Source organism: Paracoccus aestuarii (assembly GCF_028553885.1).
GTDB lineage: Bacteria > Pseudomonadota > Alphaproteobacteria > Rhodobacterales > Rhodobacteraceae > Paracoccus > Paracoccus aestuarii.
This window is the reverse complement of sequence record NZ_CP067169.1, coordinates 1,277,386-1,388,488: the sequence shown is the minus strand read 5'-3', so window position 1 is coordinate 1,388,488 and position 111,103 is coordinate 1,277,386. Positions and strand designations below refer to the sequence as shown.

Sequence of the window (111,103 nt, the reverse complement as noted above, 5' to 3'; positions counted from 1 at the left end):
GGGCTCCGAGGCCGTTCCCACCGCCGCCTTCCAGCGCGTGATCCAGCGCGCGGCGATCCATGTCCAAAGCTCGGGCCGGCAGGAGGTGACGGGCGCGAACGTGCTGGTCGCGATCTTTGCCGAACGCGAATCGAACGCGGCCTATTTCCTGCAGGAAATGGACATGACCCGCTATGACGCGGTGAACTTCATCGCCCATGGGGTGGCCAAGAACCCGTCCTTCAACGAACCCCGCAAGGTGGTCGGATCGGACGAGCCGGTCGAACAGACCAAGGCCGAGGCCGCGCCCGACCCCAAGGAGGAGACGGCGCTCGGCAAGTATTGCGTCGATCTGAACGCGAAATCCAAGAAGGGCGATGTCGACCCGCTGATCGGCCGCGAGCCGGAGGTGGAGCGCGCGATCCAGGTCCTGTGCCGGCGGCGCAAGAACAACCCGCTGCTGGTGGGCGATCCCGGCGTGGGCAAGACCGCCATCGCCGAGGGCCTGGCGCTGAAGATCACCCGGGGCGAAACGCCGGATGTCCTGGCCGGGGCCACGATCTTCTCGCTGGACATGGGGGCGCTGCTGGCCGGCACCCGCTATCGCGGCGATTTCGAGGAACGCCTGAAGGCCGTTGTCAAGGAACTGGAGGCGCATCCCGACGCGATCCTCTTCATCGACGAGATCCATACCGTGATCGGCGCGGGCGCGACCTCGGGCGGCGCGATGGATGCATCCAATCTGCTGAAGCCTGCCCTGGCGGGCGGCAAGCTGCGCTGCATGGGCTCGACCACCTACAAGGAATATCGCCAGCATTTCGAGAAGGATCGCGCGCTGAGCCGCCGGTTCCAGAAGATCGACGTGAACGAGCCTTCGGTCCCCGATACGGTCAAGATCCTGATGGGCCTGAAGCCGCATTTCGAGGCCCATCACGACCTGCGCTACACCAATGACGCGATCAAGTCGGCGGTGGAGCTGGCCGCGCGCTACATCAACGACCGCAAGCTGCCCGACAGCGCGATCGACGTGATCGACGAGGCCGGTGCCGCCCAGCACCTGGTCGCCGAAAGCAAGCGGCGCAAGACCATCAGCCCCAAGGAGATCGAGGCCGTCGTCGCCAAGATCGCCCGCATCCCGCCCAAGAACGTCAGCAAGAACGATGCCGAGGTCCTGCGCGATCTGGATGCCGGCCTCAAGCGCGTGGTCTTCGGTCAGGACGGCGCCATCGACACGCTCTCCAGCGCCATCAAGCTGGCCCGCGCGGGCCTGCGCGAGCCGGAAAAGCCCATCGGCAACTATCTGTTCGCGGGCCCGACCGGCGTCGGCAAGACCGAGGTGGCCAAGCAGCTGGCCGCCAGCCTGGGCGTCGAGCTGATCCGCTTCGACATGTCGGAGTACATGGAGAAGCATGCCGTCAGCCGGTTGATCGGCGCGCCTCCGGGCTATGTGGGCTTCGACCAGGGTGGTCTGCTGACCGACGGGGTGGACCAGCACCCGCATTGCGTGCTGCTGCTGGACGAGATCGAGAAGGCACACCCGGATGTCTTCAACATCCTGCTGCAGATCATGGATGCGGGGCGCCTGACGGACCATAACGGCCGCACGGTGGATTTCCGCAACGTGATCCTGATCATGACCTCGAACGCGGGCGCCGCGGACCAAGCCAAGGCCGCGATCGGCTTCGGGCGCGACCGGCGCGAGGGCGAGGACACCGCCGCGATCGAACGCACCTTCACGCCGGAGTTCCGCAACCGTCTGGACGCGATCATCTCCTTCGCGCCGCTGTCGCGCGAGGTCGTGGTCCATGTGGTCGAAAAGTTCGTCCTGCAGCTGGAGGCTCAGCTGATGGACCGCAACGTCCATATCGAACTGACCCCGGAGGCCGCGAACTGGCTGGCCGAAAAGGGCTATGACGACCGCATGGGAGCCCGCCCCCTGGGCCGCGTGATCCAGGAGAGCATCAAGAAGCCCCTGGCCGAGGAGCTGCTCTTCGGGCGTTTGACCAAGGGCGGCGTGGTCCGCGTCAAGATCGAGGATGACAAGCCGGTCTTCGACATCACCGGCCCCGACGCCCCGCGCATCGGCAAGTCCAAGACGCCGCTGCTGACGGCCGAGTGACACTTGGACAGGGGCGATCGCAATTGGTCGCCCCTGTTTTCCGTGGCCGGCCTCGCATCGCAGCCGGATTCTCTGTTCGGGCCGGGTCGATTGCCAGCCATGCGGCCCCATGCCGGGACCGCGTCGCCACCTTATTGCGGCCAATTCCATCCTTGAAGGTCGCCGTGATTTCATCATCATCCCGGATCGTGACCGGAACAGCCGTGGCGATGATCGCCTTTGCGGCGAACTCGGTCTTGAACCGTCTGGCGCTCTCTGGCGGGCATGCCGACGCGGCCAGTTACACCGGCCTGCGCCTCGCCTCGGGTGCCGTCATGCTGGCATTGCTTTTGGGCTGGCGGACCGGGTGGCACCGTCGACCTGTCGGAGGCGGTATATGGCCGGCGGTGGCGCTGTTCCTCTATGCGATCGGGTTTTCCATCGCCAACCTTCGGTTGGAGGCCGGGACAGGCGCGTTGATTCTGTTTGCAGCGGTTCAGATCGGCATGCTGGGCTGGGCCATTTCCCAGGGCGAGCGTCCCGGGATGCTGGAGACTGCGGGTTTCGCCCTCGCCATCCTGTCGCTGATCGCATTACTGCTACCCGGCGCGACAGCACCTGACCCGGGCGGCGCCGCGCTGATGGTCGTGGCGGGCTTGTCCTGGGCTGCCTATACGCTGATGGGACGTGGATCCGCGGCGCCCCTGACCGATACGGCAGGTAATTTCATCCGTTGCCTTCCCATCGGCATCCTGCTGGTTCTGCCCGGAGCGTTCTTCCAGACAATCAGCCTGCAGGGATGGGCCTATGCCATCGCATCCGGAGCGCTGGCATCGGGCCTTGGCTATGCGCTGTGGTACAGCGTCCTGCCGGCCCTGCAACGCAGCAACGCAGCCTATGTCCAGCTGAGCGTTCCTGCCATCGCCGCCTTGGGAGGGGTTCTGTTCATTGCCGAACCGATCGGTTGGCGGCTGGTCATCTGTTCGGTCGGCATTCTGGGGGGTGTGGCGCTGGCGCTTTGGGGGGCCGGACGACGCAGGCCGGCACCCGGCGGCAACAGCCCCGGGCGGTGACGCAAGTCGCATGCGCCATCTTGCATGTCACGCAAATGTTCACGTCCTATCAAATCTTTAGTTCCGACCGCCGAGGCGATGGTGCATAGAGGTGCGGAGTTTTTCCGATAAGCCCATCGTGCCACGCGCAGACCGACACCCGGATCAGGAACGGCGCATCAGGGCGCTGCGGTCCTTCGAGATTCTGGATACCGAGCGCGAGCCGGAATTCGACGACATCGTGAATTTCGCCGCGCGTCTCTGCGGGACGGCGATCTCGGTGGTGAATCTGCTGGATGCGGAACGGCAATGGTTCAAGGCCGAGACCGCCCTCGGCCTGCGCGAGACGCCGATCGAGACCTCGATCTGCGCCCATGCCATCCTGGAACAGGAATATCTGGAGATCCCCGACACCCGGCAGGATCCGCGCATGTCCGACAATCCGCTCTGCACCGACGATCCGGGGCTGCGCTTCTATGCGGGGGCGCTGCTGAAGACGCAGGACGGCCTGCCTCTGGGGACGCTCTGCGTGCTGGACCGCCAGCCGCGGCGGCTGACCGATCTGCAGCGCGAAGGGCTGCAGGTCCTCGCCCGGCAGGTCATGGCCCAGCTGGAGCTGCGCAAGGCGCTGCGACAGTCCAGGATCCTGCGGCAGGAGGTCGATCACCGCGTCAAGAATTCGCTGCAGATGCTGTCCTCCTTCGTGCGGATCTCGGGGCGGCGGGCGGTCAGCGCGGAATCGCGCGACCTGCTGGCGGTGGTGCAGTCGCGCATCGACGCGATGACCCATGTCCATGAACAGCTCTATCGCCGATCGGACGAGACCGAGGTCGAGCTGGCCTCCTATCTGGCCAAGATCGGCCATTCGCTGGCACGCAACGCCCCCGCCGGGGTGGTGGAGGTGACGGGCGACCCGATCGAGGTGCCGCCCGCCACCGCGGTGGCCTTGGCGACCCTGACCAGCGAGCTGGTCTCCAACGCCTTCAAGCACGGTTTCCGCGACGGCAGGCCGGGTCGGGTGCGCGTCACGCTGCAGGACGATCCCGCATCGGGGCAGGCGCGGCTGGTCTGCGCCGATGACGGCATGGGCATGGCCGGGACCGCGCTGCCGGATTCGACGGGGCTGGGGATGCAGGTAGCCGAGGTCCTGGCGACTGAACTTTCCGTCCGGATCGACGTTCAGCCCGATCTTGAGGGATTCAGGGTTTCCGTGCTGTTTCCGACGGTTCTGGCGGGCGTCTGATCCCCGCTGGAATCCCGTCGGAAAAGGACCGTTGCCATGGGCATCGACACCGATGCCGGCACCATCATCGACAAGGTGGAGACCTGGATCGAGGGGCTGATCCGGCTGGTGCCGAACCTGGTCAGCGCGGCGGTGATCCTGCTGGTCTTCTATCTGGTCGCGCGGGCGGTCAGCTATGGCGTCAGCCGCACCTTGGCGCGGCATGGCCGGCCCACTTTGGCCAATGTGGGTGCGGCGCTGCTGCGCTGGTCGATCATGATCATGGCCTTCCTGCTGGCGGCAACGATCGTGCTGCCCTCGCTGCGGCCGGGGGACCTGCTGTCGGGGCTGGGGATCGGGTCGGTGGCGATCGGATTTACCTTCAAGGACATCCTGCAGAACCTGCTGTCGGGGGTGCTGATCCTGCTGCGCCAGCCCTTCCGCGTCGGCGACCAGATCGTCGTGAACGGGTTCGAGGGCACAGTCGAGGATATCGAGACCCGCGCGACCTTCATCAAGACCTATGACGGGCGGCGGGTGATCATTCCCAATGCGCAGATCTATACCGGCACGCTGACCGTCAACACCGCCTTCGATCTGCGCCGGTCGGAATATGACATCGGCATCGGCTGCAACGATGACTGGGACAAGGCGATGGAGCTGATGGTCGAGGCCGCCCGCCAATGCGAGGGCGTGCTGTCCGATCCCGCCCCCGAGGCGATCCCGGTGGGCATCGACGCCTATCAGAACACCATCCGCCTGCGCTGGTGGACCAAGCCCGAACGCATCGACGTGATCCGGACCCAAGGCAGGGTCATCGTCGCCGTCTACAAGGCGCTGGACCGGGCGGGGATCGACATGCCCTATCCGACCCAGGTCCAGCTGTGGCACGACCAGACCAAGGTCACCGACGGCGACCGCCGTCTGCAGCGCGAGGGCTGGCCCGCGGGTCAGGGCGACGTGCCCCGCCCCCGCTGGCAGCCCGCCAAGGACGGCTAGGCCAGGATCAGGTTCGACAGGTTGGCGCGCAGGCGGCTGCGCGTGTCGTCGCTGTCGGCCGAGACCGCCAGCCCGACCAGCGCTTCGGGCCGGCTGCCGAAGGCCGCCGCATGATCGCGCGCCAGATCGACGCGCACGGCCTCGGACCCCGTGCCGGCCGGTCGCAGCGCGATAGTGACGCCACGCCCGCGCAGATAGGGGCTGGGCAGCACCGCGCCCTGCGGGTGATTGCCGCCCCAGACATAGATCAGGCTGCGCGCCGATCGGTTGGCCAGCAGCTTCTGGGGTGCGGTGTCGGGCGACAGGCGCGCCGCGGCCCGCGCCTCCATGAAGACGAAATAGACCGAGATGTTGCGGTCATCCCCGCCCCGGAGCGACAGGTCGATGGGCGGCACGCTGTCGCTGACCGCCCAGTCCCACCACGCGCCGCGCGCGCCCCGCAGCGCCTCGGGGACCGGGCGATAGATCAGGGACGAGCTGGCATCCGCCGCGATGGACAGGCTGGCGCCGCCCAGCCCGTAGCGCGTCGCCGCCAGCCGTGGAAAGGTCACGGGCCGCCACGCGCCGTCGAAGGGGATGGCCCCCGATGGCTGGGCGGCGGGCCCGCCGGGACGGGCCAGGACCAGGGCCGAGACGAGGCCCGCGGACAGAAAGGCGCGACGCTGCATGATGATACCTCCTGCGGTGATGCACGGTCCGGTCGCGCGGAAGGGTGCGGCGCGTTACGCCCCCTCACGCCAAGGTGATGCCCGCCCTTTGCGCCGGGCCCGCACTGCACTAGGATTGAGGCGCGGGCAGTTTCTGACTAACGTTCGTCAATGACTGCCCGGAACAGACCCTCGAGCCCGACGGATTTTGCATGACCAGACCCACCATCCACGATGTCGCCCGCGCCGCGGGGGTCAGCCTGTCCACCGTCGACCGGGTGCTGAACGACCGCGAGGGCGTCCGCCAAGCGACCCACATCCGCGTGACGCAGGCGATGCGCGATCTGGGCTATGAACGCAACATCGCCGCCGCCAACCTGGCCCGGCGGCGGCAATACCGGCTGTGCTTCATCCTGCCCGGCGGTCCCAACAGCTTCATGCGCGGGCTGGAGGAGGAGCTGCGCGCCCGCGCCGATGCCTGGGAATTCACCACGCTGGAACGGCGCATCGTGCCGCCCTTCGACGATGCCGCCCTGGTCCATGCCCTGCGCGGCGTGGATCCGGCGGCGACCGACGGGGTGGCGGTGGTGGCCACCGATTCCGCCATGGTCCGGGCCGCCATGGCCGAGCTGCGCGACCGCGGCGTGGCGGTGGTGACGCTGGTCTCGGACCTGCCATCATCGCGGCGCCAGCATTTCGTGGGGATCGACAACGTTCAGGCCGGTCGGACGGCGGCCAGCCTGCTGGGGCGGTTCTGCCGGGGCAGGCCCGGGCGGATCGTGCTGGTCGCGGGGTCGATGCTGGTGCGCGACCATGCCGAGCGGCGTCTCGGCTTCGAACAGGTGCTGCGCGCGGAATTCCCCGACCAATCCATCCTGCCCCCGTTGGAGGGGCTGGACGATCAGGACATCGTCGCCGCCCATCTGGGCCGCACGCTGGCCGATCATCCCGACATCGTGGGCATCTACAGCCTGGGCGCGGGCACGCGCGGCGTGGCTCGCGCCCTGTCGCGCCCGGCCGCGCCGCGCCCCGCCGTGGTCGTCCATGAGCTGACCCCGCATTCCCGCAAGGCCCTGCTAGATGGCAGCTTCGACGCCGTGATCCACCAGGACCCGGTGCGCGAGGTCCAGGCGACCGTGTTGGTCCTGCGCAGCCTGATCGACGGCGCCGCCATCGACCCCGAGGCGGCGCGCATCGGTATCGAGGTCTTTCTGCGCGACAACCTGCCCTGACGGCATGCGGCTGGAATCGGTTGCGTGACGGTTTTTTCTGACGTACGTATGTCAGACCTGATGATGAAACGTCAGGAATGGCCGTCATGCCGGCCGAGGGAGGAGACCATGAAACACCCCGCAGCGGCGCTTGCCGCAGTCACCGTCATGGCCGGCGGCCAGGCGGCGATGGCGCAGACCCAGATCGACGTGCTCCGCGTGACCGTCAATGACGAACAGGCGGTCTATTTCGACCGCCTGGCGCGTGAATTCGAGGCCCAGAACGAGGGCGTCACCGTCCGCTTCGACTATGTCGCCAACGAGGCCTACAAGGCCCGCCTGCCGACGCTGCTGCAATCGAACGCGGCGCCCGACATCTTCTACAGCTGGGGCGGCCAGACCGTCGTGGAACAGGTCGAGGCGGGCTTTCTGCAGCCCATCGACGACCTGCTGCCCGAGGGATTCCGCGACACCATCCCCGAGGCGGGCCTGCTGGCCTATTCGGTGGACGGGCAGCTCTATGGCCTGCCGCAATACGCGACCGAGGTGGTCCTGTGGACCAACACCGCCCTGACCGACCAGGCGGGCATCGACCTGGACGCCATCCGCACCTGGGACGATTTCCTGGAGGCGGTGCAGACGCTGAAGGATGCGGGCATCACCCCCATCGTCGCGGGCGGGCAGGACAAGTGGCCGCTGCATTTCTACTGGAGCTATCTGGCGCTGCGCCAAGGCGGCCCGAACGTCGTCACCGACGCGATGGAGGGCGCGAATGGCGGCTTTCAATCCGAGGCCTTCATCGAGGCCGGCCGCCAGTTCCAGCGCCTGACCGAGCTGGAGCCGTTCCAGCCCGGCTTCATCGCCACCACCTACGAGACCGCGTCGGGCATGTTCGCGGACGGGGCGGGCGCCTTCCATCTGATGGGGGACTGGGACTATCTGCCCATGCGCGAACGATCGACCAGCGGCGAGGGGCTGCCCGACGACCAGCTGGCGATCATCAGCTTTCCCGCCGTCGCGGATCCGGTGGCCGAGGGCGGCAATGACGCGACGCTCGGCGGGATCAACGGATGGGCCGTCTCGGCCGGCGCCTCACCCGAGGCGGTGGCCTTCCTGGCCTTCATGATGAATGCCGAGAACCAGCGCGAGGCCGGCCGGCAGGAGCTGTTCATCCCCATCGCCGTGGGCACCGCCGACCAGATGGACAACCCCTTCTATGTCCAGGTGGCCGAGAATATCGAGGCCAGCAGCTTCCACCAGATCTTCCTGGACCAGTTCCTGGGCGCGTCGGTGGGCGCGGCGATCAACGACGTCTCGGCCGACCTGGCCCAAGGCGCCATCACCCCCGAGGATGCCGCGGCGCAGGTCCAGGAGGCCTGGGACTTCCGCTGAAGCCTTGGACCGCGGGGGCGCGCATGCCCCCGCACCCATCCCCCGAAGGAGCCGGTATGTCCCTCGACGCCGAAAGGCGGCTGCCCGCCTCTGCGCGCTGGCGCCGCGCCCTGCTGAACGGCCGCGTCAGCGCCGTCCTGATCCTGCTGCCGCCCGCGCTGATCCTGTTCACGCTGTTCGTGACGCTGCCCTTGGGCGAATCCGCGTGGTATTCGCTGTTCAACTGGAACGGCTACGGCACGCCCTCGAACTTCGTGGGCATCGCCAATTACGAACGCATCCTGAACCATTCCGTCTTTCACATCGCGGTCGGCAACACGCTGAAGATCGTGGCCGTGTCGCTGGTGATCCAGATGCCCTTGGCGCTGTTCCTGGCGCTGCTGATCCATCGCAAGACGCCCACGAATGCCGTCTTCCGGCTGGTCTTCTTTCTGCCCTATATCCTGGCCGAGGTCGCCGCGGGCCTGATCTGGTCCTTCGTCTTCGACGGCAATTACGGCGTCACCGCCTCCATCGCCCAGAGCCTGGGGATGGGCAATGTCTTCATCCTGTCGGACCCGGACTGGGCCTTCGCCGCGATCATGACGGTGATCGTGTGGAAATATTTCGGCTTTCACATGATGATCTACATCGCCGCCCTGCAAAGCGTGCCGCAGGACCAGATCGAGGCCGCCCGGATCGAGGGCGCGACCCGCGCCCAGGTCGTCCGCTATGTCCAGATCCCGCATATCCGCCCCGCCATCGCGGTCAGCGCCTTCTTCGCCATCATCGGCGCGCTGCAGGTCTTCGACGTCATCATCCCGCTGACCAATGGCGGGCCGTCGAACCAGACCCATACGATCGTGACCTATCTTTATACCTTCGGGCTGACGCGGCTGAATATCGGCTTCGGTTCGGCGGTGGGCGTGATCCTGTTCGTGGGCGCGGTGACGGTCGCGGTCTTCTATCAGCGCATCTTCATGAAGAGGGCCGAGGCATGACCCGCAACATCCTGCGCGTGACGCTGCTGCTGATCGTGGCCAGCTTCGTGCTGGCGCCGATGATCGCCACCATCCTCGGCGGCTTCAAGACCAATGCCGAGATCCGCACCAACGCGCTCGGCCTGCCCGCGATGTGGAACACCGAATTCTACGGCCAGATCATCACCGACCCGGCCTTCTGGCGTTATCTGCGCAACTCGCTGGTCATCTCGATCGGATCGGTCGTGCTGACGCTGATCGTGGGGGCGGCGGCGGCCTATGTCTTTGCCCAGATCCGGTTCTTCGGCTCGCGGATGCTGTTCTCCTATATTCTGCTTGGCCTGATGTTCCCCTTCGCCACCGCGATCCTGCCGCTCTTCATCAAGGTCCGCGACATCGGCCTGCTGGATACCTGGTGGGCGGTGATCCTGCCGCAGACCGCCTTCAGCCTGTCGTTGGCGATCCTGCTGTTCCGCACCTTCTTCGCCCAGCTGCCCAAGGAGCTGTTCGAGGCCGCCTATATCGACGGCTGCGGCTATGTGCGCTTCTTCTGGCGCTTCACGCTGCCCTTGTCCGCGCCGATCCTGGCGACCGTGGGCGTCTTCGTCTTCGTGCAGAGCTGGAACAACTTCCTGCTGCCGCTGGTCGTCCTCAACTCGCGCGAGGTCTTCACCTGGCCGCTCGGGATGATGCAGTTCCGCGGCGAATACGTCACCCAGTGGAACCTGACCCTGGCCTTCGTCACGCTGACCATCGTGCCGGCCATCGTCTTCTTCCTTGCTGCCCAGAAATACATCGTCGCCGGCCTGACGGGCGGCGCCGTCAAAGGATGAAAGCCATGATCCAGAACCCGATCCTGCCGGGCTTCAACCCCGACCCGTCCATCGTGCGGGTGGGCGACGACTACTACATCGCCACATCGACCTTCGAATGGTATCCGGGCGTCCAGATCCACCATTCGCGCGATCTGGCCAATTGGCGGCTGGTGACGCGGCCCCTGTCCCGCGCGGCGCAGCTGGACATGCGCGGCGATCCCGACAGCGGCGGCATCTGGGCGCCCTGCCTGACCCATGCGGATGGGATGTTCTGGCTGATCTACACCGACGTGAAGCGCCGGGACGGGGCGTGGAAGGACAGCCACAACTATCTGGTCACCGCGCCCGCCATCGAGGGGCCGTGGTCGGACCCGGTCTATCTGAACTCCTCGGGCTTTGATCCCTCGCTGTTTCATGACGAGGACGGGCGCAAATGGCTGCTGAACATGATCTGGGATCACAACCGGACGGGCGGCGACCGCTTCGGCGGGATCGTGATGCAGGAATATTCGGTCGAGGATCGCCGCCTGACCGGCCCCGTCCGCACCATCTATCGCGGCACCGACCTGAAGCTGACCGAGGGGCCCCATCTCTATCGCCGCGACGGCTGGTATTACCTGCTGACGGCCGAGGGGGGCACGGGCTATGACCATGCCGTGACCATGGCGCGCGCCAAGGACCTGTTCGGCCCCTATGAGACCGACCCCGCCAAGCATATCCTGACGGCGCGCGGCACGGACGGGCTGCTGCAGCGCTGCGGCCATGCCGACATCGTGGAAACGCAGGACGGCCAGGTCTATATGGTCCATCTGTGCTCGCGCCCCCTGGACGAGACCCGCGCCCTGCCGGTGGGCGATGGCGGCATCCATGCCGACGACGTCCGCCGATCGCCCTTGGGGCGCGAGACGGCGATCCAGCGGCTGGACTGGCCCACGGGTGAATTCCCCCGCCTGGCCCATGGCGGCAACGCCCCCGCCGACACCGTGCCCTGCGATCTGCCCCCGCATCCCTTCCCCGAGGATGCGCCCCGCGTCACCTTCGACGGCGCGCTGCCCCCGGCCTTCCAATGGCTGCGCACGCCCCAACCCGACCGCCTGTTCAGCCTGACCGACCGCCCCGGCGCGCTGCGCATCTTCGGGCGCGAATCCCCGGGATCGGCCTTCGAGCATGCGCTGCTGGCCCGCCGCCAGACCGCGCTGAGTTTCCGCGCCGAAACCACGATCGAGGTCGATCCCGGCGATTACCAGCATTTCGCGGGCCTGATCGCCTGGTATGGCCGCTTCAAGTTCCATTACCTGGCCGTGACGGCGGATGAGGACGGACGCCGCGTGCTGACCGTCTTCAGCTGCGCCGCCGATTGGCCGGATGCGCGCGTGACCTATCCGATCACCCCCGTCCCGCTGCCCGACGGTCCCCTCCAGCTGGGCTGCGACGTGGACGGCATGACCCTGCGATTCCGCTACCGGACGGATGGCGACTGGACCGACCTCGGGATCGCGCTGGACCAGTCCGCGATCTCGGACGAGGCCGGCAACGGGCCGGGCAGCAACTTCACCGGCGCCTTCATCGGCATCTGCGCGCATGACACCTCGGGGCGCGGGCGGCATGCGGATTTCACCGACTTCACCTATCAGCCGCTGAACGGCGGGCCGCAGGTCAGCCATGGCTGAGGTGCGGCTGGAACAGATCACCAAATCCTTCGGCGCGCTGACGGTCCTGCCGGACCTGAACCTGACCGTGCCCGACGGGTCCTTCACCGTGCTGGTCGGCCCCTCGGGCTGCGGAAAATCGACATTGCTGCGCATCATCTCGGGCCTCGAGGAACCCAGCTCGGGCGCGGTGATGATCGGCGGGCAGGACGTGACGCTGGACGAGCCCTCGAAGCGCGGCATCTCGATGGTGTTCCAGTCCTATGCGCTCTATCCGCATATGACCGTCGCGCAGAACATCGATTTCGGTCTGCGCCTGGCCCGGATGCCCGCCGCCGAACGCCAGGCCCGCGTGACCGAGGCCGCGCGCATCCTGGCGCTGGAACCCTATCTGGACCGCAAGCCCGCCCAGCTGTCGGGCGGCCAGCGCCAGCGCGTGGCCATCGGCCGGTCCATCGTGCGCCAGCCCAAGGTGTTTTTGTTCGACGAACCGCTGTCGAACCTGGACGCGGCGCTGCGCACCCAGATGCGGGTCAAGCTGGCGCAGCTGCACCAGTCGCTGGACGCCACGATGATCTATGTCACCCATGACCAGGTCGAGGCGATGACCCTGGCCGACCAGATCGTGGTGATGAATGCGGGCCGAATCGAACAGGTCGGCGCGCCGATGGATCTCTATGACCGGCCGCAGACGGCCTTCGTCGCGGGCTTCATCGGATCGCCCCGGATGAACCTGGTCCCCGGCGCCGCCATCGGCCAGCCCCATGCGGAAACCGCCGGCATCCGCCCCGAACATCTGCTGATCCATGAGGGCGGCCGCCCGGCCCGCGCCCTGGTCGTCGAGACGCTCGGCGCCGACACGATCGTGCATGCCGATGTCGAGGGCATCGGCCCCATGACCATCCGCCTGACCGGCGACAACCGCCTGCTCGCGGGCGAGGTGATCCCCATCGCTCCCCAGCCCGGCCAGCTGCACCTGTTCGACGCCGAGGGCCAGCGCCTGCCCGACCCCGTCGCCACGACCTTCCAGAGGACCTGACCCATGAGCTATTTCCAGGACATCGCCCCGATCCGCCATGAGGGGCCCGACAGCAGCAACGAATTCGCCTATCGCCATTACGACCCCGACGAGATCGTCCTGGGCAAGCGCATGGAGGATCACCTGCGCCTGGCCGTCGCCTATTGGCATGCGCTGGCCTATGAGGGGGGCGACCCTTTCGGCGGGCGCACCTTCGACCGGCCTTGGTATGGCGACGACATGGCCGCCGCCCGCGCCAAGGCCGATGCGGCCTTCGACCTGTTCCGCATCCTGAACGTGCCGTTCTTCTGTTTCCACGACGCGGATGTGCGCCCCGAAGGCGCGAGCTTCGCCGAAAGCCGCCGCAACCTGGACGAGATCTGCGACCTCTTCGCCGAACGGATGCAGCAGACCGGCACCAAGCTCCTCTGGGGGACGGCCAACATGTTCAGCCACCGCCGTTGGATGGCGGGTGCGGCGACCAATCCCGACCCGGAGATCTTCGCCTATGCCGCGGCATCGGTGAAGGCCTGCATGGATGTCACACACCGGCTGGACGGGCAGAACTATGTCCTCTGGGGCGGGCGCGAGGGCTACGAGACGCTCTTGAACACCGATCTGGGGCGCGAGGCGGAACAGGCGGGCGCCTTTCTGTCCAAGGTCGTCGATTACAAGCACAAGATCGGCTTCAAGGGCGCGATCCTGATCGAGCCCAAACCCCAGGAGCCCGCCAAGCACCAATATGATTTCGACGTCGGCACGATCTACGGATTCCTCAAGCGCTTTGGCCTTGAAAACGAGGTCAAGCTGAACATCGAACAGGGCCATGCGATCCTGGCGGGCCACAGCTTCGAACATGAACTGGCGCTGGCGGGATCGCTCGGGCTGTTGGGGTCGATCGACATGAACCGCAACGACTATCAGTCGGGCTGGGACACGGACCAGTTCCCCAACAACGTCCCCGAGGTCGCGCTGGCCTATTACGAGGTGCTGCGCGCGGGCGGGTTCACCACAGGCGGCACCAATTTCGACGCCCGGCTGCGCCGCCAGTCGCTGGACCCCCAGGACCTGGTGCTGTCCCATGTAGGCGCCATCGACATCTGCGCGCGCGGCCTGAAGGCCGCCGCCGCGATGCTGGAGGATGGCGGGCTGGAACGGATGCGCGCCGAACGCTATCAAGGCTGGGACGGGGACGCGGCCCGCGCCATGCTGACCCGCGAGCCGCTGGAGACCATCGCCGAACGCGTCGAACGCGTTGGCCTCGATCCCCAGCCCCGCTCCGGCCGGCAGGAGCGGCTGGAGAACTGGGTCAGCCGCTTCGTCTGACCCGGTGTCGTCACCGCACACGCCCGGCGGGTCGCTTCACACACAACCGCAGAACCGGAGCCCCATCGCCTGAATATCAGGTGCATTCGTGACGTAGGTCCTGCTGAACCTGTCATCAAAGTTCTCATTACTCGTGCATTTATGGGCGTTTAAATCATAACCAACGAGGGCTCAGTCGTTCGTCCAAAATGGCTTCACCGCCATCCTGCTGCATATTTCTTCCAGTGCCGGACCGGCGCAAGGGAGTCGCCTATACTTTGAGTTGCCGACAGTGGGAATTCACAGGGTGGTCTGGTTGTGCTTCAAGCTGGTATCTGCAATGTCGCCAGCTTTGCACGAGACCTGATGAAGGACGAAGAGCGGGCGTTTCACGGACGCTTCATTCCAGTCGTGTGCGCCTTTAACGGGCACAACCTTGGGACTTACCGCCTTGTTCTGGACGAGGTTCTGAGCTGCTGCCGGTTTCGTTGACAGCGGGTTAGGCTAGCATAGCGCGGTCCTCGAACTCCATGGGGCTGACGTAGCCGCGCTTCGAGTGCCGCCTGCGCGGGCTGTAGAAGCGTTCAATGTAGTCGAAGACGTCGGTGCGGGCCTCGTCGCGGGTGCGATAGACCTTGCGGTTGGTCCTTTCGATTTTCAGCGAAGAAAAGAAGCTCTCCATGGCCGAATTGTCTCAGACGTTCCCGGCCCGGCTCATGGAGCAGGTGATGCCGTTGTCGGCCAGTAGGCGCTGGAACTGCTCGCTTGTGTATTGGGACCCCTGGTCCGAGTGATGCAGCAGCGCGTCCGCCTTGCCGCGGCGCCAGACGGCCGTCATTAGGGCATCCATGACCAGCGTGGCATCCCTCTCGGCCTTCGTCGACCAGCCGACCACGCGGCGTGAGAACAGGTCCAGGACAACAGCGACATACAGCCAGCCCGGGGCGGTCCGGATGTAGGTGAAATCGGCCAGCCACTTCTGGTTCGGACGATCCGCTTCGAAATCCCGATCAAGGCCTCGCCGGTTCACTTGAACCGTCGCCCATCGGGCTTGAACCGATGGCGCCGCGATGGGCAACCGTTCACCGGCTCGATGTCGGCGATGACCGAGCGCGCGCCGTCGTCCTGAGGCTTGTCACGCCGTTTTGGCCGCGCTTTGAAGGCATTCTGGCGCATCAGACGCTCGATCCGGTGCAGGCCGCAGATCAGGCCCTCTTCAAGGACGTCGCACCAGACCCGGCGAGCGCCATAGGTCCGGTCGCTGGCCTTGAAACTCGTGTCGATGGCCGTGACGAGCTTCGCATCAAGGGTCGCTCGATCGCCGAGAGGGCGGTTCAGCCATGCATGAAAGCCCGAAAGCGAGGCCTCCAGAACCTCGCATAGCCAGCTGAACGGCCAGATGTGCCGGTGCTTCGCGATGAAGGCGAACCTCATGTGTTCGGGCATGCCTTCGGACCAATGGCAGTCATGCCCTCACTCCCTCGCGAAGTAGGCTGCGGCTTTTTTAGGATGTCACGCTCCGCCTTAAGCTTAGCGACCTCCTTCTTCAGGGCTGCGATCTCGGCCAGATCGGCACGCTGCTGGCCATTGTCGGGAAACGCCGTGACAGGGGCCGCTGCGGCCTCCCGCATCCAACGCCGCAGCACGCTCTCAGCCAGATCCAGATCCCGGGCCGCCTGCGCCATCGCAACGCCCCGCTCCGTCACCAGCTTCACAGCCTCAAGCTTGAACTCCTTCGTGAACCTCCGTCTCACCATGTCCGACCTCCGTCTCCTTGGTCACGATCCTATCTTCGTGTCCACGAAACCGGCAGCAGGTCACTTGGCGCATCTCGAACACGCTGGAAGCTGACGTCTGCGTCGAGGCGTTGAATGAGGCCATCCACCGCTTCGGCGCTCCGGGGATCATGAATACCGACCAGGGTTCACAGTTCACGTCCTTTGCCTGGACAGACAGGCTGAAGCGCGCTGGCACCCGGATCTCTATGGACGGAAAAGGTCGCTGCATCGACAACGTCTTCATTGAGCGCCTCTGGCGGTCCCTGAAGTATGAATGCGTCTACCTTCACGCATGGGAAACGGGGTCGCAGGCCAAGGCTGCCATCGGCCAATGGATTGCCTTCTATAATCATCGGAGACCACACACCGCCCATGGCGGGCAGCCGCCTGCCGTGGTCTACTTCAACACCATCGAGACAGATCAGCAGGCGCAGGCAATAGCTTAAATCAGCCGGAAAACTGTCCAAGGATCGGGGAGTAGCTCATAGTGCTTCTGAAGTTCCGCTAGGACCCGTCGCACGAAATAAAAGACCCCATATTTTGTGAATGTGTGGGGTGCTGATTTGTATGCCGCCATGTTCTACGCCTCGGCCAAGATTGCATTTAGCTGAGGCTTTTCAGTTTTTTGCAGGATTGGTGGTGCCGGCTGAGGGATTTGAACCCCCGACCCCCTGATTACAAATCAGACGCTCTACCACTGAGCTAAGCCGGCGACCCGGATTCGTTACCGCGACCCGCGCGCGGGTGCAAGCGGCCTTGCGCGCCGCCCAGGTTCGTGCGCGCCAGCAGCGCCACCGCCGCAAGGCCCACCAGCATCACCAAAAGCGCGGCCGGGGCGGCATTGCCCAGATCCTCGAGGCTGGCGCGTTCATGGGTGCGGGTGGCCAGGGTCTCGAAGTTGAAGGGGCGCAGCAGCAGGGTGGCGGGCAGCTCCTTGACGCTGTCGACGAAGATCAGCAGCAGCGCCGCCCCCACCGATCCGCGCATCATCGGCAGATAGACCACGCGCAGCACCCCCGCATTGTCGCGCCCCAAGGACCGCGCCGCCATCGGCAGCGAGGGCGGCACCCGCGTGAAGGCCGCGTCGATCGCCCCCTGCCCGATCGCGAAGAACCGCACCACATAGGCCAGGATGATCGCCGCCCCCGACCCCGTCAGCAGCAGCCCCGGATCCGACCCGGTCAGCGCCAGCAGCGCGTCCGCCACCCGGTGGTCCAGCGCCGCCAGCGGGATCAGCAGGCCCACCGCCAGAACCGCCCCCGGCGCGGCATAGCCGATCGTGGTGACCGGCATCAGCAGGCGCGGCAGCCTGCGCCCCGACAGGCGCGTGCCATGGACCATCACCATCGCCAACAGCACCGTCACCACCGCCGCCGTCCCGCCCAGCCAGACCGTGTTCCACGCCGCCCGCCCCAGCCCCGGCGTCAGCCAGCCCTGCGGATAGGCCAGCGCATAGGACAGGATCACCCCCACCGGCAGCACGAAGCCCATCGCGAAGGGCATCAGACAGGCCAGCGTCGCCCCCCAGGCCCGCCAGCCCGACAGGCGGCTGCGCTGGATCGGGCGGGGCTGGCGCGCGCTCTGGTGATAGCGGGCGTTGCGGCGGGAGATGCGTTCCCACAGCGCCAGCACGACGATGATGCCCAGCATCGCCACCGCGATCTGGGCCGCGCCGCCGGCATTGCGACGCTCCAGCCAGGTGGTGAAGATGCCGGTGTTCAGCGTCTGGACCCCGAAATAGCTGACCACGCCGTAATCGGCCACGGCCTCCATCATGGCGATGGCCGATCCCGCGACGATGGCCGGGCGGGCCAGCGGCAGGCCGACGCGGCGGAACAGGCCCCAAGGCCCGGTGCCCAAGGCGCGCGCGACCTCGTAGGCGCTGCCCGACTGTTCGTTCAGCGCCGCCCGGGTCAGCAGATAGACATAGGGATAGAGCGCGGCGGCCAGCACGACGATCGCCGCCTCCAGCGACCGGATGCGGGGAAACCAGTAGTCGCGGGCCGATTCCCACCCGAACCAGGCCCGCAGCGCCGTCTGGACCGGCCCCGAATAATCCAGGAAATCCGCCAGCGCATAGGCCCCGATATAGGCCGGCACCGCCAAGGGCAGCAGCAGCAGCCATTGCAGCGCGCCGCGGCCGGGGAAATCATGCATGCTGACCAGCCAGGCCGCCCCCGTCCCCATCGCCGCCGCCAGCAGGCCCGTGCCCAGGGCCAGCATCACCGTATTGCCGAAATAGCGCGGCATGACGGTGGACATCAGATGCGGCCAGATGTTGTTCGTGGGGTTCATCGCCAGCCACAGCACCGACAGGACCGGCATCAGCACCAGACCCGCGACCAGCAGCGCCGCGACCGACCAGCCCCGGCCGCCGCCTTGGCGCAGGGCATCCTCGTGACGGGCGGGCGCAAGGCGGCTCGCGGAGGGGCCAGCGGCGGGGCTAGAAGCAGAGGGGGGGTCTGGCGGGGGCATCCGTCTGTGTCATGGCCCTAGGCGATAGGCCAAACCGGTTTGACTGTCCACGCCGGACGGGTAATCTGCGCTGCGGCCCGAACGGGGGCCGGAAGAACGGCCGGCAGAAGAAGGCGGGGACAGCGGTGCAGATGGTTTTCCACTTGGGGGTGCATTGCACCGATGGCGACCGGCTGCTGAAGACCCTGCTGAACAACCGCGCCGCCCTGCAGAAGGCCGGGACCGAGATCGTCACCCCGAACCGCCATCGCGGCCTGTTCGACGAGGCGCTGAAATCGCTGAACGGCGGCAGCGCCACCCCGGAAATGGAACAGATCATGCTGGACGCCATGCTGGAGAGCGACGATCCGTCGCGCGTGGTCATGTCCACCCCCACCTTCATGGGCGCGCCGGGCCGGGCGGTGGGGCGCGACGGGCTCTATCCCCAGATCGGGATGCGGGCTGCGGCGCTGGCGCGGCTGTTCCCCTCGGCCCGGACGGAGTTCTTCGTGGCGATCCGCAACCCGGCGACGCTGATCTCGGAGGTGCTGCCGATGTTCGGCGGCAAGGGCTATCCGGACCTGATGCAGGGCTGTCACCCGACCCAGCTGCGCTGGCGCGACGCGGCGCAGCGGCTGATGCGCGCGGCCCAGGGGCGGCGCGTGGTGATGTGGTGCCACGAGGACGTGCCGCTGATCTGGCCCGAGGTGGTGCGCCTGGCCGGCGCCCTGCCGCCCGAGGCGCCCTTGTCGGGGGGCCTGCTCTACATGCACGACCTGCTGGGGGATGCGGGGATCGCGCGGCTGCGCGACGCGATGGCGGGGCGCGACCGCATGGACATCGCGCAGCGCCGCCAGCTCTATGCCCAGGTGCTGGAGGCCCATGCCCTGCCCGGCATGCTGGACCAGGAGATCGCCCTGCCCGGCTGGAGCCAGGACCTGGTCGACGAGGTCACCGCCCATTACCGCAGCGACGTGGCCGAGATCGCGGTCATGCCGGGGGTCGAATTCCTGCTGCCCTGACGGGCGCCCGACCCCCGCGTAACCTGCCCGGGGGTCAGGCCATGCCCAGGGCGGCCTTGTACATGTCCAGGATGGCCTCCTCCTCGGCGATGTCGTCGCGGTGGCGCTTTCGCAGGGCCACGATCTTCTTCATCACCTTGGTGTCGTAGCCGCGGGCCTTGGCCTCGGCCATGACCTCCTTCTGGCGTTCGCTGATGTCCTTCTTCTCGGCCTCCAGCTGTTCGAACTGTTCGATGAACTGGCGCAGCTCGTCGGCGGCGACGCCATAGGCCTGATCGTCCTGCATTCGGATTCGTCCTTCTGTCCCGTGTCGCCCGGGTTGTTAGGCGGTCTTGTTCGGCGGCGCAATCGCCGCTAGGGGACGGGCGCGGAAAGCCGCGGCCATCAACGGGGGAAAATGCGCATGACGCTGTTCGACTGGATCATCTGGACGGGTGCCGCGCTGACGCTGGCGGGGCTGGGGGCGCTGGTCTGGTGCATCTGGACCGTGACCCGCGCGCGCCGCGCCGGGCTGGACGACGCGGCACTGCGCGTCAAGATGCGCGGCGTGCTGGCGGTGAACATGGGCGCGCTGGCGGCATCGACCATCGGGCTGATGATGGTCGTGATCGGGATCATCCTGAAACCCTGACCGCCGCCCTTGACACATTCCACAATTTGAATACATCCTGTCCGCATAACAGGACATGAGGGCATGCGATGAATCCCGACTGGATCGCCGGGCTGATCGGCGGATTGATGATCGGCGGCGCGGCGGCGCTGTATCTTCTTGGAAACGGGCGCGTCATGGGGGCCAGCGGGCTTCTGGGCGGGCTGATCGACGGATCGGGCCGGTCCGATCGCGGCCAGAGGCTGGCCTTTCTGGCCGCCCTGATCGCGGTGCCGGCGCTGCTGGTGGGCGGCGGCGTGGCCGAACGGTCCGAGCCTGTGGCAGGCCTTGGCGTACTGGTGCTGGCGGGGCTGCTGGTCGGGTTCGGCACGCGGCTCGGCAATGGCTGCACCTCCGGGCACGGGGTCTGCGGGATCTCGCGGTTCTCGCTGCGGGGGATCGTGGCGACGATGGTCTATCTGGCGACCGGGGTGGCGGCCGTGCTGATCGCGCGCGCGCTCGGGTGGTCGGCATGACGCGGTTCCTGCTGGCGGCGATGGCCGGGGGACTGTTCGGGGCGGGGCTGGTGATTTCCGGCATGACCGATCCGGCCAAGGTCCGGGGCTGGCTGGACATCTTCGGCGATTGGGACCCGACGCTGGCCTTCGTGCTGGGCGGCGCGGTGATGCCGATGATCCTGGTCTGGCGGGTCGCGGCCCGGCGCAAGGTCTCGGTCACGGGGGTGCCACTGCCGCAGATGCCGCCGCAGCGTCTGGACGGGCGGCTGCTGACGGGGGCGGCGCTGTTCGGGTTGGGATGGGGTCTGTCGGGCCTCTGCCCGGGGCCGGCGATGGCGTCGCTGTCCTTCGGGGGCGCGCCGATATGGACCTTCTTCGCGGCCATGGCCACGGGGATGGCGCTGTTCGGGCTGTGGAACCGCCGCGCATGAGGGTGCTGGTCCAGCGCGTCACCGAAGCCCGCGTCGATGTCGCGGGCCATACGGTCGGCGCGACCGGGCCGGGGCTGATGCTGCTGGTCTGCGCGATGCAGGGCGACGATGCGGCGGTGGCGGCGCGCATGGCCGGGCGGGTGGCCCGGCTGCGCATCTTTCGCGACGATCAGGGGCGGATGAACCGGTCCCTGCTGGATACGGGCGGATCGGCGCTGGTGGTCAGCCAGTTCACCTTGGCCGCCGACACCCGCAGCGGCAACCGCCCCGGCTTTTCCGCAGCCGCCGCCCCGGACGAGGGCCGCGCGCTTTATCACGCCTTCGCGCAGGCGCTGGCCGATCTGGGCGTCGCGGTCCAGACCGGGCGCTTCGGCGCGGACATGCAGGTCACCCTGACCAATGACGGGCCGGTGACGATCTGGATGGACAGCGCCGAGCGGGGTTGACTTTTCGCGCGATCCGGCCCATCTGTCCCCCATCGATATCCGCTGCCGCGTGAGCAGCTTTCGGCCGCGGCCCGTTCGGGCCCACCCGCCGACCGATGTCGGACATTTCCCAGGTTTCCCATTCACGCGGGGAGGCAGCAGGCATCCTCGTATCGCGCCTGCACCCCTTGCAACGCCGCGCCCGATGCGCGGCCCCTGTCCTGCATCCGATACGGGGGATGCGGGGCCGAAAGAATGAATGATGGAACAGAAAAACACCCGCCGCCGCCCCAACCGCGCCGGCAAGACCACCCCCCGCACCGCACCGCAGGGCATCTCCGCCAACGAGGGCCGTCGCGCCCCGGCGCGTGACCCGCTGCCCACCGGCCCCTTCGCCGATATGGGCATCGATCACCGCATCAACGCCAATATCGCGGCGCTTGGCCTGACGCAGCCCACGCCCATCCAGGCGCAGGGCATCCCCGCCGTGGTCGAAGGCCGCGACGTGCTGGGCCTGGCCCAGACCGGCACCGGCAAGACGGCGGCCTTCGGCCTGCCCATGCTGACCCGGTTGATCAAATACGGCAAGAAGCCCGACCCCAAGACCTGTCGCGCGCTGATCCTGGCGCCGACCCGCGAGCTGGCCACCCAGATCGCGACCAATATCGACGCCTTCGCCGAAGGCACGCCGATCCGGTCCTTCCGCGTCGTGGGCGGCGCCTCGATCAACGTACAGACCGAGCGGCTGTCGCGCGGCGTGGACGTGCTGATCGCGACGCCGGGCCGCCTGATGGACCTGATCGAGCGTCGCGCCATCAGCCTGGAGGCCACCACCTATCTGGTGCTGGACGAGGCCGACCAGATGCTGGACATCGGCTTCATCCACACCCTGCGCAAGATCGCGCGGATGCTGCCCCGTGAACGCCAGACGCTGATGTTCTCGGCCACCATGCCCAAGCTGATGTCGGAACTGTCGGACACCTATCTGACGAACCCCGTCAAGGTCGCCGTCAACCCGCCGGGCCAGGCCGCCAAGAAGATCGAACAGGGCGTGCATTTCACGACCCAAGGCGACAAGGCGACCCTGCTGGCCGAATACATGTCCAAGCATACGGACGAACTGGCGATGGTCTTCGGCCGCACCAAGCATGGCTGCGAAAAGCTGGCCAAGCTGTTGGAGAAATGGGGCTTTGCGGTCGCCGCGATCCACGGCAACAAGTCCCAAGGCCAGCGCGAGCGCGCGCTGGAGGCCTTCCGCAAGGGCGAGACCAAGGTGCTGGTCGCCACCGACGTGGCCGCCCGCGGCCTCGACATCCCGGAGGTGGCGCATGTCTACAACTACGACCTGCCCAACGTGCCGGAAAACTATGTCCACCGCATCGGCCGCACCGCGCGCGCCGGGCGCGAGGGCCGCGCCGTCGCCTTCTGCGCGCCCGCCGAGCTGGGCGAGCTGCGCGCCATCGAAAAGGCCATGAAGACCACCATCCCGGTCATCGGCGGCACCGCGCCCTCGGCCGCGATGGTCGCGGCGGCGGGGCCCGCGGGCGGTCCGCAGCGCGGCCGCGGCAAGCCGATGGAGGGCGGCAACAAGCGCCCGGCGCGCCGCCCCTCGCGCGCGCCGAAAAGCCGCCAGGCCTGATCAACCATGAACGGGCGGCGAAGGGGGACCTTCGCCGCCCTTTCTTTGTCTTGTCCCCCCCGCCGCCTGCGGGTAAGGCGCGGGCAGGATGGCCAAGCTCTATTTCAACTACTCGACGATGAATGCCGGCAAGAGCACGCTTTTGCTGCAGGCATCCTACAACTATCGCGAACGCGGGATGACGACGCTGATGCTGACGGCGGCGCTGGACGACCGCGCGGGCCGCGGCCGCATCGCCAGCCGCATCGGCATCGCGGACGAGGCCCGGTCCTTCGACAGCGGCACGGACCTGTTTGCGCTGATCCGCGACGCCCTGCCCCGCCCCGCCTGCATCTTCATCGACGAGGCCCAGTTCCTGACCCGCGACCAGGTCTGGCAGCTGGCCCGCGCCGCCGACGATCTGGGGGTGCCGGTCATGTGCTATGGCCTGCGCGTGGATTTCCGGGGCGAGCTGTTTCCCGGATCCGCGGCCCTGCTGGCCTTGGCCGACGACATGCGCGAGGTGCGCACCATCTGCCATTGCGGCAAGAAGGCCACGATGGTGATCCGCCAGGATGACAGCGGCCGCGCGATCACCGAGGGCGACCAGGTCCAGGTCGGCGGGAACGAGACCTATGTCTCGCTCTGCCGCAGGCATTGGCGCGAGGCGGTGGGCCGCTGATCAACTTTCACGATCGCCCCGGGATCGCGCGTTGCGGGGTCCGGGGCCATCATGTAACCATCCGCCCAGAGAGACAAAGGGACATATCATGCGCGCCTACCTGATCTGGTTCGCCGCCGCGCTGGCCTTGGCGGGCCCTGCGCGTGCCTTCGACACCACGGCCACATCGGCCTGGGTCTATGACGTGCCCACGGGCACGGTCCTGATGGAAAAGAACGCGGACACCCCCCTGCCGCCCGCGTCGATGTCCAAGCTGATGACGCTCTACATGCTGTTCGAGGCGCTGGACGAGGGCCGCGTCCAGATGGACACGCGCCTGCCCGTCTCGACCCGCGCCCGCCAGATGGGCGGATCGACCATGTTTCTCAACGAGCTGGACCGCCCCACCGTCGAGGAGCTGATCAAGGGCATCATCGTGCTGTCGGGCAATGATGCCTGCGTCGTCGTGGCCGAGGGCCTGGCCGGCACCGAGGAGGCCTTTGCCCGGCAGATGACCGAACGCGGCCGCCAGATCGGGCTGGAACATTCGGTCTTCGTGAACTCCACCGGCTGGCCCGCCCAAGGCCATGTCATGTCGGCCGAGGATCTGGGCATCGTCGCCCTGCGCCTGATCGAGGATTTCCCCCAGTATTACGGCGATTTCGCGATGACGGAATATGCCTTCGACAACCGTGCGCCGTCGAACCGCTACAACCGCAACCCGATCCTGCGGCTCGGGATCGGGGCCGACGGGCTCAAGACAGGCCACACGCAGGAGGCGGGCTATGGCCTGGTCGGATCCGCGGTGCAGGACGGGCGCCGGGTGATCTTTGCCATCAGCGGGCTGCAGTCGGACCGCGCGCGGGCCGAGGAATCCGAACGCATCGTCAACTGGGCCTTCCGCCAATTTACCATGCAGAGCCTCGTCCCCGCGGGCGAGACGGTCGTCGAGGCCCCGGTCTGGCTGGGCACCGCCTCCCGCGTCGGGCTGACCACGGAAAACGGCGTCAACGTGCTGGTCCCCGCGGGCGTGCAGGACCAGGTCCGGGTCGAGGTCGTCTATGACAGCCCCATCCCCGCCCCCATCGCCCGCGGCGACCGGGTGGGCCAGCTGGTCGTGACCATTCCCGGCACCCGCGACGCGGTCACGCCGCTTCTGGCCACCCGCGACGTCCCCGAGGCCGGGCTGCTGGGCCGCATGCGCGGCGCGGTCATGCACCTGGCGCAGCGCGCGATCACGGCCGTCACCGGCTGATGCTGATCAGTCTGGAGGGCATCGACGGCTGCGGCAAATCCACCCAGGCCCGGCTGCTGGCCGACCATCTGCGCGCGCAGGGCCGCGACGTGGTGCTGACCCGCGAACCCGGCGGCAGCCCCGGCGCCGAGGAGATCCGCCGCCTGCTGGTCGAAGGCGCCGGCGAACGCTGGTCCCCCGAGACGGAATGCCTGCTGTTCACCGCCGCGCGGCGCGACCATCTGGAACGCACCATCCGCCCGGCGCTTAAGGCGGGGCGCGTGGTCGTCACCGACCGCTTCGCCGACAGCACCCGCATCTATCAGGGCGCCGCGCGCGGCGATCTGCGCGCCATGGTGGACCGGCTGCACGACCTGATGATCGGGGTGGAACCCGACCGCACCTTCGTCATCGACATCGAGCCGCGCACCGGCCTGGCGCGCGGCACCGCCCGCGGCGGGTCCGAGGATCGGTTCGAAAGCCTGGGCCTGGCCTTTCAGGAACGGCTGGCCTTGGGCTTTCGCGCGCTGGCCGCCGAATATCCGGGCCGGGTGCGCCTGATCGACGGATCGGGCGACCCCGACCAGGTGGCCCACCGCATCCGGGCCGCACTGTGAAGACCGAACCCGAGGACATCCCCGAACCCGACCGCGTGCCCGGCGCGCCCCATCCCCGCCACACGGCGCGGGTGATCGGCCAGGATGCCGCGATCGACGCCTTTCTCGACGCCGCCCGGGGCGAGCGGCTGCACCATGCCTGGCTGCTGACCGGGCCGCGCGGGGTCGGCAAGGCGACGCTGGCCTGGGCCATCGCGCGGCGGATGCTGGCGGGGGGCAACGGGCCGGGCCTCGACACCGATCCCGACCGCCCCGAGGCACGCCGCATCGCCGCCCTGTCCGAACCCCGCCTGGCCCTGATCCGCCGCCCTTGGGACGACAAGACCGGCCGCCTGCGGGCCGAGATCACCGTGGACGAGATCCGGCGCCTGCTGTCCTTCTTTCACCTCTCGGCGGCCGAGGGGGGGCGGCGCGTGGCCATCATCGACGCCGCCGAAGACATGAACACCGCCGCCGCCAATGCCCTGCTGAAGGTGCTGGAGGAGCCGCCTTCGGACGCGCTGATCCTGATGATCGCGCATCAGCCCGCGCGCCTGCTGCCCACGATCCGGTCGCGCTGCCGCACGCTGCGCCTGCACCCGCTGGCGCCGCGCCAGATGTCGGGCCTCTTGTCGGACCTGGGCCTGAACGAGGATGCCGAGGCGCTGTCGGCCCTGTCCGACGGATCGGTGGGCGAGGCGCTGCGGCTGGCCGGTCAGGGGGGCCTCGACCGCTATCAGGACCTGGTAGACCTGTTTTCGACCCTGCCCCGGATGGACCGGTTGCTGGCCGCGAAATTCGCCGATGGCGCGGCGGGGCGCGCAGGCGCCGATGGCGACCCCTTCGATCTGACGATCACCGTGCTGGACCGCTTCGTCACGCGGCTGGCGCGGGCGGGGCTGATGGGCGCCCCCCTGCCCCAGGCCGCGCGTGGCGAGGGCGCGCTGATGGCGCGGCTGTCGCCCGACGACCATGCCGCCCGCATCTGGGCCGAGGCGCAGGCCCGCCTCTCCGCCCGGGCCCGCGCGGGCCGGGCGGTCAACCTTGACCCTGCCGCCTTGGTGATGGATATGGTCCTGGAACTGGCGCAATTGCCGCCCGCGCAAGCGTCCCTGACCAAGGCCTGACAGATGACCGACGCGGCGCCGCGCCTGACCGACAGCCATTGCCACCTGGATTTCCCCGATTTCGACGGCGAACATGCCGCCCTGATCGACCGCGCCCGCGCCGCGGGCGTGCATCGCATGGTCACCATCTGCACCCGCCTGCGCCAGGAACCCGCCGTGCGCGCCCTGGCCGAGGCGCATGAGGGCGTCTTCTACGCCGCCGGCACCCATCCGATGAGCGTGGCGGACGAACCCATGGTCACGGTCGAGGACCTGACCGCCCTGGCCGCCCATCCGAAATTCGTGGGCATCGGCGAGACGGGGCTGGATTACCACTACACCGCCGACAGCGCCCGCGCCCAGCAGGACAGCCTGCGCATCCATATCGAGGCCGCGCGCCGCACCGGCCTGCCGCTGATCATCCATGCCCGCGACGCCGATGACGACATGGCCCGCATCCTAACGCGCGAACATGCGGCGGGGGCCTTCGGCTGCGTGATGCATTGCTTCAGCTCGTCCGCGGCGCTGGCCCGGGCGGCGCTGGATCTGGATTTCTACCTGTCCATGTCGGGCATCGCGGCCTTTCCCCGGTCCGACGACCTGCGCCGGATCTTCGCCGCCGCCCCCCTGGACCGCATCCTGGTGGAAACCGACAGCCCCTATCTGGCCCCGCCCCCCCATCGCGGCCGCCGGAACGAGCCCGCCTATGTCGCCCATACCGCCGCCACCGGCGCGCAGGTCTTCGGCCTGACCCCCGCCGAATTCGCCGCCGCGACCGAGGCGAATTTCGACCGCCTCTTTCCCAAGGCCGCCCGATGAGCGACCAGATCCGCGCCACGATCCTGGGCTGCGGATCCTCGGGCGGGGTGCCCAGGCTGGGGAACCGGTGGGGCGCCTGCGATCCGGCCAATCCGCGCAACCGCCGCCGCCGTTGTTCGCTGCTGGTCGAACGCGACGGGCCCGGGGGGCGCACGCGCGTGCTGATCGATACCGGTCCCGACCTGGTCCCCCAGCTTCTGGATGCCGACATCCCCGAGCTGGACGCCGTGGTCTATACCCATGCCCATGCCGACCATGTCCACGGCATCGACGACCTGCGCCAGCTGGTCTTCAACGCCCGCCGGATCCTGCCGCTCTGGGCGGACGAACCCACGGCCGAGGCGCTGGCCAGCCGCTTCGGCTATGTCTTCCAGACGCCCGAGGGCAGCCAGTATCCCCCGATCTGCACCCTGAACCCGATCACCGGCAGGGTGACGGTGGACGGCCCCGGCGGCCCCGTGACCCTGATCCCCTTCCGCGTCCAGCATGGCGAGATCACCGCCTTGGGCTTCCGCATCGGCGGGCTGGTCTATCTGCCCGATGTCTCGGACATCCCCGACCCCGCCTGGCCCCTGATCGAGGGGGCCGAGGTCTTCATCATCGACGCGCTGCGCCCCGAGCCTCATCCCAGCCATGCCCATCTGGCCCTTGCCCTGGATTGGGTGGCCCGCGCCCGCCCCGCCCGCGCCGTCTTGACGAACATGCATATCGACATGGACTATGACCAGGTCGCGGCCGGCACCCCCGATCACGTCATCCCCGCCCATGACGGGCTGGTCCTTCATGCCGGCGCGGCCACCCCCGACCTGCCCCCCGCGGCATGAGCGCGCTTTTCACGATCATCCTGCCGGTCTTTCTGGTCGTGGGATTCGGCTATCTGGTGTCCTGGCGCGGCTGGTTCAGCGCCTCGGCGGTGGACGGGCTAATGAGCTTCGCCCAGAATTTCGCGGTGCCGACGCTGCTCTTCGTGTCGATGGCCCGGCTGGATCTGGGGACCGAGTTCCGCGCGCAGCTACTGATCCCCTTCTATCTGGGGGCCTTCGCGGCCTTTGCGGCGGGCTGGGCGGGGGCGCGGTTCCTGTTCCACCGACCCCCCGCCGATTGCGTGGCGATCGGCTTCGTCTGCCTGTTTTCCAACACGCTGCTGCTGGGGGTGCCGATCACCGAACGCGCTTATGGGCCGGATGCGCTGGCGGGCAACTGGGCGATCATCGCGCTGCATTCGCCGCTGCTCTACACCTTCGGGATCACGGTGATGGAGTTCACCCGCGCCCGCGGCAGCGGCCTCTCGGTGGGCCGGGTGGCGCTGCGCGCGCTGACCGGCGTGCTGCGGACATCGCTGGTCATCGGGATCATCGCGGGGCTGACGGTGAACCTGCTGACGCAGGCGGGTCTGGTCCTGCCGCAGGGCTTCTGGGACGCGGCCGACATGGTGGCGCGCGCCGCCCTGCCCGCCGCGCTCTTCGGCCTGGGCGGCGTGCTCTACCGCTACCGCCCCGAGGGTGACTTGGGCGCCATCGTGCTCTGCTGCGCGGCGTCGCTGATCCTGCACCCGGCGATCGTCTTCGGGACGGGGGCGGCGCTCGGCCTCGACCGGGACGGGATGCGATCGGCGGTGCTGACCGCGGCGATGGCGCCGGGGGTGAACGCCTATCTCTTTGCCAATATCTACGGGGCGGCGCGACGGGTCGCGGCCTCCAGCGTGCTGGTGGGCACAGCCCTGTCGACCCTGTCGATCTGGATGTGGCTGGCGATCCTGCCCTGAGGCCCGCCCCGATGCGCGGCGCGCAGGGGGGTGCGGGGGGACGGCCAGTCCCCCCGCCGTCGCGGGACGCAATCCCCGCCGTCAGATGGGCACGCGCAACGCCCCCAGAGGTTCCTCCAACGCCCGCTCCTCATAGCCGAAATGCGACCGGATCGCCCGGTCCAGCCGGGTGAAGCGCGCGGCGCAGGTCTCGAACCCGCTGGCGGATGCGTCGCGGCCCAGATCGCGCGCCGCCTCGGCCAGCTCGCCGATCAGGCGGTGGATGACGCGATGCTCCTCCATCAGGCGCCGGATCACCGGGGCCAGCGCCGCCCCGCCCCGCTCGGACAGCGCGGGAAAGACCCATTGCTCCTCGATGTCGTGATGGTTCTGCAGCAGCGCGCAGTCCCGCCCGCAGGCCGTGCCGAACCGCGCCAGGTTCCGCGACAGCTGGGTGCCCTCGATGGCGGGGGCCAGGGCCCCCGCATCCGCCCCCTGGCTGCGGATTGCCTCCAGCATCCGGGCAACGGCGTCCAGCTCGGCGCGATACATGTCATGGATCGCGGCCAGACGGCGGCCATGCGCGCGCTCGGCCCGCGTGATCGCCGGATAGGCCGGCGGCGCGGGACGGGCGGCCTCGTCCTCCAGCTCCTCGGGCGTCATCGCGGGGTGACGCCGCGGATGCGTTCAGACCGGCGGCGCAGCAGCTCGACCGTGGTCAGCAGCGCGATCGAGAAGATCACCAGCAGCGTCGCCACCGCCAGGATGGCCGGGCTGATCTGCTCGCGGATGCCGTTCCACATCTGCCGCGGGATGGTCTGCTGGTCGGGGCCTGCGATGAACAGCACCGCCACCACCTCGTCGAACGAGGTGACGAAGGCGAACAGCGCCCCCGAGATCACCCCCGGCAGGATCAGCGGCATCGTCACCTTGAAGAAGGTCCGCCGCGGGCTGGCCCCCAGGCTGGCGGCGGCGCGGTTCAGCGACTGGTCGAACCCCACCAGCGTCGCCGTCACCGTGATGATCACGAAGGGAATGCCCAGGGTCGCATGGGCCAGGATCACCCCCAGATAGGTGCCCGCCAGCCGCCCGCATTGCGGATCCAGCCCGACCAGGACCAGCAGCTCGCAGGGGTTCGAATAGAAGAAGAACATCCCCGTCGCCGTGATGATCAGCGGCACGATCATGGGCGAGATCAGGATCGCCATGATCGCGCGGCGGAACGGCATCTCGGGGCGCGACAGGCCCAAGGCCGCCAGCGTCCCAAGCACGGTCGCCACGATGGTCGAGAACACCCCGATGATGATCGAGTTCTTGGCCGCCTTCACCCAGTTGGCGTTGGTCCAGGCATCCGACCAGAAGGCCCAGCCCTCGGCCGAGGGGTTCTGCATCCCGAAGGTCAGCAGGCTCTCATACCAGCGCAGGCTGAACCCGTCCGGGTCCAGCGACCGCATCGCGGGGGTGAAGGTGAAATAGGGCTCGGCATTGAAGCTGAGCGGGATGATCACCAGGATCGGCGCGATCAGAAAGAAGAAGATCGCCGCGCAGATCGCCAGATAGGTGTAATGCCAGATACGCTCCAGCGGGCTGGTATAGGTCGGAACGGCCATGGCTTATCCCAGTTTCAGGTTGTCGACGCCCACAAGGCGATCATAGAGCCAGTAGAGCACCAGAACCGCCCCCAGCAGCAGGGCGGCCAGCGCCGCCGCCAGCGACCAGTTCAGCGTGCCCGTCATATGCTGGGCGATCATGTTGGAAATCAGCTGCCCCGAGGATCCGCCGACCAGCGCGGGCGTGATGTAATATCCGACCGCAAGGATGAAGACCAGCATCGCCCCCGCCCCCAGCCCCGGCAGGGTCTGCGGGAAATAGACGCGCCGGAACGCGGTCCAGCTGGTCGCGCCCAGGCTGCGCGCCGCGCGCACATAGGACGGGTTGATCGTGCGCATCACCGAATAGAGCGGCAGGATCATGAAGGGCAGCAGGATATGCGTCATCGCGATGATCGTGCCGGTCTGGTTATAGATCATCTGCAGCCGCTGCCCGCCGCCGATCACGCCCATCCAGACCAGGATGTCGTTCACCACGCCCTGCTGCTGCAGCAGCACCATCCAGCTGGTCGTCCGCACCAGCAGCGATGTCCAGAAGGGCAGCAGCACCAGGATCATCAGCAGGTTCGACTGTCGCATGGGCAGCGTGGCCAGCAGATGCGCGATGGGAAAGCCCAGCACGAAGGTCAGCCCCGTGATCACCGCCGACAGCCAGAAGGTCCGCCAGAAAAGCGTCAGATAGATGCGCTGCTGTTCGGCGACCTGCTGGATGCGGCCATCCTCGTCGCGGGTGCGGTCCACGGCCGACAGATAGAAATTGGCGGTGACGGGGGTCGAGGCCTCGCGCATGACCGACCACAGGCGGGGATCGCCCCAGCTGTCGTTGATCTCCAGCAGGGCCTCGCGATAGGGTGGCTCCAATCCGCCGCGCACCTGGCGGCCCGTGGCGGTGAACAGTGACCGCGTGCCCGGCATGTCGTAATTGACCCGCGTCCCCACCACGCCGATGCTGCGCGCATCGGCGCTGGCGACCAGGTCCTGGGCCAGCGCGGTCCAGGCCGCGTCGTCGGGATCGGTGCCGCGCTCGGTCGCCGCGAACCAGGCCGAGACCTGCGGCATGTTGGCCGAGAAGCCATCATTATAGAAGGACCGCTGCAGCATCTGGCCGATCGGCACGACGAAGGTGATGACGATGAAGGCCAGCAGCGGAAGCACCAGCAGGAACGCCCGGCGTCGCGCGCGGCGCTGGCTGCGCGCCAAGGCCCGGGCCAGCGGCTGGCCGTCGGCGGTGGTCAGCGCAGGCCCCAGCCCGGATGCGGTGGTCGCGATGGCGGCATGTGGATCAAGTGCGGCGTTCGCCATGTCGTCCCCGGCGGTCAGGGCCGCCACCCCATGGGCGGGGCGGCGGCGTTTCGGATCAGGAGGATGCCAGCCAGCTGTTGAAGCGCTCGGTCAGCTCGGCCGCGTGGTCGGCCCAGAATTCCGGGTCGTCCATCACGGCATTGGCCAACGCCTCGGGGCTGGTGGGCATATGCGGGCCCATCTCGGTCACGCCATCCTGATAGAGGCCCACCAGCGCCGCCGAGGATTGCCGCGCCGGGCCATAGGCGATGTAGCGCGCCTGATCGGCCAGCCGCTGCGTGTCGGTGGCGAATTTCAGGTATTCCATCGCCGCCTCCGGGTTCGGTGCATCCTTCGGGATCACGAACATGTCCATGTCCATGTACTGGCCATCCCAGATGATCTCGAAGGGCTGGTTCTCGGCCACCATGGCGTCGAAGACGCGGCCGTTATAGGCGGTGGTCATGACGACCTCGCCATCGGCCAGCAGCTGCACGGGCTGGGCGCCGGCCTCCCACCAGACGGTCTGGGACTTGATCGTGTCCAGCTTCGCGAAGGCGCGGTCCACGCCCTCGTCGGTGCCCAGCACCTCATAGACCTCCTCGGCGGGCACCCCATCGGCGATCAGCGCCAGATAGAGCGTCCGCTTGGGGTTGCGCGGCAGGCCGCGCTGGCCGGGGAAGGCCTCGAGGTCGAAGAAATCGGCCGCGGTGGCGGGGGCGCCCTCGTCGAACTTGGTGGTGTTGAAGGCGATGACCGTGCCCCAGACGATGTTGGCGACCGCGCAATCCAACAGCGCGCCCGGCACGAAATCATCGGCGGCGGCGGTGCCGTCGGGGGCCGCGGGCAGGTCGGCGGGGTCGATCTCCATCAGCGCGCCCTCGTCGCAGAGGCGGATGGCGTCGCTGACCTCGACATCGAAGACGTCGCCCGTGACGTTGCGCGCCTCGACCTGGGCGCGCAGGGGCGTTGCCGGGTTGTCGGCGGCGATCATGTTGACGCGGATGCCGGTCTCTTCGGTGAAGGGCTTGTTGTAGGCCTCGACCTGGCTGGTCTCGTAGGCGCCGCCCCAAGAGACGACGTTGACCTCCTGCGCGGAGGCGGCGAAGGCCAGGCCGGTCAGGGCCGTGGACAGGATCAGGGTGGACTTCATGTGTTCTCTCCCGTTGGGTGGTCGGGCTTTCTGCCCGTTGTGATTGGCCCCCGATGGGAGGCGGGGCCGGGCATGGGCGCCCGGCCCGTTCCGTCAGCCGGCGACCCAGCTGTTGAACCGCTCGTTCAGCTCGCCGTCGCGGTCGACCCAGAATTCCAGGTCCGACCCCAAGGCGTTGGTCATGTTCTCCTCGAAGGTGGGCAGGTTCGGGCCCATCGGCTGATCCGTGCCCTCGATATTCCCGACCATCGCCGCGGCCGAGCGGCGCGGCGGGCCATAGCTGATGAATTCCGCAGCCCGGGCCTGGGGCGCGGGTGCGGTGGTCCAGGCCACGAATTCCAGCGCCTGTTCCATGTTGGGCGCGCCGCGCGGGATCACCCAGCCCTCCATCTCGTAGATCTGGCCGTCCCAGATGATCTCGAAGGGCTGGCCGTCGGCCTGGGCCGCGTTGAAGATGCGCCCGTTGAAGGCATAGGCCATGCTGACCTCGCCATCGGCCAGCAGCTGCGGGGGCTGGGCGCCGGCCTCCCACCAGATGACCTCGGGTTTGATGCTGTCCAGTTTCGCGAAGGCGCGGTCCACGCCCTCCGGGGTGGCCAGGACCTCATAGACCTCGGCGGCAGGCACGCCATCGGCCATCAGCGCCAGTTCCAGGTTGAACTTGGCGCCGCGGCGCATGGTGCGCTTGCCGGGAAAGGCCTCCAGATCGAAGAAATCCGCGGGGCTTGCGGGCTTGGCATCGGGGAAGGCCGTGTCGTTGAAGGCCAGGACCATCGAATAGACGTCGGTCGCGACGAAGCATTCCGTGATCGCGCCCTCGATGAAGTCATCCTCGGCGGCGGTGCCGTCCTCGGCCGCGACCAGCATGGCGGGGTCCAGGACCTCCAGCGCGCCCTCGTCGCAGAGCCGGACGGCATCGGCATATTCGACCGAGGCCACGTCGATGGAGACGTTGTTCGCCTCGACCTGGGCCTTGATCGGCGTGGCGGGGTTGTCGGCATCCGACATGATGACGGTGATGCCGGTTTCCGCCGTGAAGGGCTTGGCATAGGCCTCCAGGTGGCTGTTGCCATAGGCCCCGCCCCAGGACAGCAGGTTCACATCGGCCAAGGCCGGGGCCGCCATCCCGCCGATCGCGGTGCTGAGGACAAGAAGTCTTTTCATTAAACGAACTCCGACAGGTTTCTCAGATGGGGTCCAGGGCGCGGGCATCTTGGGGATGCCAGCCGATGCGCAGGGTCTGGCCCGGCTCCAGCCGTGTCTGGCCGATGGTGTTGCGCATCTTCATGACGAAATTGTCGCTGCCCGCGACCGACAGGCGGGCGCGCAGGATGTCGCCCATATAGATCACCTCGGCCACGCGGGCCTCGATCGTATGGGCGCCGGGGGGCATCATCTCGGGCTTGAACTCGACCCGTTCGGGGCGGATGGAGACGGTGGTGCGTTGGCCCTTTTCGCGGATGTTGACGGCGGTGGCGTCGATCACCCCGCCCCCGTCCAGTCGCACCAGCGCCTTATCGCCCTGCAGATCCTCGATCACGCCGGCCAGGGCGTTGTTTTCCCCGATGAAGCTGGCGACAAAGCTGTTCTCGGGGCGTTCATAGAGCGCCGAGGGCGGGGCCAGCTGCTGGATGCGCCCGTCATTGAAGACGGCGATCCGGTCGGACATGGTCAGCGCCTCGCCCTGATCATGGGTGACATAGACGACGGTGATTCCCAGTTTCTCGTGCAGGTGCTTGATCTCGAACTGCATATGTTCGCGCAGCTGCTTGTCCAGCGCGCCCAGGGGTTCGTCCATCAGCACCAGTTCGGGATCGAAAACCAGCGCGCGGGCCAAGGCGATGCGCTGCTGCTGCCCGCCTGACAGCTGGGCCGGGCGGCGGTTGGCGAAGGCCCCCATCTGCACCATGTCCAGCGCCCGCTTGATGCGGCTTTCGCGTTCGGATTTCGACATCCCCCGGACCTCCAGGGGAAAGGACAGGTTCTCGCCCACGGTCATATGCGGGAACAGGGCATAGTTCTGGAACACCATGCCGATGCCGCGCTTGTGGGGCGGGACCTGGTTGATCGGGCGGCCGTCCAGGCGGATCTCGCCATGGGTGGCGGTCTCGAAGCCCGCCAGCATCATCAGGCAGGTCGTCTTGCCGGACCCCGACGGGCCCAGCATGGTCAGAAATTCACCCCGGCCGATGGAAAGGTTCAGGTCCTTGACGACAAGCGTCTGACCATCATAGCTTTTTTGCACATGCTCGAAGGCGACGAAAGCATCGCCGTGGCGGTCGTCCAGCAAAAGGCGCTCTCCGTGTTGTCGTTGGTTGTTCAGCGCAAGGGGCAGGTTAAGCGGCGGTTCGCGGCGCTGGCAACACCAATTGCGACATTTCATGGCACCAACGCGTCGCGCCCGGATCCCTGTCACGGGGTTCCGGGCGCGGGCCTGCAGCATCTGCAGGGAAACGGGCGGCCTGCCCGAAATACGGGCAGATCAGGAGGGGCGCTTGGGCCCCTTGCGATGCGGCTTGGGGCCGCCGGCCTTGTCGGCGCGGGGCTTGGGCTTGGCCCATGCGGGCTTGCCCGCGCCGCCATCGGCGGTGGTCTTCTTCTTCCAGGGCTTCACGGCCGGGCGCGGATCGTCCATGGGCGCGTCATCGGGCACCCAGCCCCCCTTGGCGGATTTCACCCGCTGGTCATGGGTGGCGTCCTTGCGCGGTGCGGGCTTGCGGGCGGGCCGATCCTCGCGGGCGGGCTTGTCGCGATAGGACGGGCGCGGGGCGCGTTCGACCGGGGCGTCCAGCTGGGGTTCGCCCTCCATGCGGCGCATGGTGACCTCGTCGCTGATCTCGATGAAATCGCCGAAGCGGTCGGCCAAGGGCGCCGCGATCTGGACATAGGACAGGTCCTGGCGCACGCGGATCGCGCCGATGCCGTCCTTGGTGATCCCGCCCGCATCGCAGATCTTGGGCAAGAGCCAGCGCGCCTCGGCCCGGCCGGAATGGCCGACCGACAGGGTGAACCAGACGGCGGGGCCGAATTCGCGCGGCTGGCGCGGGGCCATGGGCGCGGGCGGGGCCATCGTCTCCATCAGCTCCTCGGCGGCGGGGCGGCCTTCGCGCCACATCCGCAGGAAGGCCACCGCGACCTGTTCGGCGCCGAAGCGTTCCAGCAGCTGGGCGGCCAAGGGCGCATCCTCGCCCGCCGGATCGCGCAGCGCGGGATGGTCCAGCATGCGCTGGTCGTCACGCTCGCGCACCTCGTCGGCCGAGGGCGCCTTCAGCCATTCCGCCACGACCTTGGCATTCTGCAGCAGCCGCTGCGCGCGCTTGTAATCCGACGAGGGCACGATCAGCGCCGAGACCCCCTTGGACCCCGCCCGCCCCGTCCGGCCCGACCGGTGCAGCAGGGTTTCAGGATTGGTGGGCAGGTCGGCATGGATCACCAGCTCCAGCCCCGGCAGGTCGATCCCGCGCGCGGCCACGTCGGTGGCGATGCAGACCCGCGCGCGCCCGTCGCGCAGCGCCTGCAGGGCATGGGTGCGTTCCTGCTGGGACAGCTCGCCCGACAGGGCCACGGCCTTGAAGCCGCGGTTCGACATGCGCGCCAGCAGGTGGTTCACATTGGCCCGCGTCTTGCAGAAGACGATGGCGGTCTGCGCCTCGTGGATGCGCAGCAGGTTGAAGATCGCCGGTTCGCGGTCGCGCGGCGTCACGGAATAGGCGCGATAGGCGATGTCGCCGTGCTGGCGCGCCTCGCCCTGGGCGCTGATGCGCAACGCGTCGCGCTGGAAGTCGCGGGCCAGCTTCTCGATCGCGGGCGGCACCGTGGCCGAGAACATCAGCGTGCGGCGTTCCTCGGGCGCGGCGCCCAGGATGAATTCCAGATCCTCGCGGAAGCCCAGGTCCAGCATCTCGTCGGCCTCGTCCAGGACGGCGGCGCGCAGGTCGGACAGGTCCAGACTGCCCCGGTCGATATGGTCGCGCAGGCGGCCGGGCGTGCCGACGACGATCTGCGCGCCGCGCTGCAGGGCGCGGCGTTCGTTGCGGTAATCCATGCCGCCGACACAGGTCGCGATCTGCGCCCCCGCCCCGGCATAGAGCCATTCCAGTTCCCGCGCGACCTGCAGCGCCAGTTCGCGCGTGGGCGCGATGGCCAAGGCCAGCGGGCGTTCGGTCTGGGGCAGGCTGTCGCCCTCCAGCAGGTCGGCGCCGATGGCGAGGCCAAAGGCCACGGTCTTGCCCGACCCGGTCTGGGCCGAGACCAGCACGTCGCGCCCCTGCGCATCGGGGGCCAGAACGGCGGTCTGCACGGAGGTCAGGCTGTCATAGCCCTTGTCAGCCAGCGCCGCCTGAAGGGGCGCCGGGATCGTGATGTCAGTCATGTGATTCGCCAAATGCGGGGGCCCGCGCGGGACCCGATGGACGGCACCTTGCGTCGCTGCGACCGGCCCACCCTGCACCCGCCGCCCCGGACATGCGGAGCCAAAGGCGGTGCCATACGCCAGTGCGCCCCCGAAGTCCATGCCCAAGCACCCCTTGCACCTGCCCGCCCCCGCCATTACCGTCAGGGATGCAACCGTTGGGGTGCCCCGTCCGGGGCTGAGAGGCATCGCGCCAACCCATCGAACCTGATCCGGGCCATGCGGCGCGGGAATCCAGGCCGACCTGAAGACCTTCTCGGCGCTCGGCGTCTATGGGGCCAGCGTGATCACCGCGCTGACCGCGCAGAACACCCGGACCGTGGCCCGGGTCGAACCGGCAAGCCCCGCGATGATCGCGGCGCAGATGGCGGCGGTCTTCGACGATCTGGATGTGCGCGCCGTTAAGCTGGGCATGCTGGGGGATGCCGATGCCATCGCCGCCGTGGCGGACGGTCTGGCCGGGCGCGGGTTGCCGGTGGTGCTGGACCCGGTGATGGTCGCGAAATCGGGCGACATGCTGCTGCCCGACAGCGCGCTGGACGCACTGCGTTCCGTGATGCTGCCCCATGCGACGCTGCTGACCCCGAACCTGCCCGAGGCCGCGCGCCTGCTGGATTGCGCCCCCGCCCGCGATGCGGCGGAGATGGCGCGGCAGGGGCGCGCGCTGCTGGATCTGGGGGCACGGGCGGTGCTGATGAAGGGCGGCCATGCCGAGGGGGCCTCGTGCACCGACCTGCTGGTGACGGCCCAAGGCATCACCGAATTCACCGCCCCCCGTCAGGCGACGGGCAACACCCATGGCACGGGCTGCACCCTGTCGGCGGCGATCGCGGCGGGCTTGGCGCAGGGGCTGGACCTGCCGCTGGCCGTGGGGGTCGCGCATCGCTATCTGCAGGGTGCGATCGCGGCGGCGGACGGGCTGGCGGTCGGCTCGGGCCACGGGCCGGTGCATCACTTCCACGCGGTCTGGGCCGATGGCTGAGATCACCATCATCGGTGCAGGCGTCGCGGGCCTATTTGCCGCGCATGAGCTGGCGCGCCGCGGCATCACCCCCCGCATCCTGGACCGCAACGGCCCGCCGGGGCCGCATGGCTGTTCCTGGTGGGCGGGCGGCATGCTGGCGTCCCATTGCGAGGGTGTCACGGCCGAGCCCGTCATCACCAGCCTCGGATCGCAAGCCGCCGCTGCCTGGGCGGCGATCACCCCCGTCACCCGCCGCGGCACGCTGGTCGTCGCCTTGGACCGCGACCGGGCCGAGCTGACCCGCTTTGCCCGCCGCTGCCCCGCGCATCAGCCCTGCGCGCCGGGCGATCTGGAACCGGGCCTTGCCCATCACCGCGCGGGGCTGCATGTCCCGTCCGAGGCGCATCTGGACCCCCGCCGCGCGCTGGCCGACCTGATCGCCACCCTGTCCGCCCAAGGCATCGCCATCGAACACGCCGAGGCCGAGCCGGACGACATCCAAGGCCCGGTCATCGACGCCCGCGGCTTGGCCGCCCCCCTGCCCGGCCTGCGCGGCGTGCGGGGCGAGATGGCGGTCCTGCACGCGCCCGACATCACCCTGTCGCGCCCGGTGCGGCTGCTGCATCCGCGCCACCCCCTCTATATCGTGCCGCGCGAGGCGGGGCTGTTCATGCTGGGCGCGACCCAGATCGAAAGCGCCAGTCGCGCCCCCGTCACCGCCCGCTCCGCGCTGGAGCTGCTCTCGGCCGCCTATGCGCTGGATCCGCGCTTCGCCGAGGGGTCGATCGTCGAACTGGGCGCCGACCTGCGCCCGGCCTTTGCCGACAACATCCCCCGCGTGGTGGTGCGGGGCCGGGTGCTGCACCTGAACGGCCTTTTCCGCCACGGCTATCTGATGGCCCCGGCGCTGGCGCGCCATGCGGCCGATTACCTGACCGACCGAATCAAGGGAGAACTGATCCATGAGGATTGAGGTCAACGGGACCGCCCGCGACATCGCCGCCACCACGCTTGCCGATGCCTTGGCCGAGCTGGGCTGGGCCGAGGCCCGCGTCGCCACCGCGCTGAACGGGGAGTTCGTCCCCTCATCGGCGCGGCCCTCGCAGGCGCTGCGCGACGGCGACCGGCTCGAGGTGCTGGCCCCGATGCAGGGGGGCTGAGATGCGCGATTTCTACGGGATCACCCTTGATTCGCCCCTGATGCTAGGGACGGCGCAATATCCCTCGCCCGCCATCCTGCAGGCGGCCTTTCGCGCCAGCGGGGCGGGCGTGGCCACCGTGTCCCTGCGGCGCGAGGGCGGCCAGGGCCAGGCCTTCTGGTCGCTGATCCGCGATCTGGGCGTGCGCGTGCTGCCCAACACCGCCGGCTGTCACAGCGCACGCGAGGCCGTCACCACCGCCCGCATGGCGCGCGAGGTGTTCGAGACGAACTGGATCAAGCTGGAGGTGATCGGCCATGCCGACACGCTCCAGCCCGACCCGTTCGGCCTGCTGGAGGCCGCCGAGACGCTGGCCGCCGAGGGCTTCGAGGTCTTTCCCTACACGACCGAGGATCAGGTCTTGGCCGGGCGCCTGCTGGACGCGGGCTGCAAGGTGCTGATGCCTTGGGGCGCGCCCATCGGCTCGGGGCTGGGGCTAAACAACCGCTATGGCCTCAGGATGCTGCGCGCGGCCTTCCCCGACGTGCCGATGGTCATTGACGCAGGGATCGGCCTGCCCAGCCACGCGGCCGAGGCGCTGGAGATGGGCTTTGACGCCGTTCTGCTGAACACCGCCGTGGCGCAGGCGGGCGACCCCGAAGCCATGGCCCGCGCCTTTGGCCTGGCGGTGCAGGCGGGCGCCTTGGCCCGCGCCGCCGACCCGATGGAGCCGCGCGAGATGGCCGCCCCCTCGACCCCCCTCATCGGAAAGGCCTGGCTGTGAGCTTGCCCCGTTTCTACCCGATCTTCGACGATCTGGCCTGGCTGGAACGCGCCCTGCCCTTGGGTGTGCGGCTGGTGCAGCTGCGCCTGAAGGACCGCGACCCGGGCGATCTGCGCGACCAGATCCGGCGCGGGCTGGCACTGGCGCGCAGCCACGGCGCGGCGCTGGTCGTCAACGATTATTGGGAAATCGCCATCGAGGAAGGCGCCGACTGGCTGCATCTGGGGCAGGAGGATCTGGACCACGCCGACATCCCCGCGATCCGCCGGGCGGGGCTGCGGCTGGGGCTGTCCACGCACGACCATGCCGAGCTGGACCGCGCGCTGGCGCTGGCGCCCAATTACGTGGCGCTTGGGCCGGTCTGGCCGACGATCCTGAAAAAGATGAAATGGCACGAACAGGGCCTGGACCGCGTGACCGAATGGAAGGCGCTGGTCGGCGCGACGCCCCTTGTGGCCATCGGCGGGCTGACGCCCGATCGCGGGCGGCAGGCGCTGGCTGCGGGGGCGGATGTGGTCTCGGCGGTGACAGACATCACGCTGAACGCAGACCCCGAGGGCCGGATGCGCGACTGGCTGGCGGTGGCGCCATGATGCGCTATGCCCGCCAGATGGTCCTGCCGGAGCTGGGCGAGGCCGGCCAGCAGCGCCTGACGGATGCCCATGTGCTGGTGGTGGGCGCGGGGGGCTTGGGCTGTCCGGCGCTGCAATATCTGACCGGCGCGGGGGTGGGCCGGATCACCCTGATCGACGGAGACCGCGTCGAGGAGACGAACCTGCACCGCCAGCCGATCTTTGCCATGCGCCAGATCGGCCAGCCCAAGGCCCGCGCCGCCAGCGCCCAGATGGCCGCGCTGAACCCCGATGTGACGGTGACGCCCCTGACCGAATGGCTGACGCCCGCCAATGCGCCCGCGCTGGTGGCACGGGCCGATCTGGTGCTGGATTGCGCCGATACCTTCGCGGTCAGCCTGACGCTTTCGGATGCCTGCATGGCCGCCGGGCGGCCGCTGATCGCGGGATCGGCGCTGGCGCTGTCGGGCTATGCGCTTGGCTGCTGCGGCGGCGCGCCCAGCCTGCGGGCGGTGTTCCCCGACCTGCCGCTGCGGGGGGCGACCTGCGCCACGGCGGGGGTGATGGGGCCGGTCGTGGGCATGATCGGCGCGCTGCAGGCGCAGATGGCGCTGGCGGTGCTGCTGGGGCACGACCCCTCGCCCTTGGGGCGGCTGGTCAGCCTGGATGCGGCCGCCTGGCGGATGGGCGGCTTCCGCTTCGACCGCGCGCCGGAACCCGAGGCCCCCCTGCCCTTCATCGCCGAAAGCCAGATCGCGCCGGGCGATCTGCTGGTCGATCTGCGCGCCGAATCCGCGCCCTTCCGTGCGGATGCCCGCCACCTGCCGCCCGAGCGCATCGCCCATCTGGACCCGCCCGAGGGCGCGCGCGTCGTGCTGGCCTGCCGCACCGGGCTGCGCGCGCATAACGCGGGGCGCGATCTGCAATCCATCTGGCCGGGGCGCATCGCCCTTCTGGCCCTGAACGACTGAGGACCCATGCGACATATCCTTGCCTTGGCCCTGATGGCCGCCCCCGCACACGCGGACACGTCCCTGACGGTGATGCTGGACTGGTTCGTGAATCCCGACCACGCGCCCATCATCCTGGCCGAGGAACTGGGCTATTTCACCGATGCGGGGCTTGCGGTTCAGGTCGTCACCCCCTCGGACCCCAACGATCCGCCGCGCATGGTGGCGGCCGGTCGCGCCGATCTGGCGATCAGCTATCAGCCGCAACTGCACCTGTCGCGCCATCAGGACCTGCCGGTGATCCGCGTCGGCACCCTGATCGAGACGCCGCTGACCTGCCTCGTGGTGCTGGCCGACAGCGACATCCGGACCCCCGCCGACCTGTCGGGCCGCCGCGTGGGTTTCGCCGTGGCCGGCGTGCAGGAGGTGATGCTGGACGCCATGCTGGCCGATGACGGGCTGGTGCCGGGCGATGTCGAACAGATCAATATCGGCTGGTCGATCTCTCCGGCGCTGATGTCGGGGCAGGTCGATGGCGTGATCGGTGCCTTCCGCAATTTCGAACTGAACCAGCTGCGGCTGGAGGGGTTCGACGGCCGCTGCCTCTATCCCGAGGCGCATGGCATCCCCGCCTATGACGAGCTGGTCTATATCGCCAATCCCGACCGCATGGATCCCGAGGCGGTCGGCGCCTTCCTGGAGGCCACGGCGCGGGCCACGGATTTCCTCAAGAACGACCCCGACGAGGCTTGGCGCATCTTCTCGGCCACCGCGTCCGAATTGCAGACGCCGCTGAACGAGGCCGCATGGCCCGACACCTGGCCGCGTTTCTCCAGCCGCCCGGCGGCGGTGGATGCGGGGCGTTATCAGCGCTTCGAGGCGTTTCTGGCCGAACGCGGCGCGACGCCGGGCGGGCTGGCCCTGCGGGACCTGGCCATCGACGTGAACGAGGTACCGCAATGACCCCTGATTACGGACGCGCCTTCGCGCTGTGGCGGCAGGCGGCGGCACCCCATTGGGACGCTTATGTCGACCACGCCTTCGTGCGCCAACTGGCGGCGGGCAGCCTGCCCCGCGACAGCTTCCTGCATTACCTGCAGCAGGATTACGTGTTCCTGCTGCATTTCGCGCGGTCCTGGGCGCTGGTCTTCGCCAAATCCGAACGCATGTCGGAAATGGCGCTGGCCTCCTCGATCGCGCATGGGTTGCTGAACGGCGAGATGCCGCTGCATGTCGAGATCTGCGGCCGCGAGGGCATCACCGAGGCGATGTTGCAGCAGACCCCGGAATCGCCCGCCAACATGGCCTATACGCGCTATGTCCAGGCCTCGGGCTATGCGGGCGACATGCTGGACCTGCTGGCGGCGCTGGCGCCTTGCGTCTTCGGCTATGGCGAGATCGGGCTGATCCATAAGGGCAGCGGCGGGCCTTACGGCGAATGGACCGCGACCTATGGCGGGGCGGATTACCAGAAGGTCTGCCACGATGTCGGCGCGCTGATCGACGGCGCGCTGGAGGCGCGGCTTGGCCCCGACTGGCCGTCGCTGCCCCGCGCCTATGATCTGGCGCGGCATTTCCGGCAGGCCACGCAGCTGGAGGTCGGCTTCTGGCAGATGGGGCTGGACCGGACATGATCCGGCTGGCGGGCGATCTGTGGCTGGGCGACCGGCCCTTGGCGCGCGGGCTGGACCTGCGCATTCCGCCCGGTGCGTGGACCTGCCTGCTGGGGGCCTCGGGGGTGGGCAAATCGACGCTCGGGCGGATCGTGGCGGGCCTGCCGGTCGCGGCGCGGTTTCGGGGGCGCGCCGATCTGCCGCCGCCGGGCGGCGTCGCCATGCTGGGTCAGGATGCGCAGCTGCTGCCTTGGGCCAGCGCGCTGGAAAATGTCGTGATCGGCCCCCGCCTGCGGGGCGAGGCGCCCGACCGCGCCCGTGCCCGCGGCCTCTTGGCCCGCGTCGGCCTCGCGGGGCTGGAGGATCGCCGCCCCGCCCAGCTGTCCGGCGGCCAGCGCCAGCGCGTGGCCTTGGCCCGCACCCTGATCGAGGATCGCCCGGTGGTGATCCTGGACGAGCCCTTCTCGGCGCTGGATGCGGCCACAAAGGCGGCGATGCAGGATCTGGCCGCCGATCTGCTGGCCGGGCGGACGGTGATCCTGATCACCCACGACCCGCTGGAGGCCGCGCGCTTGGGCCACGGCGCTTGGGCCATCGCGCCTGAGGCGACCCGCCCGCTGGCCCTGCCGGGCGGGCCGATCCCCCGACCGCTGGACGCCCCCGAGGTGATGGCCGCGCAGACCACGCTGTTTCGGGAGCTGTCGCAGCCATGGGCCGCCTGATCCTGCGCGGCGCGGGGCTGGCGCTGGTGGTGCTGGCACTGTGGCAGGGGGTGGTCTGGGCCACGGGCGTGCCCGCCTTCATCCTGCCCGGCCCCGCGCGGGTGGCGCGGGCGCTGGCGACCCATGCGGGGATGCTGGCCGACCATGCGCGCTTCACCTTGGCCAATCTGGGGATGGGGCTGGCGGCGGGGCTGGCCTTGGGGGTCGTGACCGCGTTGAACCTGGCGCTGTCGCCGGTGGCGCGGGCGGTGATGCGGCCGATGCTGGTTCTGGCGCAGGCGGTGCCGGTCTTTGCGCTGGCGCCCATCGTGACGCTGTGGCTGGGCTATGGCGCGCCCAGCAAGGTGGTGATGGTGGCGCTGGTCACCTATTTCCCGCTGACCTCGGTGCTGTTCGACGCGCTGATGCGCCCGCCGCCGGCGCTTGCGGATCTGGCGCTGTCCATGCGGGCGACGCCGTGGCGCAGGCTGTGGCTGATCCAGCTGCCCCATGCGCTGCCCGCGCTCGGCTCGGGGCTGCGGCTGGCGGCGGTCTATGCGCCCTTCGCGGTGATCGTGGGGGAATGGGTCGGATCCAGCCGGGGGCTGGGATACCTGATGCTGATGGCCAATGGGCGCGGCCAGACGGATCTGATGTTCGCAGCCCTGGTCCTGCTGGCGGCGATGGGCTTGGCCCTGTTTGCGCTGGCCGGGCTGGTCGATCGGCTGGTGGAAGGGGGCCGCCCGCAAGGGGCGGCCCGGCGGGTCACCACGAGGTGATGACCGCGCCCTCATAGGTCTCGTCGATGAAGGCCTTGACCTCGGGCGACTGATAGGCCTGAACCAGGGTCTGGACCCAAGGCTCCTCGGCGCGATCCTGTTGCACCACGATGATGTTCACATAGGGGCTGTCGGCCTTTTCCATCGCGATGGAATCCTCGCGCGGGGACAGGCCCGCGGCCAGGGCGAAATTCGTGTTGATGACCGCCGCATCCGCATCCTCCAGCGCGCGGGGCAGCTGCGCGGCGTCCAGCTCCAGAAAGCGCAGCCCGCGCGGGTTCTCGGCGATGTCCAGCGTGCTGGGGACCAGGCCCGTGCCCTCGGTCAGCGTCACCAGGCCCAGATCCTGCAGGATCAGCAGCGCCCGGCCGCCATTGGTGGGATCGTTGGGGATGGCCACCTGCGCGCCCTCGGGCAGATCGGCCAGATCATCGACGCGCGCGGAATAGACGCCCATCGGGGTGGTGATGGTGGTGCCCGCCTCGACCAGGGCGAAGCCGCGATCGCTCATCTGGTTTTCCAGATAGGGGCGGTGCTGAAAGCTGTTGGCATCCAGATCGCCATCGGCCAGCGCCTGGTTCGGCACGACATAGTCCGAGAATTCGATGACCCGGATGTTCAGGCCCAGGGGGGCGGCGACCTCGGCCACCTTCTCCATGATCTCGCCATGTTCGCCGGGGGTGACGCCGACGGTGATGTCCTGGGCCATTGCGGCGGAGGAGAGGGCCAGGGCCGATACGAGGGTTGTCAGACGCAGCATGGGATTCGTCCTTTCTTGTCTGCGGGAAAACTCAGGCACCGCGATTGCGGGGCGCGCGGCGGTCGACGCGGGCGGCAATCCATTCGCCGATGGACTGGACCAGCTGCACCATCACGATCAGGATGACGACGACGGCGGCCATGACCTCGGGCATGAAGCGCTGATAGCCATAGCGGATGCCCAGATCGCCCAGGCCCTGCCCGCCCACCGCGCCGACCATCGCGGAATAGCCGATCAGGCTGACCACGGCCAAGGTCAGGCCAAGCGTGATGCCGGGCAGCGCCTCGGGGATCAGCACCTTGCGGATGATCTGCAGGGGCGTGGCGCCCATGGCGCGGGCGGCTTCGATCAGGCCGGCATCGACCTCGCGGATGGCGTTTTCCACCAGCCGCGCGATGAAGGGGATCGCGGCCAAGGTCAGCGGCACGATGGCCGCGTTCGTGCCGATCGAGGTGCCGACGATGGCCCGCGTGAAGGGGATGATCGCCACCACCAGGATGATGAAGGGGACCGAGCGCGTGGCATTGACCACCAGCCCCAGCAGCTTGTTGACCCACGGCGCCGACAGCAGCTCGCCGCGCTGCGAGCAGGCCAGGAACACGCCAAGCGGCAGCCCGCCAAGCGTGCCCAGGATCGCCGAGACGGCGACCATGTAGAGGGTCTGCAGCGTCGCATCCCAGAGGATCGGGATCAGGTTAGCGGACATGGCCCAGCACCTCCGTCGTCAGCCCGTGGCGTTCCAGAAAGGCGCGCGTCTCGGCGCCCCGGTCCAGCGGCACGGAAATCAGCAGGTTGCCGAAGGGGCGCGCGCCGATCTCCTCGATCGTGCCGCCCAGGATATTGGCGCTGATGCCCAGATCGGTGGCCAGACGCGCCAGCATCGGATCGGTCGCATGGGCGCCCGCAAAGGTCACCCGGATCACCGGATCGCCCGGCGGGTCTGGCTGCAGCCGTGCCGCGACAAAGGCGGGCAGCGCCGTGCCCGTCACGCCCGACAGGAACCGCCGGGTCGTCGCATGGGCGGGGGCGGCAAAGATGCCATAGGTCGGGCCGGATTCCACGATACGCCCCGCCTCGATCACCGCCATGTGACTGGCGATGTCGCGCAGCACCGCCATCTCATGCGTGATCAGCAGGACGGTCAGGCCCAGGTCGCGGTTGATGCGCGACAGCAGCTCCAGCACGGTCTGGGTCGTCTCGGGGTCCAGCGCGCTGGTCGCCTCGTCCGACAGCAGGACCTTGGGGCCGGTGGCAAGCGCCCGGGCGATGCCGACGCGCTGTTTCTGGCCGCCCGACAGCTCCGCCGGGTAACGGTCGGCCAAGGCGGTCAGGCCCACCTGGTCGATCAGCTCGTCCACGCGGGCGCGGATGCGGGCTCGGGGCAGGCCCGCGATCTCCAACGGTAGGGCCACGTTGCCGCGCACGCTGCGCGAGGCCAGCAGGTTGAAATGCTGAAAGATCATCCCGACATCGCGCCGGATGCCGCGCAGCGCGCCGCCGCGGGCGCGGCCCACATCGTGGCCCGCGACCAGCACGCGCCCCTCGGTCGGGCGCTCCAGCCCGTTGACCATGCGCAGCAGGGTCGATTTCCCCGCGCCGGACCGGCCGATGATGCCGGTGATGCTGCCCTCGGGGACGGACAGGTCCACCCCTTCCAGCGCGGTCACCAGCCCGCCGGCCTTGGGATAGGTCTTGCCCACCCCTTCGAAACTGATCGCCGTGCCGGTCATCATCCGCCCTGCAAGTTCAAATCGAGGGCGGGGACATGCCCCAAACCCCGCCCCGGTGCAACCCACCCCCGCGCCTGCCCGCGGAACGGCGTTCCGCCCCGGCCCCCGCGCCGGGAATGGCGGACCGGGGCCGGGCGGGCGGGCGAGATGGCCGGGGCGGGGCGCCCCGGGCGCGATCCCTGTTCTTATTCTGCCCCTATTCCGCGGGCAGGCGCGCGGCCAGAAGGCCCGTCAGCACGCTGCGCAGCGTATCGGGGCGAAAGGGCTTTTCGATCAGCGGCGCGTGATCGAACCCCGCAGGCAGATGTTCGCGCCCATAGCCCGAGACGAAGCAGAAGGGCACCGCCTGATCGTCCAGCATCGCAGCGATCGCATCCACCGGCTCGCCCTTCAAGTTGCCGTCCAGCAGCACCAGGTCGATGGCGGAGGCGTCGCGCCCGGCCTCCATCGCCTCGGCCACGCTGCGGGCGACGCCGGTGACCGTGGCGCCCGCATCCTCCAGCTCGAAGCGCAGGTCCAGCGCGACCAGGGGCTCGTCCTCGACCAGCAGCACGCGGCAGCCCTTCAGCGATCGCGGGCGGGGCTGGGCGGCGGCGCCGGGGGCGGCGACGGCCTCGGGCGCGGCCATGCGGGTCACGCCGTCGCCGATGCGGATGGTCCAGACGACGCCCTCCGGACGCCAATCGGCGCTGACGGCGGCCGGATCCCCGCCCCCCGCGGCCGAGATCAGCGTGGTCCCGAAACCCTCGGACTGGGGCGCGCGCACCTCGGGGCCGCCGCTCTCGCGCCAGGTCAGGACCAGCGCCCCGCCCTCCAGCCGCCAGGACAGGTCGACCATGCCATCCACGGAGGACAGCGCGCCGTATTTCGCGGCATTGGTGCCCAGCTCGTGCAGGGTCAGGGCCATGCGCAGCATCGTGTCGGGGGACAGTTCGACCGGCGGGCCGCTGCGGCGCAGCCGGTCCGCGTCCAGCGTGCCCGAATTGATCTGGTCGTCGATCAGCTGATCCAGCGGCGCGCTGGCCCAAGTGGCGTCCGACAGGATCGAATGGGCCCGCGCCAAGGCCTGCAGCCGGCCGCCGAAGCTGACCTCGAAATCGGCCAGGCTGGCGGATTGGCGCAGGCTCTGGCGGGCGATGGCCTGGACATTGGCTAGGGTGTTCTTGATGCGGTGGTTCAGCTCGCCGATCAGCAGGGCGCGGATCTCCTCGGCCTGCTTGCGTTCGGTGATGTCCAGAAGCTGCAGCGACAGGGTCGGACGCCCCGCGCCGTCGGTCAGCACCGATCCATAGACCTCGCAGGAGATCGGGCCGATATCGGCATGATCCAGCGACAGTTCGGCCGAAAAGCGCGGCGCGTCGTCCCGGCGGCAGTCCAGCCAGTCATGCAGCAGATCCGCGCCCCCCTGATCCAGCCAGCCCGAGGCCGTGGCGGGCAGGCCCAGCAGATCGCCCGCCGCGCGCCCGAACATGCGTTCCGCCCCCTTGGACCAGCTGCGCACCGACAGGTCGCGATCCAGCGTCACGAAGGCCAGGGGCGAATTGTCGGCATGGGCCTTCAGCTGGGCCATGGCCTGGTCGCGATGGCGCGCGATCTCCTGCATCTCGTCGCGCTGGCGTTCCAGGTCCTTGGCCTGGCGGCCGATGCGGAAGAAGACCTCGGCCTTGGATTTCAGGATCATCGGGTCGATGGGCTTGAAGATGTAGTCCACCGCCCCCGCCTCGTAGCCGCGGAAGCGGCGCGCCTCGTCCATCTCGGCCGCGGTGACGAAGATGATGGGCACGCCGCGGGTGCGTTCGGTGGACCGCATCAGCTCGGCCAGCTCGTAGCCGTCGGTGCCGGGCATCTGCACGTCCAGGAAGGCCAGCGCGTAATCATGGCGCAGCATCAGCTCCAGCGCCTCGGTCGCCGACCGGGCGCTGTCGACCACCAGCCCGTCGCGGCGCAGCAGCGCCTCCAGCGCCATGATGTTTTCGGCGACATCGTCGACGATCAGGAAACGGATGGGTCTGTCAGGCATGCGGTATCCTCTGGTCGGCGGTCCGGCGCCAGATCCGGTCGGGTTCGGCGAATGCCGCGAAGCGGGCGGCATGGGTGGAAAAGCGCAGCGTCTCATGCGAGCCGAGGCCCAGGAAACCGTCGCGCGCCAAGGCCTCGGCAAAAAGGCCCACGGCCCGGTCCTGCAACCGGTTGTCGAAATAGATCAGCACGTTGCGGCAGGAGATCAGATGCACCTCGGAAAACACCTGGTCGGTGGCCAGGTTGTGTTCGGTAAAGACCGTGCGCGCGCGCAGCCGCCGGTCGAAGGCGACCCGCCCATAGGCGGCGGTGTAGTAATCCGACAGCGACCCCGCCCCGCCCGCCTGCTGATAGTTGCGCGAGAAGACGGCCAGCCGGTCGATGTCATAGACCCCCGCCTCGGCCCGGGCCAGGGCGCGGGGGTTGATCTCGGTCGCGTAGAACAGCGTGCGGTCAAACAGCCCCGCCTCGTCGAACAGGATCGCCAGGGAATAAAGCTCCTCGCCATCCGCGCAGCCCGCCACCCAGACCTTGAGCGAGGGGAAGGTCTGCAGATGCGGGATCACCTCGCGCCGCAGGGCCGCGTAATAGGACGGGTCGCGGAACATCTCGCTGACCTGGACGGTCATGGCGTCGATGATGTCGGGCAGGACCGCATCGTCATGCAAGAGCCGCCCCTGCAGTTCCGACAGCGTCGCACAGCCCAGCCTGTCGCGCGCCAGCTCCGCCCGCCGGACCAGCGAGGCGCGCGAATAGGACCGGAAATCGTAATGATACCGCCGCATCAGCGCCTCGAGGAACAGGTCCAACTCGATCGCGTCGCCGGGCCGGGGGGCAACCGGGTCCAGGGTCATCGGCGCATCCAGACCCGCGTCAGCGACAACAGCTTGTCCACGTCCAGGGGCTTGGGCAGATAGTCGTTGGCACCCGCGGCCAGGCACTGGTTCTGATCCTCGGCCATGGCCTTGGCGGTCAGCATGATGATGGGCAGCGTCTTCCAGCGGTCGATCTTGCGGATCTCGCGCGTGGCGGTCAGGCCGTCCATCTCGGGCATCATCACATCCATCAGGACCAGGTCCACCTTGGGCGCGGCGCCGTCATTGATGCGGCCCAAGGCCTCCAGCGCCTCGCGGCCGTTGCGGGCGATCTGGACGGTGGCGCCATGCGGCTCGAAAACGCCGGTCAGGGCATAGATGTTGCGGATGTCATCCTCGACCACCAGGATGCGGCGCCCCTCCAGCTGGGCGTCGCGGTTCAGGGACGCGGCCAGCATGTCGCGCTGTTTCTGCGGCAGGTCGGACACGACCTGATGCAGGAACAGCGTCACCTCGTTGATCAGGCGTTCGGGCGATTTCGCGCCCTTGATGATGATCGATTTCGAATAGCGGCGCAGGCGCTGCTCCTCGGCCTCGGAGAGCGCGCGGGCGGTATAGACGATGACCGGCGGGAAGGATGCGGTGCCGTCCTGGTCCAGCTGCTGCAGCAGGTCGAAGCCGGATGCGTCGGGCAGCGTCATGTCCAGCACGATGCAGTCCACCGTCTGCGTCCGGCAGATCTGCAGCGCGGCGGCGGCGGTGCCCGCGCCCACGGTCTCGACCCCGTCGCTGGTCAGCAGGGCGCGCAGCCCCTCCATCTGGGCGGGGTCGTCCTCGACGATCAGCACCCGGCGCAGGCGCTGATCCAGACGGTCCTCCAGGCTGCGGATCGCTTCGGCCAGCTGGTCGCGGCTGACCGGCTTCATCATGTAGCTGATCGCGCCCTGGGCCAGCGCCTCCTTGGTGTAATCCTCGGCCGAGACCATATGCACGGGGATGTGCCGCGTGCTGGTGTCGCGCTTCAGCCGGTCCAGCGCCGACAGGCCCGAATGGTCGGGCAGGCCCACATCCATCACGATCGCATGGGGCAGGAAATGGCGCGCGGCGCGCACCGCGTCATCGGCCCGGCCCACGCAGACGCCGCGGAACCCCAGCTCGCGCGCCAGATCCAAGAGCAGGCGCGCGAAGGCCGCGTCATCCTCGACCACCAGCATCACCCGGTCGCCGGGCTGGATGGCCGCGCGGTCGTCATCGACACCCGGCAGCGCGTCCAGCATCAGGACCCCCTCCGCAGGGTCGGGCATGGCCGCCGGGCCGCCATCCACGGTCGCGCGGGCGGGCGCGGCGCGGGCGGGGACCGGCTGTTGCAGGGGCATGGTCGCGGGCAGCAGCAGGGTGAAGGTGCTGCCCTTTCCCGCCTCGCTGGTCAACGTCACCCGCCCGCCCAGCAGGTCCGCCAGTTCGCGCGAGATCGACAGGCCCAGCCCCGTTCCCCCGAACCGGCGCGAGATCGTGCCATCGGCCTGGCGGAAGGCCTCGAAGACGGCCTCCTGCTGGTCGGCGTCGATGCCGATGCCGGTATCGGTGACCGACAGGGCCACGCCCTGAGCGGCGGGGGCCACGCGCAGGGTGATCTGGCCGCGCTCGGTGAATTTCAGCGCATTGGACAGAAAGTTGCGCAGAACCTGTTCCAGGCGCTGGCGGTCGGATTCGAAATCCGGTGTGCCGGGGGCGATCTCGGTCACCAGGCGCAGGTTCTTCTGGCGGGCCTGAGCCTCGAAGGCGCGGGTCAGCTTTTCGGCCAAGGCCTGGGGCTGGATCAGGTCGCGCGACAGGTCCAGCTTGCCCGATTCGATCTTGGACAGGTCCAGGATGTCGTTGATCAGCGCCAGCAGGTCCTTGCCCGACGCCTCGATCGTCTCGGCCCACCGGACCTGTTCGTCGGTCAGCGTGCGGGGCCGGTTCTCGGCCAGCAGGCGCGACATGATCAGCAGCGCGTTCAGCGGCGTGCGCAGCTCGTGGCTCATATTGGCGACGAATTCGGATTTGTAGCGGCTCTCGCGGGACAGCTCCTCGGCCTGGTCCTCCAGCATGCGGCGCGACCGGGCCAGCGCGTCGCGCTGTTCCTCCAGCTCCTGGGTCTGGCTTTCCAGCTGGGCGTTCTGGGTCTCCAGCTCGGTCTGCTGGGCCTCCAGCAGGCGCTGGCTGTCCTGCAGGGCGCGGGTCTGCTCCTCCAGCTCCTCGTTCGAGGCGGCCAGCTCCTCGCCATGGGCGCGCAGCTCCTCGGACTGGCGGCGGGTCTCCTCCAGCAGCTCCTGCAGCTGCTGGCGATAGATGGCAGAGCGCAGCGCCACGCCGATCCGGTCGCCCAAGCGCGCGAACAGGTCCAGAAGGTCCGCCGATGCGGGCCGGTCCAGCCCGAATTCGATCACCCCGTTCACCCCCTGCCCGTCCGACAGCGGCACGATCAGCACATGGGGCACGGCGCCGCGCGCCAGCCCCGAGGCCCAGACCAGCGATTCGTCCGGGGGCAGCCGCAGCGCGACCACCTGGCCATCGGCCAGGGCACGGCCCAGATGGCCCTCGCCCTCGGTCACGCGCTCGGCCAAGGTGGTGGCGTCGATGCCCCAATGGGCCAGCAGGCGGTGGCCGTTGCCGTTGCGGCCATAGATCACCGCGGCCCGCGCGCCGATCCGGTCGCCCAGCACGCCCAGGACCGCCCGGCCCAAGCGCTGCGCGTCCAGTTCCCCCTGGACGGCGCGGGACACGGCGGCCTGGGTCTGGGTGATCCAGCCCTCGCGCGTCAGGGACTGGCGGTTCTGGATCAGCTTGCGGCCCATGCCGCCCAGCATCAGACAGATCAGCCCCGCCATCGCCCGGTTCGCCCCCGCGACCAGCGGCGCGATCCCGGCCTCGGGAAAGATCACCAGATCGGCGACATAGCCCGCCGCCATCGCCAGGCAGGCCAGCCCCGCCACCACGGGCGGCAGCCAGGACCAGCGCCCCGCAAAGCTGAGGCCCAAGGGCAGCAGATAGAGCAGCCACACCGCCGTCCCCAAGGGAAAGACCAGGTCCAGGACAAAGACGCCGCCGATGACGACGCTGACCAGGATCAGGATGGACAGGTCGATCTGGCGGGCGGAAAGACGGATCGGGGAACGGTCGGACACGGGCACCTCTGGCAGGACGGCCGCAATGCGGCGTGACGGCAAACGCACCGCCGCGGATTTCGTTCGATGGGTTTGGATTGATTTTTCGCAATGCGCGCAGGTCGCTGGTTAGATGCAGGCAAAATATCCCGCGCCACCGGGCGTCGATAGCGAAAGCGAACCGCCCTGTCCAGAGGTTTGGCGCGGGGTCAGCCCCGGCGGATCGGCGGCCAGATCCGCTGCCAGATGCCGTCGCGATGGATCAGGGCGTGCTGGGCCGCCGCCGCCAGATGCAGCGCCAGCAGCGCGATCAGCCCCCAGGCCGCCGCGGCATGCAGATTGCTGGCCGCCTGCGCCAGCGCATCCGATCGCGGCACCAGGCCCGGAAGGCCGATGCGGTCCAGCGCCTCGATCGGAAAGCCCCCCGCCCGCACCCGGACATAGCCCGAGAGGGGCATCACCACCATCAGCACGTAAAGTCCCGCATGCGACAGCCCCGCCGCGCGGCGCTGCCATGCGGGCAGATGCGCGGGCAGCGGCGCGGGCGGATGGGTCAGCCGCCAGACCAGGCGCAGCGCCACGACCGCGATCAGCGCGGCCCCCACGTTCTTGTGAAAGAGGAACAGAGCATCGCGCGTGCCGCGGGCCAGCCCCTCGCCCGTCATCAGGTATCCCGCGGGAATCATCAGCAAGATCAACAGCGCGACCAGCCAATGCAGCAGCCGCGCCGTCGTCCCATAGCCCCTTGCCCGTCCATCCATGGCCCGATCCCCCCGCCATGGCAGGATAGCCGAGGGGGCCCGTCTGGCAAGCCCGCCGAACGCGCTTGACGCGTCATGCCCCTGTCATATGTTCGACCGATGCAGATTTCCCGCCCCCCATCGCCCCGACCGACCGCCCCGCAGCCCCGCCGGGCGCCGCCCTGCCCGAGGGGTTGGATCCTGGCCGTTCCCGCGGGGCTGGCGCTGAACCTGGCCGTGTCGGTCATCGTGCTGGGCCAAGGCACGGGGGCCTTGGTCGCGGGGGCGGTCTATCTGGCCGCGGCGGGGATCGTGGCCGTCGGGATGCGGCGGCATTACCCCCATGCGGTGATGGGCGCCTGCAACACGGTCACGCTGATGCGGGTGGCGCTGACCGCCGCGCTGATCGCGCCCCTGATGGGCGATGCGCCCGCGGGATGGCTGGTGGCGGCGGTGGCGGCGATCTCGCTGACCCTGGACGGGGTGGACGGCTATCTGGCGCGCCGGGCCAACCTGTGTTCGGATTTCGGCGCCCGCTTCGACATGGAGGTCGATGCCGCCTTGGCCCTGATCCTGGCCCTGCATGCCTTGGCGGGCAGCCCGGTCGGGGCCGAGGTGCTGGTCTTGGGCGTGATGCGATACCTGTTCGCGGGGGCGGGTCTGATCTGGCCCTGGATCATGGCGCCCCTGCCCGTCAGCTATTTCCGCAAGGGCGTCTGCGTGCTGCAGCTGGCCACGCTGATCGCGCTGCAGATCCCGCAGATGCCGCCCGATACGGGCATCATCCAGGCGCGCATCGCATCGGTCGCGCTGGTCTGGTCATTCGCCCGCGATGTTCTCTGGCTGTGGAGGCACCGATGACCCCGCGCCGCGCCTTGGGCGTCCTCGCCGCGCTGGTCGTGCTGCATCTGCTGATCGCGCTGCCCGCGCGGCTGGATCACCTGGGCTGGGCCGCCTTCGCCCGCCCCGCGCCCGAGCTGCTGGTCCTGGTGCTGGGCCTGCTGGCCTTGGGCCGGACGGCGGCGGGGTCGGTGCTGCGCATGGCGGCGGTGGTGACCTTGGGGCCGATGACGGTGCTGAAGGTCGCCGACATGGCGATGCAGGAAAGCCTGGGCCGCCGGTTCAACCCGGTGGCGGACCTGCCGCTGATCGACGCCTCCGTGCGGCTGATCGCGGGCAGCCTGGGCGTGGCCACGGCCATCGCCGCGGTGATCGCCGCGCTGGTGGCGACCGGGGCGATCCTGGCCGCGCTGTGGTGGGCGATGGGCAAGCTGCGCCGGGCGGCCCCGCCGCGCGGCTGGCGGATCGGCACGGGCGCCGCGGCGCTGGCCCTGGCCGCGGCCCTGCCGGTCGCGCCGCTGCCCGGATGGGCCCAGCCCCTGGCCTATGGCTATGCGACCGACCGGGTGCAGCTGGCCGGGCGCACCCTGACCGAGCTGCGCCGCTTTCGCCTGGAGGCCGCGACCGACAGCCTGGACGGGCTGGACCGGCCCTTCGCCCTGATCGACCGCGACGTGCTGGTCATCTATCTGGAGAGCTATGGCCGGACCAGCTTCGACACCGAGTTCTTCGCCGAGATGCATCTGGACACCCTGCGCGAGGCTCAGGGCCAGCTGGAGGATGCGGGCATCGCCATGGCATCGGGCTTCTTCACCGCCCCCACCCATGGCGGCCAGAGCTGGCTGGCCCATGCCACCCTGAGCAACGGGCTGTGGATCGACAACCAGGTCCGCTATCAGGCGGCCATCGCCAGCGGGCGGCGCGGGCTGTTCCACCATGCCGCCGATGCGGGGTTCCGCACCGCCGCCGTGATGCCCGCAATCGTGCGCCCCTGGCCCGAGGCATCGACCATGGGGTTTCAGCGCATCCTGGCCGCGCCCGATCTGGGCTATGAAGGCCTGCCCTTCAACTGGGTCACCATGCCCGATCAGTTCACCATGCTGGCCGCCGACCGCCTGCTGCGCGACGGCAGCGATCCGCGGCGGCTCTTCGCGCAGATCGCGCTGATCTCCTCGCATGCGCCCTGGACGCCGGTGCCGCGCCTGCTGGACTGGGACGCGATCACCGACGGGACCGAATTCGACGCCATGGCGCAGGAGGGCGACCCCCCGAACGTGTTGTGGCGCGACCGCGACCGGGTGCGCGACCATTACCGCGCCACGATCGACTATACCCTGCGCACCACGGTCGAATACGCGCTGCGCCATGCCGGTGACCCGCCGCTGATGGTGCTGGTGGGCGATCACCAGGCGGCCAGCTCGATCGGACTGGACGAGCGGCGCGAGGTTCCCGTCCATGTCCTCGGGCCCGCGCATCTGGTCGAACGGACCGCCGCATGGGGCCTGCAGCCGGGGCTGATCCCCCCGCAGGGCAGCCCCGCCATGGGGATGGAGACGATCCGCGATCTTTTTATACGCAACTTTTCGGGCTCGGCTGACGTAAATCCGTCATGACCCTGAAACGAACGCTGCAATTCGCGACCGCGCTGATCATCATGGCCCTGCTTTGGGTCGGCCTTGACGGGCAGGAGGCCCTGCGCCTGCTGGCCCGGGCCGATCCGGTCTGGCTGATCGCCGCGATGGCCGCGCTGACGGTCCAGACCGTGCTGTCGGCGATGCGCTGGCGGGTGACGGCGCGGCCCTTGGGCCAGTCGATCCCGCTTGGCCGGGCGGTGGGCGAATATTACCTGGCGCAGGTGGTGAACCAGTCCCTGCCCGGCGGCGTGCTGGGCGATGCGGGCCGCGCGCTGAGGGCGCGGCATCAGGCCGGGCTGCGCCGCGCCGGTGCCGCCGTCGCGATCGAGCGCATGGCGGGTCAGGTCGCGCTGTTCCTGATCCTGGCGGGGGGCGTGCTGGCCGTGACGCTGACGCCGGGCGGGCTGGCTTTGCCCGATTGGGTACTGGGGCTGATCCTGACGCTGCTGGCGGGGGGGATGGCCGCGGCGCTGGCCATCTGGCAGGCGCGGCGGCTGCCCGGACGGACCGGGCAATCGGCCCGCGACCTGCATGGCACACTGTGCGTGACGCTGCTGACGCGCGGAGCGCTGCCACGGCAGCTGGTGCTGAACCTGGCGATCACCGGGGCGAACCTGCTGGCCTTCGCGTTTTGCGCGCGGGCGACGGGGACTGTCCTTGATGTGGTCTCGGTCGCGGTGCTGGTGCCCTTGATCCTGCTGACGATGATCCTGCCCATCACCGTCAGCGGTTGGGGCCTGCGCGAGGGTGCCGCCGCGGGCCTTTTCCCCTTGGCGGGGGCCAGCGCGCAGGCGGGGCTTGCGGCCAGCCTGGCCTTCGGGTTGATGTTCCTGGCCAGCACCCTGCCCGGGCTGCTGGTCCTGCTGGCCGAACGCCGCAGCCGCCCCGTCCCCGCCCCAATCCAGGCCGAACCGTGATCGATCCGACCCGACTGACCTTCGCGCTGCCCGGCGACATCACCACGCTGACCGGCGGCTATGTCTATGACCGCCGCCTGGTCGAAGGGCTGCGCGCCCAAGGCCGTCAGGTCGATGTGCTGTCCCTGTCCGACGCCTTTCCCACCCCCGACGCCGATCAGATGGCCCAGGCCATGGACCGGCTGGAATCGCTGCCCCCCGACCGCCCGGTGATCATCGACGGGCTGGCCTTCGGCGCGATGCAGCCCGACCGCGTGGCGCGGCTTCGCGCGCCGATCCTGGCGATGATCCACCACCCGCTGGCGCAGGAAAGCGCCCTGCCCGATGATCTGGCCCGCCATCTGTGGCGGACCGAGCGCGCGAACCTGGCCCATGCGCGCCATGTCGTCGTGCCCAGCCCCCATACCCGCGCCATGCTGGTCGAACGCTATGACGTGCCCGCCCATCGCATCAGCATCGCGCGCCCCGGCACCGACCGCCCGGCCGATCCGCCGCGGCGCAAACCCTGCGATCCGCCGCTGATCCTGTCGGTTGGGATCCTGCATCCGCGCAAGGGGCATGACGTGCTGATCGACGCGCTGGCCCGGATCGCCGAGCAGGAGTGGCAGGCGGTGATCGTCGGCAACCCATGGGATGCCGATCACGTCGCCGCGCTGACCGCCCGCATCCGCGATGCGGGCTTGGGTGACCGCATCCGCCTCGCCGGCCGCGCCCCCGCCGAGGAACTGGCGCAGCTCTATCGCCAGGCCTCGGTCTTTGCGCTTGCGACCCGCTACGAGGGCTATGGCATCGTCTTCGACGAGGCGCTGCTGCATGGCCTGCCCATCGTCAGCACCCGCGCCGGGGCGGTCCCGGACACGGTGCCGCGTGATGCGGGTATCCTGGTGCCGCCCGACGATGCCCCGGCCTTTGCCCGCGCGCTGAGCGGGCTGCTGGGCGATCCGCAGGACCTGCGGGCGCGGTCCGATGCGGCGGCGCGCGCCGGGGCGTCCCTGCCAGGATGGGACGCGACGGCGGCGGTGGTGGGCGACCTGCTGGACGCGATGGGCTGAGCCCGCTTGCGCGGGTCTTGCATGTCGTGCATCAATCGGCCCCGCATCACGCCGGAGGCCCCATGAGATCGCTGTTCCACCTTGCCATCCACGTCACCGACCTGGACGAGGCGCGCCGCTTCTACGGCCAGGTCCTGGGCTGCACCGAGGGGCGGTCGGCGCCGAGCTGGGTCGATTTCGACTTCTTCGGCCATCAGCTGTCGCTGCATCTGGGCACGCCCTTTCCCACCACCCGCACGGGCCGGGTCGGCGATCACATGGTGCTGATGCCGCATCTGGGCGCGGTGCTGCCCATGGCCGACTGGCATGCGCTGGCCGAACGGGTCCAGGCGCATGGCGTGGCCTTCGACATCCCGCCCCAGGTCCGGTTCGAGGGCCAGCCGGGCGAACAGCGCACAATGTTCTTCCTGGACCCCTGCGGAAACCCGATCGAGATCAAGGGTTTCGCCAGCGATGACGGAGTGTTCGCCGCATGATCCCGACCCAGCCCCCCGCCCCTTGGGTGCCCGTCCAAGACAGCGCCGAGCGGTTTTTCGTCCGCCGGATCTTCTGCGTGGGCCGCAACTATGCCGAGCACGCGCGCGAGATGGGCCATGATCCCGACCGCGAGCCGCCCTTCTTCTTCACCAAGCCCGCCGATGCGCTGCTGACCGGGGATGCGGATCTGGCCTATCCCCCCGCGACGCGGGATCTGCATTTCGAGGGCGAGCTGGTCCTGGCCTTGGGTGCGGGCGGGCGCGACATCGACCCCGCGGCGGCGCAGGCGCTGATCTGGGGGCATGCGGCGGGCAACGACCTGACGCGCCGCGACCTGCAGGCCCAGGCCAAGGCGGCGGGGCGGCCTTGGGACATGGCCAAGGGCTTTGACGGATCGGCGGTCTGTGGGGCGATCACGCGCGGATCGGCCATGCCGGGGGATGCGCGGCTGCAGGTCATGGTGAACGACACGCTGCGCCAGGATGCGCCGCTGTCGGCCATGATCTGGCCCGTGGCCGATATCATCGCGCATCTGTCGCGGCTGGTGACGCTGTGCGCGGGCGACCTGATCTATACCGGCACGCCCGCGGGTGTGGGCGCCCTGTCGCCAGGCGACACGGTCACCGTGCGCATCGACGGGCTGGAGCCGGTGCGGACCCGGATCACCACCCCAGCCTGAGGACGCTCAGCCCCAAATGTCCTGGAATTCGCGCCATTCGCGCGCGCCCATGCCGGAATTCTGCTGGGTCACGTCCTCGCCCGCCAAGCGGCGCTTGAGGGCGGCGACGCCTTGGGCCGACAGGCTGACCGCGTTCATGCGATAGTCCTGGAAGGCCGCGAAGGCCGCCGGGACCCAGGCCTGGGTGATGTCGCACATCAGGTCGGCATAGGCGCGGATCTCGTACTGGGCATGCGAATCGGCGCGCAGGCGCAGGAAATGCAGCAGGTTGTGCAGATCCACCTTCCAGTACCACTGGGTATAGATGTTGGCGGGCAGGTTCATCCGCGCCAGCTCGCGCGACAGGCCCTGCTGGCCCTCTTGGCTCAGCATCGATTCGTAGCTGTCATAGCTGCGCATCGCATCCTCGCGCAGCAGGTCGAGGACGCGCTGCGCCTCCTCGCCCTGCAGGACCTCGCCGCGGCCCTGGTTGTTCTGGGACGATTGCGCCGCCAGATGCTCGGGCGCGGGGATGTAGAATTCCCGGTCCAGGATCGAATAACGGGCGGAATATTCGTTCACATTGGCGGTGCGGTGGCGGATCCACTGGCGCGCCACGAAGACCGGCAGCTTGACGTGGAACTTGACCTCGCACATCTCGAAGGGGGTCGAATGCCAATGCCGCATCAGATAGCGGATCAGGCCCTCGTCGTTCTGGACCGACTTGGTCCCCTTGCCATAGCTGACCCGCGCCGCCTGGCAGATCGCCGCATCGTCGCCCATATAGTCGATGACCCGCACCAGCCCGTGATCCAGCACCTGATGGGCGACATAGAGGTGACGCTCCATCCCCTCGGACACGGCGCGCAGCGTCTGGCGCGGGCTCGCGCGCTGGCTGTCGATCTCGGCCTGCTGGTCGGGGGTGATGGGCATGGCGATCCTCGTGGCTTTTGCCATCCCTTTGACATGGCCGGTTGGCGCTTTCAACCGGCTTGCCCCGACGCGCGGCGCGTGCCAGCCTGACGGCCACCCGAAAGGAGATCCCATGAACATCCGCTATCTGCATACGATGGTCCGCGTGAAGGACCTGGACAAGACGATGGAGTTCTTCCGCCTGCTGGGCCTGGAGGAGACCCGGCGCATCGACAATGACAAGGGCCGCTTCAGCTTGGTCTTCATGGCGCCCCCGGGCCAGCCGGAATGCCCGGTCGAACTGACCCATAACTGGGACGGCGACGAAGGCCTGCCCTCGGACAGCCGCCATTTCGGCCACCTGGCCTATCGCGTCGGCAATATCTACGACTTGTGCCAGCGCCTGCAGGATGCCGGCGTGACGATCAACCGCCCCCCGCGGGACGGGCACATGGCCTTCGTGCGCAGCCCCGACAACGTGTCCATCGAGCTGCTGCAGGAGGGCGACGCCCTGCCCCCGCAGGAGCCTTGGGCCAGCATGGAGAATACGGGCCACTGGTAAGGCCCCGCATCCCGGCCCCACGGGGCCGGGAGATGCGTCAGTAGATGTAGCGGATCTGTTCCGTCCAGAACCGTTCGATCCGCCGCGATTGCAGGTTGACCTGATCCAGCGGCGGATCCTCCAGCACGCCGGAGCTGGCCAGCCCCTGGGCGTGGCGGATGAACAGCTGGCGCACCATCTCGCGCACGGCCTGGCCCTCGGGCGTCAAGCGGACCCGGACCGACCGGCGGTCCATGTCGCAGCGTTCGTGATGGACATAGCCCATCGTCACCAGCTTCTTCAGGTTGTAGCTGACATTCGACCCCTGATACATGCCGCGCGAGCGCAGCTCGCCCGCCGAAACCTCGGCCTCGCCCAGGTTGTAGAGGATCATGGCCTGCACGGGCGTCAGGTCGCCCTTGTGCAGCCGTTCGAATTCATCCTTGACCAGATCCAGCATCAGCCGGTGCATCCGTTCCAGAATCTGCAGCGATTCCAGATAGGCGTCGGTCATGTCGGTCAGGGCCAGATCCTGCAGATGCGGATCGAGGGTCCGGTCGGGGTCACGTGGTGCAGGGGCAAACATGGCGTCGGGATGTCCTGTCCTGTTCTTCATGGGTCAACCATGACAGGCAAAAGACAATGCGCGGTTAACTGCGTGACAGTGCCCGATCCGTTTTGCCGAAAATTTTAGCGACCTGCCGAAAACCGCGTCGCGGCATGGGCGGCGATCCGGTCCAGCATCGGATCCAGCAGGTCCGGCGCCGGGCGCGTGGGCGCGTCGCCGCCGATCCGGTCGGTCACCCACAGATAAAGGTCCTGGTCGTTTTCCCCCAGCAGGCGTTCATAAAGGTCCAGCTGGTCGCCCGGCAGATCCGCCAGACAGTCATCGGCGAAATGGCCCAGGATCAGGTCCATCTCCTTCATTCCGCGCCGCCAGCTGCGCATGTGCAGGCGCTTCAGGCGGTTCTCGGGCAGCTCAACCATGGTTCAGGACCTCTTCCAGGCGTTCGACGCGGGCGGCGGCCTCGGCCAGAAGGCGGCGCAGCTCGGCCAGCTCGGCGCGCAGCGCGGCGGTGGCGCTGTCGTCTTTCGGGCCCCGCCCCTGCCCCGTCAACAGCCAAACCGCCGAGACCCCGGTCACCGTGGCGATCCGCCCCATCAGGCTGGCCGTGGGTTCGGCCTGGTCGACCTCCCACCCCTCCAGCGTCTCGGGGCGCAGGCCCAGGGTTTCGGCCATGGCGGCGATGTCGAGTCCCGCGGCCTCGCGCGCGGCGGTCAGGCGGTCGCCCAAGGTGGCCATCGGCTCGGCATAGATGTCCATCGCGTCTCTCGTGCTTGTGAGGCCGTGGCCGGCAGCGTATGCCAAGCGGGCCGACAGTTCAAACCGACAGCAGAGGTGCCCCATGGCGTTCCTTTCCGACCGGCTGGCCCGGGTCAAGCCCTCGCCCACCATCGCCATGACCACCCGCGCGGCCGAGCTGCGCGCCCAGGGGCGCGACATCATCGGCCTGTCCGCGGGCGAGCCCGATTTCGACACGCCCGCCCATATCCGCGACGCCGCCAAGGCCGCGATCGACGCGGGCCATACGCGCTATACCGCGGTGGACGGCACGCCGTCGCTGAAACGCGCCATCGTCGCCAAGTTCGCGCGCGAGAACGGGCTGGATTATCACCCCGGCCAGATCACCGTGGGCACGGGCGGCAAGCAGATCCTGTTCAACGCCTTCATGGCCACGCTGGACGAGGGCGACGAGGTGATCGTGCCCGCCCCATACTGGGTCAGCTATCCCGACATGGTGGTTCTGGCCGGGGGGCGCCCGGTCACCGTCGCCTGCGGCCAGGACCAGGGGTTCCGGCTGACGGCAGAGGCGCTGCGGGACGCGATCACGCCCCGGACCAAGTGGCTGATCCTCAATTCGCCCTCGAACCCGTCCGGGGCGGGCTATGACCGCGACCAGATGCGGGCGCTGACCGATGTGCTGCTGGACCATCCGCAGGTGCGGGTGCTGACCGACGACATCTATGAACACCTGGTCTTCGACGATTTCCGCTTCTGCACCCCGGCCGAGGTCGAGCCGCGGCTGAAGGACCGGGTGCTGACCATGAACGGGGTCAGCAAATCCTATGCGATGACCGGCTGGCGCATCGGCTATGGTGCGGGCCCCGAGGATCTGATCCGGGCCATGGCCAAGGTCCAGTCGCAATCCACCTCGAACCCCTGCTCGGTCAGCCAATACGCGGCCGAGGCGGCGCTGAACGGGCCGCAGGACTATATCCGCGACAGCCGCGCCGTGTTCCAGCGCCGCCGCGACCTGGTGGTGGCGGGGCTGAACGCCTGTCCGGGGCTGGATTGCCCGGTGCCGCAGGGGGCGTTCTATGTCTATCCCTCGATGGCGGGGCTGATCGGGCGCCGCAGCGCGGGCGGCGCCCTGATCGACGGGGACGAGGCCTTCGCCAATGCCCTGCTGGACGAGACGGGCGTCGCGGTGGTCTTTGGCGCGGCCTTCGGGCTCAGCCCGCATTTCCGCATCAGCTATGCGACATCCGATGCGGTGCTGGCCGATGCGGTGGCGCGGATCCGCGCCTTCTGCGAGGGCTGCAACTGACCCCTGCCGGCCCGCGTTGGTCCCCCATCGAGCCAACGAGAGAAGGAGCTGACCATGCTGCCCCACAACACCGTGGTGGTCGTCGCCGACGGACATTCCGCGACGATCTTTCGCAACAGCGCCAAGCATGGGCTGGAACTGACCGAGGCCCAGAAGGTCACCCCCGCCAGCCTGTCCGAGGGGCCGAATGCCAAGCTGGACGAGATCTCGCCCCGCGACGAGGAGGAGGCCGCCTTCGCGGTCGATCTGGCCAAGCATCTGAACACGATGGTCCTGCGGAACAAGGTCGACGACATCGCGATCATCGCCGATCCGTCCACCTTGGGCGTGATGCGCAAGCATTACCACAAGGAGCTGCAGATGCGCCTGCGAAAGGAGCTGGCCAAGACCCTGACCAATTCCGACATCCCGTCGATCCAGGCCGCTCTGGCCTGATCCGTCACGGGACTTGAAACGAAGGACGCCGCGGCGATGCGGGGCGTCCTTTTTGCATCAAAAGATGCCGATCAGGTACAGGATGATGATCACGACGACCGGAACCCCCATGAACCACGCTATCAGTCCCTTCATCACGTCTCTCCTATTTGTGAACTGAAGGGGCAACGCCCTGATGCGCCACGGGTTCCTGAACCCGCATGGTCATATCACAGCGCGGTCCAGCCGCCATCGACGCTGATCGTGGTCCCGGTGATCTGGGCGGCGGCGTCGCTGCACAGGAAGACGGCCGTGTCGCCCAGCTGGTCGGTCGTGGCGAATTCCTTGGACGGCTGGCGTTCCAGCAGCACCTTCTCGATCACCTCGTCGCGGCCCATGCCGTATTTCTCCATCGTGTCGGGGATCTGGGATTCGACCAGCGGGGTCAGCACATAGCCCGGACAGATGGCATTGGCGGTGATCGGCTCGCGCGCGGTCTCCAGCCCCGTGACCTTGGTCAGGCCGACGATGCCGTGCTTGGCCGCGACATAGGCGGATTTGTAGGCGCTGGCCGTCAGCCCATGGGCCGATGCGATGTTGATGACCCGGCCCCAGCCCGCCTTGCGCATCAGGGGCAGCGCCGCCGCCGTGGTGTGAAAGGCCGAGGACATGTTGATCGCGATGATCGCGTCCCATTTATCCGCCGGGAAATCGGGGATGGCGGCCACATGCTGGATGCCCGCATTGTTCACCAGGATGTCGCAGGCCCCCGCATCGGCGATCAGCTGGCGGCAGGCATCGCCCTTGGACATGTCGGCCGCGATGTAGCGGGCGGTGACGCCGTGATCGCGGCCCAGCTTCTCGGCCAGCTGGTGATCCTCGTCGCGGTCGGTGAAGCTGTTCAGCACGACATCGGCGCCCGCGCGGGCCAGCCGTTCGGCAACCCCCAGCCCGATGCCGGAATTCGACCCGGTGATGACGGCGGTCTTGCCCTTCAGGAATGTCTCGAACATCGGCTGCTCCCTCGATCTGTCCTCAGACCCCGTCAACGCATGGCGCGCAGGGCCGGTTTCGCAGGCGCAGCATCAGGAAAAAAAGGCGCCCGCACAAAGCGGGCGCTAAGTCATGAGGCAGGTTTCATACAGGCAAGAAACCTATCGAGCAGTGACTTATTTATACGCGAGGAACCGCCCGAGTCCAACACCCATCTTCCGGGCTTGGTTGACGCAGGGCCGCCAAGCCTGTTGTTATCCAAGGCAAACAAGAAACGGACAGGCGGCAGGCGATGCGAATCTTCGAAAACCTTAACAAATGCGCGATCAGGCGAACAAATCTGCGTTTGCTGATGCTGGCGGCCGGTGTTGCAGCAATGCCGCTGGCAAGCCTTGCCGAACCGGCCCATGGCATTGCAATCTATGGAGAACCCGCCCTGCCGCAGGGCTTCGACCACCTGCCCTATGCCAATCCCGACGCCCCCAAGGGCGGCACGATTCGCATGGCCGAGCCGGGCGGCTTCGATTCGCTGAAGCCCTGGATCCTCAAGGGCAACCCCGCTTGGGGCGTGGGCGTGCATGTCACCGAATCGCTGATGATGCGGTCCATCGACGAGCCCTTCACCCTTTACGGCCTGCTGGCCGAGACGGTCGAGGTCGCGCCCGACGACACATGGGTGGAATTCACCCTGCACCCGCAGGCGCGGTTCTCCGATGGCAGCGCGGTGACGCTGGATGACGTGATCTGGTCCTTCCAGACGCTCGGGACGCAGGGGCATCCGCGTTATCTGGGGGCCTGGTCGCGGGTCGCCGCGATCGAGCCCGTGGGCGAACGCGGCCTGCGCCTGACCTTCACCGAGCCCGACCGCGAGATGCCGCTGCTGATGGGGCTGCGCCCGATCCTGCAGAAGTCCCAGTGGGAGGGGCGCGATTTCACCGAATCCAGCCTGGAGCCGCCGGTCGGCACCGGCCCCTATGTCGTGGACCGGGTCGATCCGGGCCGCTCGATCAGCTTTCGCCGCAATCCCGACTATTGGGCGCGCGACCTGCCGATCACGGCGGGGCTGCATAACCTAGACGTGATCCGATACGATTACTTCGGCGATGCGAATGCCATGTTCGAGGCCTTCAAGGCCGGCGAGGTCACCGTCTGGCGCGAGCTTTCGGCCCAGAAATGGGCCGGCGAATACAACTGGCCCCAAGCCCAGCAGGGCGCGATCGTCCAGTCCGAGATCCCGCATCAGCGCCCATCGGGGATCATGGGGCTGGTGATGAACGGCCGCAACCCGATCTTCGACGACTGGCGCGTGCGGCAGGCGATGATCGAGATGTTCAACTTCCGCTTCATCAACCAGACGCTGAACGGGGGCGTGGACCCGCGTATCACGTCCTATTTTTCGAATTCCGACCTGGCGATGGGGGATGGTCCCGCGACGGGCCGGGTGGCCGAGCTGCTGGAACCCTTCGCCGATGACCTGCCGCCCGGGGCGCTGGACGGATATGCCCTGCCCGAGGGATCCGACCGGGCCATGGACCGCGCGGGCCTGCGTCGCGCCGCCACCCTCATGGAGGAGGCCGGCTGGACCGTCCAGGACGGCCAGATGCGCGACGCCGAGGGCCGCCCCTTCGCCTTCGAGATCCTGCTGAACCAGAACGGCACCGCCCTGCGCACCGGGTCCGAGACCCAGCAGATGGTCAACATCTTCGTCGAGGCGCTGCGCCCCTTGGGCATCACCCCGCGCGTCACGCTGCTGGATGCGGCGCAATATGTCGAACGCACCAATAACTACCAGTTCGACATGACCTGGTATGAACGCGCCCTGTCGCTGTCGCCGGGCAGCGAACAGCGGCTCTATTGGGGGCGCGCGGGGGTGACGGAGCCGGGCACCCGCAACTGGATGGGCATGGACAGCCCCGCGGCCGAGGCGATGATCGACCGCATGGTCGAGGCCGACAGCGCCGAGGAATTCACCGCCGCCGTGCAGGCGCTGGACCGGATCCTGATGGCGGGGCGGCATGTCATCCCGGTCGGCTTCTCGCCGATCTCGCGTCTGGCCCATGCGGCCGATCTGAAATTCCCCGACCGGATCCCCGTCTATGGGGACTGGCCGGGCTTTTTGCCCGAAGTCTGGTGGCAGGAGACGAACTGATGCGCATGTTCTGGGTTACGGTCATGGCCTGCGGATTGCTGGCCGGATGCAACACCGTCGCCGGCGTCGGCGAGGACATAACGGGGGCGGCGCGCTGGTTCCAGGGCAGCCTTCCCACAGGAGGTTACTGATGAAATGGCACCATGTTCAGGAAAACTGGCCGGCCTTCTACGAAGCGATCATCGAGAAATGGCCCGAGGCGGATGAGACCGATCTGGACGAGATCGACGGCGACCAGCGCGCCTTCATCACCTATCTGGCCGAGGTGACGGGCCAGGAGACCGACGAGATCCGCGAGGAGCTGCGCGAATGGCTGGTGGGCGAGATCCCCTCGGACGTCGTCATGGACCCCGTCCATGACAACCATTCGATCGCGCTGAGCAGCAAGTTCGTCAAAGAGGGCGAGGATGAATTCGCCGATGACGCCCGCTTCGGCGACGATGGCGACAACCGCCCGAACGACGACTGACGTCCGGGCGGTCGCGACCCGTCACCCCTTGGGGGTGGCGGGCCGGGTCCCGATGCCGTCCAGCGCCCCGATGCGCCGCACCATCATCAGATAGATCACGCCATAAAGGCCCGCGACCACCAGCCCCACCCACTGGATCTCGAACGGGGTGAAAAAAAAGGCCCCGACCAGCCCCAGCTGCAGCAGGAAATGCAGCGGATAATAGCGCCGGTCGCCCAAGCCCTCGCGCGTCCAGCCCAGGTTCGCGGAATAGAGCCGGATCAGGCTGTCCAGCGAATTGATGACGAAGACGATCCCCACCGCGATCATGAACCAGTTCAGCCAGGCCGGGATGACCACGCCCCCCTGGTGATAGACGAAGAGCACGCTGAACCACAGGCCCAGGGGAATGGCCGGCAGCGCGACCATCGCGACGGCCAACTGCCAGACCCGCATGCCGCCCACGAAGCGCGCCACGAACTGGCCGATCATGATCGACCATGCGAACCACCAGAACAGGTAGAATTCGTGGTAATCCGCGATCGGCACCGCAAAGCGCGGCAGATGTGCAAAGTAATCCGACAGCAGCACGACATTGCCGAAGAAATCCGATAGATCGACCCGGCTGTAGACAAAGGCGATCATCGCCAGCGCGGTGAAGGCCAGCATCCCGAAGCCATAGCTGGACAGGATCGCCAGCCATTTCATCACCGCCATGTTCCCCGAGGACACGACCGCCGTGGCGATCACCACCAGCACCAGCCCCCAGACCGCGCCCTGCGGCAGGTCGGGCGCATAGGTCGGCAGGTTGGTCATGAACAGATAGCAGGTGAAGGAACAGGTCGCGATGACCGTCAGGTTGTAGACCCATTTCACCACCGGCACCTGGAACAGCTGCAGCCGCGGCTCGATGGCGATGAAATAGAAGGTGGCCACGAAATACATCAGCCAGACCAAGGGGCCCCACATGCCGAACTCGATCGCCAAGGCATTGGTGAAGCCGAAGGCCGGGTCCTCCTCGTAGATCGGGAATTCCGCCAGGGGCAGCATGACCAGGCCCATGTCCAGCCCGGCGGTGAACAGCAGCGCGATCAGGGTGAACAGGCCGACGGGCTCTTCGCCCTGCAGCCGCAGACGGGGCCAGCGGATCAGGACGAACAGCGCGCAGGCCAGCACGCTCAGATAGGCGACGGTGATGATCGGCGTCATGGGCGATCCTTGCTTAGGGGTCCGAACGATATATCGGGCGCCGCACGCCATCGGACCCGCGCAAGGATGGACCCCTGCTGCGCCGCAGCGAATATCGCGGCAACCGATGCCGTCCGTTTCTTTGATCCATGAAGCATGCCGTTAATTGATCGGTCAGTCAATCATGTTTTTGCCCGCCCCCCGCGACCCGGCTTGGCAAGGCGCGCGGATTCTGCCAGATGCTCTGCGGACACGGTTTGCAGTTCGCTGGAAGGGACCCGCCTGTGTCAAGCACGATGAAGATCGCGATGGGCAGCATCCTGGTGGGACTGCTGGTCCTGTCGCTGAAGACCCTGGCCTGGATGCTGACGGGATCGGTCGCGCTGCTGTCGGACGCGCTGGAAAGCATCGTCAACGTCGCCACCGCCATCGCCGCGCTGATCGCCATCCGCGTCGCGCAGCGGCCCGCCGACCACGCCCATCCCTATGGCCATCACAAGGCGGAATTCTTCAGCGCCGTGCTGGAGGGGGTGCTGATCATCGTCGCGGCCCTGCTGATCATGCGCGAGGCCTGGCACGCCTTCCAGTCGCCGCGGGTGATCGAACAGGCGGGCCTGGGTCTGGCGATCAACGCGGTGGCGGGGGCGGTGAACGCGGTCTGGTGCTGGGTGCTGATCCGGCAGGGGCGGCGGCTGCGATCGCCCGCGCTGGTGGCGGATGGCAAACACCTGCTGACGGACGTGATCTCCTCGGGCGGGGTGCTGATCGGGGTCGGGCTGGCGGTGACCACGGGCTGGGCGGTGCTGGACCCGGCGCTGGCCATGCTGGTCGCGGTGAACATCCTGTGGTCGGGCTGGAAGGTCATCGCCTCGTCCCTGTCGGGCCTGATGGACGAGGCCGTGCCAGACCGCACCCTGGCCGACATCCGCAGCATCATCGCCGACAAGGCCAATGGCGCGATCGAGGCGCATGACCTGCGCACCCGTCATGCGGGGGCGGTGACCTTCATCGACTTTCACCTGGTGGTGGACGGCCAGACCACCGTGTCGCGCGCCCATGAGATCTGCGACCGGATCGAGGCCAGCCTGAAGGCCCGCCTGCCCGATGCCCAGATCACCATCCATGTCGAACCCGAACACAAGGCCAAGCATTCGGGCGTGCTGGTGATCTAGGCCGCCAGGCGCACCCAGACCGGGACGTGATCGCTCGGCTTTTCGCCGGCGCGGGCGTCGCGGTCCACCCCCGCCTCGACCATCAGATCGGCGGCCTGGGGCGACAGCATCAGATGGTCGATGCGGATGCCGTTATCCTTGTCCCATGCCCCCGCCTGGTAATCCCAGAAGGTGAAGGGCCCGCGCCTCCCCCAAGGGTCGCGGATGCGCAGCGCGTCGGTCCAGCCCTGGTTCGCGATGGCGCGAAAGGCCGCGCGGCTCTGCGGCAGGAACAGCGCGTCATCGGTCCAGACCTCGGGGCGGGCGGCGTCGCGGGCCTCGGGGATGATGTTGTAATCACCCAGCATCACGACCGGCATCTCGGTCGCCAGCAGGTCCAGCGCGCGCAGGCGCAGCCGTTCCATCCAAGCCAGCTTGTAGTCGTATTTCGGCCCCGGCACCGGGTTGCCGTTGGGCAGATACAGCCCCGCGATGCGCACCGCGCGGCTGCCCACGACCGTCGCCTCGATATAGCGGGCCTGTTCGTCGGCATCGTCGCCGGGCAGGCCGCGGGTCACGTCCTCCAGGGGCATGCGCGACAGGATGGCGACGCCGTTGAAGCCCTTCTGGCCATGGGTTTCGACCTGCCAGCCCAGATCCTCGAAATGGCTGCGGGGAAAGCCTTCGTCCACGGACTTGATTTCCTGCAGCACGACCAGATCGGCATCGGTCGCCGCCAGCCAGTCGGTCAGCGCCTGGATCCGGGCCTTGATGCCGTTGATGTTGAAGCTTGCGATTTTCATGGGCGCATCTTTATCGCGCCCCCCGCGTTTGGCAACCTGAACCGACCGGAGACGGGAATGATCCGCAGCCTGATCGCGATCCTGGCCCTGACGGGCGCGGCCTGGGCCGCCGAGCGCCCGCCGACGGGCCTTCTGGCACGCCAAGGCCCCCTGCCCGCGACCATCCCGTTGCAAATCGCGGCCCCCGAGGGGCGCGACTATGCGGTGCTGCTGGGCGATCCCGGTGATCCGGTGCTGGCGGGCTATCTGCGGGGCGGAGAGGTTCTGCGCCTGCTGGCCCCGCCGGGCGATCACGCGCTGAGCGTCGCGGCCGGCCCGCCCGATGCGTGGCGCGGGCTGCCCGATCTCTTCGGCGACGGGGCACGGACCCTGCCAGACCGGATCGCCCTGCGGATCGCGGGCGACCGCCGCGAGGGCCAGGCCCTGACCCTGTCGGATGGTGACGGCGGCCTGCGCATCACCGACCGCGAAGGCCGCGTCCTGTGCCAGATCGCCGAATGGACCGGCGAGGTTCGCACCCTGCCCACCCCCGGCGGCCTGGGTCTGCGGGTCATCGAAGGGGAGCTGTCGGTCCGCAGCCGCCCCTGCGACTAGATGGAAAAGCTGGTGCCGCAACCGCAGCTGGCGGTCGCGTTGGGGTTCTCGATCACGAAGCGCGCGCCGATCAGCTCGTCGGTGAAATCGATCACCGCCCCCGCCAGATAGGGCAGCGAGACCGGATCGACCACGACCTGCTGGCCCCCGCCCTCCAGCACCAGATCGTCGGGTTCGGGCGCATCCAGCCGGATGTCGTATTGGAACCCCGAACAGCCGCCCCCCGCCACGGCGACGCGCAGGGCTGCGGGGGCCTTGCCCTCGTTGATCTGCGCCAGGCGGTCAAAGGCGCGTTCGGTGACTTTCGGCGGCAGGTTCATGGGGCGTTCCCGTTTTCGTCTGGACCCCTGAAATATAGGGTTCCCGGCAACGACCCGCAAGGAAGGCCGCCCCCCGTGACCGCATTCGCGCCCTATGCCTGCCACCCCGCCGACAGCCGCGGCCGTCTGCATCCCGAAAGCCTGTCCACGTTTCGATCGCCCTGGCAGCGTGACCGCGACCGGATCATCCATTCCAGCGCCTTCCGCCGGCTGAAGCACAAGACCCAGGTCTTCGTCGAACATGGCGGCGACGCCTATCGCGGCGATTACTTCCGCACCCGCCTGACCCATACGATCGAGGTCGCCCAGGTCGCCCGCACCATCGCCGGCGCCTTGGGCCTGAACGCCGATCTGGCCGAGACGGTGGCCTTGGCCCATGACCTGGGCCACCCCCCCTTCGGCCATACGGGCGAGGACGCCCTGGCCGCGCTGATGGCCCCCTATGGCGGCTTCGACCACAATGCCCAGGCCCTGCGCATCGTGACGCGGCTGGAACGTCACTACGCCGATTTCGACGGGCTGAACCTGACCTGGGAAAGCCTGGAGGGGATCGCCAAGCATAATGGCCCCATCACCGGCGACCTGCCCTATGCGCTGGCCCAGGTGAACGATCTGTGGGACCTGGAGCTGCATACCAATGCCAGCGCCGAGGCGCAGGTGGCCGCTGTGGCCGATGACGTGGCCTATAACCATCACGACCTGCATGACGGTCTGCGCGCGGGTCTTTTCACCGAGGCCGAGCTGGCCGACCTGCCCGTGATCGGCCCGGCCTTCGCCGAGGTCGACCGCCGCTATCCCGATCTGGACCCCACGCGGCGGCGCTACGAGGCGCTGCGCCGGGTCTTCGGCGTCATGGTCGAGGACGTGATCGCCGTCGCCCAGAACCGCCTGGCCGCGCTGCAGCCGCAATCGGTCCATGACATCCGCGCGATGGACGGCCCGATCATCCGCTTTTCCAAGCCGCTTTATCAGAACATCAAGGCGATCAAGTCCTTCCTGTTCCAGCGCATGTATCGCGCCCCTTCGGTCGTCACCGAACGCACCCATGTCACCCGCATGGTGAACGAGCTGTTCCCGACCTATCTGGACGATCCCCGCACCCTGCCCGACCAGTGGCAGGGCGCGGCCTTGGCCCTGAACGATCAGACCGAACGGGCGCGGCTGGTGCTGGATTACGTGGCGGGGATGACCGATCGCTATGCCATTTCCGAACACCTTCGTCTGATCGGCGGGCGCGGCTGAACCCGGATCGCGGTCCTGGCGTTGATGGGGCTGAACCCAGTCAATGCAAGGATCGCATCATGATTACCCGCACCGGATCGGCCAAGTGGAATGGTGGCCTGAAGGACGGCAAGGGCGAGGTTTCGACCAAGTCCGGCGCGCTCAGCGCGCAGCCCTACGGCTTCAACACCCGCTTCGAGGACAAGGCCGGCACCAATCCGGAGGAGCTGATCGGCGCGGCCCATGCGTCCTGCTTCTCGATGGCGCTGGCGATGATGCTGGAACAGGAAGGCATCTCGGGCGTGTCGATCGAGACGAAATCCGACATCTCGATGGACAAGGAAGGCGAGGGCTTTGCCGTCAAGAAGGCGCATCTGACCACCACGATCACCGCCGATGGCGACAAGGCCAAGATCGAGGAGATCGCCCAGAAGGCCAAGGACGGCTGCCCGATCAGCAAGCTGCTGAACGCGGAAATCACCATGGATGCCAGCGTGGCGTGATGCGAGTCAGGATCGGTTACGAATTCGGGATACGGGTCCCGCAGGATACCCCGCTGATACTGATGGTCACCCCGGAGGAGACCCGGCACCGCGACTTCGTCGCGCCCGAGCAGGTCGTGACCGATCCCACCGTCGCGGTGCGCAAGTTCCGCGACCGTTACGGCAATATCTGCCAGCGCCTCGTGGCGCCGGCGGGCGATTTCACCTTGGGCGCGCATGCCATCGTGCGCGACCATGGCGAATGGGACGAGGTCGATGCCGATGCGCGCGAGATGCCCATCGAGGATCTGCCGGACGAGGTGATGACCTTCCTGGCCGCTTCGCGCTATGTCGAAAGCGACGTGATGGCGCCCGAGGCCTGGCGGCTCTTCGGTCATGTCGAACCGGGCTGGCGCCGCGTGCAGGCGGTGCTGGATCACGGGCACCAGGTGCTGCGTTTCGATTACGGCACCGCATCCTCGTCGCGCACCGCGTTGGATGCCAGCAAGGGCGGCACCGGCGTCTGCCGCGACTTCGCGCATCTGGCGCTGGCCTATCTGCGCGGGCTGAACATCCCGGCGCGCTACGTGAACGGCTATGTCGGCGATATCGGCGTGCCGGCGGTGGATGCGCCCATGGATTTCGCCGCCTGGATCGAGGTTTGGCTGTCGGATCGCTGGTGGACCTTTGACCCGCGCAACAACGAACGCCGCCTCGGACGGGTCGTGATCGCGCGTGGCCATGACGCGGCGGATGTGCCGATGCTCAGCAGCTTCGGGCCGCATAAACTGACGCGGTTCCAGGTCTGGTGCCACCCCGTCGATGACGACGGCAACGAGCTGCCGGGCATGGATTTCGCCCCCCAGCCCGCCCGCGCCTGACGGAACGGCCCGCCTTTCGGCGGGCCTTCCTCAGACCATCATCTCTTTCGTGGCGGTCAGCTTCAGCTCCGGATGGTCGCGCATCACCCGGTCGATGTCCCATTGCAGACGCGTCAGGAACACCATGTCGCCGTCATGGTCATGCGCCATGTGCTGTTTGTTCGTGTTGGCAAAGGCATCGACCTTGTCCTTCGGGCCGCTGACCCACCGCGCGCTGGTGAACTGGCTGCCCTCGAAACGGACGGGGATGCCGTATTCCAGCTCGATCCGGCTGGCCAGCACCTCGAATTGCAGCGCGCCCACGACCCCAACGATGAAGCCCGAGCCGATGGCGGGCTTGAAGACCTTGGCGGCGCCCTCCTCGGCGAACTGCATCAGCGCTTTTTCCAGATGCTTGGCCTTCATCGGATCGGTCGCGCGCACCAATTGCAGCAGTTCCGGCGCAAAGCTGGGAATGCCGGTGAAGCGCAGCGCCTCGCCCTCGGTCAGCGCGTCGCCGATGCGCAGCTGGCCGTGGTTCGGGATGCCGATGATGTCGCCCGCCCAGGCCTCCTCGGCCAGCTCGCGGTCGGCGGCCAGGAACAGGACCGGGTTCGACACCGTCATCGGCTTTTTCGACCGCACATGCACCATCTTCATGCCGCGCTCGAAATGCCCCGAGGCCAGGCGCACGAAGGCCACCCGGTCGCGGTGCTTGGGGTCCATGTTCGCCTGCACCTTGAAGACGAAACCGGTGACGGTCTTCTCCTCGGGGGCGATCTCGCGCTCGGCGCTGTTCTGGGGCTGGGGCGGGGGCCCGTATTCCGCGATGCCCTTCATCAGCTCCTGCACGCCGAAGCTGTTGATCGCGCTGCCGAACCAGATGGGGGTCATATGCCCCTCCAGGAAGGACCGGCGGTCGAAGGCGGGCAGCAGCTCGCGCGCCATCTCGACCTCCTCGCGCAGCTTGGCCAGCAGGTCCGCGGGGACATGCGCCTCCAGCTGCGGATCGTCCAGCCCCGCGATCTTGATCGATTCCGCGACCTTGTTGCGGTCGGCGCGGTCCATCAGCTCCAGCCGGTCATGCAGCATGTCATAGCAGCCGATGAATTCGCGGCCTACACCGATGGGCCAGCTGGCCGGGGCCACGTCGATGGCCAGGTTCTCCTGGATCTCGTCGATGATCTCGAAAGTGTCGCGGCTCTCGCGGTCCATCTTGTTGCAGAAGGTCAGGATCGGCAGGTCGCGCAGCCGGCAGACCTCGAACAGCTTGCGGGTCTGCGATTCGACCCCTTTCGCGCCGTCGATCACCATGATCGCCGCGTCCACCGCCGTCAGCGTGCGATAGGTATCCTCGGAAAAATCGCTGTGGCCCGGCGTGTCGACCAGATTGAAGCGATGTCCGTCAAAATCGAACGACATTGCCGAGGCCGAGACCGAGATGCCGCGATCCTGCTCCATCTTCATGAAGTCCGAGCGCGTGCGCCGCGCCTCGCCCTTGGCGCGGACCTGCCCCGCCATCTGGATCGCGCCGCCATAAAGCAGGAATTTCTCGGTCAGCGTGGTCTTGCCGGCGTCGGGATGCGAGATGATCGCAAAGGTCCGGCGGCGGGCGATTTCGGGCGGAAGATCGGGGCGGTTTGTCATGGCCCGGGCTTTAGCGCGCCCGCGCGTCCGGCGCAATTGCCGCGTGATCGCGCGAATTGTCGGCATCGCGCGCTTGATCCGCCGGGCGCGCGGCGCATCATCCGGGCCATGTGACAGAGGTGGCGGATGGACGGATCGCTGGACCAATTGATGCGGCTGTTGTCGAACAGGGGCCTGGAATGGATGCGCCAGCGCATCATGGCCCTGCCCGATCCCTGCCCGGTCGATCATCCCGACCTGGGCGCGCTGGCCATGGCGGGCCAGGTCGCGCCGGTGCTGACCGGGTTCCGGGGCCGCATCTCGCCCCTGGAGGTGATCGTCCAGCGCCGCCTGACGCGCGAACTGGTCCATCAGGGCGCAATGCGCCTGCTGGCGGGCGGCGGGCGGCCGGATCTGCTGCGGCTGATGCTGGCGGGGGGGCTGGTGGCGCGCGACGATCCCGCCTGGCAGATGGCCTGCCTGACCTTGGCCGAGGATCCTTCCATCCCCCTGCCCGCCCGGCTGGCCCTGTCCGCCGATCCCGGCCTGACCGCCTTGGCCGAGGATCTGCTGACCGTCATCCCGCCGGTGGTCACGCGCGATCACGTGACCTTGGTCTGCCAGACGCTGATGCAGCTGTTCCAGCACGGCGCGCAGCGGCCCCGCCTGTCGGGGGCACGGGCCTTTGCCGCGATCTTTCGCCACCTGACCCTGCTGGCCGAATGGGCGGAGCGGATGGGCTGCACCGCCTCGACGGCGCGGCTGGCCTTCTGCCTGCGGCTGCTGGACGGGGATCATTCGCTGTCCGACATGATGTGCGACCTGATCCAGACGCAGCGCCCCGACGGGTCCTTTCCGCACCGGCTGACCTTCGGCACCACGGATCAGGCCTTTTCCGACGGGGTCGAGCCGACGCTGACCGTCGCGATGCTGCTGCATATGGCCGCGTGGAAACGCTGGCGCGGCGCCGCCCCCGTCTGGCTGGAGCCCCAACCCCTGCGCGGCGCGCTGCGCCTGCTGGCCGGGCGGCTGGCGGCGCTGAGCCCCGATCCCGCGCTGGCCCTGCATCACGCGACCGCGCTGGCCCGCGCCACGGGCGAGAATCGGCTGGCGCGGCTCGGGGCGCCGCGGACGGCCGGGCCGGACCAAATCGCCGATCTGGCGCGTATCTGCTTTCGCGACCCCATCGCGGCGCGGCATCTGCGCGACTGGCTGGCCCTGCCCCGCCCGCCCCGCAGCCCCGGCATCGCGGGGGCCGAGGCCGCCTGGCTGGGCGGCGCGCCGGTCGCGATCCGGGGGCCGCTGCCCGATGCGCTGGCCGCGATCTGGGACCGGGCCGCGCGGCGCGGCGACCGGGCGGGGTTCCTGGCCTGCGCCCGGCTGGCCCTGCATCACGACGATGCCGTGCCCGGCCCCGCGATCCGTGCCATGACCCGGCGCATCGCGGCCGAGGCCTTGGCCCTGCCCGACGACGCCCCCGCGCTGATCCGGGCGGTCACCGACCTGGCCATGCTGGCCCAATTGATCGAGCCGCGCAGCCAGGCCCTGGCCGCGGCCTAGAACAACCCCTCGACCCGGCCCTCGTCATCCAGGCGGATCGTCTCGGCCGCCGGGTGGCGCGGCAGGCCGGGCATGGTCATGATCTGGCCGCAGATCGCCACGACAAACCCCGCCCCGGCATTCAGCCGCACCTCGCGCACGGGGATGACGTGACCCTCGGGCGCGCCGCGCAGGGCGGGATCAGTCGAAAAGCTGTATTGCGTCTTGGCGATGCAGACCGGCATCCGGCCATGGCCGGCCTTGTCCCATGCGGCCAGCTGGTCGCGGATGCCGGGCCCTGCCTCGACCGCGCCCGCGCGATAGATGCGGGTGCAGATCGTCTGGATCTTGTCCCAGAGCGGCATGTCATCGGGATAGAGCGGCGCGAACTGCCCGCCCGCCTCGGCCAGATCGACGACGGCGCGGGCCAGATCCTCGGCCCCCTCGCCGCCTTGGGCCCAGTGGCGGGCCAGGATCGCCTGGACCCCCTTGCCTGCGCAGTAATCGCGCAAGGCCGCGATCTCGGCATCGGTGTCGCCCGCGAAATGGTTGACCGCCACCACGACCGGCAGGCCGAAGGCGCGCAGGTTCTCGATATGGCGGCCCAGATTGGCGCAGCCCGCGGCGACGGCGGCGGGATCCTCGGTCCCCAGATCGGCCTTGGCGACGCCGCCATTCATCTTCAGCGCCCGGATGGTCGCCACCAGCACCACGGCCGATGGCGTCAACCCGCCGAGGCGGCACTTGATGTTGAGGAACTTCTCGGCCCCCAGATCGGCGCCGAAGCCCGCCTCGGTCACCACGTAATCCGACAGGCGCAGCGCGGCGTGCGTGGCGATCAGGCTGTTGCAGCCATGGGCGATATTGGCGAAGGGCCCGCCATGGACCAGGGCAGGGTTGTTCTCCAGCGTCTGGACCAGGTTCGGCTGCAGCGCGTCCTTCAGCAGGACGGTCATCGCGCCGTCCGCCTGCAGGTCGCGGGCGGTGACGGGGCGGCGGTCGCGCGTCTCGGCCACGATGATGCGCCCCAGACGGTCCTGCAGATCGGCCAGGTCGCGCGCCAGGCACAGGATCGCCATGACCTCGGAGGCCACGGTGATGTCGAACCCCGTCTGGCGCGAGAACCCGTTGGCCGGCCCGCCAAGCCCCACCACCGTATCGCGCAGCGCTCGGTCGTTCATGTCCATCACCCGCCGCCAGGTGATGCGGCGGGTGTCGATCTCCAGCGCGTTGCCCCAATGGATGTGGTTGTCGATCATCGCGGCCAGCAGGTTATGGGCCGAGGTGATCGCATGGAAATCGCCGGTGAAATGAAGGTTCATCTCCTCCATGGGCACGATCTGGGCGCGCCCGCCGCCGGCAGCCCCGCCCTTCATGCCGAAATTCGGCCCCAGGCTGGCCTCGCGGATGCAGATGGTGGCGCGCCGGCCGATGCGGTTCAGCGCATCGCCCAGACCCACGGTGGTGGTCGTCTTGCCCTCGCCCGCAGGCGTCGGGTTGATGGCGGTGACCAGGATCAGCCGCCCCTGCGGGCCGTCCAGCCCGGCCAGCGCGTCATGGGTGATCTTGGCCTTGTCATGGCCATAGGGCAGGATCTGGTCCGGCGTCAGGCCCAAGCGGGCGGCGATATCGGCGATGGGCCGCTTGGCTGCGGCCCGCGCGATCTGGATGTCGGTCTGCATGGGGCTCAGCGCACCACCATGACCGAGACCGGCGAATGGCGCACCACCGCATTGGCGTCGCGGCTGACCAGGATGCTGCGCAGCTCGTCGGGCTTTTCGCTGGCCATGACGATCAGGTCGGCCCCGTATTTCGCGGCGGCCTTCAGGATCGTCTCGGCCACATGGCCGTGGCCCACATGGATGCGGACCCGCGATTCGTCGTCGAAATGATCGGCGGCGAAGCCGTCCAGCTCCTCCTTCATGCGCTGGAGGATCTTCTGTTCATAGCCCTTGGGCAGGAAGGTCGCCACCATCGAGCTGCCGAAGTCATGGACGATGCCCAGCAGATGGATGACGCCGCGGTCCCCCGCCAGCCGCTTGGCGGCCGGCAGGGCCTTGGCCCAGCTTTCGGGATGCTGCAGGTCGATGGGCAGCAGGACGATGTCATGCATGGCTGGGTCCTTTCACGGGCTCGGCCGCGGGCAGGCGGCGGCGCTGCAGCCAGACCACCGCCCCCAGCACCAGGAAGGCGGGGATATAGGCCAGATAGCGCGACGGCCGGTCATTGGGCGCGTCGACCGACAGCACGGTCTGGTCCCAATCCAGGCCTGCCGCCTGTCCGGGGCTGCCGAAGGCCACATTGTCGACCAGGGTGCGGTCGCCGTCCTGGACCAGCTCGATCCCGGCATTGGCCAGCCGCTCCGCGCCGCTGTCGCCCTGCGGCACCTCCAGCAGGGCGGTGAACTCGACCGGGTTGCCGATGTCGTTCAGCCCCGCGATCCGCAGGCGCAGCCCGTCGCCGGGCTGGCTGTCCTCCAGCGCCTGGACGATCTGGGATCCCGGGCGCTGTTCGAATTCGGGATAGAGATAGCCCCAGAAGAATCCCGGCCGGAAGATGGTGAAGGCGATCAGCAGCAGCAGCGCCGTCTCCCAGATGCGGTTGCGCACCAGGAACCAGCCCTGCGTCGCCGCGGCGAACAGCAGCATCGCGATGGTAGCGGTGATGAAGACGAATATCCCCATCGCCCATCCCACATCGATTAGCAGCAGGTCGGTGTTGAAGATGAACAGGAAGGGCAGCGCCGCCGTCCGCAGGCTGTAGAAGAACGCGACCACCCCCGTGCGGATCGGATCGCCCCCCGACACGGCCGCCGCCGCAAAGGAGGCCAGCCCCACCGGCGGCGTCACATCCGCCATGATCCCGAAATAGAAGACGAACAGATGCACCGCGATCAGCGGCACGATCAGCCCGTTCTGCTGGCCCAGGGTCACGATGACCGGCGCCAGCAGCGCCGAGACGACAATGTAGTTCGCCGTGGTCGGCAGGCCCATCCCCAAGATCAGCGACAGCACCGCCGTCAGCAGCAGGATGATCATCAGATTGCCGCCCGACAGCACCTCGACCACATCGGCCAAGGCGGATCCGACCCCGGTCTGGCTGACCGCGCCGACGATGATGCCCGCGGCCGCCGTGGCGATGCCGATGCCGATCATGTTGCGCGCGCCCGAGATCAGCCCGTCCACCAGGTCGTCGATCCCCGCCCGGACCGACCGCACCAGGCTGGTGATGCCCGTGCGGTCGGCACCGCGCAGCATCACCATCAGCGGGCGCTGCGTCAGCAGGATGAAGATCATGTAGGCCGTCGCCCAGAACGCCGACAGGCCCGGCGACAGCCGGTCCACCATCAGCGCCCAGACCAGCACCACCACCGGCAGGATGTAATGCAGGCCCGACCGCACCGTCGGCCCGGGCAGCGGCAGGGTCGTCACCGGGGCGTTGGGGTCGTCCATCTTCAGGGGCTCCTCGCGCGAGGCGACCCACATCAGCCCGACATAGGCCGCCGTCAGGATCCCGAAGACCACATAGGGCGCGGCGGATCCGAAGGCGGGCCGGATCCAGCCCATCAGGTAATAGACCGCCAGCGACAGCGCACAGATGGCCGCCACCATGAAGGCGATGAACATCAGCCGCCGCAGGATCGGCGGCGGCTCATAGGCGCGGGGCAGGCCCTTCATGCCGGCCTTCATCGCCTCCAGATGCACGATATAGACCAGCGCGATATAGCTGATCGTGGCGGGCAGGAAGGCGTGCTTGACCACGTCGAAATAGGGGATGCCCACATATTCGACCATCAGGAAGGCCGCGGCCCCCATGACGGGCGGCATGATCTGGCCGTTGACCGAGGATGCGACCTCGACCGCGCCGGCCTTTTCGGAATTGAAGCCCACCCGCTTCATCAGCGGGATGGTGAAGGTCCCCGTCGTCACCACATTGGCGATGGACGAGCCCGAGATCAGGCCCGTCATCGCGCTGGACACGACCGCGGCCTTGGCGGGCCCGCCGCGCAGGTGCCCCATCAGCGAGAACGCGACCTGGATGAAGTAATTCCCGGCCCCCGCCTTGTCCAACAGCGCGCCGAACAGCACGAAGAGGAAGACGAAGCTGGTCGAGACGCCCAGCGCGATGCCGAAGACGCCCTCGGTCGTGATCCATTGGTGGTTGGCGACCTCGGCCAGGGAATTGCCGCGATGCGCGATGATCGAGGGCATGTAGGGCCCCATCATCGTATAGATCAGGAACACCGTCGCCACGATCATCAGCGCCGGGCCCAAGCTGCGGCGCGTCGCCTCCAGCAGCAGCAGGATGCCGCCCACGGCCACGATCACATCCGTGGCGATCGGCGCGCCGACCCGGCGGCCCAGTACGTCGCTGTTGACGAAGACATACATGGTCACCACGACGCCCGCGATGGCCAGCGCCCATTCCCATGGCGGAACGCGGGATTTCGGGCTGCCCAGCAGGACGGCGGCGATGATCGCGCCGCCCGCCAAGGCCACCCACCAGACCGGCATGGATGCGGGCGCGCCATAGATGAACAGGCCCGACAGGACCAAAGGCACGGCGACCCCCAAGGCCAGCTGGAAGGCCGAGCGCTGCGCGGGATAGGCCATGAAGGCCAAAAACATCGCAAAGGCCAGATGCACCGCGCGGGCATCGGTGGCGCTGATGATGCCGAAATTCAGCATGAAGGGCAGCGGCGACGCGATCCACAGCTGGAACAGCGACCAGCACAGCGCCACCCCCAGGATCAGCCGCCCCACGATGCCGGGCGGCGTGCGCGCCCCGGTATCGGAGGATGCGACCAGCTCGTCGATCTCGTCCTGGGTCAGCGCCCCGCGTCCCGCGGCCTGCATCTCGACCGCACTGGCCTGTTGCTGGCGCTTTTGCGCCCTGTCCTCGTCCATCATCACGGCACCCCCTGCGATGCGTATTGTCGTTCTTGTCACATGATGAAAGGGCGGCCCCGAAGGACCGCCCCGATCAGGTCCGGCTTATTCCAGCCAGCCCTGCTCGCGGTAATACCGCTCGGCCCCGGGATGCAGGGGGGCGCTGTTGCCCTCGCCGATCATCTCCTCATGGGTCAGGTTGGCGAAGGCCGGGTGCAGGCCCTTGAAGCGGTCGAAATTGTCGAAGACCGCCTTGACGACCTGATAGACCGTCTCCTCGGGGACATCGGCCGAGGTCACGAAGGTCGCCTTGACGCCGAAGGTCTGCACGTCCTCGTCATTGCCCGCATACATGCCGCCGGGGATGGTCGCGGTGGCATAGAAGGGGTTGGCCTCGACCAGCGCGTCGATCTCGGGGCCGGCGACCTCGACCAGGCGGGCGTCGACCGTCGAGGTCGCCTCCTGGATCGAGCCGTTGGGATGGCCCACGGTATAGCTGATCGCGTCGACCTGGTTGTCGCCCAGGGCGGCGGACTGTTCGGCCGGGCGCAGCTCGGATGCCAGGGCGAAATCGCCCATGGACATGCCCATCGCGTCCAGCACCACCTCGAACGTCCCGCGCGATCCGGAACCCGGGTTGCCCACGTTCACGCGCTTGCCGGCCAGATCGGCGAAGGTCTCGACGCCGCTATCGGCGCGGGCCACGACGGTGAAGGGCTCGGGGTGGACGGCGAAGACGGCGCGCAGGTTCTCGAAGGCGTCGCCCTCGTAATCCGAGGTGCCGTTATAGGCGTGGTGCTGCCAGTCGGACTGGGCCACGCCCATGGTCATGCCGCCGGCCTTGATCTGGTTGATGTTGTCGATCGACCCGCCGGTGGCGGGCGCGGTGCAGCGCAAGCCGGTCTCCGCGGTGTCGCGGTTGACCAGGCGGCAGACCGACTGGCCCACGACGTAATAGACGCCGGTCTGGCCGCCGGTGCCGATGGTGATGAACTGTTCCTGCTGGGCCATCAGCGGCGTCGCGGCCAGCGCGAAGGCGGTGGACAGCAGGACGGGCTTCAGTTTGCGCATGCGGATTCTCCCCTATGGATCTTGTGGAGGGCGGCGCGCGCCCCCGCTTGTCGGGTCAAGGTTAAAGATGTCGGTCCGAAAGACAACCCCGACGCTGAACCGCCGGGATTTAGCCGCGGTTCCGCCAAGCGTCCAGCCTTGCGCGGTTTTTTCGCTTTCAGCCGTCCAGTTCCGCGGCCACGCGGGCGCGCAGCACCGGCAGCAGGTCCTCGGCGAACCAGGGATTGGCCCGCAGCCAGCCGGTGTTGCGCCAGCTGGGATGGGGCAGCGGAATGACCCCCGGCCCGTGATCGCGCCAGCCGCGCACGGCCTGGGTGACGTTTCGCGCCCCCAGATGCCAGCGCATCGCATGCCCGCCCACCAGCAGGGTCAGCCGCGGCCGCAACAGCGCCATGACCCGGTCGCGCCAGGTCTGCGCGCAGATCGGCGGGGGCGGCAGGTCCGACCCCTTGGCGTCATAGCCCGGAAAGCAGAAGGCCATGGGCACGATGGCGATGCGGTCGCGGTCATAGAAGGTGGCCTGATCCACCCCCATCCAGTCGCGCAGCCGGTCGCCCGATCGGTCGGTGAAGGGGCGCCCGCTGTCATGGACCCGCGCGCCCGGCGCCTGCCCCACGATCAGGATGCGCGCACCGGGCCGGAACCAGACCACGGGCCGCGGCGCATGGCGCGTGGCGGTCGCCGCAAAGCGCGTCGCGCAGAGGCGGCAGGCGGCGATTTCGGCGGGCAGATCGGGCATCATCCGCATTTAGCGCGAATTGGGCGGGTTTTCAGGCTGGTCAGATCACTTTTTCTGGTGCCCCATGGCAAGACTGGACAGGAAAGGCCCCCGGCCCTAAGGTCCGCGCATGAACGCCGAAGGCATCCGGCATGACCCGCCTCGTGCCGATTTTAGATGGTAAATCAACGCCGTGCTTGAGTTCGACACTGTGTCCAAGTCCTTCTGGACCGGCAAGCAGCACAAGATCATCCTGGACCAGGCCTCGTTCCGCGTCGAACTGGGCCAGTCCCTGGGCATCCTGGCGCCGAACGGCACGGGCAAGACGACGCTGGTCAACATGATGTGCGGGCTGGAAAAGGCGGATGAGGGGCGGATCCGCCGCGACTGCCGGATCTCGTTTCCCCTGGGCTTCATGGGCGGGCTGATCACGCGGCATACGGGCAACGAGAACGCGCGCTACATCGCGCGGATCTACGGGCTGGACCCCGATTACGTGTCGGCCTTCACCCGCTGGCTGTGCGACATCGCGGAATATTTCGACATGCCGGTAGGCACCTATTCCAGCGGCATGCGCCAGCGGTTCAACTTCTCGCTGCTGCTGGCGCTGGATTTCGACATCTATCTGATCGACGAGGGCATGCCGCAGACGACAGACGTGGAATTCAACCGCAAGGCGGGGCGGGTCCTCTTCGACCGGCTCAAGGACGCCACCACGGTGATCGTGTCGCACCAGCCCTCCACGATCGAGAAATTCTGCAACCGCGCCGCGATCCTGCGTGACGGCAGGCTCTATCTGTTCGAGACCCTGGACGAGGCAAAGCAATATTATGACTACACCGCCTAAGGCCCGCCGCTATCACGTCTCGGTCTCGGAATCGGTGCAGCCGGTCACGCTGCGCCACGGCCCCCGCACCGAACCGCCCAAGGCCCCGACCGAGGGCAAGGACGCGCGGCTGGCCAAGTTCCTGGCCACGGGCCCGGTGGATGACGGGTTCGGCGACCTGAACCTGAACCGCCCGGCCAATGCCGGTCCCGCCGAACCGGATGCGGCCCCGTCCGATGCGGCCCCGCCCGATGCGGCCCCGTCCGATGCTGCCCCGCCCATGGATGCCAAGATGCAGGAGAAGCTGGCCGCGATCCATGCCGAAAAGCTGACCGACCGCCAGCTGCGCATCGCCCGCCGCATCGCCACGCTGCACAAGATCGACGCCGCCTCGGGCGAGGAGGCCGTTCTGCGCCTGCGCGAGAAGGGCATCGACCCCGCCCATCGCAACGCCGTGGGCAGCATCCTGTCCAGCGAAGGCAGCAGCGCGCAGGCCGCCCCCAGCCCGGACGCGCCCGCGCTGCGCCCGCCCCCGGTGCCCTCGATCGTGCCGGAACGCGCGCCGGGGCCGCGCCCCGCCCTGCCCTCGCGCGAGGATCTGACCGAGGAGAAGCGCGCCGCCGAAATCTATCGCATCCAGCGCGACCTGGCCCGGCGCCGGCGCCGGCGCCTGGCGATGCTGTCGCTGCGGCTGCTGGCCTTCGTGCTGATCCCGACCATGCTGGTCGGCTGGTATTACTTCCGCATCGCGACGCCGCTTTATGCCACGGAATCCCAGTTCCAGATCCAGTCCGCCGACAGCGGCGGGGGCGGCGGCGGTCTGGGCGCGGTGCTGGGCGGGGCGGGCATGGCCACCAACCAGGACGCCGTCGCGGTCCAGAGCTATCTGACATCGCGCGACGCGATGCTGCGGCTGGATGCCGAACACGGGTTCCGCCGCGCCTTCCAGGACCCGGCCGCGGACGTGATCAAGCGCCTGCCTGCGGATGCCACGAACGAGGCGACCTTCAGCCTCTACCGCAATTCGGTCAAGATCGGCTATGACCCGACCGAGGGCGTGCTGAACATGGAGGTGATCGCCCCCGACCCACGGCTGAGCGAACAGTTCTCGCGCGCGCTGATCTCCTATGCCGAGGATCTGGTGGATGCGCTGACCGCGCGGATGCGATCCGACCAGATGGACGGCGCCCGCGAGACCTACGAGGATGCCGAGGCCAAGATGCTGGCCGCCCAGATCCGCGTCCAGGAATTGCAGGAAAGGCTGGGCGTGCTGGACCCCGTGGCCGAAAGCAGCGTGGTCATGGGCCAGGTCTCGGCGCTGGAGGGGCAGCTGACCGAAAAGCAGCTGGAACTGGGCCAGCTGCTGGCCAATCCCCGCCCCGTCCAGAGCCGCGTGGACGCGGTGCGCGGCGACATCACCCGGCTGCGCGAATTGATCGCCGAGACCCGCCTGCAGCTGACCCAAGGCAGCGACACCCGCAGCTCGCTGGCCGCCATCGGGGGCGAATTGCGCGTGGCCGAGGCCGAGCTGGCCACCCGCCAGGAGATGCTGGCCGCCGCCGCCGCCCAGATGGAGGCCGCGCGGATCGAGGCGAACAAGCAGGTCCGCTATCTGTCGCTCTCCATCGCGCCGATTCCGCCGGACGAGGCGACCTATCCCAAGGCTTTCCAGAATACACTGGTGGCTTTCCTGCTGTTCGGGGGCATCTATCTGATGCTGTCCCTGACGGCATCCATCCTGCGTGAACAGGTATCGACATGACCCACATCCGCCATGTGCCCATCGGCCCCCTGACCTGCGGCAACGACCTGCCCCTGACCGTGATCGCCGGCCCCTGCCAGCTGGAGGGGCTGGACCACGCCCTGTCCATCGCCGAGGCGATGGCCCGGGCCTGCGCCGATGCGGGCGCGTCCTTCGTCTTCAAGGCCAGCTATGACAAGGCCAACCGCACCTCGCTGTCCGGGCGCCGCGGCTTGGGGCTAGATGAGGGGCTGGAGATCCTGGCCGCGGTGCGCGACCGGATCGGCTGTCCGGTGCTGACCGACGTGCATGACGCCCAGCAGGCCATCCGCGCGGCCGAGGTGGTGGACGTGATCCAGATCCCCGCCTTCCTCTGCCGCCAGACCGACCTGCTGCTGGCGGCGGGGCGCACGGGCGCGGTGGTCAATGTCAAGAAGGGCCAGTTCCTGGCGCCTTGGGACATGCCCAATGTGGCCGACAAGGTCGCCTCGACCGGCAATGACAAGATCCTGCTGACCGAACGCGGGGCGAGCTTCGGCTATAACACGCTGGTGGCCGACATGCGCTCGCTGCCGATCATGGCGCGGACCGGCTATCCGGTCATCATGGACGCCACCCATTCCGTCCAGCAGCCCGGCGGCCAGGGCGGCAGCTCGGGCGGGCAGCGCGAATTCGCCCCGGTCATGGCGCGGGCGGCGGTGGCGCTCGGCGTGGCGGGCGTCTTCATCGAAACGCATGAGGATCCCGACCGCGCGCCCTCGGACGGGCCGAACATGATCCCGCTGGACCGGATGCCCGCGCTGATCGCCTCGCTGATGGGCTTCGACCGCCTGGCAAAGGCCGACCCGCTGCCGGCATGATCCGCGCGCTGATCCTGCTGCTGGCACTGTGGGCCGCGCCCATGGCGCTGGCCCAGACCGCGGCCGAGGCGCCGTCGGGCGCGATATCGACCCGCGACGACGCAGCGACCGACCTGGCCATCCTGAACCGCATCGGCACGATCCTGGCCCAGGTGCCCGAATTCGACGGCATCCGCGCCCAGGTCGATGCGGGCATCGTCACCCTGTCGGGCGAGGTCGCCGAACAGCCCACCCTGCAGCGCCTGCAGGGCATGGTCGGCCGGATCGAGGGCGTGGTCGCCATCGAGGACCGCGTCACCCTGTCCACGGATCTGGGAACGCGGCTCGGATCGGTCCGCGACCGGTTCAGCACGCGGCTGACGGCGGTGATCGCGGGGCTGCCCTTCGTGATGCTTGGCCTGGCGGTGGGGGCGGTGATCGTCCTGGCGGGGGGCTGGGTCTCTCGGCGCGAAAGGCTGCTGGCGGGGCTGGCGCCCAATCCCTTCATCGCGGGCTTTCTGGCCCAGGCCATCCGCCTGACGGCATGGATCGTGGCCTTGGTCGTCGCGCTGGACCTGATGGGCGCGCGGGCGCTGCTGGGCACGCTGCTGGGGGCGGCGGGCATCTTCGGCCTGTCGCTGTCCTTCGCGGCGCGCGACACGATCGAGGGCTTCGTCGCGACCATGCTGCTGTCGCTGCGCCAGCCCTTCAACCCCGATGACCTGATCGAGGTGAACGGCCTGCGCGGCCGGGTGATCCGCCTGACCAGCCGGGGCACCACGCTGCTGACGCTGGACGGCAACCATATCCGCATCCCGAACCAGATCATCTACAAGGCGGTGCTGACGAACTTTACCCGCAACCCAGAACGGCGCTTCATAGTGGAGCTGACGATCGACCCCGCCGCCGATCTGGGCCGGGCGCGCGATCTGGTCCTGAAGGCGCTGGCCGGGATGGAATTCGTGCTGAAGCGCCCCGAGCCCGTCGCCTGGCTGGACGCGCAGGGCCCCGACCATGTCGTCATCCGCGCCGGGGGCTGGGTGTCCCAGGACGGCACCGATTTCGACCTGGCGCGGGGCGAGGCCTTCCGCCTGCTGCATCACGCGCTGGACGCCAAGGGCTTCCTGCCGCCCGAACCGATCCACCGCCTGCGCCTGGAACAGCCCGAGGACAGCCCCGAGCGGCCCTCGCGCCCCTCGCGCCCCGCCGACCGGCGCCTGTCCGATCTGGGCCCCGACGCCGCCTTCGAGGAGATGGTCGAACGCGAGCGCGTGGATGACGGGCGCGACCTGCTGACCCCGCGCGGCTAGGCCGCCCGGCCCGCCGCATCGGCCGATGCCCAGGCCCATTGGAAATTGTATCCGCCCAGCCAGCCGGTCACGTCGACGCATTCGCCGATGAAGGACAGGCCGGGCACCTTGCGCGCCTGCATCGTGCGCGCATCCAGGTCGCGCGTGTCGACGCCGCCCAAGGTCACCTCGGCCGTGCGATAGCCCTCGGTGCCCACGGGGCGCAGCTGCCAGCGGTTGATCCGGGCGCCCAAGGCCTCCAGCCGGGCATTGGGCTGATCGGCCAGCCGCGCCTGGCCCAGCCCCGCCTCGGCCGCGATGGCCTGCGCCAGGCGTTCGGGCAGCATCTGCGCCAGCACCGTCGCCACCTGCGCCCGGCCGCTGCGCGCGCGCTGGTCCTTCAGCCGCGCGGCGATGTCCAGGTCCGGGGCCAGGTCGATGGTCAGCACCTCGCCCGGCTGCCAGAAGCTGGAGATCTGCAGGATCACCGGCCCGCTGAGCCCCCGATGCGTGAACAGCAGCGCATCCCGGAACAGCCCGCCGCGATGACCGATCCGCGCATCGACCGCCACCCCCGACAGCGGCCGGCAGAGCGCCAGGTCCTGTTCAGCAAAGGTCAGCGGCACCAGCGCCGGGCGCGGCTCGACCAAGCGCAGCCCGAACTGGCGCGCCAGGTCATAGGCCAGCCCCGTCGCCCCGATCTTGGGGATCGACTTGCCGCCCGTGGCCACGACCAGCCGGGGCGTGCGGATCGCCCCCTGCCCCGTGCGGATGTGAAACCCGTCCGCCGTCCGCTCGACCGAGGCGATGGCGGTCTCCAGCCGCAGCTCGGCCCCGCGCATCCGCCCCAGCAGCAGGTCGGTGATCTGGGTGGCCTTCCCGTCGCAGAACAGCTGGCCTTGGGTCTTTTCATGCCAGGCGATGCCTGCCCGGTCGACTAGGTCCACAAAATCCTGCGGCGCATAGCGCGACAGCGCGCTGGCCGCGAATCGCGGATTGCCCGACAGGAAGCGGTCAGGCCCCGTCGCCATATTGGTGAAGTTGCACCGCCCCCCGCCCGAGATGCGGATCTTCTCCGCCGGTTTGGGGGCGTGATCCAGCACCACGACCCGCCGCCCCGCCGCCAGCGCCGATCCCGCGCAGAACAACCCGGCCGCACCGGCCCCCAGAATGACAAGATCTGCCTGTTCCATGCCCCCCGATACCCGGCGATGCGCCAAGGGGCAAGATTTCTGCATTTTCCGTCTTGCACCCGCCAGCGGGCTTGGGTAATCACCCTCCCACAGTTGGGGCGTGGCCAAGTGGTAAGGCATCGGTTTTTGGTACCGTGTACCGTAGGTTCGAATCCTACCGCCCCAGCCAATAATTTTCCGAGTTAGACCAAGTGCTTGGATTGAACTTGTCGCTTGCAACCGGAACAGTCGAGCGGGTTATGAAACCTGCTCATCTTTAGCGACTCGTTAGACGAAGAAAGCGGCCTTATGTAGGCTCCAGACCCATTGATCTTACGGTCTTTGCATGATTCAGGCTCCTCAAGGAGACCTGATCGATGAGTAATCTTTACTGGCTGAGCGACGCCCAAATGGAGCGTCTGAAACCGTTCTTTCCCAAGTGCCATGGCAAGCCCCGGGTCGATGATCGTCGCGTCCTCAGCGGCATAATTTTCATCAATCGTAATGGGTTGCGGTGGTGTGACGCGCCGAAGGAATACGGCCCGGCCAAAACCCTCTACAACCGCTGGAAGCGCTGGAGCGATAGCGGGGTTTTTGCCCGGATCATGGTCGGCCTTGCCGCCGAGAGCGCCGAGCACAAGACGATCATGAATGACGCGACCTATCTCACGGCACACCGCACGGCCTCGAGCCTTGGGGTGAAAAAGGGGGGCGCGGGCGCCAGATCGGGCGCACCAAAGGCGGTATGAACACCAAGTTGCACGCTGTCGCCGATGCGAAGGGGCGGCCGATCGGGTTCTTCATGTCGGCCGGCCAGGTTAGGCTCCAGACCCATTGATCTTACGGTCTTTGCATGATTCAGGCTCCTCAAGGAGACCTGATCGATGAGTAATCTTTACTGGCTGAGCGACGCCCAAATGGAGCGTCTGAAACCGTTCTTTCCCAAGAGCCATGGCAAGCCCCGGGTCGATGATCGTCGCGTCCTCAGCGGCATAATTTTCATCAATCGTAATGGGTTGCGGTGGTGTGACGCGCCGAAGGAATACGGCCCGGCCAAAACCCTCTACAACCGCTGGAAGCGCTGGAGCGATAACGGGGTTTTTGCCCGGATCATGGTCGGCCTTGCCGCCGAGAGCGCCGAGCACAAGACGATCATGATTGACGCGACCTATCTCACGGCACACCGCACGGCCTCGAGCCTTGGGGTGAAAAAGGGGGGCGCGGGCGCCAGATCGGGCGCACCAAAGGCGGTATGAACACCAAGTTGCACGCTGTCGCCGATGCGAAGGGGCGGCCGATCGGGTTCTTCATGTCGGCCGGCCAGGTTAGCGATTACACCGGCGCGGCGGCGCTGCTGGGCAGCCTGCCGAAGGCTGAGTGGCTTCTGGCCGACAGGGGCTTGGCACAAGGGCCCCGATCCTGATCGAGGCACGGGCCAATGAACGCCTTCTGCGCTTCCGTAAACTTCGATGCCTTCATCGTTCTCCGCTCCTCTCCCAGCCAGGGAAGGTGAGCCGAAAACTCCAGATTCAAACGGTCCAGTTCTCAGGCGGCAGAGCACTCTAAAAAGACCGGAACGAAACCGATGCAGGTCCACTTTGATGTGCCGCCTAGGTGTTCAGTCCCGGCATCTGGTGGATCGGATTGACGATGAATCTGTCTGGCTCTGAAGTCCAGACCTTGCAGATGTATTCGTAGGGTGTGACACCGCTCAGCGTCTTGAGCCTGCGTGCGAAATTGTAGGCGGCGATGAAATCGGCGAGGTGCGTGCGCAGCTGGCTGTGGCTGTCGTAGTGGTAGCGCTTGACGGTCGCGTCCTTGATCGTCCTGTTCATCCGCTCGACTTGGCCATTCGTCCACGGGTGGTTGGGCTTGGTCAGCCGATGCTCGATCCCGTTTGCCTCGCAAATCATGTCGAACCGCATTTGCCGAGAGTAAGGAGTGTTACGGTTTCGAGGCTGCTCTGCGAACTGGATGCCATTATCGGTCAGGATCGTGTGGATGCGGTAGGGCACGACGTCCAGAAGGTGCTCCAGGAACTCCCAAGCGGTTTTCCTGTTGGCCTTTTCCGCCAATTGAACGACAGCAAATTTGCTGGTGCGATCAATGGCTACGAAGAGGAAGAGCTTGCCTTCGGCCGTCTGCACCTCGGCGATGTCGATATGGAAGAAACCTATCGGGTAGCGCTTGAACTTCGCACGCTTGGGCTTGTCCCCGCCCACGTCCGGCAGTCGCGAAATGCCATTCCGCTGCAGGCATCGGTGCAGCGCCGAGCGCGTCAGATGTGGGATAGAGGGCTGAAGAGCGTAGAGGCAGTCGTCCAACGGCAGCAGCGTATGGCGCCGAAACGCGACGATTGTTGCTTCCTCGGCCTCACTCAAGACCGTGGAGCGTGGCTCCTTCGGCCCAGTCTTACGGTCCTCAACTGTCTCGCGCTTGCGCCACTTCGCGACAGTCTTTGGGTTGATGCCGAGCTCCCGGCTCAGCTGCGCGAGCGAAGCTTGCGATCGCTGTATTGCAGCTCTGACAGCGTGCGTGGTCGTGGCGCTCCCGTGACGAACTTGTCCCATAATGCTTCCTTCCATTCCTGCGAAAGGATTGCACCATCAAACCATGGGATCAAACACCTAGGGTCAAATCTTCCTGTAGCTCAGTTAAAAACGCGAAAAAGGCGGCCCGCAGGACCGCCTCTCGTGAGATTTCCAATTCTCCGCACGGTGGAAAACTTATGCCTTGCGGAAGGAAAAACTATGGGCGGCAAAAGGACAACTTTTGGCTGTCAGCACAAGTAAGCTTATCGTCAAGCACGCTCTTTCTCTCCGGTAGAAGACGGTAGGAACGACATGAGGCGGCCCGAAGAACCGCCTCCCTTCGTCTCTGCACAGTTTTCGCTTGGTGGAAAAGTTATGCCTTGCAGAAGGAAACACTATGGGCGGCAAAAGGACAACCTTTGGCTGTCAGCACAAACAGACGCCCGCAGCCCCTCAGCCGCATTTCGAGTGACCGCAGCTGGGGCAGGTCATGCAGCCCTCGATCATGCGCATGCCGTACTGGCCGCAGCTGGAGCAGGCGGGGCCGCGCGGGGCCTCGCCCACGGCCATGACCTCGGCTTTGGGGTCAGTCTTCAGGCCCAGGCCCTCGCCGGCGAGGAAGCCCGTCTCGATCAGGTGACGCTCGATCACGCCGCCGATGGCCGCCAGGATCGAGGGGACATAGCGGCCCTGCATCCAGGCCCCGCCGCGCGGATCGAAGACCGCCTTCAGCTCCTCAACCACGAAGGACACGTCGCCCCCGCGGCGGAACACGGCCGAGACCATGCGCGTCAGCGCGACCGTCCAGGCGTAATGCTCCATATTCTTGGAGTTGATAAAGATCTCGAACGGGCGGCGGTGGTTGCCATGGATGATGTCGTTGATCGTGATGTAGATCGCGTGCTCGGAGCCCGGCCATTTCAGCTTGTAGGTGGCGCCCTCCAAGGCCGCGGGGCGGTCCAGCGGCTCGGTCAGATAGACGACGTCGGCGCCCTTGTCGGCCTCCGGCGCCTTCTCGGTCTTTTCGCTGACCGACAGGACCGATCCGGTCACGTCATTAGGGCGATAGGTCGTGCAGCCCTTGCAGCCCAGATCCCAGGCCGCCAGATAGACGTCCTTGAATTCCTCGAAGCTGATATCCTCGGGGCAGTTGATCGTCTTGGAGATCGAGCTGTCGACCCATTCCTGCGCCGCCGCCTGCATGGCCACGTGATCCTTGGGCGCCAAAGTCTGGGCGTTCACGAAATAATCGGGCAGCTCGGCGTCACCCTTGAGGTCGCGCCACATCTGCACGGCGTAATCGACGACCTCCTCCTCGGTCCGCGAGCCGTCCTTCTGCAGGACCTTGCGGGTATAGGCATAGGCGAAGACCGGCTCGATCCCCGAGGACACGTTGCCCGCATAGAGGCTGATCGTGCCGGTGGGCGCGATCGAGGTCAGCAGCGCGTTGCGGATGCCGTGCTTGGCGATGGCGTCGCGGACATCCTTGTCCATCTTGGACATGAAGCCCGAGGCCAGGTATTTCTCGGCGTCGAACAGCGGGAAGGCGCCCTTCTCGCGGGCCAGATCGACCGAGGCCAGATAGGCCGACCGCGCGATGGCCTTCATCCAGACGCGGGTCTGGGCGACTGCATCATCGGCGCCGTAACGCAGGCCCAGCATCAGAAGCGCGTCGGCAAGGCCGGTCACCCCCAGGCCGATGCGGCGCTTGTTGCGGGCCTCCTCGGCCTGCGCGTCCAGCGGGAATTTCGACGCGTCGACCACGTTGTCCATCATGCGCACGGCGGTGCGGACCAGATCGTCCAGCGCCTCCGGGTCCAGCTGGGCCGCGTCGGTGAAGGGGTCCCGGACCAGCCGCGCCAGGTTGATCGAACCCAGCAGGCAGGCGCCATAGGGCGGCAAAGGCTGCTCGCCGCAGGGGTTGGTGGCGGCGATCGTCTCGACATAGTTCAGGTTGTTGGCCTTGTTGATCCGGTCGATGAAGATCACGCCCGGCTCGGCAAAATCATAGGTCGCCTTCATGATCCGGTTCCACAGGTCCAGCGCCTGCACGGTGCGATAGACGCGGCCGTCGAATTTCAGCTCCCACGGGCCGTCGGCCTTGACGGCCTCCATGAAATCGTCGGTGACCAGCACGGACAGGTTGAACATGCGCAGCCGGGCGCTGTCCTGCTTGGCCTCAATGAACTGTTCCACATCGGGATGGTCGCAGCGCATGGTGGCCATCATCGCGCCCCGACGCGAACCGGCCGACATGATCGTGCGGCACATCGCGTCCCAGACATCCATGAAGCTGAGCGGGCCCGACGCATCCGCCGCCACACCCTTCACCACCGCCCCGCGCGGACGGATCGTGCTGAAGTCATAGCCGATGCCGCCGCCCTGCTGCATGGTCAGCGCGGCCTCCTTCAGCATGTCGAAGATGCCGGCCATGCTGTCGGGAATCGTTCCCATCACGAAGCAGTTGAACAGCGTCACCGAACGGCCCGTCCCGGCCCCGGCCAGGATGCGGCCGGCGGGCAGATACTTGAAATCCTCCAGCGCGGAATAGAATTTATCCTCCCATTCCGCGGGGTTCTGTTCGACGCGTGCCAGATCGCGGGCGACGCGGCGCCAGCTGTCCTCGACCGAGGCATCGACGGCTTGGCCCTCTTCGTCCTTCATCCGGTATTTCATATCCCAGATCTGTTCGGCGATAGGGGCAGCAAAGCGGGTCATGCGCTCAATCCTTGGTGGGGCGTTTCGGGTTGGACACCAGATATAGCGGGCAGCCGCCTCTGGCAAGCAAATCGTCAGGCGGGCGGCAAAGGCGCGCCGAAATCCGATCCTATCGCGGAATGGCAGGCGGCGGAAAGCGATTTGCGGTCATGTCCCGCCACGGAAACCGGCGGATGCAGGCGCACGCGGACCCGCCCGTGACGCCGTGTCGCAAGCACGGCCAGCAGATGCGGGCCCAATTCCATATCCGCCCACCAGCCATAGAATCGCGGATCGCTGTCGGGCGGCGCGTCATAGACGGCGCTGACCGGCTGGATGGCCAGGCCCTCGGGCAGGTCGTCCGCCAGAAAGCCCTGGAACAGCGTCGGCTTGAAGTGCAGCAGCCGCCGCCCGTCGCTGGAGGTCCCCTCGGGAAAGAACAGCAGCCGGTGCCCGGCGCGCAGGCGGGCGGCGAATTCCTCGGCCTGGGCGCGGGCCAGGCGCGGGTCGCGGGCCACGAAATGCGTGTCGGTCACGCGGGTCAGGATGTTGATGCCGGGCCAGGACGCGACCTCGGCCTTGCTGACGAAGAAGACCGGCTGCGCCGCGTTCAGCACCAGGATGTCCAGCCAGCTGGAATGGTTGGCCACCACCGCGCCGGGGCCGCGCAGCGGCTGTCCCTCGCGCCGCCACGGCAGGCCGATGCAGATCAGCACCAGCCGACAGACCGCCTGCACATGCGGCCCGGTCCAGGGGCGGCGGCGGCCATGGACCAGACGTTCGACCCCGCGCAGGGGCAGGATCAGGGCGACGCCCAGCAGCAGGACCAGGACCGCCCCGCCCCCGCGCCGCGCCACGCGCAGCCAGTCGCGCAGGCCCCGCGGTCGGGGCAGGTCGGGAACCGCGCCCTCGCGCCAGGTCGCGCTCATGCCGGTTGCCAGCGGCTTTCGTAGAACTGCTTGTGCTTGGCCGACATGACGGCGGTGTCCATCATCAGGAACACGTCGGTGGTGTTGAAGGCGCGGTCGATGAAGGCCCCCTCGCCCACCATGCCGCCAAGGCGCAGATAGGCCTTGATCAGCGCGGGCATGGCGACCATCGCCTCGCGCCGGTCCAGGCGGTCGGGGGCGATCAGGTCCATGGGCTGGAACCCCTCGGGCCAGGCGCGGGGGCGCAGGGCGGGCGGGGCCAGGTGATGGTGATGCAGCCAGGACAGCGACGGCGCCAGCATATGCGGATCGGTGCCGTGAAAGCTGGCCACGCCGAACAGGATCTGGATGCCGTGATCCAGCACGTAATCGGCCAGCGCGTTCCACATCAGGAACATCGCCGCCCCGCCCCGGTGATCGGGATCGACGCAGGACCGCCCCAGCTCCAGCAGCGGGCGGCCGCTGTCGCGCAGGGGCGCCAGGTCATATTCCCCGTCGCAATAGAACCGCCCGAAGCCCGCCGCCACGTCGCCGCGCAGCAGGCGATAGACGCCCACCACATGGTCCAGCGCATCCGCATCGCGCCGCGTGTCGATCAGGCACAGATGATCGACCACCGGGTCGAATTCGTCGCGTTCCAGCCGCGCGTCGTGATCGACCAAGGGGCCGGTGCCGCCCAGCTCCTCGACGAAGACGCGATAGCGCAGGCGCTGCGCGGCCAGCAGGTCCTGCGGCGCGGTCGCAAGGCGGATCTGGAAGAAGGCGGGATCGGCGCGGTTCACGGGGCCTCTCGCGGTGGGGGATCGGGGCCTTCCTAGGCCAAGCTGCGGCCCCAATGCAACAACCCTGCGGGATGCGTCGGAAGGACCGCTTGCGCATGACAACCCGAGGTTGCATGCTGCCCCTTGGAAAACAGGAGTTTACGCCCCGCCCATGCCCAGGATCTGCAAAGTCACCCGGCGTCCGTCGATGACCTGCTTGCCGGCCTCGGCAAAGTTGACGGTGATGCGGTTGCCGATGCGCGACTGCACCTGGCCTTCGCCCCATTCGGGGGCGGCGGGATGACGGACGATCATGCCCGGTTCCAGGATCTCGTTCACGGCAGGCGCTCCTTGGTCGGAATGACGGGAAGGTATCATAGATGACGGTCGATACAACGCGGATCGCCCCGGGCGATCTGGCGGCGCTGCTGGGATCGCGGCTGTGCCATGACCTGGTGTCGCCCCTGGGCGCCATCGGCAACGGGGTCGAGCTGCTGGAGATGTCGCCCGATTACCCGGGCATCGCCCAATCGCCCGAGATGCGCCTGATCGCCGAGGCGGTAGCGGCGGCGCGGGCGCGCATCCAGGCCTATCGCATGGCCTTCGGCCAGGCCCAGGGCGACCAGCGGATAGGCCGGGCGGAGCTGGCGCGGCTGCTGTCGGGGGTCGAGGCGCAGGGCCGCCTGACCATCACCCTGGAGGCCGAGGGCGACTTCACCCGCCCCGAGGTGCGCATGATCATGCTGGCCGTGATGTGCATGGAGACCGCGATGCCGTGGGGCGGGCGGGTCATCGTGCTGCGCGACCGGCCTGACTGGCGGCTGGTGGCGGAATGCGAACGCAGCCGGATCGACCCCACGCTCTGGGCCTGGCTGGACCGGGACGCGCCGCGCGCCCCCAGCCCGGCCGAGGTGCATTTCCCCCTGCTGTCCGAGCTGGCGCGCGATGCGGGCCGCCGGCTGCGCCATGAATTCGACGAGACCGGCGGCGAGATCGCCTTCTAGGCGCGCACCGTCCCGTCGCCGGTGACCAGATACTTGAAGCTGGTCAGCTGTTCGGCCCCCACCGGCCCGCGGGCATGCATCTTGCCCGTGGCGATGCCGATCTCCGCGCCCATGCCGAATTCGCCCCCATCCGCGAACTGCGTCGAGGCGTTGCGCATCAGGATCGCGCTGTCGAGCCCCGCAAAGAACCGCTCGGCCACGGCGTCATCCTCGGTCAGGATCGATTCGGTATGCTGGCTGCCATGGCGGCGGATATGGGCGATGGCCCCGTCCACCCCGTCGACCAGCCGGGCGGCGATGATCATGTCCAGGAACTCGCGCCCGAAATCATCGGGCTGGGCGGGCACCGTGCCGGGGATCTGGGCCAGTTCGCCTTCCGCGCGGACCTCGACGCCCGCCTCCAGCAGGGCGCGGATCAGCACGTCGCCATGGCGGGCAAAGAACGCCCGGTCGATCAGCAGGCATTCGGCCGCCCCGCAGATGCCGGTGCGGCGCGTCTTGGCATTCAGCACCACGCGGCGCGCCTTGTCCGGATCGGCGGCGGCGTCGGCATAGACGTGGCAGATCCCCTCCAGATGGGCAAAGACCGGCACGCGGGCCTGGTCCTGGACCAGCCCCACCAGGCCCTTGCCGCCGCGCGGGATGATCACGTCGATCAACCCCTGCGCGCCCAGCATGGCGCTGACCGCGGCGCGGTCGCGGGTGGGCACCATCTGGATCGCGGTGACCGGCAGGCCTGCGGCCTGCAGCCCCGCCACCATGCAGTCATGGATCGCGGCGCTGGAGTGCAGGCTTTCCGACCCGCCGCGTAGGATCACGGCATTGCCGGATTTCAGTGCCAGCGCGCCCGCATCGGCGGTGACGTTGGGGCGGCTTTCATAGATGACGCCGATCACCCCGATGGGCGTGCGCACGCGGCGGATATGCAGGCCCGTGGGCCGGTCCCATTCCGCGATCACCTGCCCCACCGGATCGTCCTGCGCGGCCACGGCCCGCAGGCTGTCGGCGATGGCGCGCAGGCGCGCCTCGTCCAGCCGCAGCCGGTCCAGCATCGCATCCGACAGGCCCTTGTCGCGGGCCAGGTCCAGATCGCGGGCATTGGCCTCCAGGATCGCGGGGATGCGGTCGATCACGGCATCGGCGGCCGCATCCAGCGCGGCGGTCTTGGTCGCGGCTGGCGCCTGCGCCAAGGTCACGGCGGCCTCGCGGGCCGCCTTTCCCAACGCGTCGATCAGTTCCCGGGCCTGGACCATGTCCGTCATCGCATCCTCCGAAGGTCGTCACGGGGGATGTCTTAGCGGCTTGGCGCGGACAGGGAAACAGCGAAGTCCGATGGCAAGGGAGAGGGAAGGGAAATGGCGCGGTTGACGGGGCTCGAACCCGCGACCCCCGGCGTGACAGGCCGGTACTCTAACCAACTGAGCTACAACCGCGCATTTCCTTCGGGCGAATGATGAGTTGTGGCGCGGTTGACGGGGCTCGAACCCGCGACCCCCGGCGTGACAGGCCGGTACTCTAACCAACTGAGCTACAACCGCCCAACTCATCCCCCGGACGATCGCCCGCCGGGGTGAAGCGGGGTTTACGCAGGCCCGCGCCCCCCGTCAAGGGCGCCCGGACCATTTTCTTGCGAAACCGTCATCGCCCGCGCCCGGAACGACGAAAAACGGGGCGCCCGTTGGGGCGTCCCGCAGTCTCAGCTCTCGTGAGGAGGGCCGGGATATCAGTCGCGGACCATGTCCGTGTCGAATTCCGGCATGGCTTCCAGTTCTTCCTGGGTGAAGTTCGTGGCGATGACCACGTCGTCACCGAACTGCGCCATGTGCAGGTCTTCGCGGTCCAGCAGCACGGTATGCGTGCCCATGCCCAGGAAGCCGCCGATATCGGCGATGTAGCCCATGACTTCGCCTTCGTTCGACATCACGATGTCCGAAACGGTGGCGATCGAGTTCCAGGTATCCGGCACGGTGTCGCCCGTCACGTCGGTCCACTCGGTCGTCGAGGGCTCGTTCGTGGTGTAGATGTCACGGCCCTGCAGCCAGGACGCGGTCATGCCACGGTTCTCGGCGGTCAGCGGCGCGCTGGTGATGCCGCCATGGGCCATGTCGTTGTTCATCGCGGTGCCGTCGGCGGGTGCGGCCATCGGGTCGGCCGGGGTCGCCATCGGATCGGCGGTGGTGCCCATCTCGCCTGCGGGCGCGGTTTCCGCGGGCATCGTCTCTGCGGGCATGGTGTCGTCGGCCGGGGCGGTGGTGGCCGCGTCCTGCGCCATCATCGGGGTGGCGAACGCAATGGCTGCAGCCGTCATCATCAGCGTCTTCATATCATATCTCCGCTTTAGGTCTTTGTTTAGATGGCGTCTTTCGCCATCCTCGGTGCACCAACGTCGGCTGCGCGCGATCCGTTCCCTAAACTTTTGTCTGTTTCACGCGACCGTCATGGGGATGGCTGATCCGCCCGCCGCAGACGGGTGCCGCAACCCCCGTCGTGGACGGCCCCGAGGTCGGCAGCCCCCGCAGCACCCGCACCGCCAGCCAGGCGAAGGCCTGCGCCTCCAGCATGTCGCCGTCCAGGCCCACCGCCTCGACCGGCGCGATGGGACAGGGCAGCGCATCGGCCAAGGCCGCCATGATCGCCCGGTTGTGCCGCCCGCCCCCGCAGACCAGCACCTGCGCGGGCGCCGAGGGCAGCCAGCCCATCCCTGCCGCAACGGCGCTGGCCAGCGCCGCCACCAGCGTCGCCGCCGCATCCGCGTCGGACAGCGCCTCGACCGCGCGGGTCAGGTCCGCGAAGCGGTCGCGGTCCAGCGATTTGGGCGGCAGGCGACGGAACCATGGATCGGCCAGGAAATCGGCGATGATGCCCGGATTGGCGCGCCCCGACAGGGCCAGCGCGCCCCCCTCGTCGCGGGTCAGGCCCCGCCTGCGGCGCAGCAGGTCGTTCAGCGGCGCATTGGCGGGCCCGGTATCGAAGGCCAGGCAGGCGCCCGGCGCCTCGGGCGCGGGGGCGGTGGGGTCGACCCAGCTGATATTGCCCACCCCGCCCAGGTTCAGGAAGGCCACGGGCGCGGGCGCCAAGCGCCCCTGCCCCACCGCCCATTCCGCGCAGGCCCAGTGAAAGAACGGCACCAGCGGCGCGCCCTCGCCGCCTTGGCGCACGTCCTCGCTGCGGAAATCCCAGACCACCGGCCGCCCGGTGCGCCGCGCCAGATCGGCCCCGCTGCCCGCCTGATGCGTGCCCCGGCCCGCGGGATCATGGGCCAGCGTCTGGCCGTGAAAGCCGATCAGTTGGGCATCGGGGAAATCGGCCGCCAGCCCCGCATGGCCGTCCACGACCAGGCGCGCGACCTCATCCAGCCCCGGATCGCCGGGCCAGCGGCCCAGGGCCTGGTGCAGCACCCCCGCCTGGTTGCCGCCCCACGCGCGATAGCCGCTGTCGCCGAAGGCCCCGATGCGGGTGCCGTCCGTCGTGACCATCGCCGCGTCCACCCCGTCCAGCGAGGTCCCCGACATCATTCCCAAGGCCCGGATCATCGCTTTTCCTTCCCCAATGGCCGGGGTATATCGCGCGGATACAGAAGGATGAAGCCCATGACCCACCAGCCCAAATCCGACTTCCTGCGTATCATGACCGAGCGCGGCTATCTGGCCGACTGCACGGATTACGCGGGGCTGGACCAGGCGCTGCTGGCGGGGCCGGTCACGGCCTATATCGGCTATGACGCCACCGCGGCCAGCCTGCATGTGGGCCACCTGCTGAACATCATGATGCTGCGCTGGTTCCAGAAGACCGGCAACCGGCCCCTGACCCTGATGGGCGGCGGCACGACCAAGGTGGGCGATCCGTCCTTCCGCAGCGACGAGCGTCCGCTGCTGGACGATGCCGCGATCCAGGCCAATATCGACGGCATGGGCCGGGTCTTTGCCCGCTATCTGGATTACGGGCCGGGCGGCGCGGCGATGCTGAACAATGCCGAATGGCTGGACGGGCTGAACTATCTGACCTTCCTGCGCGACATCGGGCGGCATTTCAGCGTGAACCGCATGCTGTCCTTCGAATCGGTGAAATCCCGGCTGGACCGCGAACAGTCGCTGTCCTTCCTGGAATTCAACTACATGATCCTGCAGGCCTATGACTTCCTGGAGCTGAACCGCCGCCATGGCTGCGTGCTGCAGATGGGCGGGTCGGACCAGTGGGGCAACATCGTCAACGGCATCGACCTGACGCGGCGCGTGGACGACGCGCAGGTCTGGGGGCTGACCTCGCTGCTGCTGACGACCAGCGACGGGCGCAAGATGGGCAAGTCGGCGGGCGGGGCCACCTGGCTGTCGGCGGACATGCTGTCGCCCTATGAATTCTGGCAGTTCTGGCGCAACTCCACCGATGCCGATGTGGGGCGGTTCCTGAAGCTCTATACCGAGCTGCCGGTCGAGGAATGCGACCGCATGGGCGCCCTGCAGGGGTCCGAGATCAACGAGGCCAAGGTCCGCCTGGCCAATGAGGTCACGACCCTGCTGCACGGCGCCGAGGCCGCCGCCAGCGCGGAGGCCACCGCGCGGCGCGTCTTCGAGGAGGGCGGCGCCGGCGGCGATCTGGAGGTCGCGCTGCTGACCGGCCCGGTCGAGGGCGTCACCATCGCCCAGGCCTTGGTCCAGTCCGGCATCGTCGCCAGCGGCAAGGAGGCCAAGCGCCTGATCGCCGAGGGCGGGCTGCGCGCCGACAACCAGCCCGTCACCGATCCGCAGATGGCCCTGGACCCGGCCGCGCTGGCCCAAGGCATCAAGATCTCGGTCGGGCGCAAGAAGCACCGGATGCTGCGCAGCGCCTGACCATGTGTTTGCTGCATGGCAGCCTTGCGACCGCCCTGACCCCACGTCAGGGCGGTTTAACTTTGAGCCGGCAGTCAATATCTGACCCGCGTGGGAGGCACAGACCTGAACACCGACCGAAACCGGAGACGACCAATGTCGCATGACAGCCAGAAACCGCTCAGCATCGCGGACCGCAAGCGCAGCCTGGAGGCGGATGCCGTGCTGGACCAGATGTACGGCTACTATACCCGCGAGGAGACGCCGCGCGCCGTGGTATCCGACCTCGACGCGCGCCGCGCCGCCTGAGGGCCCGCCGCCCGACCGATCAAGGGGCCCCACGGGGCCCTTTTTCATGTCCGCCCGCAACCCGTCCCTGCCCGGGGCGGCACCCGATGTCGCAGGGGGCTGGCGGGACGGGGCGCGAACGGCAATAGTCGCGGCGACAGGAACGGATGGCCCCATGACCGATATCTCCCGCCGCAAGACCGACCATCTGCGCATCGTGACCCAGGGACAGGGCGCGCAGGACCGTCTGGCCAGCGGCTTCGACGAGGTCCGCTTCCTGCACCGCGCCCTGCCCGAGATCGACATGGCGGCGATCGACTGTTCGACCCGGTTTCTGGGGCGGGCGCTGGACGCGCCGCTGCTGGTCTCGGCCATGACGGGCGGCCCGGCCGAGGCCGAACGCATCAACATCCACATCGCCGAGGCCTGCGCCCATCACCGCATCGCCCTGTCGGTGGGATCGCAGCGCATCGCGGTCGAACAGGGCGGCGCGGGGGGCCTGGGGGCCAGCCTGCGCCGGCGCGCGCCCGACATCCCCATCCTGGGCAATATCGGCGCGGTCCAGCTGAATTACGGCATCGGGGTCGACGAGGCCTGCCGCGCGGTGGACATGATCGGCGCCGATGCGTTGATCCTGCACCTGAACCCCCTGCAGGAGGCGATCCAGACCGGCGGCGACCGCGACTTCTCGGCCCTTCTGCCGCGGATCGAGGCGCTGGCCCGCGCCCTGCCCGTCCCCTTGGGCGTCAAGGAGGTCGGCGCGGGCCTCTCGGCCCCGGTGATCCGCCGGCTGATCGATGCGGGCGCGGTGATTCTGGACGTGGCGGGCGCGGGCGGGACCAGCTGGGCGCGGGTCGAGGCCGAACGCGGCCCCGACCGCCTGCAGGCCCTGGCCGCCCCCTTCCACGATTGGGGCATCCCCACCACCGACGCCCTGCGCGCGGCGGCCCCGCTGATCGGCCCGGACCAGGTGCTGATCGGATCGGGCGGCGTGCGCCACGGGCTGGACGTGGCGCGGGCGCTGCGGCTCGGGGCGGATCTGGCCGGTCAGGCGGCCCGCGCCCTGCCCGCCGCGCTGGAGGGGACCGAGGCGCTGATCGCCCACTTGGACGACGTGGTGACCCAGCTGCGCATCGCGATGTTCTGTACCGGATCGGCCGATCTGGCCGCCCTGCGCCGCGCGCCCCTGCTGACCCGCGATGCCGGTGGCCAATGGTCGCAAGCATCGGGGATGGAAACAGCCGGACCCAGGCTATAACCTGATGGCCGTATTCGGTCGGAGAAGACCATGACCAGACCCGTTGACCGGTCCCGCCTGACCGTCCAGAGCCTTGCCATATCGGCCGCCATCATCGCCGCATGGCTGGCCCTGCACATCCATGCGCTGTGGTTTCTGGACGCGGCCGCCCGGCCGCTGCTGGCGGTGGCGAACTTCGCGGCGCTGACCTGGCTGTCGGTTGGGCTGTTCATCATCGCCCATGACGCGATGCATGGCGCGGTCGTGCCGGGGCGCGCGCGGGCCAATGCCGCGATCGGCCAGCTGGTGCTGTGGCTCTATGCCGGGTTCTCGTGGCGCAAGATGATCGTCAAGCACATGGCCCATCACCGCCATGCGGGCACCGATGACGACCCCGATTTCGACCATGGCGGGCCGGTGCGCTGGTACGGGCGGTTCATCGCCACCTATTTCGGCTGGCGCGAGGGGCTGATCCTGCCGATCATCGTGACGACCTATGCGCTGATCCTGGGGGATCGCTGGATGTATGTGGTCTTCTGGCCGCTGCCCTCGATCCTGGCCTCGGTGCAGCTGTTCGTCTTCGGGACATGGCTGCCGCATAGGCCGGGCCATGACGCCTTTCCCGACCGCCATAACGCCCGGTCCTCGCGCATCAGCGACCCGGTCTCGCTGCTGACCTGCTTTCATTTCGGCGGCTATCACCACGAACACCACCTCTACCCCTCGGTGCCTTGGTGGCGCCTGCCGGCCACCCGCAAGAAAGGAACCCGCGCATGACCAACCTTCTCATCGTCGTCGCCACGGTCCTGGTCATGGAACTGACGGCCTATTCCGTCCATCGCTGGATCATGCACGGCCCCCTGGGCTGGGGCTGGCACAAGTCCCATCACGAGGAACACGACCACGCGCTGGAAAAGAACGACCTCTACGGCGTGGTCTTTGCGGTGATCGCGACGATCCTGTTCACCGTGGGCTGGATCTGGTTCCCGACCCTGTGGTGGATCGCGCTCGGCATGACGGTCTATGGGCTGATCTATTTTGTGCTGCATGACGGGCTGGTCCATCAGCGCTGGCCGTTCCGCTATGTCCCGCGGCGCGGCTATTTCCGCCGCCTCTATCAGGCGCATCGGCTGCATCACGCGGTCGAGGGGCGCGACCACTGCGTCAGCTTCGGCTTCATCTATGCGCCGCCGGTCGACAAGCTGAAGCAGGACCTGAAGAAATCCGGCGTCCTGCGTCCCGAAGCCGAGCGTCAGCCGTGACGCCCCGCCGCGGCCGCACCCCCGGAACCCGCAGCCCGGCCGGGGGTTCGGCTGCATGACACATGACATCCTGCTTGCCGGAGCCGGCCTTGCCAACGGTCTGATTGCGCTGGCTTTGCGCCAAGCCAGGCCCGATCTGCACGTCACCATCATCGACCGGGCCGCGGGCCCGTCCGACGCCCATACCTGGTCCTGTCACGACACCGACCTGTCGCCGGAATGGCTGGACCGCCTGCGCCCGCTGCAGCGCGGCCGCTGGTCAGGCCAGGACGTGCGCTTTCCGCGCCATGCGCGCCGGCTGTCCACCGGCTACGGTTCGCTGGACGGGGCGGCGCTGATGGGGGCCGTGGCCGATGCCGGGGTGCGGATCCTCTGGGACAGCCCGATCGCCGCGCTGGACATCGACGGGGCCACGCTGGAATCGGGCCGCCGCATCGACGCGCAGGCCGTGCTGGACGGCCGCGGGGCCGAACCCTCGCCGCATCTGGTCGTGGGCTACCAGAAATTCGTGGGCGTCGAGATCCGCACCGACGCGCCCCATGGCATCGACCGGCCCGTCATCATGGACGCGACCGTGACCCAGCAGGACGGATACCGCTTCATCTATCTGCTGCCCTTCGCCCCGGACCGCATCCTGATCGAGGATACCCGCTATTCCGACGGCGGCGATCTGGACGACGAGGCGCTGGCCCGGGCCTCGCATGATTACGCCCGCCAGCAGGGCTGGGCCGGGACCGAGCTGCGGCGCGAACGCGGCATCCTGCCCATCGCGATGGCCCATGACGCCGAGGCCTTCTGGGAGGAACGGCTGACCACGCCCCCGCCGGTCGGGCTGCGGGCGGGGTTCTTTCATCCGGTGACGGGCTATTCCCTGCCCTATGCCGCGCAGGTCGCCGATATCGTCGCGGGTCTGCAGGGGCCCATCACCACCGCCACGCTGCGCGGCCCGATCCGCGATTTCGCCCTGGCCCGGGCGCGGCAGGACCGGTTCCTGCGGCTGCTGAACCGGATGCTGTTCCGCGGCTGCGCGCCCGACCGCCGCTATACGCTGCTGCAGCGCTTCTATCGCCTGCCGCAACCGCTGATCGAGCGTTTCTATGCCGGGCAGATGACCATGGCCGACAAGCTGCGCATCGTCACCGGCAAACCGCCCATCCCCCTCGGCACGGCCTTCCGCTGCCTGCCCGAACGCCCCTTGCTACAGGAAAACGCATGAACGCCACCCTTGGTGCGACCACCGCCGCCACTGGCCCCGATGGCCAAGCCCGCACCGCCATCGTCATCGGCGCGGGGTTCGGCGGCCTGGCCCTGGCCATCCGCCTGCAATCGGCGGGCATCGCCACCACCTTGGTCGAGGCCCGCGACAAGCCGGGCGGGCGCGCCTATGTCTGGCATGACCAAGGCCATGTCTTCGATGCGGGCCCCACGGTCATCACCGATCCCGACGCCCTGCGCGAGCTGTGGGACCTGACCGGCCAGGACATGGCGCGGGACGTGACGCTGATGCCGGTCTCGCCCTTCTATCGGCTGATGTGGCCGGGCGGGAAGGTCTTCGACTATGTGAACGAGGCCGACCAGCTGGAACGCCAGATCGCCCAGCTCAATCCCGACGACCTCGAAGGCTATCGCCGGTTCCGCGACTATGCCGAGGAGGTTTATCAGGAGGGCTATGTCAAGCTGGGCACCGTGCCCTTCATGAAGCTGGGCCAGATGCTGAAGGCCGCGCCCGCGCTGATGAAGCTGGAGGCCTATAAATCCGTCCATGCCAAGGTCGCGACCTTCATCAAGGACCCCTATCTGCGGCAGGCCTTTTCCTATCACACGCTGCTGGTGGGCGGGAATCCCTTCTCGACCAGCTCGATCTATGCGCTGATCCATGCGCTGGAGCGGCGCGGCGGGGTCTGGTTCGCCAAGGGCGGCACCAACCGGCTGGTCGCGGGCATGGTCGCGCTGTTCGAACGGCTCGGCGGGCAGATCCTGCTGAACGCCAAGGTCGCCCGGATCGACACGGACGGCCCGCGCGCGACCGGCGTGACCTTGGCCGACGGGCGCGCGCTGACCGCGGAGATGGTCGCCAGCAACGGCGACGTGATGCACAATTATCGCGACCTGCTGGGCCATACCGCCCGCGGGCAGAGCCGCGCGAAATCGCTGGACCGCAAACGTTGGTCCATGTCGCTCTTCGTGCTGCATTTCGGGCTGCGCGAGGCGCCCAAGGACGTGGCGCATCACACCATCCTCTTCGGTCCCCGCTACAAGGAGCTGGTGAACGAGATCTTCAAAGGTCCGAACCTGGCCGAGGATTTCTCGCTCTACCTGCATTCGCCCTGCACGACGGACCCGGAGATGGCGCCTCCGGGCATGTCGACCCATTACGTCCTGGCCCCGGTGCCGCATCTGGGCCGCGCGGACATCGATTGGACGGTCGAGGGGCCGCGCTATGCCGACCGCATCCTGGCCAGCTTGGAGGAACGGCTGATCCCGAACCTGCGCGCCAACCTGACCACGACGCGCATCTTCACCCCCACCGATTTCGCGACCGAACTGAACGCCCATCACGGCAGCGCCTTTTCGGTCGAGCCGATCCTGACGCAATCGGCCTGGTTCCGGCCGCATAACCGCGACAAGACGATCCGCAACTTCTATCTGGTCGGCGCGGGCACCCATCCGGGCGCGGGTATCCCGGGCGTCGTGGGGTCCGCCAAGGCCACGGCCCAGGTGATGCTGGCCGATCTGGCGGGCGCATGAGCGATCTGGTCCTGACCTCGCAGCAGGCGATCACCCAAGGATCGCAGAGCTTTGCCACCGCCGCGCGGCTGATGCCCCCCGGCATCCGCGAGGATACGGTGATGCTCTATGCCTGGTGCCGCCATGCCGATGACGTGATCGACGGCCAGGCCTTGGGCAGCCGACCGGAGCTGGTGGACGACCCCCAGGCCCGGCTGGAGGATCTGCGCGCGGAAACGCTGGCCGCGCTGAACGGCCCCGGCCCCCATGCCCCGCCCTTCGCGGCCCTGCGCCAGGTGGCGCTGCGCCATGATTTTCCGCCCGAATGGCCGCTGGACCTGATCCAGGGCTTCGCGATGGATGTCGAGGATCGCCGCTATCGCAGCATCGGCGACGTGCTGGACTATTCCTATCATGTCGCGGGGGTGGTGGGCGTGATGATGGCGCGCGTCATGGGCGTGCGCGACGACCGGGTGCTGGATCACGCCTGCGATCTGGGGCTGGCCTTCCAGCTGACCAACATCGCGCGCGACGTGATGGACGATGCGCGGATCGGCCGGTGCTACCTGCCCGCCGATTGGCTGGAGGAGGCCGGCGCCACGGTCGAGGGCGACATCCCCTCGCCCGAGCTTTATGCGGTGATCCTGCGCCTGCTGGATACGGCCGAACCCTATTACGCCTCGGCCCGCCAAGGCCTGCCCGCCCTGCCCCCGCGCTGCGCCTGGTCGATCGCGGCGGCGCTGCGGATCTATCGCGCCATCGGCGGCCGCATCCGCCGCGGCGGGCCCGAGGCCTATCGCAGCCGCATCAGCACATCCCGCGCGACCAAGATGGGGTTGCTGGCGGCAGGGGGCTGGGACGTGGCGCGGACCCGTATCGCGCGTCCGGCGGTGGACCGGGCGGGCCTCTGGACCCGGCCGCGCCACTGATCCGTCAGGCGCTGACGGCCTTGGGCAGGACCCGGTCCAGCAGGGCCGCGATCTCAGGGGCCTGCAGGCGGTTCTCGCGCAGCATGGCGTTCAGCTGGGCGCGGCTGGCCTCGTAGTGGCGCGACACGTTCTGCATGTCGCCCACCGCCAGCAGGCCGCGTTTCGGGCCCGGCGCGGCGCTGTCGCGGCCAGTGGTCTTGCCCAAGGCCTTTTCGTCGCCGATCACATCCAGCAGGTCGTCATAGGATTGGAAGACCCGCCCCAGCTGGCGACCGAAGGCGATCATCTGGTCGCGTTCGCCATCGTCGAATTCCTTGACCAAGGCCAGCATCTCCAGCCCGGCGACGAACAGGACGCCGGTCTTGAGGTCCTGTTCCTGCTCCACCGCGGAGGCGGACTTGTCCGCATGCAGATCCAGGTCCTGCCCCGCGCAGAGCCCCACCGGCCCGAGCGCCCGCGACAGGGTCCGCACCAGCATCGACCGGACCTGGGGCGAGGCACCGCGGGCCGAGGCCAGCACCGCCATCGCCTCGGTGATCAGCGCGATACCGGCCAGCACGGCCCGGCTTTCGCCATGGGCCACATGGGTCGCGGGCTGGCCGCGGCGCAGGCTGGCATCGTCCATGCAGGGCAGATCGTCGAAGATCAGCGAGGCCGCGTGCACCATCTCGACCGCGGCGGCGGCATCGACCATGGTGTCGCAGACCCCGCCCGTGGTCTCGGCCGCCATCAGCAACAGCATCCCGCGGAACCGCTTGCCCGATGACAGGGCCGCATGGCGCATCGCATCCCCCAAAGGCTGGGACACGGCGCTGAAACCGCCGGCGATCTCCTCCAGCCGGGATTGCAGCAGGTCCATGTGGGTCGGGTTGACGTCTCGTCTCATCAGTGCCTTCGCGCTTTGGGTCTGACATGGCGATCCGGCGGGTTTCCCGCCTGTGCGGATGACCCGGCCATTCACCGTCAACTGCCCCCATGGTGGAACGGTTCACCGGCGAATGCCACCCTTTTGTCGGCGTCCAAGCGCCGCGCGGCAATTTGTCTTGCGCGACAGGCCCCGCAGGGCCGCGGGCGGCGGCGCACCGCCGCCCGCGGCAGGGTCTCAGAACTCCATCATCTGGCCGTCGATGCGCCCGCCCACGACGCGCAGCTGGACGGGTTCGACCACCGGCAGCGGCTCCGGACGCGACCGCATGGCGGGCATCTGGCCCGAATGATGGGCGACGCGGAAGCCCGCGATCTCGCGGATCAGGTCCTCGGCCCGCTGCAGCAGCGAGGCCGCGGCGGCATTGGCCTCCTCGGCCACGGCGGCGTTCTGCTGGGTCACCTGATCCAGCTGGTTGACGCCGGTATTCACCTCGGCCAGGCCCAGGGACTGTTCGCTGGCCGCCATCGAGATCGCGGTGATCTGGCCCGAGACCTCATTGGCCTTCTCCAGGATCATCT

The 111,103-nt window shown here is 68.3% G+C and carries 107 protein-coding genes, 4 tRNA genes and 4 pseudogenes (2 of these 115 running past the window's edge); 69 read left to right on the top strand and 46 right to left on the bottom strand.

What is annotated here, in order from left to right:
• The 4 genes from clpA to JHW48_RS07115 all read left to right on the top strand — a co-directional run.
• On the top strand, positions 1–2,098 hold the 3' portion of the coding sequence (gene clpA / locus JHW48_RS07130; RefSeq protein WP_119885952.1) for an ATP-dependent Clp protease ATP-binding subunit ClpA. 227 nt of this gene lie to the left of the window's left edge; 2,098 of the gene's 2,325 nt are visible here — the last part of the coding sequence; its start codon lies beyond the left edge, outside the window; the stop codon is at positions 2,096–2,098.
• A 209-nt stretch (positions 2,099–2,307) separates the two neighbouring features.
• Complete coding sequence (locus tag JHW48_RS07125) at positions 2,308–3,150, top strand: DMT family transporter (RefSeq protein ID WP_119885953.1); 843 nt, start codon at positions 2,308–2,310, stop codon at positions 3,148–3,150.
• 118 nt (positions 3,151–3,268) lie between these two features.
• Entirely contained in the window at positions 3,269–4,372 is a 1,104-nt protein-coding gene (locus JHW48_RS07120; RefSeq protein ID WP_147388082.1) for a histidine kinase dimerization/phosphoacceptor domain -containing protein, read from the top strand.
• Positions 4,373–4,408: 36 nt separating this feature from the next.
• Positions 4,409–5,350, top strand: coding sequence for a mechanosensitive ion channel family protein (locus JHW48_RS07115; protein WP_119885955.1), 942 nt, complete (start codon positions 4,409–4,411; stop codon positions 5,348–5,350).
• Here the strand turns inward: JHW48_RS07115 and JHW48_RS07110 are convergent.
• Positions 5,347–6,018, bottom strand: a complete 672-nt coding sequence (locus tag JHW48_RS07110) for a DUF3047 domain-containing protein (RefSeq protein ID WP_119885956.1) — start codon at positions 6,016–6,018, stop codon at positions 5,347–5,349. The genes JHW48_RS07115 and JHW48_RS07110 overlap by 4 nt on opposite strands.
• A 191-nt stretch (positions 6,019–6,209) precedes the next feature.
• Between JHW48_RS07110 and JHW48_RS07105 the strand changes: the two genes are divergently transcribed.
• The 7 genes from JHW48_RS07105 to xylA all read left to right on the top strand — a co-directional run bounded on the left by JHW48_RS07105 (position 6,210) and on the right by xylA (position 14,367).
• The gene (locus JHW48_RS07105) at positions 6,210–7,229 is read left to right on the top strand and encodes a LacI family DNA-binding transcriptional regulator (protein ID WP_119885957.1); all 1,020 of its coding nucleotides are present in this window, start codon (positions 6,210–6,212) and stop codon (positions 7,227–7,229) included.
• Positions 7,230–7,337: 108 nt separating this feature from the next.
• On the top strand, positions 7,338–8,600 hold the full coding sequence (locus JHW48_RS07100; RefSeq protein ID WP_119885958.1) for an ABC transporter substrate-binding protein: 1,263 nt from the start codon (positions 7,338–7,340) through the stop codon (positions 8,598–8,600).
• Positions 8,601–8,656: 56 nt separating this feature from the next.
• Entirely contained in the window at positions 8,657–9,580 is a 924-nt protein-coding gene (locus tag JHW48_RS07095; protein ID WP_119885959.1) for a carbohydrate ABC transporter permease, read from the top strand.
• On the top strand, positions 9,577–10,392 hold the full coding sequence (locus tag JHW48_RS07090; RefSeq protein WP_119885960.1) for a carbohydrate ABC transporter permease: 816 nt from the start codon (positions 9,577–9,579) through the stop codon (positions 10,390–10,392). Before JHW48_RS07095 ends, JHW48_RS07090 begins: the two co-directional genes overlap by 4 nt.
• Positions 10,393–10,397: 5 nt before the next feature.
• Positions 10,398–12,044 (top strand): glycoside hydrolase family 43 protein, encoded by a 1,647-nt coding sequence (locus JHW48_RS07085; RefSeq protein WP_205961893.1) that lies wholly within the window; start codon positions 10,398–10,400, stop codon positions 12,042–12,044.
• A complete protein-coding gene (locus JHW48_RS07080) occupies positions 12,037–13,062 on the top strand; it encodes an ABC transporter ATP-binding protein (protein ID WP_119885962.1) in 1,026 nt (341 codons plus the stop codon). Before JHW48_RS07085 ends, JHW48_RS07080 begins: the two co-directional genes overlap by 8 nt.
• Positions 13,063–13,065: 3 nt before the next feature.
• Positions 13,066–14,367: a xylose isomerase gene (gene xylA, locus JHW48_RS07075; RefSeq protein WP_119885963.1), complete on the top strand. Its 1,302-nt coding sequence runs from the start codon at positions 13,066–13,068 to the stop codon at positions 14,365–14,367.
• 478 nt (positions 14,368–14,845) lie between these two features.
• On the opposite strand, the pseudogene JHW48_RS07070 reads toward xylA, so the two are convergent.
• Positions 14,846–16,103 (bottom strand): annotated as a pseudogene (locus JHW48_RS07070) (IS3 family transposase).
• Positions 16,104–16,150: 47 nt separating this feature from the next.
• Here JHW48_RS07070 and JHW48_RS07065 point away from each other — a divergent pair.
• Positions 16,151–16,525, top strand: a pseudogene (locus JHW48_RS07065) (transposase); the annotation flags it as partial.
• A gap of 236 nt (positions 16,526–16,761) precedes the next feature.
• Here JHW48_RS07065 and JHW48_RS07060 read toward each other — a convergent pair.
• Both JHW48_RS07060 and JHW48_RS07055 read right to left on the bottom strand, forming a co-directional pair.
• Positions 16,762–16,836 (bottom strand) — tRNA-Thr (locus JHW48_RS07060).
• Positions 16,827–18,449 (bottom strand): ABC transporter permease, encoded by a 1,623-nt coding sequence (locus JHW48_RS07055; protein WP_119885965.1) that lies wholly within the window; start codon positions 18,447–18,449, stop codon positions 16,827–16,829. The genes JHW48_RS07060 and JHW48_RS07055 overlap by 10 nt, the downstream gene beginning before the upstream one ends.
• Positions 18,450–18,730: 281 nt before the next feature.
• Here JHW48_RS07055 and JHW48_RS07050 point away from each other — a divergent pair, with 281 nt between their 5' ends.
• Positions 18,731–19,600 (top strand): hypothetical protein, encoded by an 870-nt coding sequence (locus tag JHW48_RS07050; RefSeq protein ID WP_240637947.1) that lies wholly within the window; start codon positions 18,731–18,733, stop codon positions 19,598–19,600.
• Positions 19,601–19,634: 34 nt separating this feature from the next.
• Here JHW48_RS07050 and JHW48_RS07045 read toward each other — a convergent pair whose 3' ends face one another.
• Positions 19,635–19,886 carry a DUF2312 domain-containing protein gene (locus JHW48_RS07045; RefSeq protein ID WP_119887429.1) on the bottom strand — a complete coding sequence of 84 codons (252 nt, stop codon included), beginning with the start codon at positions 19,884–19,886 and terminating at the stop codon, positions 19,635–19,637.
• Between the two features lie 117 nt (positions 19,887–20,003).
• Here JHW48_RS07045 and JHW48_RS07040 point away from each other — a divergent pair, with 117 nt between their 5' ends.
• The 12 genes from JHW48_RS07040 (at position 20,004) to JHW48_RS06985 (ending at position 29,362) form a co-directional block, all read left to right on the top strand.
• On the top strand, positions 20,004–20,231 hold the full coding sequence (locus JHW48_RS07040; RefSeq protein WP_119887440.1) for a hypothetical protein: 228 nt from the start codon (positions 20,004–20,006) through the stop codon (positions 20,229–20,231).
• A 68-nt stretch (positions 20,232–20,299) separates the two neighbouring features.
• On the top strand, positions 20,300–20,725 hold the full coding sequence (locus tag JHW48_RS07035; protein WP_119887430.1) for a YeeE/YedE family protein: 426 nt from the start codon (positions 20,300–20,302) through the stop codon (positions 20,723–20,725).
• Complete coding sequence (locus JHW48_RS07030) at positions 20,722–21,138, top strand: DUF6691 family protein (protein ID WP_119887441.1); 417 nt, start codon at positions 20,722–20,724, stop codon at positions 21,136–21,138. Before JHW48_RS07035 ends, JHW48_RS07030 begins: the two co-directional genes overlap by 4 nt.
• On the top strand, positions 21,135–21,584 hold the full coding sequence (dtd, locus tag JHW48_RS07025) for a D-aminoacyl-tRNA deacylase (protein ID WP_119887431.1): 450 nt from the start codon (positions 21,135–21,137) through the stop codon (positions 21,582–21,584). The genes JHW48_RS07030 and dtd overlap by 4 nt, the downstream gene beginning before the upstream one ends.
• A 379-nt stretch (positions 21,585–21,963) precedes the next feature.
• Positions 21,964–23,202 (top strand): DEAD/DEAH box helicase, encoded by a 1,239-nt coding sequence (locus JHW48_RS07020; RefSeq protein WP_170152352.1) that lies wholly within the window; start codon positions 21,964–21,966, stop codon positions 23,200–23,202.
• An 88-nt stretch (positions 23,203–23,290) separates the two neighbouring features.
• Positions 23,291–23,863, top strand: coding sequence for a thymidine kinase (locus tag JHW48_RS07015; protein ID WP_119887433.1), 573 nt, complete (start codon positions 23,291–23,293; stop codon positions 23,861–23,863).
• An 88-nt stretch (positions 23,864–23,951) separates the two neighbouring features.
• The gene (locus JHW48_RS07010; RefSeq protein ID WP_119887434.1) at positions 23,952–25,097 is read left to right on the top strand and encodes a D-alanyl-D-alanine carboxypeptidase family protein; all 1,146 of its coding nucleotides are present in this window, start codon (positions 23,952–23,954) and stop codon (positions 25,095–25,097) included.
• Positions 25,097–25,693: a dTMP kinase gene (tmk, locus tag JHW48_RS07005; protein ID WP_119887435.1), complete on the top strand. Its 597-nt coding sequence runs from the start codon at positions 25,097–25,099 to the stop codon at positions 25,691–25,693. The genes JHW48_RS07010 and tmk overlap by 1 nt, the downstream gene beginning before the upstream one ends.
• On the top strand, positions 25,690–26,799 hold the full coding sequence (locus tag JHW48_RS07000; protein WP_119887436.1) for a DNA polymerase III subunit delta': 1,110 nt from the start codon (positions 25,690–25,692) through the stop codon (positions 26,797–26,799). The genes tmk and JHW48_RS07000 overlap by 4 nt, the downstream gene beginning before the upstream one ends.
• A 3-nt stretch (positions 26,800–26,802) precedes the next feature.
• Positions 26,803–27,597 carry a TatD family hydrolase gene (locus JHW48_RS06995; protein WP_272835828.1) on the top strand — a complete coding sequence of 265 codons (795 nt, stop codon included), beginning with the start codon at positions 26,803–26,805 and terminating at the stop codon, positions 27,595–27,597.
• The gene (locus tag JHW48_RS06990; RefSeq protein WP_119887438.1) at positions 27,594–28,421 is read left to right on the top strand and encodes an MBL fold metallo-hydrolase; all 828 of its coding nucleotides are present in this window, start codon (positions 27,594–27,596) and stop codon (positions 28,419–28,421) included. Before JHW48_RS06995 ends, JHW48_RS06990 begins: the two co-directional genes overlap by 4 nt.
• The gene (locus tag JHW48_RS06985; protein WP_119887439.1) at positions 28,418–29,362 is read left to right on the top strand and encodes an AEC family transporter; all 945 of its coding nucleotides are present in this window, start codon (positions 28,418–28,420) and stop codon (positions 29,360–29,362) included. Before JHW48_RS06990 ends, JHW48_RS06985 begins: the two co-directional genes overlap by 4 nt.
• Before the next feature lie 81 nt (positions 29,363–29,443).
• On the opposite strand, the gene JHW48_RS06980 is transcribed toward JHW48_RS06985, so the two are convergent.
• The 7 genes from JHW48_RS06980 to JHW48_RS06950 form a co-directional block, all read right to left on the bottom strand.
• The gene (locus tag JHW48_RS06980; RefSeq protein ID WP_119887656.1) at positions 29,444–30,004 is read right to left on the bottom strand and encodes a hemerythrin domain-containing protein; all 561 of its coding nucleotides are present in this window, start codon (positions 30,002–30,004) and stop codon (positions 29,444–29,446) included.
• Entirely contained in the window at positions 30,001–30,951 is a 951-nt protein-coding gene (locus JHW48_RS06975) for an ABC transporter permease (RefSeq protein ID WP_119887655.1), read from the bottom strand. The genes JHW48_RS06980 and JHW48_RS06975 overlap by 4 nt, the downstream gene beginning before the upstream one ends.
• A gap of 3 nt (positions 30,952–30,954) precedes the next feature.
• Entirely contained in the window at positions 30,955–32,253 is a 1,299-nt protein-coding gene (locus JHW48_RS06970; RefSeq protein ID WP_119887657.1) for an ABC transporter permease, read from the bottom strand.
• Positions 32,254–32,308: 55 nt separating this feature from the next.
• Positions 32,309–33,385: an ABC transporter substrate-binding protein gene (locus JHW48_RS06965; RefSeq protein ID WP_119887654.1), complete on the bottom strand. Its 1,077-nt coding sequence runs from the start codon at positions 33,383–33,385 to the stop codon at positions 32,309–32,311.
• A gap of 93 nt (positions 33,386–33,478) precedes the next feature.
• The gene (locus tag JHW48_RS06960; RefSeq protein WP_119887653.1) at positions 33,479–34,549 is read right to left on the bottom strand and encodes an ABC transporter substrate-binding protein; all 1,071 of its coding nucleotides are present in this window, start codon (positions 34,547–34,549) and stop codon (positions 33,479–33,481) included.
• 22 nt (positions 34,550–34,571) lie between these two features.
• Positions 34,572–35,675, bottom strand: coding sequence for an ABC transporter ATP-binding protein (locus JHW48_RS06955; protein WP_170152371.1), 1,104 nt, complete (start codon positions 35,673–35,675; stop codon positions 34,572–34,574).
• Between the two features lie 192 nt (positions 35,676–35,867).
• Positions 35,868–37,757 (bottom strand): DEAD/DEAH box helicase, encoded by a 1,890-nt coding sequence (locus tag JHW48_RS06950; RefSeq protein WP_272835827.1) that lies wholly within the window; start codon positions 37,755–37,757, stop codon positions 35,868–35,870.
• Between the two features lie 271 nt (positions 37,758–38,028).
• Between JHW48_RS06950 and thiD the strand changes: the two genes are divergently transcribed.
• The 10 genes from thiD to JHW48_RS06900 are packed head-to-tail and all read left to right on the top strand — an operon-like array spanning position 38,029 to position 45,298.
• A complete protein-coding gene (gene thiD, locus JHW48_RS06945; RefSeq protein ID WP_272835850.1) occupies positions 38,029–38,778 on the top strand; it encodes a bifunctional hydroxymethylpyrimidine kinase/phosphomethylpyrimidine kinase in 750 nt (249 codons plus the stop codon).
• Entirely contained in the window at positions 38,771–39,733 is a 963-nt protein-coding gene (locus tag JHW48_RS06940) for an FAD-dependent oxidoreductase (RefSeq protein WP_119887487.1), read from the top strand. Before thiD ends, JHW48_RS06940 begins: the two co-directional genes overlap by 8 nt.
• A complete protein-coding gene (gene thiS, locus JHW48_RS06935; RefSeq protein ID WP_119887488.1) occupies positions 39,723–39,920 on the top strand; it encodes a sulfur carrier protein ThiS in 198 nt (65 codons plus the stop codon). The genes JHW48_RS06940 and thiS overlap by 11 nt, the downstream gene beginning before the upstream one ends.
• A gap of 1 nt (position 39,921) precedes the next feature.
• Positions 39,922–40,683 (top strand): thiazole synthase, encoded by a 762-nt coding sequence (locus tag JHW48_RS06930; RefSeq protein WP_119887489.1) that lies wholly within the window; start codon positions 39,922–39,924, stop codon positions 40,681–40,683.
• On the top strand, positions 40,680–41,276 hold the full coding sequence (locus tag JHW48_RS06925; protein WP_119887490.1) for a thiamine phosphate synthase: 597 nt from the start codon (positions 40,680–40,682) through the stop codon (positions 41,274–41,276). Before JHW48_RS06930 ends, JHW48_RS06925 begins: the two co-directional genes overlap by 4 nt.
• On the top strand, positions 41,273–42,226 hold the full coding sequence (locus tag JHW48_RS06920) for a HesA/MoeB/ThiF family protein (RefSeq protein ID WP_119887491.1): 954 nt from the start codon (positions 41,273–41,275) through the stop codon (positions 42,224–42,226). The genes JHW48_RS06925 and JHW48_RS06920 overlap by 4 nt, the downstream gene beginning before the upstream one ends.
• Before the next feature lie 6 nt (positions 42,227–42,232).
• Positions 42,233–43,168: an ABC transporter substrate-binding protein gene (locus JHW48_RS06915; RefSeq protein ID WP_119887492.1), complete on the top strand. Its 936-nt coding sequence runs from the start codon at positions 42,233–42,235 to the stop codon at positions 43,166–43,168.
• Positions 43,165–43,839, top strand: coding sequence for a TenA family protein (locus JHW48_RS06910; RefSeq protein ID WP_119887493.1), 675 nt, complete (start codon positions 43,165–43,167; stop codon positions 43,837–43,839). Before JHW48_RS06915 ends, JHW48_RS06910 begins: the two co-directional genes overlap by 4 nt.
• On the top strand, positions 43,836–44,540 hold the full coding sequence (locus JHW48_RS06905) for an ABC transporter ATP-binding protein (protein WP_119887494.1): 705 nt from the start codon (positions 43,836–43,838) through the stop codon (positions 44,538–44,540). The genes JHW48_RS06910 and JHW48_RS06905 overlap by 4 nt, the downstream gene beginning before the upstream one ends.
• Entirely contained in the window at positions 44,528–45,298 is a 771-nt protein-coding gene (locus JHW48_RS06900) for an ABC transporter permease (protein WP_119887495.1), read from the top strand. The genes JHW48_RS06905 and JHW48_RS06900 overlap by 13 nt, the downstream gene beginning before the upstream one ends.
• Here JHW48_RS06900 and JHW48_RS06895 read toward each other — a convergent pair.
• The 7 genes from JHW48_RS06895 to JHW48_RS06865 form a co-directional block, all read right to left on the bottom strand.
• Positions 45,285–46,058: a MetQ/NlpA family ABC transporter substrate-binding protein gene (locus tag JHW48_RS06895; protein WP_119887496.1), complete on the bottom strand. Its 774-nt coding sequence runs from the start codon at positions 46,056–46,058 to the stop codon at positions 45,285–45,287. The genes JHW48_RS06900 and JHW48_RS06895 overlap by 14 nt on opposite strands.
• A 31-nt stretch (positions 46,059–46,089) precedes the next feature.
• Complete coding sequence (locus JHW48_RS06890) at positions 46,090–46,764, bottom strand: methionine ABC transporter permease (RefSeq protein ID WP_119887497.1); 675 nt, start codon at positions 46,762–46,764, stop codon at positions 46,090–46,092.
• Positions 46,754–47,791 (bottom strand): methionine ABC transporter ATP-binding protein, encoded by a 1,038-nt coding sequence (locus JHW48_RS06885; RefSeq protein ID WP_419182404.1) that lies wholly within the window; start codon positions 47,789–47,791, stop codon positions 46,754–46,756. The genes JHW48_RS06890 and JHW48_RS06885 overlap by 11 nt, the downstream gene beginning before the upstream one ends.
• A 193-nt stretch (positions 47,792–47,984) precedes the next feature.
• The gene (locus tag JHW48_RS06880) at positions 47,985–49,808 is read right to left on the bottom strand and encodes a response regulator (RefSeq protein ID WP_119887704.1); all 1,824 of its coding nucleotides are present in this window, start codon (positions 49,806–49,808) and stop codon (positions 47,985–47,987) included.
• Positions 49,801–50,661 carry a CheR family methyltransferase gene (locus tag JHW48_RS06875; protein ID WP_119887705.1) on the bottom strand — a complete coding sequence of 287 codons (861 nt, stop codon included), beginning with the start codon at positions 50,659–50,661 and terminating at the stop codon, positions 49,801–49,803. Before JHW48_RS06875 ends, JHW48_RS06880 begins: the two co-directional genes overlap by 8 nt.
• Complete coding sequence (locus JHW48_RS06870) at positions 50,658–53,792, bottom strand: response regulator (protein ID WP_240637972.1); 3,135 nt, start codon at positions 53,790–53,792, stop codon at positions 50,658–50,660. The genes JHW48_RS06875 and JHW48_RS06870 overlap by 4 nt, the downstream gene beginning before the upstream one ends.
• 188 nt (positions 53,793–53,980) lie before the next feature.
• Positions 53,981–54,532 carry a cytochrome b gene (locus JHW48_RS06865; RefSeq protein WP_119887706.1) on the bottom strand — a complete coding sequence of 184 codons (552 nt, stop codon included), beginning with the start codon at positions 54,530–54,532 and terminating at the stop codon, positions 53,981–53,983.
• Between the two features lie 99 nt (positions 54,533–54,631).
• Here JHW48_RS06865 and JHW48_RS06860 point away from each other — a divergent pair, with 99 nt between their 5' ends.
• From JHW48_RS06860 to JHW48_RS06835, 6 genes are all read left to right on the top strand, one after another.
• Positions 54,632–55,372: a CDP-alcohol phosphatidyltransferase family protein gene (locus tag JHW48_RS06860; RefSeq protein WP_272835826.1), complete on the top strand. Its 741-nt coding sequence runs from the start codon at positions 54,632–54,634 to the stop codon at positions 55,370–55,372.
• Complete coding sequence (locus JHW48_RS06855) at positions 55,369–56,964, top strand: alkaline phosphatase family protein (protein ID WP_119886050.1); 1,596 nt, start codon at positions 55,369–55,371, stop codon at positions 56,962–56,964. The genes JHW48_RS06860 and JHW48_RS06855 overlap by 4 nt, the downstream gene beginning before the upstream one ends.
• Positions 56,961–57,902 carry a lysylphosphatidylglycerol synthase transmembrane domain-containing protein gene (locus tag JHW48_RS06850; RefSeq protein WP_119886051.1) on the top strand — a complete coding sequence of 314 codons (942 nt, stop codon included), beginning with the start codon at positions 56,961–56,963 and terminating at the stop codon, positions 57,900–57,902. Before JHW48_RS06855 ends, JHW48_RS06850 begins: the two co-directional genes overlap by 4 nt.
• Entirely contained in the window at positions 57,899–58,954 is a 1,056-nt protein-coding gene (locus JHW48_RS06845; RefSeq protein WP_336390903.1) for a glycosyltransferase family 4 protein, read from the top strand. Before JHW48_RS06850 ends, JHW48_RS06845 begins: the two co-directional genes overlap by 4 nt.
• Positions 58,955–59,016: 62 nt before the next feature.
• Entirely contained in the window at positions 59,017–59,430 is a 414-nt protein-coding gene (locus JHW48_RS06840) for a VOC family protein (RefSeq protein WP_119886052.1), read from the top strand.
• Positions 59,427–60,110: a fumarylacetoacetate hydrolase family protein gene (locus JHW48_RS06835; protein WP_119886053.1), complete on the top strand. Its 684-nt coding sequence runs from the start codon at positions 59,427–59,429 to the stop codon at positions 60,108–60,110. Before JHW48_RS06840 ends, JHW48_RS06835 begins: the two co-directional genes overlap by 4 nt.
• Positions 60,111–60,116: 6 nt before the next feature.
• Here the strand turns inward: JHW48_RS06835 and thyX are convergent, their stop codons facing one another.
• Positions 60,117–61,022 carry an FAD-dependent thymidylate synthase gene (gene thyX / locus JHW48_RS06830; protein ID WP_119886054.1) on the bottom strand — a complete coding sequence of 302 codons (906 nt, stop codon included), beginning with the start codon at positions 61,020–61,022 and terminating at the stop codon, positions 60,117–60,119.
• 112 nt (positions 61,023–61,134) lie between these two features.
• Here thyX and JHW48_RS06825 point away from each other — a divergent pair, with 112 nt between their 5' ends.
• Complete coding sequence (locus tag JHW48_RS06825) at positions 61,135–61,563, top strand: VOC family protein (RefSeq protein WP_119886055.1); 429 nt, start codon at positions 61,135–61,137, stop codon at positions 61,561–61,563.
• Between the two features lie 37 nt (positions 61,564–61,600).
• On the opposite strand, the gene JHW48_RS06820 is transcribed toward JHW48_RS06825, so the two are convergent.
• From JHW48_RS06820 to JHW48_RS06810, 3 genes are all read right to left on the bottom strand, one after another.
• Positions 61,601–62,128, bottom strand: a complete 528-nt coding sequence (locus JHW48_RS06820; RefSeq protein ID WP_119886056.1) for a MarR family winged helix-turn-helix transcriptional regulator — start codon at positions 62,126–62,128, stop codon at positions 61,601–61,603.
• A 104-nt stretch (positions 62,129–62,232) separates the two neighbouring features.
• Entirely contained in the window at positions 62,233–62,529 is a 297-nt protein-coding gene (locus tag JHW48_RS06815; protein ID WP_119886057.1) for an FAD assembly factor SdhE, read from the bottom strand.
• Entirely contained in the window at positions 62,522–62,866 is a 345-nt protein-coding gene (locus JHW48_RS06810) for a helix-turn-helix domain-containing protein (protein ID WP_170152277.1), read from the bottom strand. Before JHW48_RS06810 ends, JHW48_RS06815 begins: the two co-directional genes overlap by 8 nt.
• Before the next feature lie 82 nt (positions 62,867–62,948).
• On the opposite strand from JHW48_RS06810, the gene JHW48_RS06805 reads away from it, so the two are divergent.
• Entirely contained in the window at positions 62,949–64,151 is a 1,203-nt protein-coding gene (locus JHW48_RS06805) for a pyridoxal phosphate-dependent aminotransferase (RefSeq protein WP_119886058.1), read from the top strand.
• Positions 64,152–64,205: 54 nt separating this feature from the next.
• A complete protein-coding gene (locus tag JHW48_RS06800; protein ID WP_119886059.1) occupies positions 64,206–64,586 on the top strand; it encodes a baeRF12 domain-containing protein in 381 nt (126 codons plus the stop codon).
• Positions 64,587–64,795: 209 nt separating this feature from the next.
• On the opposite strand, the gene JHW48_RS06795 is transcribed toward JHW48_RS06800, so the two are convergent.
• Positions 64,796–65,578, bottom strand: a complete 783-nt coding sequence (locus tag JHW48_RS06795; RefSeq protein ID WP_119886060.1) for a 3-hydroxybutyrate dehydrogenase — start codon at positions 65,576–65,578, stop codon at positions 64,796–64,798.
• A 272-nt stretch (positions 65,579–65,850) separates the two neighbouring features.
• On the opposite strand from JHW48_RS06795, the gene JHW48_RS06790 reads away from it, so the two are divergent.
• The 3 genes from JHW48_RS06790 to JHW48_RS06780 are packed head-to-tail and all read left to right on the top strand — an operon-like array spanning position 65,851 to position 68,176.
• Positions 65,851–67,707 carry an extracellular solute-binding protein gene (locus tag JHW48_RS06790; RefSeq protein WP_119886061.1) on the top strand — a complete coding sequence of 619 codons (1,857 nt, stop codon included), beginning with the start codon at positions 65,851–65,853 and terminating at the stop codon, positions 67,705–67,707.
• A complete protein-coding gene (locus JHW48_RS06785; RefSeq protein ID WP_272835825.1) occupies positions 67,707–67,838 on the top strand; it encodes a hypothetical protein in 132 nt (43 codons plus the stop codon). Before JHW48_RS06790 ends, JHW48_RS06785 begins: the two co-directional genes overlap by 1 nt.
• Positions 67,838–68,176 (top strand): hypothetical protein, encoded by a 339-nt coding sequence (locus JHW48_RS06780; protein WP_119886062.1) that lies wholly within the window; start codon positions 67,838–67,840, stop codon positions 68,174–68,176. The genes JHW48_RS06785 and JHW48_RS06780 overlap by 1 nt, the downstream gene beginning before the upstream one ends.
• Positions 68,177–68,197: 21 nt before the next feature.
• Here JHW48_RS06780 and JHW48_RS06775 read toward each other — a convergent pair whose 3' ends face one another.
• Entirely contained in the window at positions 68,198–69,364 is a 1,167-nt protein-coding gene (locus JHW48_RS06775; RefSeq protein WP_119886063.1) for a BCCT family transporter, read from the bottom strand.
• 263 nt (positions 69,365–69,627) lie between these two features.
• On the opposite strand from JHW48_RS06775, the gene JHW48_RS06770 reads away from it, so the two are divergent.
• The gene (locus JHW48_RS06770; protein ID WP_119886064.1) at positions 69,628–70,515 is read left to right on the top strand and encodes a cation diffusion facilitator family transporter; all 888 of its coding nucleotides are present in this window, start codon (positions 69,628–69,630) and stop codon (positions 70,513–70,515) included.
• Here the strand turns inward: JHW48_RS06770 and xth are convergent.
• The gene (xth, locus tag JHW48_RS06765) at positions 70,512–71,297 is read right to left on the bottom strand and encodes an exodeoxyribonuclease III (RefSeq protein WP_119886065.1); all 786 of its coding nucleotides are present in this window, start codon (positions 71,295–71,297) and stop codon (positions 70,512–70,514) included. The two genes, JHW48_RS06770 and xth, sit on opposite strands and share 4 nt — an antisense overlap.
• A gap of 57 nt (positions 71,298–71,354) precedes the next feature.
• Between xth and JHW48_RS06760 the strand changes: the two genes are divergently transcribed.
• A complete protein-coding gene (locus JHW48_RS06760; RefSeq protein WP_119886066.1) occupies positions 71,355–71,891 on the top strand; it encodes a hypothetical protein in 537 nt (178 codons plus the stop codon).
• On the opposite strand, the gene JHW48_RS06755 is transcribed toward JHW48_RS06760, so the two are convergent.
• A complete protein-coding gene (locus tag JHW48_RS06755; protein ID WP_119886067.1) occupies positions 71,888–72,211 on the bottom strand; it encodes a HesB/IscA family protein in 324 nt (107 codons plus the stop codon). The genes JHW48_RS06760 and JHW48_RS06755 overlap by 4 nt on opposite strands.
• Before the next feature lie 75 nt (positions 72,212–72,286).
• Here JHW48_RS06755 and JHW48_RS06750 point away from each other — a divergent pair, with 75 nt between their 5' ends.
• From JHW48_RS06750 to JHW48_RS06740, 3 genes are read left to right on the top strand one after another with little or no spacing between them, the layout of a single operon-like run.
• Positions 72,287–73,453 carry a deoxyguanosinetriphosphate triphosphohydrolase gene (locus JHW48_RS06750; RefSeq protein WP_119886068.1) on the top strand — a complete coding sequence of 389 codons (1,167 nt, stop codon included), beginning with the start codon at positions 72,287–72,289 and terminating at the stop codon, positions 73,451–73,453.
• 59 nt (positions 73,454–73,512) lie between these two features.
• Positions 73,513–73,935, top strand: coding sequence for an OsmC family protein (locus JHW48_RS06745; RefSeq protein ID WP_272835824.1), 423 nt, complete (start codon positions 73,513–73,515; stop codon positions 73,933–73,935).
• Positions 73,935–74,795: a transglutaminase-like domain-containing protein gene (locus JHW48_RS06740; RefSeq protein ID WP_119886069.1), complete on the top strand. Its 861-nt coding sequence runs from the start codon at positions 73,935–73,937 to the stop codon at positions 74,793–74,795. Before JHW48_RS06745 ends, JHW48_RS06740 begins: the two co-directional genes overlap by 1 nt.
• Before the next feature lie 30 nt (positions 74,796–74,825).
• On the opposite strand, the gene JHW48_RS06735 is transcribed toward JHW48_RS06740, so the two are convergent.
• Positions 74,826–76,421: a peptide chain release factor 3 gene (locus JHW48_RS06735; RefSeq protein ID WP_119886070.1), complete on the bottom strand. Its 1,596-nt coding sequence runs from the start codon at positions 76,419–76,421 to the stop codon at positions 74,826–74,828.
• A 126-nt stretch (positions 76,422–76,547) separates the two neighbouring features.
• Here JHW48_RS06735 and JHW48_RS06730 point away from each other — a divergent pair, with 126 nt between their 5' ends.
• Positions 76,548–77,960, top strand: coding sequence for a hypothetical protein (locus JHW48_RS06730; protein WP_119886071.1), 1,413 nt, complete (start codon positions 76,548–76,550; stop codon positions 77,958–77,960).
• Here JHW48_RS06730 and JHW48_RS06725 read toward each other — a convergent pair.
• From JHW48_RS06725 to JHW48_RS06705, 5 genes are all read right to left on the bottom strand, one after another.
• Entirely contained in the window at positions 77,957–79,621 is a 1,665-nt protein-coding gene (locus tag JHW48_RS06725; protein WP_119886072.1) for a formate--tetrahydrofolate ligase, read from the bottom strand. The genes JHW48_RS06730 and JHW48_RS06725 overlap by 4 nt on opposite strands.
• A gap of 5 nt (positions 79,622–79,626) precedes the next feature.
• A complete protein-coding gene (locus tag JHW48_RS06720; protein WP_119886073.1) occupies positions 79,627–80,052 on the bottom strand; it encodes a universal stress protein in 426 nt (141 codons plus the stop codon).
• Positions 80,045–82,849: a TRAP transporter permease gene (locus JHW48_RS06715; protein WP_240637821.1), complete on the bottom strand. Its 2,805-nt coding sequence runs from the start codon at positions 82,847–82,849 to the stop codon at positions 80,045–80,047. The genes JHW48_RS06720 and JHW48_RS06715 overlap by 8 nt, the downstream gene beginning before the upstream one ends.
• 84 nt (positions 82,850–82,933) lie before the next feature.
• Positions 82,934–83,899, bottom strand: coding sequence for a TAXI family TRAP transporter solute-binding subunit (locus JHW48_RS06710; RefSeq protein WP_119886074.1), 966 nt, complete (start codon positions 83,897–83,899; stop codon positions 82,934–82,936).
• 157 nt (positions 83,900–84,056) lie between these two features.
• Positions 84,057–84,638 (bottom strand): uracil-DNA glycosylase family protein, encoded by a 582-nt coding sequence (locus JHW48_RS06705; RefSeq protein ID WP_119886080.1) that lies wholly within the window; start codon positions 84,636–84,638, stop codon positions 84,057–84,059.
• 172 nt (positions 84,639–84,810) lie between these two features.
• On the opposite strand from JHW48_RS06705, the gene JHW48_RS06700 reads away from it, so the two are divergent.
• From JHW48_RS06700 to JHW48_RS06685, 4 genes are read left to right on the top strand one after another with little or no spacing between them, the layout of a single operon-like run.
• A complete protein-coding gene (locus tag JHW48_RS06700) occupies positions 84,811–85,464 on the top strand; it encodes an ABC transporter ATP-binding protein (protein ID WP_119886075.1) in 654 nt (217 codons plus the stop codon).
• Entirely contained in the window at positions 85,448–87,205 is a 1,758-nt protein-coding gene (locus tag JHW48_RS06695) for a capsule biosynthesis protein (protein ID WP_272835823.1), read from the top strand. The genes JHW48_RS06700 and JHW48_RS06695 overlap by 17 nt, the downstream gene beginning before the upstream one ends.
• The gene (gene kdsA, locus JHW48_RS06690; RefSeq protein WP_419182403.1) at positions 87,202–88,044 is read left to right on the top strand and encodes a 3-deoxy-8-phosphooctulonate synthase; all 843 of its coding nucleotides are present in this window, start codon (positions 87,202–87,204) and stop codon (positions 88,042–88,044) included. Before JHW48_RS06695 ends, kdsA begins: the two co-directional genes overlap by 4 nt.
• Positions 88,041–89,333, top strand: a complete 1,293-nt coding sequence (locus tag JHW48_RS06685; protein WP_119887829.1) for a mechanosensitive ion channel domain-containing protein — start codon at positions 88,041–88,043, stop codon at positions 89,331–89,333. Before kdsA ends, JHW48_RS06685 begins: the two co-directional genes overlap by 4 nt.
• Here JHW48_RS06685 and JHW48_RS06680 read toward each other — a convergent pair.
• Positions 89,330–90,505, bottom strand: a complete 1,176-nt coding sequence (locus JHW48_RS06680) for a BaiN/RdsA family NAD(P)/FAD-dependent oxidoreductase (RefSeq protein ID WP_119887828.1) — start codon at positions 90,503–90,505, stop codon at positions 89,330–89,332. The two genes, JHW48_RS06685 and JHW48_RS06680, sit on opposite strands and share 4 nt — an antisense overlap.
• A 94-nt stretch (positions 90,506–90,599) precedes the next feature.
• On the opposite strand from JHW48_RS06680, the gene JHW48_RS06675 reads away from it, so the two are divergent.
• The 3 genes and pseudogenes from JHW48_RS06675 to JHW48_RS06665 form a co-directional block, all read left to right on the top strand.
• Positions 90,600–90,674: transfer RNA gene (locus tag JHW48_RS06675), tRNA-Gln, on the top strand.
• A gap of 187 nt (positions 90,675–90,861) precedes the next feature.
• Positions 90,862–91,304 (top strand): annotated as a pseudogene (locus tag JHW48_RS06670) (IS5 family transposase); the annotation flags it as partial.
• Positions 91,305–91,368: 64 nt separating this feature from the next.
• A pseudogene (locus JHW48_RS06665) lies at positions 91,369–91,883 on the top strand (IS5-like element ISPaes2 family transposase); the annotation flags it as partial.
• A gap of 211 nt (positions 91,884–92,094) precedes the next feature.
• Here the strand turns inward: JHW48_RS06665 and JHW48_RS06660 are convergent.
• The 5 genes from JHW48_RS06660 to JHW48_RS06640 form a co-directional block, all read right to left on the bottom strand.
• Positions 92,095–93,054, bottom strand: a complete 960-nt coding sequence (locus JHW48_RS06660; RefSeq protein WP_272835848.1) for an IS481 family transposase — start codon at positions 93,052–93,054, stop codon at positions 92,095–92,097.
• A gap of 414 nt (positions 93,055–93,468) precedes the next feature.
• Entirely contained in the window at positions 93,469–95,733 is a 2,265-nt protein-coding gene (locus JHW48_RS06655; protein ID WP_119886630.1) for an adenosylcobalamin-dependent ribonucleoside-diphosphate reductase, read from the bottom strand.
• 74 nt (positions 95,734–95,807) lie between these two features.
• Complete coding sequence (gene olsA, locus JHW48_RS06650) at positions 95,808–96,641, bottom strand: lyso-ornithine lipid O-acyltransferase (RefSeq protein WP_170152310.1); 834 nt, start codon at positions 96,639–96,641, stop codon at positions 95,808–95,810.
• Entirely contained in the window at positions 96,638–97,423 is a 786-nt protein-coding gene (gene olsB, locus JHW48_RS06645; RefSeq protein ID WP_119886631.1) for an L-ornithine N(alpha)-acyltransferase, read from the bottom strand. The genes olsA and olsB overlap by 4 nt, the downstream gene beginning before the upstream one ends.
• Before the next feature lie 138 nt (positions 97,424–97,561).
• The gene (locus JHW48_RS06640) at positions 97,562–97,741 is read right to left on the bottom strand and encodes a DUF3553 domain-containing protein (protein WP_119886632.1); all 180 of its coding nucleotides are present in this window, start codon (positions 97,739–97,741) and stop codon (positions 97,562–97,564) included.
• Positions 97,742–97,782: 41 nt separating this feature from the next.
• Here JHW48_RS06640 and JHW48_RS06635 point away from each other — a divergent pair, with 41 nt between their 5' ends.
• Positions 97,783–98,406 (top strand): histidine phosphotransferase family protein, encoded by a 624-nt coding sequence (locus JHW48_RS06635; protein ID WP_119886633.1) that lies wholly within the window; start codon positions 97,783–97,785, stop codon positions 98,404–98,406.
• Here the strand turns inward: JHW48_RS06635 and JHW48_RS06630 are convergent.
• The 5 genes from JHW48_RS06630 to JHW48_RS06610 all read right to left on the bottom strand — a co-directional run bounded on the left by JHW48_RS06630 (position 98,403) and on the right by JHW48_RS06610 (position 101,939).
• Positions 98,403–99,659 (bottom strand): glutamate-5-semialdehyde dehydrogenase, encoded by a 1,257-nt coding sequence (locus JHW48_RS06630; protein ID WP_419182413.1) that lies wholly within the window; start codon positions 99,657–99,659, stop codon positions 98,403–98,405. The two genes, JHW48_RS06635 and JHW48_RS06630, sit on opposite strands and share 4 nt — an antisense overlap.
• Before the next feature lie 103 nt (positions 99,660–99,762).
• Positions 99,763–99,839 (bottom strand) — tRNA-Asp (locus tag JHW48_RS06625).
• 28 nt (positions 99,840–99,867) lie between these two features.
• A tRNA-Asp gene (locus JHW48_RS06620) sits at positions 99,868–99,944 on the bottom strand.
• Between the two features lie 185 nt (positions 99,945–100,129).
• The gene (locus JHW48_RS06615; protein WP_119886635.1) at positions 100,130–100,729 is read right to left on the bottom strand and encodes a PRC-barrel domain-containing protein; all 600 of its coding nucleotides are present in this window, start codon (positions 100,727–100,729) and stop codon (positions 100,130–100,132) included.
• Between the two features lie 85 nt (positions 100,730–100,814).
• On the bottom strand, positions 100,815–101,939 hold the full coding sequence (locus JHW48_RS06610; protein ID WP_205961927.1) for an anhydro-N-acetylmuramic acid kinase: 1,125 nt from the start codon (positions 101,937–101,939) through the stop codon (positions 100,815–100,817).
• Between the two features lie 57 nt (positions 101,940–101,996).
• On the opposite strand from JHW48_RS06610, the gene tyrS reads away from it, so the two are divergent.
• From tyrS to JHW48_RS06570, 8 genes are all read left to right on the top strand, one after another.
• Positions 101,997–103,235: a tyrosine--tRNA ligase gene (tyrS, locus tag JHW48_RS06605; RefSeq protein ID WP_119886636.1), complete on the top strand. Its 1,239-nt coding sequence runs from the start codon at positions 101,997–101,999 to the stop codon at positions 103,233–103,235.
• Positions 103,236–103,370: 135 nt separating this feature from the next.
• Positions 103,371–103,523: a hypothetical protein gene (locus tag JHW48_RS06600; RefSeq protein WP_170152311.1), complete on the top strand. Its 153-nt coding sequence runs from the start codon at positions 103,371–103,373 to the stop codon at positions 103,521–103,523.
• 154 nt (positions 103,524–103,677) lie between these two features.
• The gene (gene fni, locus JHW48_RS06595) at positions 103,678–104,760 is read left to right on the top strand and encodes a type 2 isopentenyl-diphosphate Delta-isomerase (protein WP_119886637.1); all 1,083 of its coding nucleotides are present in this window, start codon (positions 103,678–103,680) and stop codon (positions 104,758–104,760) included.
• A gap of 30 nt (positions 104,761–104,790) precedes the next feature.
• Complete coding sequence (locus JHW48_RS06590) at positions 104,791–105,516, top strand: fatty acid desaturase (RefSeq protein WP_119886638.1); 726 nt, start codon at positions 104,791–104,793, stop codon at positions 105,514–105,516.
• On the top strand, positions 105,513–106,001 hold the full coding sequence (locus tag JHW48_RS06585) for a sterol desaturase family protein (RefSeq protein WP_119886639.1): 489 nt from the start codon (positions 105,513–105,515) through the stop codon (positions 105,999–106,001). Before JHW48_RS06590 ends, JHW48_RS06585 begins: the two co-directional genes overlap by 4 nt.
• A gap of 55 nt (positions 106,002–106,056) precedes the next feature.
• Positions 106,057–107,217, top strand: a complete 1,161-nt coding sequence (gene crtY, locus JHW48_RS06580; RefSeq protein WP_119886640.1) for a lycopene beta-cyclase CrtY — start codon at positions 106,057–106,059, stop codon at positions 107,215–107,217.
• A complete protein-coding gene (locus JHW48_RS06575) occupies positions 107,214–108,749 on the top strand; it encodes a phytoene desaturase (protein WP_119886641.1) in 1,536 nt (511 codons plus the stop codon). The genes crtY and JHW48_RS06575 overlap by 4 nt, the downstream gene beginning before the upstream one ends.
• Entirely contained in the window at positions 108,746–109,657 is a 912-nt protein-coding gene (locus JHW48_RS06570) for a phytoene/squalene synthase family protein (RefSeq protein ID WP_119886642.1), read from the top strand. Before JHW48_RS06575 ends, JHW48_RS06570 begins: the two co-directional genes overlap by 4 nt.
• A 4-nt stretch (positions 109,658–109,661) precedes the next feature.
• On the opposite strand, the gene JHW48_RS06565 is transcribed toward JHW48_RS06570, so the two are convergent.
• Positions 109,662–110,543 carry a polyprenyl synthetase family protein gene (locus JHW48_RS06565; protein WP_119886643.1) on the bottom strand — a complete coding sequence of 294 codons (882 nt, stop codon included), beginning with the start codon at positions 110,541–110,543 and terminating at the stop codon, positions 109,662–109,664.
• Positions 110,544–110,759: 216 nt separating this feature from the next.
• Positions 110,760–111,103: the 3' portion of a methyl-accepting chemotaxis protein gene (locus tag JHW48_RS06560; RefSeq protein WP_272835822.1), read on the bottom strand. It continues 1,849 nt past the right edge of the window; 344 of the gene's 2,193 nt are visible here — the last part of the coding sequence; its start codon lies off the right edge, out of view; its stop codon occupies positions 110,760–110,762.

Bases quoted from the DNA above. Each gene is read 5' to 3' on its own strand.
- JHW48_RS07125 (WP_119885953.1), top strand. From the start codon at position 2,308: ATGATCGCCTTTGCGGCGAACTCGGTCTTGAACCGTCTGGCGCTCTCT.
- JHW48_RS07115 (WP_119885955.1), top strand. From the start codon at position 4,409: ATGGGCATCGACACCGATGCCGGCACCATCATCGACAAGGTGGAGACC.
- JHW48_RS07110 (WP_119885956.1), bottom strand. From the start codon at position 6,018: ATGCAGCGTCGCGCCTTTCTGTCCGCGGGCCTCGTCTCGGCCCTGGTC.
- JHW48_RS07105 (WP_119885957.1), top strand. From the start codon at position 6,210: ATGACCAGACCCACCATCCACGATGTCGCCCGCGCCGCGGGGGTCAGC.
- JHW48_RS07100 (WP_119885958.1), top strand. From the start codon at position 7,338: ATGAAACACCCCGCAGCGGCGCTTGCCGCAGTCACCGTCATGGCCGGC.
- JHW48_RS07095 (WP_119885959.1), top strand. From the start codon at position 8,657: ATGTCCCTCGACGCCGAAAGGCGGCTGCCCGCCTCTGCGCGCTGGCGC.
- JHW48_RS07090 (WP_119885960.1), top strand. From the start codon at position 9,577: ATGACCCGCAACATCCTGCGCGTGACGCTGCTGCTGATCGTGGCCAGC.
- JHW48_RS07085 (WP_205961893.1), top strand. From the start codon at position 10,398: ATGATCCAGAACCCGATCCTGCCGGGCTTCAACCCCGACCCGTCCATC.
- JHW48_RS07080 (WP_119885962.1), top strand. From the start codon at position 12,037: ATGGCTGAGGTGCGGCTGGAACAGATCACCAAATCCTTCGGCGCGCTG.
- xylA (WP_119885963.1), top strand. From the start codon at position 13,066: ATGAGCTATTTCCAGGACATCGCCCCGATCCGCCATGAGGGGCCCGAC.
- JHW48_RS07055 (WP_119885965.1), bottom strand. From the start codon at position 18,449: ATGCCGGTCCTGTCGGTGCTGTGGCTGGCGATGAACCCCACGAACAAC.
- JHW48_RS07050 (WP_240637947.1), top strand. From the start codon at position 18,731: ATGGTTTTCCACTTGGGGGTGCATTGCACCGATGGCGACCGGCTGCTG.
- JHW48_RS07045 (WP_119887429.1), bottom strand. From the start codon at position 19,886: ATGCAGGACGATCAGGCCTATGGCGTCGCCGCCGACGAGCTGCGCCAG.
- JHW48_RS07040 (WP_119887440.1), top strand. From the start codon at position 20,004: ATGACGCTGTTCGACTGGATCATCTGGACGGGTGCCGCGCTGACGCTG.
- JHW48_RS07035 (WP_119887430.1), top strand. From the start codon at position 20,300: ATGAATCCCGACTGGATCGCCGGGCTGATCGGCGGATTGATGATCGGC.
- JHW48_RS07030 (WP_119887441.1), top strand. From the start codon at position 20,722: ATGACGCGGTTCCTGCTGGCGGCGATGGCCGGGGGACTGTTCGGGGCG.
- dtd (WP_119887431.1), top strand. From the start codon at position 21,135: ATGAGGGTGCTGGTCCAGCGCGTCACCGAAGCCCGCGTCGATGTCGCG.
- JHW48_RS07020 (WP_170152352.1), top strand. From the start codon at position 21,964: ATGGGCATCGATCACCGCATCAACGCCAATATCGCGGCGCTTGGCCTG.
- JHW48_RS07015 (WP_119887433.1), top strand. From the start codon at position 23,291: ATGGCCAAGCTCTATTTCAACTACTCGACGATGAATGCCGGCAAGAGC.
- JHW48_RS07010 (WP_119887434.1), top strand. From the start codon at position 23,952: ATGCGCGCCTACCTGATCTGGTTCGCCGCCGCGCTGGCCTTGGCGGGC.
- tmk (WP_119887435.1), top strand. From the start codon at position 25,097: ATGCTGATCAGTCTGGAGGGCATCGACGGCTGCGGCAAATCCACCCAG.
- JHW48_RS06995 (WP_272835828.1), top strand. From the start codon at position 26,803: ATGACCGACGCGGCGCCGCGCCTGACCGACAGCCATTGCCACCTGGAT.
- JHW48_RS06990 (WP_119887438.1), top strand. From the start codon at position 27,594: ATGAGCGACCAGATCCGCGCCACGATCCTGGGCTGCGGATCCTCGGGC.
- JHW48_RS06985 (WP_119887439.1), top strand. From the start codon at position 28,418: ATGAGCGCGCTTTTCACGATCATCCTGCCGGTCTTTCTGGTCGTGGGA.
- JHW48_RS06980 (WP_119887656.1), bottom strand. From the start codon at position 30,004: ATGACGCCCGAGGAGCTGGAGGACGAGGCCGCCCGTCCCGCGCCGCCG.
- JHW48_RS06975 (WP_119887655.1), bottom strand. From the start codon at position 30,951: ATGGCCGTTCCGACCTATACCAGCCCGCTGGAGCGTATCTGGCATTAC.
- JHW48_RS06970 (WP_119887657.1), bottom strand. From the start codon at position 32,253: ATGGCGAACGCCGCACTTGATCCACATGCCGCCATCGCGACCACCGCA.
- JHW48_RS06965 (WP_119887654.1), bottom strand. From the start codon at position 33,385: ATGAAGTCCACCCTGATCCTGTCCACGGCCCTGACCGGCCTGGCCTTC.
- JHW48_RS06960 (WP_119887653.1), bottom strand. From the start codon at position 34,549: ATGAAAAGACTTCTTGTCCTCAGCACCGCGATCGGCGGGATGGCGGCC.
- JHW48_RS06950 (WP_272835827.1), bottom strand. From the start codon at position 37,757: ATGACTGACATCACGATCCCGGCGCCCCTTCAGGCGGCGCTGGCTGAC.
- JHW48_RS06940 (WP_119887487.1), top strand. From the start codon at position 38,771: ATGGCTGAGATCACCATCATCGGTGCAGGCGTCGCGGGCCTATTTGCC.
- thiS (WP_119887488.1), top strand. From the start codon at position 39,723: ATGAGGATTGAGGTCAACGGGACCGCCCGCGACATCGCCGCCACCACG.
- JHW48_RS06930 (WP_119887489.1), top strand. From the start codon at position 39,922: ATGCGCGATTTCTACGGGATCACCCTTGATTCGCCCCTGATGCTAGGG.
- JHW48_RS06920 (WP_119887491.1), top strand. From the start codon at position 41,273: ATGATGCGCTATGCCCGCCAGATGGTCCTGCCGGAGCTGGGCGAGGCC.
- JHW48_RS06915 (WP_119887492.1), top strand. From the start codon at position 42,233: ATGCGACATATCCTTGCCTTGGCCCTGATGGCCGCCCCCGCACACGCG.
- JHW48_RS06910 (WP_119887493.1), top strand. From the start codon at position 43,165: ATGACCCCTGATTACGGACGCGCCTTCGCGCTGTGGCGGCAGGCGGCG.
- JHW48_RS06905 (WP_119887494.1), top strand. From the start codon at position 43,836: ATGATCCGGCTGGCGGGCGATCTGTGGCTGGGCGACCGGCCCTTGGCG.
- JHW48_RS06900 (WP_119887495.1), top strand. From the start codon at position 44,528: ATGGGCCGCCTGATCCTGCGCGGCGCGGGGCTGGCGCTGGTGGTGCTG.
- JHW48_RS06895 (WP_119887496.1), bottom strand. From the start codon at position 46,058: ATGCTGCGTCTGACAACCCTCGTATCGGCCCTGGCCCTCTCCTCCGCC.
- JHW48_RS06890 (WP_119887497.1), bottom strand. From the start codon at position 46,764: ATGTCCGCTAACCTGATCCCGATCCTCTGGGATGCGACGCTGCAGACC.
- JHW48_RS06885 (WP_419182404.1), bottom strand. From the start codon at position 47,791: ATGATGACCGGCACGGCGATCAGTTTCGAAGGGGTGGGCAAGACCTAT.
- JHW48_RS06880 (WP_119887704.1), bottom strand. From the start codon at position 49,808: ATGCCTGACAGACCCATCCGTTTCCTGATCGTCGACGATGTCGCCGAA.
- JHW48_RS06875 (WP_119887705.1), bottom strand. From the start codon at position 50,661: ATGACCCTGGACCCGGTTGCCCCCCGGCCCGGCGACGCGATCGAGTTG.
- JHW48_RS06865 (WP_119887706.1), bottom strand. From the start codon at position 54,532: ATGGATGGACGGGCAAGGGGCTATGGGACGACGGCGCGGCTGCTGCAT.
- JHW48_RS06860 (WP_272835826.1), top strand. From the start codon at position 54,632: ATGCAGATTTCCCGCCCCCCATCGCCCCGACCGACCGCCCCGCAGCCC.
- JHW48_RS06855 (WP_119886050.1), top strand. From the start codon at position 55,369: ATGACCCCGCGCCGCGCCTTGGGCGTCCTCGCCGCGCTGGTCGTGCTG.
- JHW48_RS06850 (WP_119886051.1), top strand. From the start codon at position 56,961: ATGACCCTGAAACGAACGCTGCAATTCGCGACCGCGCTGATCATCATG.
- JHW48_RS06840 (WP_119886052.1), top strand. From the start codon at position 59,017: ATGAGATCGCTGTTCCACCTTGCCATCCACGTCACCGACCTGGACGAG.
- JHW48_RS06835 (WP_119886053.1), top strand. From the start codon at position 59,427: ATGATCCCGACCCAGCCCCCCGCCCCTTGGGTGCCCGTCCAAGACAGC.
- thyX (WP_119886054.1), bottom strand. From the start codon at position 61,022: ATGCCCATCACCCCCGACCAGCAGGCCGAGATCGACAGCCAGCGCGCG.
- JHW48_RS06825 (WP_119886055.1), top strand. From the start codon at position 61,135: ATGAACATCCGCTATCTGCATACGATGGTCCGCGTGAAGGACCTGGAC.
- JHW48_RS06820 (WP_119886056.1), bottom strand. From the start codon at position 62,128: ATGTTTGCCCCTGCACCACGTGACCCCGACCGGACCCTCGATCCGCAT.
- JHW48_RS06815 (WP_119886057.1), bottom strand. From the start codon at position 62,529: ATGGTTGAGCTGCCCGAGAACCGCCTGAAGCGCCTGCACATGCGCAGC.
- JHW48_RS06810 (WP_170152277.1), bottom strand. From the start codon at position 62,866: ATGGACATCTATGCCGAGCCGATGGCCACCTTGGGCGACCGCCTGACC.
- JHW48_RS06805 (WP_119886058.1), top strand. From the start codon at position 62,949: ATGGCGTTCCTTTCCGACCGGCTGGCCCGGGTCAAGCCCTCGCCCACC.
- JHW48_RS06800 (WP_119886059.1), top strand. From the start codon at position 64,206: ATGCTGCCCCACAACACCGTGGTGGTCGTCGCCGACGGACATTCCGCG.
- JHW48_RS06795 (WP_119886060.1), bottom strand. From the start codon at position 65,578: ATGTTCGAGACATTCCTGAAGGGCAAGACCGCCGTCATCACCGGGTCG.
- JHW48_RS06790 (WP_119886061.1), top strand. From the start codon at position 65,851: ATGCGAATCTTCGAAAACCTTAACAAATGCGCGATCAGGCGAACAAAT.
- JHW48_RS06785 (WP_272835825.1), top strand. From the start codon at position 67,707: ATGCGCATGTTCTGGGTTACGGTCATGGCCTGCGGATTGCTGGCCGGA.
- JHW48_RS06780 (WP_119886062.1), top strand. From the start codon at position 67,838: ATGAAATGGCACCATGTTCAGGAAAACTGGCCGGCCTTCTACGAAGCG.
- JHW48_RS06775 (WP_119886063.1), bottom strand. From the start codon at position 69,364: ATGACGCCGATCATCACCGTCGCCTATCTGAGCGTGCTGGCCTGCGCG.
- xth (WP_119886065.1), bottom strand. From the start codon at position 71,297: ATGAAAATCGCAAGCTTCAACATCAACGGCATCAAGGCCCGGATCCAG.
- JHW48_RS06760 (WP_119886066.1), top strand. From the start codon at position 71,355: ATGATCCGCAGCCTGATCGCGATCCTGGCCCTGACGGGCGCGGCCTGG.
- JHW48_RS06755 (WP_119886067.1), bottom strand. From the start codon at position 72,211: ATGAACCTGCCGCCGAAAGTCACCGAACGCGCCTTTGACCGCCTGGCG.
- JHW48_RS06745 (WP_272835824.1), top strand. From the start codon at position 73,513: ATGATTACCCGCACCGGATCGGCCAAGTGGAATGGTGGCCTGAAGGAC.
- JHW48_RS06740 (WP_119886069.1), top strand. From the start codon at position 73,935: ATGCGAGTCAGGATCGGTTACGAATTCGGGATACGGGTCCCGCAGGAT.
- JHW48_RS06735 (WP_119886070.1), bottom strand. From the start codon at position 76,421: ATGACAAACCGCCCCGATCTTCCGCCCGAAATCGCCCGCCGCCGGACC.
- JHW48_RS06730 (WP_119886071.1), top strand. From the start codon at position 76,548: ATGGACGGATCGCTGGACCAATTGATGCGGCTGTTGTCGAACAGGGGC.
- JHW48_RS06725 (WP_119886072.1), bottom strand. From the start codon at position 79,621: ATGCAGACCGACATCCAGATCGCGCGGGCCGCAGCCAAGCGGCCCATC.
- JHW48_RS06720 (WP_119886073.1), bottom strand. From the start codon at position 80,052: ATGCATGACATCGTCCTGCTGCCCATCGACCTGCAGCATCCCGAAAGC.
- JHW48_RS06715 (WP_240637821.1), bottom strand. From the start codon at position 82,849: ATGATGGACGAGGACAGGGCGCAAAAGCGCCAGCAACAGGCCAGTGCG.
- JHW48_RS06710 (WP_119886074.1), bottom strand. From the start codon at position 83,899: ATGCGCAAACTGAAGCCCGTCCTGCTGTCCACCGCCTTCGCGCTGGCC.
- JHW48_RS06705 (WP_119886080.1), bottom strand. From the start codon at position 84,638: ATGCCCGATCTGCCCGCCGAAATCGCCGCCTGCCGCCTCTGCGCGACG.
- JHW48_RS06695 (WP_272835823.1), top strand. From the start codon at position 85,448: ATGACTACACCGCCTAAGGCCCGCCGCTATCACGTCTCGGTCTCGGAA.
- kdsA (WP_419182403.1), top strand. From the start codon at position 87,202: ATGACCCACATCCGCCATGTGCCCATCGGCCCCCTGACCTGCGGCAAC.
- JHW48_RS06685 (WP_119887829.1), top strand. From the start codon at position 88,041: ATGATCCGCGCGCTGATCCTGCTGCTGGCACTGTGGGCCGCGCCCATG.
- JHW48_RS06680 (WP_119887828.1), bottom strand. From the start codon at position 90,505: ATGGAACAGGCAGATCTTGTCATTCTGGGGGCCGGTGCGGCCGGGTTG.
- JHW48_RS06660 (WP_272835848.1), bottom strand. From the start codon at position 93,054: ATGGGACAAGTTCGTCACGGGAGCGCCACGACCACGCACGCTGTCAGA.
- JHW48_RS06655 (WP_119886630.1), bottom strand. From the start codon at position 95,733: ATGACCCGCTTTGCTGCCCCTATCGCCGAACAGATCTGGGATATGAAA.
- olsA (WP_170152310.1), bottom strand. From the start codon at position 96,641: ATGAGCGCGACCTGGCGCGAGGGCGCGGTTCCCGACCTGCCCCGACCG.
- JHW48_RS06635 (WP_119886633.1), top strand. From the start codon at position 97,783: ATGACGGTCGATACAACGCGGATCGCCCCGGGCGATCTGGCGGCGCTG.
- JHW48_RS06630 (WP_419182413.1), bottom strand. From the start codon at position 99,659: ATGGTCCAGGCCCGGGAACTGATCGACGCGTTGGGAAAGGCGGCCCGC.
- JHW48_RS06615 (WP_119886635.1), bottom strand. From the start codon at position 100,729: ATGAAGACGCTGATGATGACGGCTGCAGCCATTGCGTTCGCCACCCCG.
- JHW48_RS06610 (WP_205961927.1), bottom strand. From the start codon at position 101,939: ATGATCCGGGCCTTGGGAATGATGTCGGGGACCTCGCTGGACGGGGTG.
- tyrS (WP_119886636.1), top strand. From the start codon at position 101,997: ATGACCCACCAGCCCAAATCCGACTTCCTGCGTATCATGACCGAGCGC.
- JHW48_RS06600 (WP_170152311.1), top strand. From the start codon at position 103,371: ATGTCGCATGACAGCCAGAAACCGCTCAGCATCGCGGACCGCAAGCGC.
- fni (WP_119886637.1), top strand. From the start codon at position 103,678: ATGACCGATATCTCCCGCCGCAAGACCGACCATCTGCGCATCGTGACC.
- JHW48_RS06590 (WP_119886638.1), top strand. From the start codon at position 104,791: ATGACCAGACCCGTTGACCGGTCCCGCCTGACCGTCCAGAGCCTTGCC.
- JHW48_RS06585 (WP_119886639.1), top strand. From the start codon at position 105,513: ATGACCAACCTTCTCATCGTCGTCGCCACGGTCCTGGTCATGGAACTG.
- crtY (WP_119886640.1), top strand. From the start codon at position 106,057: ATGACACATGACATCCTGCTTGCCGGAGCCGGCCTTGCCAACGGTCTG.
- JHW48_RS06575 (WP_119886641.1), top strand. From the start codon at position 107,214: ATGAACGCCACCCTTGGTGCGACCACCGCCGCCACTGGCCCCGATGGC.
- JHW48_RS06570 (WP_119886642.1), top strand. From the start codon at position 108,746: ATGAGCGATCTGGTCCTGACCTCGCAGCAGGCGATCACCCAAGGATCG.
- JHW48_RS06565 (WP_119886643.1), bottom strand. From the start codon at position 110,543: ATGAGACGAGACGTCAACCCGACCCACATGGACCTGCTGCAATCCCGG.